Below are 112,769 nucleotides of genomic sequence, written 5' to 3'. Positions count from 1 at the left end.
GGACGGACCTGACCGAACCGGAGGCCCGCGCGTCGCGGATACGGCCCGAACACCTCGTCGCCGTGGGCGGGTCGCTCTGCGCGCTCGCCGTACTGGAACGGGTGCCCGCCGTCGTCTCGGGGCGGCGCTACCTCCTGTGCCACGCCTCCTCGACCCTGGACCATCTGACCCTCGTCGCCTTCGGTCTGGTCCTGGCGGCCGGGATCGCCGCGCTGGCCGGGGCCGTCATGATGCAGAGCGGGCGCCGGCCCGGCGCGGCGCTGCCCGTGGTGTGGCTGGTCGCGGTGGTCGCGCTCCTCGTCGCCGCGGACCGCGTCGACGCCCACGGGGAGGCGCTGGCCGCGCGCGGGGCGGCGACCGGGTTCTCGGCGACGGCGTGCGACTACCTCCCGCAGGACTACAGCGCGACCCCGGGCTGGTTCTCCTGGTGAGCCCGGGGCCGCGCGGCGAAGGCGTACGGCCGCGGCCGTAGGCGTCAGCCGACCGGCGACGGTGAGGTGGCCCCGGCGGCGAGGAGCTCGGGTGCGCCCGTGCCGTCGCCGGGCACCGACCAGATGCCGGCGGGGCGCCCCGAGTGGGCGGGCAGGGCGTACGCGACCCTGCCGTCGGGGAGCCAGGCCGCCTGGTCGTCCACGCTCTGCGGCTCGGCCAGCGGGTGCTCGCGCAGGGTGCTCAGCTCCAGGACGTACAGCCGCCAGGGCGCGTCGGGCCCGGAGGTGACGCGCTTCTTGAAGGCGACGCGGGTGCCGTCGGGCGACAGGGAGGGGCACTCGACGTTGCGCCGCAGCGCACGGGCCGACCACGTCTTCAGGTCGCCCGCCACCAGGAAGGTGTGCCCGCGGGTCGACACGGTCGCGTAGAACCGGTCGTCGTCGGCGAACGTCACGCCCCAGAAGTTGACGTCGGGCGCGTGGTAGCGCGAGCCGTCCACGGTCAGCGGGATGCCCTCGATCGACTTGATGAGATAGCCGGTGCGCAGATCGAGGACCGAGGTACGGGTGGAGAAGCCCGAGGTGGCGTACGAGTCGCCGACCGCGAACGCCGTCCAGGCGAGCAGCCGTCCCGAGGGCGAGACCCGGGCCCGGTTGGGGATGCCGGGCACGGTGACGCGGCGCACCTCCCGAAGGCGCCGGTCCAGTACGAGCGCCTGGGTGCGCACCGGCAGCCCGGCCAGCCGCCGCAGGCACAGGGCGGTGCCCCCGGCGGCGTAGAAGCGTTCACAGGACGGGCCTCCGGCGGCGCGGGGGCCCGGGGTGCCGAGCGGCCGGCGGGCGACGCGGCCGGTGGCGGTGTCGCGGAAGTACAGACCGGGCGCGGACAGGGTGAACGAGGCGTCCGCCACGGCCTGTTGGGCGCCGTCGCGGTCGCGGGCGTGCAGGACGTAGCCGAGCGAGCCGCCCGCGAGGACGAGGACGGCCACGACGACGACGGCGAGCCTGCGGCGCGCGGAGAGGGGTGCGGGGGGCTGGTTCACGGGTGCTGCCCTTTCGGTGAGCTTCCTTCCAGGGGCGCGCTGTCGCGCCGTTCCACCTCGGCCGGCAGCAGCGCGGTGGCGCCCGCCAGGGCCAGGAGCAGGGCGGCGGCGGCCACCCAGAGCGCCTGCCGTTCGCCCCACGCCGTCCAGGCCGCCCCGAACCCGGCCGCGCCCGCGAGCCGGGCCACGGCCTGGGCCGTCTGGAGCAGGGCCAGGCCCCCGGCCCGGCCGCGCACCGGCAGGGCCGGTCCGGCCAGCGCCATCAGGACGCCGTCGGTGGCCGCGTAGAAGACGCCCAGCAGCGCGAGCACCGGCACCAGGAGCAGGGGGCTGGTGGCGTGGGTCAGCAGCAGGACGTACACGGCGAGCAGGGCGGCGTGCCCCCACAGGAACGGCAGTCGCCGGCCCACCCGGTCCGCGATCCGGCCCGCCGGAACGGCCAGCACCAGATACCCGGCCGCCGCCCCGAGCGGCAGCAGCGGGAACCAGTCGAGCGGGATGTCGAGTCCGCGCTGGAGCAGCAGGTAGACGAACGAGTCGCCGATGGTGGCGGCCCCCAGGAGCGCGGCGGCGTACAGGACGCGCCGGAACGCGCGGTCGCCGAGGGCCGCGCGGGCCGGGGGAGCGGGCGCCCGGGGCGCGACCGGCTCCGCCCCGCCGGGTACGTACAGCACCAGCAGCAGGACGCCCAGCAGCCCGACGCAGAAGCTCACCACGAACACCGCGTCGTAGGCGTCCGCGGTCGCCCAGAGGACCGCGAACGCGGCGAGCGGGCCGAGCAGGGCGCCGGTGGTGTCCATGGCCCGGTGCACGCCGAAGGCGCGGCCGAGGGTCTCGGGCGGGCCGCTGAGCGAGATCAGCGCGTCGCGCGGCGCCGTTCTGATCCCCTTGCCCAGCCGGTCGGTGGCGAGCGCGGCGGCGATGCCCGACGCCGCGCCGCCCGCCAGCAGCAGCCCCAGCCGGGAGGCGGCGGAGAGCAGATAGCCGAGTCCGGCGATGCGCTTGTGCCGTCCGCCCCGGTCGGCGGCCCGTCCGCCGAGGAGCCGGACGAGTGCGGTGACGCCGTTGAACAGCCCGTCCAGGAAGCCGAACTGGAGGGGCGAGAGCCCCAGGCCGAGGACGAGGTAGAGCGGCAGCACGGCCGTGACCATCTCGGAGGAGATGTCCGTGACGAGGCTGACCGCGCCCAGTGCGAGGACCACGCCGGGGACGCGCCGTCCCCCTCCGCCGGTGGCGGACGGGGACGGCGCGTCGCGGCGGCCGGTGGTGGCCAGGTACATCAGTGGCAGCTGTACTTGGGGCTGGTGTCCTTGACCTGCCCGTCGGTGCCGACGTAGGTCCACCCGTAGCCGGAGTCGGTGAAGTCCAGCTTCAGCACGCCGTACTGGCCGCTGATCCGCTTCTGGCTGTTGGGCTGCACCTGCTCGATGGGGTACGGCTCGGCGCCGCCCATGCCGCCCACGATCTCCACGATTCCGTCGGCGGTCGCCTTGCCGTCGGGGTTCTGCGGGGCGAACCGCTCGTAGTGGTGGTCGTGTCCGTTGAGCACGAGGTCGGCCTTGGCCGCGTACAGGATCTTCCAGACGGGCTTGCTGACCGGGTCGTTGCCGTGGCCGCCCGAGGAGTAGAGCGGGTGGTGCCAGTAGGCGGCGACGCAGCCCTTGGTGTTCTTGGCCAGGTCGGCCTTGAGCCAGTCGATCTGGGCGCTCTGGTCGAAGGAGGTGGAGTCTAGGGCGACGAAGTGCCAGTTGCCCTGGTCGAAGCTGTAGTAGCTCTTGCCCTGCGGATAGGCGATCGCGCCGAAGTACGCCTTGTACCCGGCGAGGGAGCCCGCCGGGTCATAGGTGTCGTGGTTGCCGGGGACGGGCCGGGTCCGGGACTTGAAGGCGCCCCAGGTCTTGTCGTAGTAGGCGCGGTAGTCCGCGATCCGGGCGTCGTCGTACTGGCTGTCGCCCATGGTCAGATAGAACGCGGGCGCGATCTTCTGGGCGAGCGCCGCGGTCTTGGGGTGGGCGCAGGAGCTGTCGGACGCGGTGCACTGGGCGGCGATGTCCCCGGCCGCGACGACCGTGAACGCCCCGCCGGGCGGCTGGGTGCCGCCTCCGGCGGTGCCGTAGACCTCCACCTCGTGCAGCGAGTAGCCGTACGAAGTGCCGCGGGCGGTTCCGTACACGCGCAGGTGGCGGCCCTTGCCGCTGAGGCCGGTCAGGTCGTCGGTGACGCCGTCGCCCGCGCTCTCCTCGGCGAGCCGGGTCCAGGTGACGCCGTCGTCGGACATCTCGACGCGGTACGCCTTGGCGTACGCGGCCTCCCAGCTCAGCCGGACCCGGCTGACGGTGGCGCCCTCGCCGAGGTCGACCCGGATCCACTGCGGGTCCTTGCCCTCGGCGCTGGCCCAGCGGGTGGCGGGGTCGCCGTCGAAGGCGTTCGCGGCGCCGAACGAGGAGCTCTCGGTGGAGGACGCGGTGGCGGGCCGGCCGCGCGAGATGAGCGGGTCGGCGGCGGCCCCGGCGCGGTCGGGCCACATCACCAGGAGCCCGGCGAGCAGGGCGAGTACGGCGCCGAGGACGAGCGCGAGGGCGGGGCGCCGGCGCAGCGGCGCGAAGGAAGGTGGTGCGGAGGCGTTCAGGCGCATACCTGACTCCTGCCTGTGGGGGCGGCGAGAGCTGGACACCGGTGCGCGACGCCCGGCCCGTCCGTCCGGACGGGGGCAGGGCGTTCCGCGGCGGCCGGGTCAGAGCTCTCGCTGAGCGCGTCATGCCCACGGCCGCTCCCCGAGGGAGCGACCGCGTCCCGGGCACCGCGCCGAGCCACCGCGGGAATGCTAGCGGACAGGAAACTTTCCTACCAGTGGCGGGAGTTGAGCAGTGCGACGGCTTTTCTCAGGGGATTCCGGGGGCCTTCGAGGGGGGCGGGGGCTTCCCGGCGCCCCCCGGGGCCTGGTTGGGGGCCGGGTCAGCCCAGCCCGGCGGGCGCGCCGCCGGCCGCCCGCGCGAACTGGGTGCGGTGGAGCTCCTGGTAGCGGCCCTCCAGTGCGAGCAGTTCCTCGTGGGTGCCGCGCTCCACGATCCGTCCGTCCTCCACGACCAGGATCAGATCGGCGGAGCGGATGGTGGAGAGCCGGTGCGCGATGACGACCGCCGTACGGCCCTCCAGCGCCTCGCCGAGCGCCTCCTGGACGGCCGCCTCCGAGGTGTTGTCGAGATGGGCGGTCGCCTCGTCGAGGATCACCACCCGCTGGCGGGCCAGCAGCAGCCGGGCGATGGTCAGCCGCTGGCGCTCGCCGCCGGAGAGCCGGTAGCCGCGCTCGCCCACCACGGTGTCGAGCCCGTCGGGCAGTGAGGTGACCAGCGCGTCCAGGCGGGCCCGGCGCAGGGCGTCCCACAGCTCCTCCTCGTCGGCGCCGGGCCGGGCGAGCAGCAGGTTGGCGCGGACCGACTCGTGGAAGAGGTGGCCGTCCTGGGTGACCATGCCGATGGTGTCGCGGATCGAGTCGGCGGTCAGATCGCGCACGTCGACCCCGCCGAGCCGGACCGCGCCCGCGTCGGCGTCGTACAGGCGCGGCAGCAGCTGCGCGACCGTGGACTTGCCCGCGCCGGACGAGCCGACCAGGGCCACCATCTGGCCGGGCTCGGCGCGGAACGAGATGCCGTGCAGCACCTCGGCGCCGCCCCGGGTGTCCAGGCTCGCGACCTCTTCGAGGGAGGCGAGGGAGACCTTGTCGGCGGCCGGGTAGCCGAACCGCACCTCGTCGAACTCCACCGCCACCGGCCCCTCCGGCACGGCCCTGGCCTGCGGCTTCTCGGCGATCAAGGGCTTGAGGTCGAGCACCTCGAAGACCCGCTCGAAGCTGACGAGCGCGCTCATCACCTCCACGCGCGCCCCGGCGAGGGCGGTGAGCGGGGCGTACAGGCGGGTCAGCAGCAGGGCGAGCGAGACGACCGCGCCCGCCTCCAGCTCGTCGTGCAGCGCGTAGTAGCCGCCGAGGCCGTAGACGAGGGCGAGCGCCAGGGCCGACACCAGGGTGAGGGCGGTGATGAACGCGGACTGCGCCATCGCGGTGCGTACGCCGATGTCGCGCACCCGGGACGCGCGCGCCGCGAACTCGGCGGACTCGTCGCCCGGCCGTCCGAACAGCTTCACCAGGGTCGCGCCGGGCGCCGAGAACCGCTCGGTCATCCGGGTGCCCATCGCGGCGTTGTGCTCGGCGGCCTCCCGCTGGAGCCGGGCCATCCGGGCCCCCATCCGCCGCGCGGGCAGCACGAAGACGGGCAGCAGTACCAGCGCGAGGAGGGTGATCTGCCAGGAGATGGTGAGCATCACGGCGAGGGTGAGCAGCAGGGTGACCACATTGCTGACGACACCGGAGAGGGTGTTGCTGAAGGCGCGCTGGGCGCCGATCACATCGTTGTTGAGGCGGCTGACCAGCGCGCCGGTGCGGGTGCGGGTGAAGAACGCCACCGGCATCTTCTGGACGTGGTCGAACACGGCGGTGCGCAGATCGAGGATCAGCCCCTCGCCGAGCGTCGCCGACAGCCACCGGCCCACCAGGCCGAGCGCCGCTTCGAGGACCGCGATCGCGGCGATGAGCAGGGCCAGCCGGGTGACGGTCCCGGTCGCGCCGTCATGGGTGATCGCGTCGACGACCCGCCCGGCCAGGAGCGGGGTGGCCACGGCGGAGAGCGCGGTGATGACGCTCAGTACCAGGAAGAGGGCGATGCGGCGGCGGTGCGGCCGGGCGAACGCGGCGATGCGCCGCAGGGTCGCCCGGCTGAAGGGGCGGCGTTCCTGCTGCGCGGTCATGACGTTGTGGAGCTGCGTCCACGCGGTGGCTTCCATACTCATGCCACGAACGTACGACCTCTACCTAGCTTGAGGTCAACGATTCGCCTGAACGCGCCCCGGTGGACCCGGTCCCCGCGGTCACCAGGGGATGCCGGAGGTCCGGGTCCGACCCCGGGCCTGCCGGGGGAGCGGGGCGGGGTTCGGATCGGGCGCGGGCGGCGGCAGGGTCGTGGCGGGCCACCAGAAGTCGTCGCACTGACCGTCTTCCAAGTAGGCGTCGGACTCGGGCAGTTCGCGTGAGGCGTGAGTGTTCATGGGCTCAAGTGTGGCCCGCGAACTGCCGGGAACGTAGTCGGTTTCTAGAATATATTTCTAGTCAATGCTGCGCTAGGGTGGCCCGCATGTCGCCTAGGCAACAGCGCGGTGAGGCCACGGTCGACCGCCTCCTCACCGCCGCTTTGCGGGTGTTCTCCGACTCCGGCCAGCAAGGATTCACGGTCAGCGCCGTCACCTCCGCCAGCGGGGTGAGCCTCGGCAGCCTCTACCACCACTTCGGCAGCTTCGACGGTCTCGCCGTCGCCCTCTACACCCGCTGCATGGAGCAGCTGTTCGAGGAGATGACCGCCGCGCTCACCCGCACCCGGACCGCCCGCACCGGCATCTGCGCCCTGGTCCGCTGCTATCTGCGCTTCACCGAGGAGCACCCGGACGTGGCGCTCTTCCTGCACGCCTCCGCCTACTCCGGCTATCTGGCCGACCACGCCGACGAGATCCGCCGGGTCAAGGCGGAACGGCTGCGGGGGATCGCCGAGTGGCTGCGGCCCCGCGTCGAGGCGGGGGAGATCGTCGCGATCCCCTCGCCCCTGATCGACGTCCTCATCCTCGGCCCCGCGGCCGAAACCGCGCGCCGCTGGCTCTCCAGCGCCTACGACGTCGACCTCGCCGAGGCCGCCCGGATCCTGCCCGACCGGGTGTGGCGCTCGCTCCAGCCGGACTGACCGGGCCGCAGCGACCGCTCAGGACCGGTCGGGACCGGCGCGGTCACGGCCCGTCCCGGACCGCGCCGCCCCGCGGGCACTCGGCCCGCGCGCCGAACGCCCGGTGGGCCGCGCGGCGCCAGCGGTTGGCGGGCAGGGCCGGGCTCAGCACCGCCAGCGCCCCGCAGTACTTGGTGAAGACGGCGGGGCGCACCCCGTGCGCGTGCAGCAGCCGGTCCGCCTCGGTGAGGTGCTCCGACGACTTCGTCTCCACGAGGACGAGTCCGCTGTCGCAGCGCACGGTGTGCCGGTGGACGCGCAGGTCCACGCAGACGAGGCCGGCGTCGCAGGTGATGCGCTCGCCGTCGGCCACGAAGGTCGTGCGCAGATAGTCGGTGCTGAGCGAGGGCCGCAGCAGCGCGGGCGCCTCGATCGCGTACGCCCGGCGCAGGGTGTCGGCGAGGAACGCCCGGGGCTCCTCGTCCAGCGGGGTCGCCGCGCCCGTCAGGGGGCAGCGCTGTTTCACGGTGTCGCCCCGGCCGCCCTTCAGCTTGACCTCGAACTGCCGCTCCCCGCTGTCCTCGTAGCACCGCTCGCGGATCTTGAAGCGCAGCCGCCGGCCCTGGCGGTGGTCGTGGAAGGACCGCAGCTCCGGGGTGTCGTAGTAGACGGAGTGGTAGCGGAAGGAGCGGCGGCCGTCGATGGCCAGGGCCCGGAACGGCTCGCCGTGGCGCCGGGGCCGGGTGAGCCGCCCGATCACCCGCAGGAAGGTGTCGGCGGGCACCAGATAGCTGCGGTCGAAGCGGGTGAGCAGGGCGGACCGCTCGTTGAGCTCGTCCAGCGACAGGGAGTCGGCCGCGTGGGCCGCCTCGGCTATGGCGTGGACGGCCGGTTGGCCCGCCTCCGGTGCGGACGCGGCGTCCGGGGCCGCCGTGCCCGCCCTCATGCCGCGTCCAGCACGGTGTCGCGGCGCGCGGCCCCGGCGCGGCCGGTGCGCCGGGCGGCCGGGGCGGCCTCGGGCTCGCGGTAGCGGACGTCGAGGACCATCAGGTCGCGGACGAAGTCGATCTCCGTCACGGTCCATTGGAGCGGCTCGCCCAGCCGCCGGGCGAGATCGGCCCGCAGGGCGGCGGGGTCGGTGTGCACGGCGTCCAGGGTGATCACCGTGCGCCGCACGCCGGAGAGCAGCCGCGGGTGGTCGGCCGTGTAGACCACCAGCAGCAGGACGGCGCTGAGCGCGGCGGCCACACCGATGCCCAGGTGCGGCAGCCCGCACAGCAGCCCGAGGACGAGGGTGGTGAAGTAGTAGGCCACTTCCTCGTGCTGGACCGCGTCCGAGCGCAACCGGATGATCGACAGGACGCCGAACAGCCCGAAGCCGAGCGCCGTCCCCCCGCTGCCGCCCACTTCGGCGAGCGCCGCCACGATGGTGAACAGGGCGACGTTCAGGGCCAGATACGCCGGTACGAGGTCCCGCCTGCGATGCCTCGGATAGTAGATCGCGAAGGTCAGCAGGCATATGGCCGTGAGGTCCAGGGCCAGGTGGGCGGTGAGGTGACGTACGGATTCCATGGCCGCGCTCCTTGAGGAAACGGGTGAAGACCCAGACTCTAGGAGTACGCAGCGTGAACGCAGCGGGACTTATGGATGAACAACACGGATTGTTGATGTTGTGTCGGAGGAATTGTCCGATACCGCACGGGCGGTGTCGTGTTCGGTGCTCTTGCCGTCCTCCGCCGACAGCTCCGGCGGTCGCGGTGTCGCCCGCACGGCGGCGGCCCGGCTCGCCTCGGCCCGCCGCGCGGCCGGCCCCATCGCGTACGAGGCCACGAGGATCGCGCCGCCGAGCACCGCCCAGCCCGGGGTGCCCCAGTCCACCAGGAGCGCGGTGAGCAGCAGCGGGCCCAGGGTGCGGGCCACGGTGACGCCGGTGCCGAACAGGCCCTGGTACTCGCCGATCCGGTCGGCCGGGGCGAGGTCGAAGCCCAGCTGCCAGGAGCCGGCCGAGTGCAGCATCTCGGCGACCACCAGGAGCACCGAGCCGCCGATCAGCGCGCCGGCCGCCCAGGCCGCCCCGCCGGTCGCGGACAGGGCGAAGACCGCGCACGCCGCCAGCATCACCGCGCCGGAGCGCCGCAGGGCCCGTACGGCGGTGGTGAGTCCGTCGACCTGGCGGGCCGTACGCATCTGGAAGGCCATCACCGCCACGGTGTTGAGGACGAACAGCGCCGACACCAGCCAGTCCGGTGCCTCGGTGCGCTCGGTGATCCACAGCGGGATGCCGAGGCTGAGCAGCGGCATCCGCAGCAGCAGTACGGTGTTGAGGAGCGCCACGACGAGGTACGGCCGGTCCTGGAGCACCGCCAGGCGCCCGCCCGCGCCGGGCGCGGGAGCCACCGGCTCGACCCGGGGCAGCCGCCACAGCAGGAGCGCGCAGACCAGGAAGCTCGCCGCGTCCACGGCGAAGACCGTCAGATACGCCGAGTCGGTGCCGGCGTGCAGCGCCCAGCCGCCCAGCGCCGCACCCACCGCGAGCCCGGCGTTCAACGTGGCCTGGAGCCTGGCCAGTACGCCGGTGCGCTCCTCGGCCGGCACCAGCCCCGCGAGCAGCGACTGCCGCGCGGCGGAGAGGCCGGACTGGGCCGTCGCGTAGAGGCAGGCGGCGATCACGAACGGCACGAAGGCGCGGACGACCAGGAACGACGCCACGGCCGCGCTGGTGGCCAGCGCGAGCAGCACCGCCGTGCCGCGCGGCCCGCGCCGGTCCGCCAGCCGCCCGAGCGGCACACCGGCGACCGAGCCGACCGCCCAGGCGAGGGTGAGCCCGAGACCGATACGGGCGGGGGCGAGCCCGACGACATGGGTGAAGTACAGCGCCGAGGTGACGTAGTACGCGCCGTCGCCGACGGAGTTGCTCAACTGGGCCAGGGCGAGCAGGGAGCGGGGGCCCGGGCGCAGGGCCGGTCTGAAGGTCATGGACAGGACACTACGGCCCAGGTGGCTCCACCGACCAGGCCATTCCCGATGGTTCTGAGTGGGCCACTTCATGGCCGTACGCGGACACTCCAGCCCGGGTGCGAGCCGTCAGCCGGTGAGCACCCCGGGGAGCGCGAGCGCGCCGAGCAGGGCCGTTTCCGCGAGGAGCCAGGCTACCCAGTCGCCGATGCGCCCGGAGTGCGGCCCGCGCAGCGGCTCGCCCCGGCCGTGCGCTCGCGGTGTGCGGGCCCGTACACGGCCACCGCCGCCACGTCGCACGGCGGGGGCGGTGAGCGGGACGCGCCCGGGTCCCTCAGCCGGATGGCGGGCCCGCGACCGGCATACGAGGCCGCCGCGGGGATACCTGGCTAGGGTCGGATCAGGAAGTGGCCGCGCGCGGGCCGCGGCGGCCCGAAGGCGAGAGCCCGGGCCCCTACGAGCAGGTGACGGCCGCTCCCGCCGGCCCCGACGAGAGGGACAGGCCGATGCAGTCGTCGCCCGCCGCACCCGTACCGGGCGGGCCGGGATGCCCCGATGGCCGCCGGACCGGCTGACGGCGGCGACGGCCGCGACCGGGTGCCCGGGGCCGGGCCCTCGGATCACCGGTCCGGCCTCCGGGGGATCGGCGGCCGGTCGTGGGTCGCCCTCGGCTTCTCGCTCGGGCTCGGCGCGACGCTGGCGTGGCTCACCGTCAAGACGGTGCTGGAGGTCGGCGGCCTGCTGACGCTGTTCCTGCTGGCGGCGTTCATCGCGATCGCCCTGGAACCGGTCGTCGTCTGGCTCACCCGGCACGGGCTGCGGCGCGGCTGGGCGGTGGCGGTCGTCCTCGTCGCGCTGGTGGGGCTCTTCGCCGGATTCCTGGCGCTGGTGGTGCCCCCGGTGGCCGACGAGATCAACGCCCTGGTCAAGGCGGTGCCCGGCTGGCTGCGCGAACTGCACGACCGCAACTCCGCCCTCGGCCGCTTCGAGGACCGCTACCACGTGGTGGAGAAGGCCAAGCAGCAGTTCTCCTCCGGCGGGGCGGGCGGGCTCGCGGGCGGACTGCTCGGCGCCGGGCGGATGGTGATCGGGGCGGTCACATCGGCGGCGGTCGTGATCGTCGTGACGGTGTACACGATGGCGTTCCTGCCCAGCCTGAAACGTTTCTGTCTGCGCTTCGTCGCCGCCCGCAAACGCCCGCACGCGCGCGCCGTCACCGAGGAGGTCCTGGCCCGGGTCGGCCGCTACATGCTCGGCAACGTGCTGACCTCCGTGATCGCCGGGCTCGCCACCTTCATCTGGTGCATCGCCCTGGGCATCCCCTACCCGGCCGCCCTGGGCGTCTTCATCGCGCTGATGGACCTGATCCCCATCGTCGGCACGACCATCGGCGGCGTCGTGGTGAGCCTGGTGGCGCTCTCGGTGTCGCTGCCCGTCGCCCTGGCGACCGCCGGCTTCTACGTGGGCTTCCGCCTCGCCGAGGACTATCTGATCGTGCCGCGCGTGATGCGGTTCGCCGTGGACGTCCATCCGCTGGTGACGGTGGTGGGCGTGCTGATCGGCGGCGCGCTGCTCGGGGTGGTCGGCGCGCTGGTCGCCATCCCGGCCGCCGTGGCGATCGGGCTGGTCCTGGACGAGCACGTGTTCGCCAGGACGGACCGGTCCTGACCCGTCCGGGCGGGGGAGTGCCCCCGCCCGGACGGTCGTGCGCGACGCGTCAGATCCCGAAGGGCGCCGCGTACCGCACGAGGCCGCTCGGCAGCGGGCGGGCCGGGTCGAGGGACAGGGCCATCATGGCCTCGTCCGGCACCTCGACGGACAGCCTGATGCCGTGCGCGGACGCCCGGCCGAAGCCGAAGCGCGGGTAGTACGCCGGATGCCCCAGCACCGTGACGTACCGCTCCCCGCGCAGGGTGGCCGTGCGCAGCGCGGCGCGGATCACGGCCGAGCCCGCCCCGGTGCTCTGCTGCTCGGGCCGTACGGCGACGGGTGCCAGGCACAGGGCGGGGGTGTCGCCGATGTGACAGCGGGTCAGCAGCGCGTGGCCGACCGGGTTTCCGGTGAGGTCGACGGCGACCAGGGAGAGGCCGTCGAGCCAGGCCGGGTCGGTGCGCAGCGCGTCCACGAGGTCGGCCTCGGCGGCCGTCTCGAACGCGGCGAGGTTGATCGCGCGCACGGCGGCGACGTCGGCGCCGGTCTCGGCGCGGGTGTTCCAGGTGTGGTGGAGAGACATGACGGGATGGTGATCCGTTTCATGAAGGGTTCGGGTGAGGACGCCTCGCGGGCCAGGGGCTCCGGGCGAGGCGGGGTACGACGGGTCAGGCCGTCGCCCGGGACGCGGGAGCGACACGGGCGCTGCTGATCGCAGGAGCCGCCGACGCGGTCATCCGCCCCACCTCCCTCTCGTCCCTCGAATCCGGATCACACGAACACCCCCACCGTATCAGCTCGGCCGCCGGGGGGCCGGTCCGAGGAGGCCGGTGCCCCGGGGCGCCGGGCCCGTCGGGCCGCAGGCGCGGGGCCGGCCCAGATAGCGCTCGGCCGCGTGCACCGCCTCGCGCGCGGTGCGCTCGCCCATGAGGACGCACAGGGTGTACGCGCAGTCCTCGAAGCGGCTGCGGAGCGCGGCCTCGTGGGGCCGCGCCAGCACCGCACGCTCATGCGCCCGGTAATGGGCGAGCAGCCGAGCGAGGATGTGCTTGTCGGGCAGCAGCATCATGTCCTCCTGAACATGGGCGGGCCCCAGCCCACCCATCCTGACCGCGGCGCCGCGGGCGCGCGAGCCGAAGGGCTGCGCTGCGTGACCGGACCCGCGCAGGGTCGCGGGTTCAGGGCCGCGCCGCTTCTCGGCCGTCCGCCGCGGGCGCGTCCGTGACGTCGAGGAACACCTGGTCCGCCGCGGGCCAGAGATGAGCCACCGAGCTCTTGATCCGCTCGCAGACCCGCTCGATCTCCTCGCTCTCCAGCCCCGGCGCCAGATCGACCCTGGCCGCGACCAGGGCGGAGTCCGTGCCGAGCCGCATCGTCAGGAGCGCCTCGACGCCGTCGATCTCCGGCTGCGCCGCCAGCAGCGCCCGGATGCGCCGCCGCGCCTCGGGGTCGACCGCCTCCCCGATCAGCTGGTCGCGGGCGTCGGTGCCGAGCCGGTAGGCGACGTACCCGAGCAGCAGGCCGATCGCCAGCGAGGCCGCGCCCTCCCACACCGCCCGCCCGGTCGTCAGGTGCAGCACCATCCCGGCCGCCGCCAGGAGCACGCCGACCACGGCCGTACCGTCCTCGGCGACGACCGTGCGCAGGGCGGGATCCCGGCCGAGGCCGCCCCGCTGCCCGCGCACCTGGTGCAGGGCCCGCAGCAGGGAGGCGCCCTCGGCGAGCAGCGCCACCGCGAGGACGACGAGCCCGGCCACGTACCCCTGGTGCGTCTCGTGGGACTCCGAACGCAGCGCCCGCGCGCCCTGGTAGACGGAGAAGCAGCCGCCCATGACGAAGATGCCGACGGCGGCGAGCAGGGACCAGAAGAAGCGTTCCTTGCCGTAGCCGAAGGGGTGGCGCCGGTCCGGCGGGCGGCGGCTGCGGCGCAGGGCGGCGAGCAGGAAGACCTCGTTGAGGCTGTCCGCGACGGAGTGGGCCGCCTCGGAGAGCAGCGCCGGGGAGCCCGCCAGCGCGCCGCCGGCCGCCTTCGCCGCCGCGATGAGCAGATTGGCGCCGAGCGCCACCAGCACGGTGAGCCGGGTGCCGGAGTCCTTGCTCGCGCTCATGCCGCCCCGGCCTCCCCGCCATCGGATCCGGGCCGTACGGGCGGCAGCAGCGGGCCCAGCGGGCCGAGGTCGATGTTGAGGTCCTCGGGGCGCAGCCCGAACCTCCGCGTCAGCTCGGCCATCCGGTCCTCCAGGAGCATCAGCGTGAGACCGATCCGGTCCTCCTGTTCCTCGGTGAGCTCCCCGGTCTCGACCCGGCGCAGCGCCTGACGCTCCATCAGCTGGCGCAGCAGCTCCACCACCGTCAGCACCAGCCGGGCCAGATCGCGCTCCAGCGCGTCCGGGTCCACCTCCAGCCTTTGGCGTCGCACGCTCATGTCCCCTCCCGGTGCTCGTCCGTGCCGTACGCGTCCTCGAACGGTGAGGGGAGCGCCGCGCTCACCGAGCCGACCAGCGCGTGCAGGTCGATCCGTACGAGATCGACGTCGGCGATGCGCAGCGTCAGATCGCCCGCCAGGACCACCCCGCCCGCCAGTACTCGGTCGAGGAGGTCGACGAGGGCGAGTTCGCGTCCGGCGTGCACCTCGTCAGCGGCGGTCGTCGTGCTCACCGGCCCCTCCGCGCTCCCCGGCCGCGTCGCCCGCGAACGAGTAGGGCGCCCAGGGGCCGGTCAGCTCCACGCGGACGCCCCCGTCGCGCGGCGCCAGGTGCTCGACGGCCGCGACGAACTCCGCGCTGCGCTCGCGCGGCACCAGATAGACGGCGTTGAGGACGTTCTCGCCGGGCTGCCCCGAGAGCCGGGCGCTCTGCGGGCGGTGCAGCCGCTCCGCCTCGGCGCGCCCCGACAGCTCCCGGTGCAGACTGCGGGAGACGACCCCGGCCCGGCGCCAGACGTCCTCACGCGCCTGGCGCTGCGCCAGGCGCCGGCGCAGAAACCCCCGGCCGTTGCCGGGTGCCGCGTCCGGCGGCGCCGCGGGTTCGCCGAAGACGCCCTCGGCGTACACCTTGACGCCCCATTCGACCCGTCCGTCCAGCCGCTCCAGGGCCGATCCGAAGCTCTCGCGCCCCGTCTCCAGCAGCCGGTGCACCCCCACGGTGTCCCGGCACACGGTGGCGAGCCGCAGCGGCAGCGCGCAGGTGACCGCGGAGAGCGCGGCGACGACCGTCCGGTGCGTACGGGCGGTGGCCGCCAGCCAGTCCAGGTCCTCCAGGCGGTCCCGCAGCGGGCCCGTGCCGAACTCCGCGGGCGGCACCCGGCTCGCCGCCGCGCACAGGTCGCGGTGGGTGATCAGCCGGGGCGGCAGTCCGTCGAGTCCGCGCGCCTCCTCGGGCAGCGGCGCGTCGAACGGCCGCGTGACCGCGTACACGTACCAGAGCGTCTCAGCCATCGCGTTCCACCTCCGTGCCGGCGTCGCGCCCGTCGCGTCCTTCGAGTTCGCCCGCGCGGCCACGTCACCTCACGTCCGAGACGTACCGGGTAGCCCCGTCCGGGGGCGGCAAACCCGGGCAGCGTCCCGGTGAGGGAGACGGTGATCCGGCGCGGCTCCAGGATCCCGGCGGCGACCTGGGGGAGCAGCGGCAGGTAGAGGAAGTGGTCGGTGGGGTTGAGGAGGGTGATCCGGGCCCGGCCGCGCATCCGTCGGTGCAGGGTGCGGGCGGCCTGGTATCCGGCGAATCCGGCCCCGACGATCAGGACGCGGGGTCGGTCCGGCGCGTACGTGGTCACGTTCGGCTCCCGTGGGCTGGGGGCGGGCGGACGAGCTTCCCGCGTGCCCTCGGCGGCCGGGGTCAAACACGTGCCCGACACCTCCCCCGGCGGCGCCCCCGTACGGAACCCCGAGGCCGTCCGCGCCGTCTGGCGGGGTGCGGGACGGACCCGCGGTGCGGGGGGTGTGCGATGGCGGTCGTCAGCGGGGTCGGTCGGCGTACGGTGCTGGCCGCACTGATCGGGGCCGTGCCGCTCGCGCTGGCGGGGTGCGGCGGCGACGTGGACGGCGGCGCCCGGCCGGGCACCTCCACCGCCCCGCCCCCGACGGGCGCGGCGGGTGCCGACACCACCGTCATGATCATCAGGCACGGCGAGAAGCCCGGCGGGGGCGAGCCGGGCCGGGACGAGGACGGCACCCGGGACAAGAAGTCGCTGACCGCGCGCGGCTGGCGGCGGGCGCGGGCGCTGCCCGGGCTGTTCGTCGCCGCGCCGGGTCGCCCGGCCGCGCCGCTGCCCCGGCCCGCCACGCTCTTCGCGGCGGCGGACACCGGGCCGCACGCCGGGGCCCACCGGATGCGCCAGACCGTCGCGCCCCTGGCCGCGGCCGTGCACGAGCGCGTCGACGTCTCGATCGCCGAGGGCCAGGAGTCCCGGCTGGCCGCCGCCGCCCTGTCGGCGCCGGGGCCGGTGCTGATCTGCTGGGAGCACTCCAGGATCCCGGCCATCGTGCGCGCCCTCGGCGCCGCGGACGCCCCCGGGGTCCCCGCCGACTGGCCGGACCGCTTCGACCTGGTCTGGGTGTTCACCCGGCACGCCGGGTCATGGACCTTCCGCGAGGTGCGTCAGCACCTGCTGGAGGGCGACGCGGCGTGAGGGCGGTGCCGCGCCAGTCGGCCCCCGGACCACGGCTGCCGGGCGCGGTCCGGCCGGCGCCTGTCCGGCGGAACTCGTCCCGGCCGCCGGAGGGCAGGCCCCCGGACAGGCCCTAGAACGCCGAGTTGGCGAACCAGAGGTCGAGCAGCGCTTCGTCCCCCGAGGCCGACACCGCTTCCGCCGTACGGTCGACGCGCCCGTACAGGAGCAGCAGCAGGTCCGCCGCGTCCGCCCGCACCGTCGCGTCGGCGTCCGCCCGCGCGTCGTCCGTCACCAGCCCGAAGCCGTCCGGCCGCAGGGCCACCACCCACTCGCCCCCGCCGTCCGCGCAGACGAAGCGGATCCGCTGGCCGCTGCCGCGCAGGGCGGCGAGCCCGGGTGCGAAGAACGCGGCGAACGGCAGATTGACCAGGAACTCGTCCACGCCGTCCCGCGCCGCCGCCCGGTCGATCGCGAAGGGCCGCCCCAGCGTCCGCTCCGCGTCGACCCGGTGCACCAGCGTCTCGAAGAGCATCCGCCGCACCCAGAAGCGGGCGTGCCCGTCCGCGCCCCAGACCCACATCGGCGCGTCGAGGTCGGTCGCCGCGAACACCTCCGCCGCCTCGGCGGCGCCCCGGGCCAGCCAGTCGGCATAGCCGTCCTCGTGCTCCGGCAGCCGCATGTCCACTTCACGGGTGGCGGGGCGCTCCTGGACGCGGTGGCGCAGCAGCCCGGTGAACATGCGCTGGGCGCCGCCCGTGTGCCGGACCAGATCGGCGAGCGTCCAGCCCGGACAGGACGGCACGGGAAGCGTGAGGTCGGCGCCCTCGACCAGGGCGGCGAACCGGGCGGTCTCCGCCGCGACGGCCGCGCCGTGGTCGAGCGGATCGGCTGTGTTCATGGCGGGGTGCCTCCTGGCGTACGGCTCGGCTCTCCCCGCAGCCTGCCACAGCCGCCGCGGCCGACGACGGGCGGCCGGGCACCGGCGCCGGGCCGGCCGCGAAACACGGTCGCGACGGCCCCCGCACCTCCGTAACCTGCGGCCATGCGCATTCCGATCCGAGAACTCACCGCGGCCGACCGTGAACTCGTCGCCTACGCCCGGGCCATCGTCGACGCGAACACCGACGGGGAGGACGGCGTCCACACGATGGGCGCCGCCGTGCGCGCGGCCGACGGCACCCTGCACGGCGGCATCAACGTCTACCACTTCACCGGCGGCCCCTGCGCGGAACTGGTCGCCCTCGGCAACGCCCGGGCGAGCGGGGCCCGCGAGCTCACCACGATCGTGGCCGTCGGCAACCTCGGCCGGGGCGTCATCGGCCCCTGCGGCCGGGACCGGCAGGTGCTGTACGACTACCACCCCGGGATCCGCGTCCTGCTCCCGACGGGCGCCGAGGGCGATGCCGGAGTCGGCAGCGTACGGATCGGCGACCTCATGCCGTTCGTGACCGCGTGGAGCCCCGACGGGGGCTCGACGGCGTACCGGGCCGCGGGCCCGGAGCACTCCTAGGCCGTTCCCGCCCCGGCCGTCGTTTCGCTCGCGGCCGACCGGGGGAGTTACCCCGCCATGACCACAGTAGGCGCGGTCTTCCGCCCGCAGAACGCCCCCGAACGCCTCCGCCCCGTCGCCCGCGGCGCCGAGGCCGCCGGACTGGACGAACTCTGGCTCTGGGAGGACTGCTTCCTGGAGAGCGGCATCGCCAGTGCCGCCGCCGCCCTCGCCTGGACCGAGCGGCTGCGCGTCGGGGTGGGGCTCCTGCCCGTACCGCTGCGCAACGCCGCCCTGACCGCGATGGAGGCGGCCACCTTGCACCGCCTCTTCCCGGGGCGGGTGACCCTGGCGGTCGGGCACGGGGTGCAGGAGTGGATGGGGCAGGTGGGCGCCCGCGCCGAGTCGCCGCTCACGCTGCTGCGGGAGCATCTCGCGGCGCTGCGCGCCCTGTTGGGCGGCGAGAGCGTCAGCACCGACGGCCGCTATGTGCGGCTGGACGCGGTCGCCCTGGACTATCCGCCGCACGGCGCCGCCCCCGTGCTGTCCGGCGCGACCGGCCCGCGCACCCTGCGGCTGTCGGGCGAGGCGGCCGACGGCAGCGTCCTGGTCGCGGGCACCGGCCCGCACGGGGTGCGCCGGGCCCGGGAACTCATCGACGAGGGCCGGACGGCGGCCGGGCGCGCCGACGCCCACCGGGTGGTCGTCTACCTGCTCGCGGCCACCGGCCCCGACGCCGCCGAACGGCTGCGGGGCGAACTCGCCGCGAAGAAGGACGGAGAAGCCTTCGGCGTCGCCGGGGACGCGGCGGCCGTCGCCGACGCGGTCGAGCGGCTCGCCGAGGCGGGCGCCGACAGCGTGATCCTGGAACCCACCGCGGACGAGCCGGACACCGAGGCGTTCGTCCGCTTCACGGCCGAGCGGGTGCGCCCGCTCGTCGCCCGCTGACCGCCCGGCGGGGGCGGGGTTCGCGTACGGCCGGGCGCCGGGGGAGCATACTCGCGTGCAGATACACGGACGAACGCCCCAGCGGCCCGAGCCGGTTGCCGACCCGCTGCTCGAACACGCCCTCAAGGACCTGGACTGGTACGCGCGCGCCCGCGACCGGGCCCGGCGCCAGCACTGGGCCACCGAGCTGAGCGCGCTCCTCACCGGCGGCGCCACCGTGGTCGCCGCGGGCATCCAGGCGCCCCCGGCCGTCACCGCCACCCTGGCCGGACTCACCGTCTTCATCGGCGGGTTCCGCCAGGTCTTCAACCACTCGGAGCGGCACGTGCTCGCCGCCGAGGCCTGGCTGCGGCTGCGCATGGCGATCCGGCGCTACCGGCTCGTCCCCGAGGGCGAGCGGGACGAGGCCGTGCGCGAACGGCTGCTCGAAGAGGTCGAGGCCGTCGCCACGACCGAGCTCCAGAACTGGGCCGCCGGGCGCCGCGGCCTCCACCCGGGCCCGCCGCCCGGCGGCCCGGTCCCGGGGACGCCCCCGCCCGGGGGCCCGGCCGCCGGATAGGGTTCGGGCGCCCCCGGGCGGGTGTGCGGCCCCGGCGCGGACATCTGCTTCCATGGGGGCTGATCACTGGCGTTGTCTGCGAGGAGTTGGCCCTGAACACCTGGGGTGCTGAGGTCGTGTCGGCGGGGCTGCTCATCGCGGTGCTGGTCTGCGCCGTGGTACGGCCGTGGGGCTGGCCGGAGGCGGTGGTGGCGGTGCCCGCCGCCGGAGCCGTGGTCGCCTGCGGGGCGATCTCCCTGGACCACGCGCGGGCCGAGGCCGAACGGCTGGGCCCGGTCATCGGATTCCTGGCGGCCGTGCTCGTCCTCGCCCAGCTCTGCGACGACGACGGACTCTTCCACGCCTGCGGCGCCTGGATGGCCCGGACCGCCGCGGGCAGACCGCGCCGGCTCCTCGCCCAGGTCTTCGCGGTCGCCTCGCTCATCACGGCCGTCCTCAGCCTGGACGCCACGGTGGTGCTGCTCACGCCGGTGGTCTTCGCCACCGCGGCCCGGCTGGACGTGCGGCCCAGGCCGCATGTGTACGCCTGCACCCATCTGTCCAACACGGCGTCGCTGCTGCTGCCCGTCTCCAACCTCACCAATCTGCTGGCGTTCGCGGCCAGCGGGCTGACCTTCACCCGGTTCGCCGCGCTGATGGCGCTGCCCTGGGTGGTCGCGATCGGGGTGGAGTACGTCGTGCTGCGGCGCTTCTTCGCGAGCGACCTCGACGCGGGCGCCCCGGCGCCGCCCGGCGGCGAACCGCCCGAACTGCCCCTGTTCGCGCTGCTGACGGTCGCCGGGACGCTCGGCGGGTTCGTGCTCAGCTCCGCGGTGGGGATCGACCCCGCGTGGGCCGCCGCCGCGGGGGCGCTCGTCCTCGCGGTCCGCGCCCTGGTGCGCCGCCGGACCACCCCGGCCGCGCTGGTGCGGGCGACGGCGCTGCCGTTCCTGGCCTTCGTGCTCGCCCTGGGCATCGTGGTGCGCGCGGTCGTCGACAACGGCCTGGCCTCCGGCCTCGCCCATCTGGTGCCCGCCGGGACCGGCCTGCCCGCGCTGCTGGGCGTGGCCGCGCTGGCCGCGGTCCTGGCCAACGTCATCAACAACCTGCCCGCCGTGCTCGTCCTGCTGCCGCTGACCGCGCCGACCGGACCCGGCGCGGTGCTCGCGGTGCTGCTCGGCGTCAACATCGGCCCCAATCTGACGTACGCCGGGTCGCTGGCGACGCTGCTGTGGCGGCGGATCGTGCGCGAGCACGACAGCGACGTGGACCTCGGCGAGTTCACCCGGCTCGGGCTGCTCGTCGTGCCGCTCGCCCTGACGCTCGCGGTGCTGGCACTGTGGGGGTCGCTGCACGTGCTCGGAGGCTGATGCGTCATGACCGTCGTCGTCTGGATCACCGACGGCTCCTGGCCGGCCTGTGTGGACGCGGCCCGCGCCCACACGGCGGACGGCGCCGACGTGGTGCTGCTCCACGTCACCGGCCACGACGTCCCGGGCGTCGCCCACGGCGCCTACGCCGGTCTGCTCGGCCGGGGCCACCCCGAACGCGACCCCGGCACCCGGCTGGAGAGCCTCGCGGACGCCTCGGCGCGCGAGCTGCTGCGTGCCGCGGCCGAGCGGCTGGGCCGTCCGTGCCGGAGCGTGGAGCGCACCGGGCGGACCGGGCACGAGGTGGTGGCCGCGGCCGAGGGCGCCGCACTGCTGGTGCTCGCGCGCGACGGCGACCGCGGCCGCCCGGGCCCCAAGAGCCTCGGCCCCGCCGCCCGCTTCGTCGTCGACCACGCCCCCTGCCCGGTCCTGTTGGTCTGGCCGGAACCGGTGCCGGGGGCGTCGCCGCCGCACTGATCAGGCGAGCTGCCACTCCTGGGCGGCGGAGCCGTCGGCCGTCCGCTGGGTGACCGGGGCGCCGTCCGCGCCCGAGGCGGTGGTCAGCAGCAGCCCGCTGCTCTGGTTGGCCACCGAGAACCGTGCCCCGCCCAGCCCCGTGAACCGCCAGTGCTGGCTGTCGCGGCCGTCGCAGGCGGCCTGGACCACGGCGGCCCCCGACCCGGAGCCGGAGACGTCCGCGCACAGCTTGGAGGCGCCGTTGACCAGGGTGTGGCTGCCGTCGCCGTTGGGGGTGAGCTGCCACTGCTGGTTGGGGCCGCCGTGCGGGGTCCAGGTGATCAGCTGGGTGCCGGGGGCGGTGGAGCTCGCCGGGTCGTCCAGCGCCTTGCCGCCCGAGGTCAGGGTGCGGGTGCCGCCGAGCGTGCCGGCGTACGCCTCGAACTCGTACAGCGAGTAGCCGTAGGACGTGCCGCGCTGTGTGGCGTACAGCCGCAGATAGCGGCCGTGGCCGGAGAGGCCGGTGAGGTCCTGGACGCCGCCCGTGCCGGTGGTGGTGGAGTAGAGCGTGCGCCAGGTGGTGGCGTCGTCGGAGAGCTGGAGCTGGAAGGACTTCCCGTACGCGGCCTCCCAGCGCAGCACCACCCTGCCGATGTCCTGGCCGGAGCCCAGGTCGACCTGGAGCCACTGCGGGTCGCTGTAGGCGCTGGACCAGCGGGTCGCGGGGTCGCCGTCGGTGGCGGACGCGGCCGGGAAGTTCGCGGTCTCGGTACTGGACGCCGTGGTGGGCCGGTTGCGGGTGAGGTTGCCGGGCTGGGCGAGTCCGGGCCAGGCCGGGTTGTGGCCGACCGCCGCCACGATCGGGGTGAACGCGGCGTAGGTGCTCACGGGTTTGGGCGAGCCCCAGGTCTGCTGGGCCAGCCCGCGCAGCGGGTACATGATCCCGGCGGCGATCTGGTCCTCCGTCTCGGCGCCCGGGTTGTCGCACCAGACGTGCAGCAGCGAACCGGGGTTGCGGGCCGGGTCGGTGAGCGTGCTGCCGCCCTGGAAGAGGTCCGGCGTCCACGTCTCGTACATCCACTTGGTGTCGGGCTTGGCGCCTCCGAGGACGTAGTAGGTGGGCGTCCATGACTCGTTGGCCACGGTGTGCCCGGCCGCCGCCAACTGCTGGGGCGTGAGGCCGTAGTCGTACCAGTACTCGACCAGGATGTCCGCGTTCGGGGTGACCGTGCCGTCGCCCGACTTGATGCCGTCGTTCCACATCCGGGTGGTCTTGCCCGCGGCGCGGACCAGCTCGTCGGCCCAGTTCACGAAGCCGTAGTAGGTGTCCTTGGCGGTGGCCCCGGCGCCGTAGTGGGCGCGGGCGTAGCTGAGCAGCTGGGGGTAGCTGCCGTAGTCCGTGACGTACTCGTCGGCGCCGATGTGCCAGTACGGGGCGGGGAACAGCGGCAGGTACTCGTTGACCAGGTCCTTGATCAGGGCGTACGAGCCGGGCAGCGAGAGGTCGATGAACTCCGCGCTGGCGGTGCCGGAGCTGTTCTTGAGCTTCAGCTCGGGGTGGGCGGCCAGGACGGCGTTCATGTGCCCCGGGGTGTCGATCTCGGGAACGATCGTGACGTGGTACTTGCGGCCCAGCGCCACCAGATCGGCGATGTCCTGCTTGGAGTAGTGGTCGGCGGAGACGATCTCCGGGTGGGTGGAGCTCTCCAGCCGGAAGCCGAAGGTGTCGGAGAGGTGGAAGTGGAAGTAGTTGAGCTTGAGGTAGGCCAGCTCCTTGATGTGCTGCCGCACCCAGGCGACCGTGAAGAACTTCCGGCCCTGGTCGATCATGAGTCCGCGCTCGGCCTTGACGGGCCAGTCCACGGCGGTCCCGGCGGGCAACGAGGAGGACTGGCGCAGGAGTTGGAGCACCGTGCGGGTGCCGTAGAACGCGCCGGCCGCGGTGCCCGCCCGGACGGTGATCGCCGGGCCGACGTTCATCCGGTAGCCCTCGGCGGGCAGGGCGGCGTCCCCGAGGGTCAGCGCGATGTCGCCGGTGGCCGGGGCCCCGGTGACGACGGCCACCGTGCGCCCGGTCTGGGCGGTCAGGTCGTCGGCGAACGTGGCGGCCTCGTCGGCGAGTTGGGCGGAATGGGCCGGGTCGACGGCGATCCTGCTGGTGCCGGTGAAGGTGTACGTGCCGGTTCCGGCCGTCCACTGGCGCAGCGCCGGGACCGTCTGCGGCAGCGCCGCGGCGGCCGGGGGCGCGGCGCTCGCGGGGAAGGTGGGCAGGGCGAGTGCGGCTGCCGCGCAGACCGCGGCGATCAGAAATCTGAGCAGTCGCATGGAGTGTCCCTGGTGATGGGAAGGGCGGGGCGGCGCCGGGCGTCTCCTCCGGTCCGCCGTCGCCGAGGGGAGTGGCGCACAAAGTGCAGCGCAGCCCGCCATTCATGTCAATGGATGCTCGAAAAGCCGCTGGAACGCGCGTAATCGAGCATGGCGGCGGTCCGTCGGGCCGCTCCCGACCCGCCGGCCCGCACACCCCCACCGCGTCCGGCGAAGCCCCGGTCGGCCCGGCGGCCGAAGGACCGCGGTGGACGTCCGACGACCTTCGCATTCCGTGACGTGTGCGGCCAGGAAAGCGGGGAACTCGGCGAGGGGAGGTAAATTACATGATTCCGTTGCTGCTCGTTCTGCTGCTGGCGCTGCTGCTCTTCGGTGCCGGATTCGCCGTCAAGATCCTGTGGTGGGTCGCGATCTTCGTGCTGGTCATGTGGCTGATCGGCTTTGTCGCGCGCCCCCGGGGCGGCACCGGCCGCTGGTATCGGTGGTAAATCGAAATTCCGATGTGTCGGCCCGGAGAACCCGGGAACCCGCACCGCACCGCACTTCAGTGAAATACGAAGGAGTCGTTTCTCATGACCGAGAACATCTGGGGCTACCCGGCCACCAGCGGCCATCTGGCGGGCGCCGATCTGCGCGGCTGGAGCGTGGAGGCGACCGACGGTTCCATCGGCAAGGTCGACAAGCACTCCGACGAGGTCGGCTCCGCCTACCTGGTGGTCGACACCGGCGTGTGGATCTTCGGCAAGCACGTGCTGCTGCCCGCCGGGACCGTGACACGGCTCGACGCGGCGGAGAAGAAGGTCTACGTCGACCGCACCAAGGCCGAGATCAAGGACGCGCCCGAGTTCGACCGCGACAAGCACATCGGCGACCCCGGGTACCACGAGTCGATCGGCGGCTACTACCGGGGCCGCCCGCCGGTCGTGTGACCGGCTGAACGGAGCACGGCACCACCGCACGGACGCGCTTCGGCGGGGCCTACCGGGACACCCTCCCGGCCCCCCCCCCCGCCCGCCGTACCGGACCGGCCGCCGAGATGCCGGGGCGGTCCGGGTGTACGAGGGTGGACGAGGCGGTGCCGGCGCCTCCCCCTCAGAGCGGCGCGGCCCGCTTCGGAACGAGGAGTACCGCACGATGCCAGCAACCGACGGCCCAGGTGAACCCGGCTCCCGCAGCGGCGTCCCGGAATTGGGCACCGGGACGGGCGGCATGCTCCCGCCCACGCACTCGCGCGTGACCCTGCGCGTCAACGGTGTCACCCGTACGGCCGAACTCGACCATCGCACCACGCTCCTGGAGCTGCTGCGCGAGCACTTCGCCCTCACCGGCTCGAAGAAGGGCTGCGACCAGGGCCGCTGCGGCACCTGCACGGTGCTGCTCGACGACCGCCGGGTCAACAGCTGTCTGCTGCTCGCCGTCGCCCAGGACGGCCGCGAGGTCGTCACGGTGGAGGGACTCGCCGGGGCGCCGGGCGAGGACGGTCAACTCCACCCCCTGCTGCGGGCGTTCAACGACCGCGACGAACTGCGCTGCGACGACTGCGCCCCCGGCCAGCTCTGCTCGGCCGTCGGCATGCTCGACGAGGCCCGGTCCGGCCAGCCGTCCGTCGTCACCGACACCACCGTGCCGGTGGACGCGCCGGTGCGGCTGACCACCGCCGAGATACGCGAACGCCTCAACGGCAATCTGTGCCGCTGCGGGGCACAGGCGCGGATCGTGGAGGCCGTGCGGGAGGTGATCGTGTGAAACCCCTGGAGTACGTGTGCCCCCGGACGGTCGCGGAGGCGGCGGCGGCCCACGCAGCCCACCCCGAGGCCCGCTACCTGGGCGGCGGCACCAACCTGGTCGACCTGATGCGGCTCGGTGTGGAGCGCCCCGAACTGCTCGTCGACATCACCCGGCTGCCGCTGGACCGGATCGAGGAGCTGCCCGACGGGGGGCTGCGCATCGGCGCGACCGTGCGCAACAGCGACCTCGCCGCCCACCCCCTCGTCCGCGCCCGCCGCGCCGTGCTCTCCCAGGCGGTGCTCAGCGGCGCCTCCGGACAGCTGCGCAATGTGGCCACCACCGCGGGCAACCTCCTCCAGCGCACCCGCTGCGGCTACTTCCACGACCTGGGCAGGGCCTGCAACAAACGCGTGCCGGGCAGCGGCTGCGCCGCCCTGGAGGGAGTCAACCGGGACCACGCGGTCCTCGGCCACTCGGCCCACTGCGTCGCCACCCACCCCTCCGACCTCGCCGTGGCCCTCGCGGCACTCGACGCGGTGGTGGAGCTGGCGGGACCCGGCGGCGGGCGCGGCGTCCCCGCCACCGAGTTCCACCGGCTGCCCGGGGACCGGCCCGAGCGGGACACCGTCATCGAGCCCGGCGAGCTGATCACCGGCGTACTGCTGCCGCCGCTGCCGGACGGGACCGTCACCCGCTACCGCAAGGCGCGCGAGCGGGCCTCCCACGCCTTCGCGCTGGCCTCCGTCGCCGCCGTGGTCCAGCTGGAGGACGGCGTGGTCCGCCACGTGGCCGTCGCCTTCGGCGGACTGGCCCACCGGCCCTGGCGCGCCCGGCGCACGGAAGCCGCGCTGCTGGGCACCGCCCCCACGGCGGAGTCGGTCGCGCGGGCGGTGGAGGCCGAACTCGCCGAGGCCGTACCCCTGCGCGACAACGCCTACAAGGTGACGCTCGCCCGTGACCTCGCCCGGGACGTCCTCGGCGCGCTCACGGCACCCTGAAACCGGTCTTCGCACCCGTCCGCGCAGGCCCGGTCGCACGCTCGGGCCCGCGGGGGCAGCATGGGAGGGGCAATGGTGGCGATCGGCCCGGACCCGGCCGGCCGGCGCGACGCGCGCGGGAACGTACGGGCGAGGAGGCCGGCGATGGCTGGAGCACGGTCCACCCCGGCCGGTCCGGGCGCCGGCGACCCGTCGATGGTGGCGGGCGGGCTGCTCGACGTGCTCGGCGTGGCCGCGGTCGTACTCGACTCCGAGGGCCGGATCCGGCTGTGGAGCCCGCAGGCCCAGAAGGTCTACGGCTACGCCGCCGGCGAGGTGCTGGGCCGCCACGCCGCGAAGGTGCTGGTGGACGAGGAGCACCGGGGCGTGGTCCTCGAACTGTTCACCCGGGTGATGTCCGGTGAGGGCACCTGGGCCGGGGTCTTCCCCGTCCGGCACAAGAACGGCACCACGCTCCTGATGGAGTTCCGCAACGTACGGCTGGAAGCGGACAACGGCCGGATGTTCGCGCTCGGCCTCGCCTCCGAACAGGCCACCCTGCTGCGGGTGGAGCGCGATCTGGCGCTGTCGCTGCGGCTGGTCGACCAGTCGCCCATCGGCCTCGCCGTCCTGGACACCGAACTGCGGTACGTGCTGGTCAACCCGGCCCTGGAGCGCATCAACGGGATCCCGGCCGACGAGCACCTGGGCCGCCGGATCACCGAGGTGCTGCCGTTCCTGGACGGGAAGGCCGTCGAGGCGCGGATGCGTGAGGTCATGGCGACCGGCCGGCCCCTCCTGGACGACTTCACCACCGGACGCACCCCCGCCGACCCCGGACGCGACCACGCCTGGCTGGTGTCGGTGTACCGCCTCGACGACCAGGCCCGCCACGTCATCGGCGTCGCGCTGTCCGTGGTCGACGTCACCCAGCAGCACGAGGCGGACGTGTCGGCCGCGCAGGCCCGGCGCAGGCTGTCGCTGATCGCGGACGCCTCGGTGCGCATCGGCACCACCCTCGACCTGGAGGTCACCGCCCGCGAGCTGGCCGACGTCGCGGTGCCCGAGGTCGCGGACATCGCGGCCGTGGACGTCCTCGACACCGTGCTGGCCGGGCCCCGGCCGGGGGAGCGCGAGGGCAGCGGTCCGGTGCGGTTCCGGGCGCTCGCCCTGAACGCCGCCTATCCCACCCCGGCCGCCGAGGCCGCGGACCCGGTCGGCGACGTCGCGCTGTACGGCCCCGCGCGGTTGGTCACCCAGTGCGCCCGCACCGGCCGCCCGGTCCTCGTCCCGCACGTCAGACCGCAGGACCTGCCGCGCATCGCCCGCGACGCGGACGCGGTCCACCTCCTGGACGCGGCCGGGGTCCACTCCTATCTGGCCGTGCCGCTCATCGCGCGCGGCCAGGTGCTGGGCGCGCTCGACCTCAAGCGCGCCCGCAACCCCGCCCCCTTCAGCCAGGACGACGTGCTGCTCGCCACCGAACTGGCCGCCCGCGCCGCCGTGTCCATCGACAACGCCCGCTGGTACCAGCGCCAGCGCGAGACGGCGCTCACCCTCCAGCGGCACCTGCTGCCCCAGGCCCCCGCCGCGCCCCGGGGCCTGGACATCGCGTACCGCTACCAGCCCGCCGCCGCCGACGACGAGACCGGCGGCGACTGGTTCGACGTCATCGCGCTCACCGGCGACCGCACCGTCCTGGTCGTCGGCGACGTGATGGGCAGCGGGATCAACGCGGCTGCCACCATGGGCCAGTTGCGCACCACCGCCCGCGCCCTGGCCCGCCTCGACCTCGACCCGGCGACCGTGCTCACCCATCTGGACACGGCCACCGCCGACCTCGGCGACGCCACCGCCACCTGCATCTACGCCCTGTACGACCCGCACACCCAGCGCTGCCACATCGCCACCGCCGGACACCCGCCGCCGGTGCACCTGCGCCCCGGCCGCCCGCCGCGCCTGCTGGACCTGCCCACCGGCGCGCCGCTGGGAGTGGGCGGCGTGCCCTTCGCGTCCCGGATCGTCCCCTTCCACGAGGGCGAGGACCTCGTCCTGTACACCGACGGCCTGATCGAGACCCGCGACCAGGACATCGACACCCGCCTCGCCACCCTCACCGATCTGCTGACCGGTCCGAGCCGCCCGCTGGAGGAGACCTGCGACTACCTCCTGGCGGCGCTGCGCCGCCCGGACACCCACGACGACGTGGCGCTGCTCATCGCGCGGGCCCGCCCGCTCGGCCCGCCGCGCTGACCCGCGCTCAGCGCGCCCCGAAGTCCTGGGTCCACCAGGGGCCGCCCGAGCCGTAGTGGACCCCGACGCCGAGCTCCTTGAAGGAGCAGTTCAGGATGTTCGCGCGGTGGCCGGGGCTGTTCATCCAGGAGTTCATGACGTCCGCCGGGCCCTGCTGGCCGCGCGCGATGTTCTCGCCGTACGTCGACCACCGGTACCCGGCCGCCGTGATGCGCTCGCCCGGCCCGTCGCCGCTCGGGTCGGTGTGGTCGAAGAAGTTCTGCGCCGCCATGTTGTCGGAGTGGCGCTGGGCGGCGGTGGCGAGCTGGGCGTTGCCGGTCACCGGGCCGCAGCCGTTCTTGGCGCGCTCGCCGTTGACCAGGTCGATCACCTGCTGGACGCCCGACGACGGCTGCTGGGCGAGGCCGCCCGGGGCGCTGCGGGTGCGGGTGGGGGCCGGGCGGGAGGCGGCGGCGCGCGGCGAGGGGGAGTGCGCGGGCGACTTCGACGCGGTGGCCGAGCGGGACGGCGAGGGCGATGAACTCGGCTTGCGGGAGGGCGAGTCGGAGGAGGCGTTCGGCGCCGGAGCGGGGGTCGTGGCGCCGCCGGAGCCGAGCGCGGTGACGGCGGCGCCGGCCGGTGCGTCCAGCGCGGAGCGCTCCGGGGCGGCGGAGTCCGTGGAGATCTGGATGACCACGGCCAGGCCGCCTATCGCGGTCGCGCCCGCCAGGACGGCCGCCGCCCGACGTCGCCGCCGGATGCGGTCCCGGTCCCGGCGCCGTTCGCCCCGGGTGACGGCCTCGTCCTGCCCGGCCCGCGCCGCGTGGCCGCCCCGGGCGCGCGGGGCCTGGCGGTGCCGCCCGGCCGCGGCGGGCCGCGGGGCGCCGGACGGGTCGGGCGTGCCGTGGGCCATGGGCATGCTCGCCGCGCCCCGGTGGGCGGCGAGCGCCGCGAACAGGGCGGCCGTCGAGGCGACCGGCACCAGCGCGAGCCCGGCGAGCAGTCCCTCGGCCGGCACGAGCCCGCCGCCGTATCCGGAGCAGGTGAGACACGCACGGGTGTGCCGGCTGACGCGCTTGCGCCACAGCGCGGACGGCACGCCGTCCCACAGCGAGAGCAGTCCGGTCAGCTCGTGGCAGCGCGGGGCGACCGCGAGGGTGCGCACCACCGCGCGCGACGCGTCGAGCCGCTCCTTCATGCGCTGCACCCGTACGGCCGTGTGCTGCGGGGTCAGCTCCAGGGCGTCGGCGACCTCGGCGCGGGTGAGGAACCCGGCCGTCTCCAGCCACCACAGCGACAGCAGTTCGCGGTCCTCGGGCTCCAGCCAGCGGGTCGCCTCCGCGGCCTCCCGGCGCTGGCCGGAGAGCCCGAGCCGCAGGATCGTCAGATCCACGAAGTCGGCGCCCGGGTCGGTGAGCTCGCCCGTCTCGTGGATGGCGGTACCGTCCGGCCGGGTGCGGGCCCGCTGCCAGTACTGGCGCAGCTGGTTCATGGTGATGGCGACCAGCCAGGACCGGAAGCTCGCGGGATCGCGCAGGCCGGGCAGCCCGTCGAGCATCCGCAGGACGCTCTCCTGGACCACGTCGTCGACGTCGGCGTGCCCGTTCAGCGCCCGCCCGACGATGTTGTAGACCAGCGGCAGGCAGGCCGCGACGAGCTCGTCCTGGGCCTGCTGGTCTCCGGCCCGCGCCGCCGCGACCCGTGCCGTCCCGTACTCACTGTCCACGCCTCGTCCACTCTCCCGGGGTCACCGCGGTCGGCCCCGCCGGGGCCGGCCGCTCCTGTCACCTTGGGAGAGGGCGCGGCGCCGGCCGGATAACGGAAACCCGCGAAGATTTTCTCCGCCACCGTGCGGCGCGCTGCGCCGGACGGGCGGGTTCCGGGCGGGTGAGTGGGATCACAGCACACATCCGGGAACGAGTGGGGTCCGGTATGCATCTGTTTGCCCGGGCGGGCAAACCCGGCCGTCCCGGAGCACGACGTCGTCTCCTGCAGCGCACGTCCCGACGATTGCGGAGTCCCTCTTATGAAGCGCGCGTCCACGGCACTGGTTGCGGTGCTCGCCCTCGGTTCCACCCTGCTGGTGTCGGGGTGCTCCAAGGACAACGACCCGGTGAGCTTCGGCGGCCAAGACGCCAAGCCGGGGCAGCGGGCCCAGCCCGCGCGCAGCAACGTGCAGCTGCCGACCAACCCGCGCGACTGGAGCGAGCAGCGCGAACTCGCCGACGGCACCAAGGTCGTACGGACCACCCTCAAGGGCAAGAAGTCCGGCTTCGAGGGCAAGGTGTGGGCCTGGGCCCCCAAGGAGTACTTCGAGGAAAAGTACAAGAACAGCGCCTTCCCGGTGCTCATCGCCCTTCCCGGCAGCAACGGCTACCCCAGCAACTACTGGTACGGCGGCGACCTCAAGCTCCAGGAGACCATCGCCGAACAGGCGAAGAAGGGCCGGAGCCTGCCGTTCGTCGTGATCATGCCGGTCCTCAACGCCGACAGCAAGCACTACTGGGACGGCAGCGACATCCCCGGCCAGCCCAAGATGGGCACCTGGATGTCGGACGACGTCCCCGACCTCGTACGGGAGAACTTCCGCACCTTCAAGGACCCCAAGGGGTGGGGCTTCTTCGGTTCCTCCTCCGGCGGCTACGTCGGCATGAAGATGATGTTCCAGTACCCGCACCGGTTCGGCGCGGCGATCGCGGGCGGGCCCGACACGCGCCCCGACTCGCCGTTCTGGGCCGGACACGAGAAGGAGAAGCAGGCCAACAACCCCGAGGTGCTGGCCCAGAAGCTGATCGCGAAGGGCGGCCCCCAGGTGAACCTGTCGATCATGCTGGGGACGCGGGAGTCCGGCCAGAAGAACGTGAAGGACTTCCTCGCCAAGTACGGCAAGGGCCCGATCAAGACCGATCTGTACATGATCCAGAACGGCAAGCACAGCGGTCGCCAGTACGCCAAGTCCCTCGGTGACGGGCCGCTGGACTGGATCAGCAAGCGGATGCTCGCCCCCACCCCCTCGTCCTGACCCGCCCCGCACCCCCGCGACCCCGGTGTGACGCGGGTCACGGGTGTGCGCCCCGAGTGCCGGGGCATCCGAAGGGCAGGCCCCGTCGCGTCCCCCGTCGCGACGGGGCCGTCCGTGTGGGCGGCGGCCACCGGGGCAGGAGCGAGGGGATTGGTCCCGGGGATCCCGGGCAGGCGCCTGACGGAACAATACGGACGGTTCCGCACGCGGACGGGGGCAGGCAAGTGAGCGGTGGGACGGCACTACCACCCGGGAGGACCGGCACGGTGCCCGCCGACGCGGCGGAGGCACGCGGCCGTGTACGGGTCCTGCTCGACCAGGTGCGCGGTGCGGCCCCGGCGGCGGCACGCGACCCGGTGGTGGCGGACGCGCTCCTGGTCACCTCGGAGCTGGTCACCAACGCCCTGCGGCACGCGGGCGGTCTGACCGGCTTCGAAGCGGCGTACGAGCGGACACCGGACGGCATGGGGCTGCGGCTGGTCGTCGAGGACGCCAGCGCGGACCTGCCGACGGCCCGGGTGAAGGAGGACGACTTCGCTCCGGGCGGCTACGGCTGGCCGATGGTCTGCCGGCTCGCCAGCAGCGTCAGCGTCAGCGCGCTGCCCTCCGGCGGCAAACGCATCCAGGTGCTGCTCGCCCTCGGCTGAGCGGCGGACCCCTCCCTTGAGGCATTCCCGGGCGCGGTCCGCCGGGTCCGCTCAGTCCGCTGAGGCATTCCCGGGCGCGGTCCGCGCGCGTGGGCCGTGGGGACGGCCGGACCCCGGGCCGGTCCTGGCGCCCGGGGTCGTACGGCGGATCGGGGGCCGTCTCAGTCGACGACCACGCCCATGCCCTCGCGCAGCTTGGTGAGGATGCGGCGCAGGATCCGCGAGACCTGCATCTGCGAGACGCCGAGCTCCGTCCCGATCTCCGCCTGGGTGCGCTCCTCCACGAACCGCAGGTGCACCACGAGCCGTTCGCGTTCGGTCAGCGAGCCCATCGCGGGAGCCAGCGACTGGAAGTCCTCCACCAGCTCCATCGCGGGGTCCTCGGAGCCGATGACGTCGGCGAGCGCCGTCTCGCCGTCCTCCTGGTCGCCGGAGAGGGCGGCGTCCAGGGACGAGGAGTGGTAGCCGTTGGCGGCCACCTGGGCCTCCACGACCTCCTCCTCGCTGATGTCCATCAGCGCGGCCAGCTCCTTGACCGTGGGCGACCGGTCGAGGCGCCCCTCCAGTTCGGCGCGGGCCTTGCCCAGCTCCGTGCGCCGCTCCTGGAGGCGGCGCGGCACGTGCACGGCCCAAGTGGTGTCGCGGAAGAAGCGCTTCATCTCGCCGACGATGTAGGGCACGGCGAACGTGGCGAACTGGGTCTCCCGGGACAGCTCGAACCGGTCGATGGCCTTGATCAGCCCGATCATGCCGACCTGGACGACGTCCTCGATCTCATCGGCGTACTGCCGGAAGCGCCGGGCGGCGAACCGCACCAGCGACATGTTCATCTCGATCAGCGTGTTGCGGGCGTACTGGTATTCATGGGTGCCTTCCTCCAGTACCGCCAGCTGCTGGAAGAAGAGCTGTGACAACTCCCGGGCGTCACGGGGCGCGAGCCTGTCGGGGTGCTCGACCAACGGCAGCTCGGTCTCCGGCGGCGCGGATGCCGTGCGGATCCGCGAAACCTCCATCGTGCCGACCTTCGTTGTCATCATGATCCCTCCCTGGATCGACCGGTACAGGACTCCGTCGCGAGACGCGTGTACCCGCGAACCCGCTTCGTACACGGCCCAATCGGTGCCTTCTCGGATTCATGTTCCCCCAGCGGTGGAATGGGGTGAGTGCTCCCGCTTTGTACGGGCTCTTTGTGTGGTCTCTTTGTACGGGGCCGCCTTGACGCGCTGTGTACCGGGCCGCCTCGGCACAACGGGCCGCCGCTCGTTCACCCCTGACGGTCCGTGTCGAGCACGGCCGGTGACTCCGCGTCCCGGACCAGCAGTCGGGGCCGTCCCGTTCCGTCCGCCGCCGTCCGCCAGACGTCGGCGTGGCCCCGCCCGCGCGGCAACGCGTAGGCGACCGTGCGGGAGTCGAGCCACACGGCCTGGTCGTCGACGCTGTGCTCCTCGGCGAGCGGGGTCACCCGGCCACTGGCGAGGTCGAGCACCGCGAGCCCCCAGCCGTGCCGGGGGTCCCCGCCGCGCGCGGCCTTGAACGCGATCCGGGTGCCGTCGGGGGAGAGCGAGGGGCACTCCACCCCGTCCCGGACGGTCCTCAGCCGCCGTTCGGCGAGGTCGCCCTCGACGAGATAGCGGTGGCCCGCCGTGGACATCGTGGCGTAGAAGCGGCGGTCGTCCCGGGCGAAGGTCACGCCCCAGAAGTTGAGGTCCTTGGCGTGGTAGGGCCGCCCGGCCACCGTGACCGGCCAGTCCTCCAGGGTCGGGACCAGGTTGTCCGTGCGGGTGTCGAGGATGCCGGCCCGGGTGGAGAAGCGTCCCCCGTTGTACGAGTCACCGGTGACGAACACGGTCCAGGCGACCAGCCGTCCGCTGGGCGACACCCTGGCCCGGTTGGGGACGCCGACCAGCGGGATCGCGTCCTTGATGTGCAGGGCGGAGTCCACCACCGTCATCTGATAGGTCGTGAGGTTCCCGTCCAGGCGCAGGCAGAGCCCGGTGCCCGCCGCCGCGTCGAACCGGGCGCAGCTCAGCCCCGAGACGGCCCGGGGAGCGCCGGGCGCCTCGGGCGAGACCGCCACCAGCCGTCCCTGGCTGCCGGACGCGGTGCTCAGGGCGACCAGCCGGGGCCCGGTCTGCAGGGGAGCGGCGGCCGGCCGCAGCGACACCGCGCCCCGCTCCGCGACGGCCTTCGACGGATCGGGCCGGGCCCCGACGACGGCGAGCGCGGCCAGTACGGCCAGCGCGGTGAACCCGAGCGAGGCGGCGACGACCCGGCGGCGCGCGGACGGCGGGGCGGCCGGGGCCGCGGGGGAGCGGTCGGTGAGCTGCTGGGTCATGCGGAAGTCTCCTCCACTGTTCGGTCCTTGAGCGCCGGGACCGTCACGGCCAGGGCCCCGGCGACCGCCACGACGGCGGCCCCGGAGGCGGTCGCCGGGCCCCACGCGGCCCAGGCGAGACCGAACCCCACCGAGGAGGCGAAGTAGGCCAGTGCCTGGGCGGTCTGGACGCACGCCAGCCCCGTGGTGCGCAGCGCCGGGGGGAACGCGGGCGCCGCGAGCGCCATGAGCACCCCGTCCGTGCAGGCGTAGAACGCCCCGTACAGACAGAGGCAGGCGAGGGTCACCGGGGTGCCCGGGAAGGGGCTGGCGAGCAGCAGGTACACCCCGGCGAGCGCGAGGTACCCCCAGCGCAGCAGCACCGCGCGCCCGTAGCGGTCCGCGAGGGCGCCGAAGGGGGTGGCGAGCAGGAGGTAGACCAGGCTGGTGCCGACCGCGAGCCAGGGGAACCAGCCGGTGGAGAAGCCCTGGCGGCGCAGCAGTACGAGATAGACGAAGCCGTCGCCCACCGTGCTCAGGCCCAGCGCGGTGGCCGCGCACAGCAGTCGGCGGGTGCCGCTCCCGCGCAGCAGCCCGAGGGCGGCGCGCGGCGCGGGCGCGGGCGCGGCGGGCCGCTCGTCGCGGTGGTCGCGGGCGAACACGGCGAGGGTGAGCAGGGCCGCGCAGGCTATGCAGAAACTGGTGAAGAACAGCGCGTCGAAGGCCGCCGCCGTGGTCCCGGCGACGGCGAGGACGCCGAGGGCGACCAGCGGGCCGGCGAAGGCCCCGGCGCTGTCCATCGCGCGGTGCGTCCCGAACGCCCGGCCCAGCAGCGGCTCGGGCACCGAGAGGGCGATCAGGGCGTCTCGGGGCGCGGTGCGCAGGCCCTTGCCCGCGCGGTCGGCGACGATGACCGCGCCGATGGCGGTGGGCGCCCCGGCCGCCAGCAGGCCGAGTTTGGCGAGCGCGGACATGCCGTACCCCACGGCCGCGACGGCCTTGCGGGTGCGGAAGCGGTCCGCGGTGTAGCCGCCGACGAGCCGCAGCAGGGCGGTGGCGCCGGTGTAGAGGCCGTCCAGCACCCCGTATGCGGCCGGGCCCAGGTGCAGGGTGAGCACGAGGTAGAGCGGCAGGACGGCCGTGACCATCTCCGAGGAGACGTCGGTGAGCAGACTCACGGCTCCCAGGACGAGCACATTGGCGCCGACGGCCGTGAGCGCGCCGCGGCGGCCGGGGCGCGGGGCGCCGCGCGGCCGGTCGATGGTGGAGAGATACACGTGGGGGCCGCCTTCTCGCGGGGTGGACGGGGCGGGTGGGGTGCCGGTGTCCCGGGGGCCGTGGGGGAGGCGCCCCGGGACACCGGCGTACGGAGGGAGCTCAGCTCCGGCCGGGCCCGGTCAGGAAGTGCTCCAGGCGTCGGTGACGGGGGACTTGGCCGCGGCGCCGCCCAGGGCGGGCAGGCCGTACATGTCCTCCAGGGTGCGCAGCACGCTGTAATGGTTGATCTGCGTGGTGGACTGGTACTTGGTCTTCACGTGGGCGCCCACGAACGCGGTGTAGATCTGGTTGACGGAGGTGGAGTGGTCCTCGTCGAAGGTGACGACGAGGAGGCTGTTGTGGGTCTTGGCCCACTGGGCGTAGCCGTCGAGCTTGCTCTTGAGCCAGGCGTCGCCCTTGTCGACCGAGCAGTCGTGCATGTCGTCGCACATGTCCGGGGTGACGAAGGAGACCGTGGGGAGTTTGGTGTAGTCGCTGGGGAAGGTGGAGAACGGCACGTTGTACGCGGCGCCGCTCACGGTGGGGAAGTCGGCCCAGGGGGCGTGCTTGCGGCGGTAGTCGCCGCTGCCGCACCCGGTGTATCCGGCGCTGGGCAGGGCCTCGGAGTACCCCTTGAAGCTCTTGCCCGCGTCGAGGAGCTGCTGGCCGAGGTTGCCGGTGCTGAAGTTCTTCGGGCAGTCGTCGTTGGTCACGCCCTGCTGGGAGCCCGAGAACAGCCCGATGTAGTTGGGCTGGCTGGGGTGGGTGAGGGCGAACCCCTTGGTGAAGAGGGTGCCCTGGGAGGCCAGGCTGTTGAAGTACGCGGCGTGCGAACTTCCCTTGATCGAGCTGTAGTTCTTGTTCTCGAACAGCACGACGACGACATGGTCGAAGGCGGGCACGCCGGCCGCCGCGCGGGCGACGGGCTGCGGCGCGGCGGCCGGGGGAGGTGAGTCGTCGGAGGCGTACACGCTCAGCGCGAGCAGCGTGAGGGCGGGCAGGGCGACCAGGCCCGCGGTGCTTCGGGAGGGGCGGGGGAGGCGCATGGGATCAACTCCTGTCGGTGGGAAGGGTGTTGGGGAGCGGGGTCGGGTGGAGCGTCGGACCGGGTGCGGCGGGGGCGTCCCGGGGCCCGGCCGGTCAGGGCCGGACGGTGGCGGCGCCGATGTAGAGGAGCCTGTTGGGGGTGCCGCTTCCGGCGCCGGATATCTTGTTCGGCGTGGCCGTGTCGGTGAGGTGCTTCGCCACGTCCGCGGGTGGGGCGTCGGGGTGGGCGGACAGCCACAGGGCGGCGGCGCCGGTGACGTGGGGCGCGGCCATCGAGGTGCCGGTGAGCTGCTTGGTGGCGGTGTCGCTGCCGTTCCAGGCCGAGTCGATGGCGGTCCCGGGGGCGAACAGGTCGGTGCAGGAGCCGTAGTCGGAGTCGGAGCGCCGCCTGTCGCCGGAGTCCGCGTTGTTGACCACGACGGCCGCCGCGATGTCGCCGGGGGAGTTGTGGCAGGCGTCGGTGTTCTTGTTGCCCGACGAGACGACCCAGGTGATCCCGGCCGCGATGGACTTCTTGATCGCGGTGTCCTCACTGCTGATCACCGAGGTGCTGTTGATGCTCATGTTGACGACGGCCGGTTTGACGGCGTGTGCGGTGATCCAGTCGGCCGCCGCGATGATCGCCGAGGTGCTGGCGCTGTCGTGGCAGTCGGTGACGCGGACCGCCACCAGCTTGACGCCCTTGGCCACGCCGTAGTCCTTGCCGCCGACCGTTCCCGCCACATGGGTGCCGTGCCCCAGGCAGTCCTGGCCGCCCCGCCCGTCGCCCACCTCGTCCACGCCGATGGACGCCCGGCCCTGGAACTGCGCGTGGGTGGTGCGCAGTCCGCTGTCCACCAGGTACGCGGTCACGTTGCTCGCGGTGCCGGGGTACGTATAGCTCTTGTCCAGCGGCAGGGAGCGCTGGTCGATGCGGTCCAGGCCCCAGGAGGGCGGGTTGCCCTGGGTCGCCGACACCCGCTGGCGGGCGTCCTGCTCCACGTAGGCGACGGCCGGATCGGCGGCGGTGGCGCGGGCCTGACGGTCCGTCATACGGGCCGCGTAGCCGTGCAGCACGGTGCCGTAGGTGTGGCTGACGGTGCCGCCGTGGGTGCGGGCGAGCCGGGCGACGGCGGCGGGCGTGCCGCCGGGCGCCGCCGTGTCCTTGAGGACCACGATGTACTGGTCCGCGATCGCGTCGGCGATCCGGCGCACTTGGGCCGGTGGCGCGGACGGCGCAGAAGGCCGGTTCGTCGCGTGCGCGAGCTGGGCCGGCAGGGCCGGGGCGACGGCCACGAGGGCGGCCGTGGCGCAGAGTCGGGCGCGAGTGTGCACGTCAGCTCCTGGGGGTGGCGGCGGGATGTGCGGATGTTCCGCGTCCGCTTGGTGTACTGCGGATGCCGGGCGCGCGGTGTCCCGTCGTCGCCAGTGGCGAGAACGGGCGCGACGCGGATCCCGCCAAAACGTCTCGAAAGGAACCTTCCGCATCCCGGCCGACCGGCCCGCGCGGGCGTGGCACGATGTCCGCCATCGAAGACATGGACCTGCCAACGCAACTACGGCGACTGGGCCTCGGGCCCTGTGAGGCCGAGGTCTACATCACCCTGCTCGCGGCCGGGAGCCTGACCGTGGCCGCGCTCGACGGGCGGCTCGGCCGGGGCGCGGGCGAGGCGGCGCGCGCGACGAGCCGGCTGCTCCGGCTCGGCCTGGTCGCCCACCTCGACAGCGCGGGCGACGCGGTCTCGCCGGTCGAGCCGACCATCGCCCTCGACCAGCTCGCGCACGCCCGCGCCGCCGAGGTCCAGAGCGCGCACGTGGCGGCGCTCAACGCCTTCCGCGACTTCCGCCGCTCGGTGCACTCACAGCCCACCGAGGACCTGCTGGAGGTCGTCTCGGGCCCGCAGGTCGCCGAGCGGATCTGGCAGGTGGAAGGCGCGGCCGAGTCGGAGGTGCTGCGCTTCGACTCCCCGCCGTACCACACGGCGGGCGGCCCGAACCCCATCGAAGTGCGCAACCTGGAACGCGGGGTCGCCTACCGGGTGGTGTACTCGGCGTCCGCCGTGCGCAGCACCTCGTACTACGCCGGGAACATCCAGCCGTGCATCGCGGCCGGGGAGCGGGCGCGCGTCCTGCCGACCGTGCCGGTCAAACTCACCGTCTTCGACCGGCGGTTGGCGATCGTGTCCATGTCCTCGGTCGAGGCGGAGTCCAATGACTCACTGCTGCTGGTGCGCCCCTCCAGCCTGCTCTCCGCCCTGAGCGGCCTGTTCGAGACGGCCTGGCGCTCGGCGTATCCGATGCATCTGAGCGGCCAGGTCCCCCGCGCGCTGCGGCCGGTGCAGCGGCGCATCCTGGAACTGCTCGGCACCGGAGTCAGCGACGAGACCATCGCCGAACTGCTCGGCGTCAGCCGCCGCACCCTCTCGCGCAATCTGGAGCAGCTCCACCAGCTGGCCGGGTCGACCTCCCGCTTCCAGCTCGCCGTGCACGCCGCGCGCAGCGGGTGGATATGACGCGGGGGCCCCGGTCGGGGCCCCCGGGTTCCGGCTGCGTGGTCAGGCCGCGCGCGGGTTGGGCTCAAGGACGGCGAAGGGCGCGCCGTGCGGGTCGGCGAGCCAGGCGATGCGGCCGACGTCCGGCACGTCCGCGGCGGGCATGAGGACCGCGCCGCCCGTTTCCTGCGCCCGGGCGACGGTGGCGTCCGCGTCGGAGACCGCGAAGTACGGGACCCAGCGCGGCTCCATGCCCTCCTGGGCGGGGGCGAGGCCGCCGAACGAGGCGTCCTGCTGGTCGCCCTCGGCGCTGGACAGCACCGTGTAGGTCATCCCCGGCGCCGGCATCTCCCGCGACCGCCAGCCGAACAGGGTGCCGTAGAAGGAGAGCGCGCCCGGCACGTCCGCCACGTGGAGCTCGGCCCAGCACAGCGTGTTGTCCGAGGAGGTGTCCTCCAGCCCCTTGACCGCCGCGGGCTGCCAGACCGAGAAGTCGGCGCCGCCCGGGTCGGTGAGACACGCCATGCGCCCCGCCTCCATGACGTCGAACGGTTCGACGCGCACGGCTCCGCCGGCCTGCGCGGCGGCCTTGGCGGTGGCGTCCGCGTCCGGGGTCTGGAAGTACACCGTCCAGGCCGGGCTCGCGCCCTCCTCGGTGAGCGGGCCGAGCGCGGCGACGGTCCTGCCGTCCTTCTGGAAGAAGCCGTACCCGCCCGACTCCGGCCCCGCGGACCGGAAGTCCCAGCCGAAGACGGCCGCGTAGAAGGCGGCGGAGGCGTCGGTGTCGGGGCTGCCGAGGTCGAGCCAGTTGGGTGCGCCGGTGACGAAGTCCGTGGAGAGCATCGCGCTGTGCCTGCCTTCCGGAGGGGGTCGGGATTCCCTACGGATCGTAGGGTCGCCGACACCCAGGGGCATCCCGAACGCCGGTTACCGAGCGTGCGCGGCCGACGTGCGCGCCCCGGCGCACCGTGTGACGCTGATCGGGCCCCCCAAACCCCTCTTCCCCTTCGGGAGTGAACACGCATGGGCATCAAGGACGAAATGCAGGACAAGGCGCGGCAGGCCAAGGAGCGGATGCAGGGCGCCAGGGACGAGGCGTCCGAGCGCGGAGCGCAGGCGCGGGACCGGATGCGGGACCGGCAGGAGCCGGACCGGACCCAGCAGTCCTTCGACGACATCCAGGACGAGCTGGACGACCGCATGTGACGGTCCTGCGGCCAGGCGGCGGGCCCCCTTCCACAGGGAGGGGGGCCCGCCTCATGCCGTGCTCCCCGGCCCGCACCAGGCGGGCGTCCAGATCCCGCCCGCGGGTGCGGGGCGCGCGGCGCCGAGGTGCGCGCGCAGCGCGGCGAGGGCGGGGTGCGGATTGTCGGCGCGCCACAGCAGCGAGTGCGGATAGACCGGGGTCGGACCGTGCACGGGAATCCGGCGCAGCCCCGGGTCCGCGGGCCACACCACCTGGGTCCGCTCGCCGACGAACGAGGCCAGCGTCGCGGAGGCGGCGATCGTGTCGAGCAGCGGCTCGGTGCCGAAGTCCGGACCGGTCACCTCGATGGTCAGCCCGAACGCGGCGGCCAGGTCGTCGTAGTAGGCGGCCCACTCGGTGCCCGCCACGATGCCCGGCATCCAGATGCGGTGCCCGGCGAGCTGCCGCGGCCGGACCGTCCCCGCCGCCGCCAGCGGATGGGCGGGACCGGTCAGCAGATGGACGGGCTCGTCGTAGATCCGCACGTTTCCCACCCCGTCGAGGCGGCGCCGGGCGTCCTCGGTCACCGCGCGGAAGGAGGCGTCGACGTCGCCCGAGCGGATCGCGGCGATCGCCGCGTCGGCGTCGAACAGCGTCACCACGTCCAGCTCGATCTCCGGGTGCGCGCGGTGGAAGTCGCGCAGCAGACCGGCCGGCGCCAGCCGCCGGCCGATCACGTCGACCCGCAGCGCCCGGCGCCCCGGCCGCACGGACGCCGCCGCCCGCTCCTCGGCCCGCAGCAGCTCGCGCGCGTGCGGCAGGAACGCCTGCCCGTCGATGGTGGGCCGGGACCCGCGCGAGGTCCGGGTGAGGAGGCGGACGCCCAGCTCCTTCTCCAGCGCCGCGACCCGCTTGGAGACCGCCTGCTGGGTGATCGACAGGGCGGCGGCGGCCTCCTGGAACTGCCCGGAGTCCGCGACGGCGACGAAGGTGCGCACGGCGTTGAGGTCCACGGCCGCCACCCTAGCGTCCGGCTTCCACAACCATGGGTTGTGTCGGACGGCCGGTGTGGTTGTTTGCGCCGCACGTCCGGTCTTCGGTTGGATGGCAGCGGTCAACGCGCGGTTGTGCCGGACGGGAGAACGGAACATGGGGGCCGGGCGGTCGCTGGGGCGGGGATTCGGATGGCTGTGGGCCGCGTACTCGATCAGCGCGTTCGGCACCTGGCTGGCCTTCGACGCGATCCCCATGGTCGCCATCCTGGCGCTGCACGCCGGTACGGCCGAGGTGTCGGCGCTGGCCGCCGTCGGCCTCGCGGTCGGGGCGGCGGTCGCGGTGCCGCTGGGGCCGTGGGTGGAGTTCCGGCGCAAGCGGCCGGTGATGACCGCCATGGACCTGCTCCGGTGCGCGGCGCTGCTGAGCCTGCCCGCCGCGTTCGCGCTCGGCGCGCTCACCTTCACCCAGCTCCTGGTGGTCTCGGTGGTCGTGGCCGCCTGTGACATCGCGTTCAACGCGGCGGCGGGCGCCCACCTCAAGGGCCTGGTGGCGCCCGAGGACCTGCTGGTCGCCAACGCCCGCTTCGAATCCACCACCTGGACCGCGACCATGGTCGGACCGCCGCTCGGCGGGGCCGCGATCGGGATGTTCGGGCCGCTGGTGACGGTGGCCGCCGACGCGGTCAGCTATCTGCTCTCCGCACTCGGCATCCGCGCGATCGGCCCGGCGGAACCGGCCCCGGCCCGCCGCCCCGAACCGGTGCGCCCGGCACGCGCCGGCGACCTGCTCGACGGCTGGCGGCACGTCCTGGCCCACCCGGTGCTGCGCCCGTTCTTCTTCAACACGGTCCTGGTCAACTCGCTGATCATGGCGACCGTGCCGCTGCTCGCCGTCCTGATGCTGGGCCGTCTCGGCTTCGCCCCCTGGCAGTACGGCCTCGCCTTCGCGGTGCCGTGCGCAGGCGGCCTGATCGGCTCCCGCCTCGCCCGGCGGCTCGTCGTACGGCACGGGCGGCACCGGGTGCTGATCGCCTCCGGCGTGCTGCGCGCCTGCTGGGTGCCGGGGCTGGCGCTGGTGCGCCCCGGCGCGCCCGGCCTGCTCCTGGTCATGGCCGTCGAACTCGGCCTGATCACCAGCTGCGCCGTCTTCAACCCGGTGTTCGCCACCTACCGCCTGGAGCAGGCGCCGGCGGACCGGGTGGTGCGGGTGCTGTCCGCGTGGTCGATCACCGCCAAGGCCACCACCGCGCTGATAACCGCCCTGTGGGGCCTGCTGGCCGTGTTCACCGGCCCGCGAACCGCGATCGCACTCGCCGGAGCGCTGATGCTCGCGACGCCGTTCCTGCTGCCGGCCGCGGCTCTCCGAGATGGTGGAAGCCGTGCCCGAAGCGACGGCCCAGCAGCAGATAGCCCAGCAGCGCGCCCGACGTGTTGAGGATGACGTCGTCCACGTCGAACGCGCGCCCCTCCACCAGCGCCCCCTGCACCAGCTCGATGAACACCATCACCACGACCGTGTACAGCAGCACCCTCAGCGCCCGCGGCCGGCGTCGTACGAGCACCGGCAGGATCAGCCCGAACGGCACGCCCAGCAGCAGATTGCCGCCGATCTGCACACAGGCGGCGCGGAAGGTGTACGCGTCCACGTACTCCCGGAGCGAGTGCCCCGGGCGCAGATTGGACCCGGCGATGTTCCGGGAGGCGGGCGAGGGGGTCAGGGTGAGCTCGGCCAGGACGACGGAGAACGCGACGAGCGCGGCGATCGCCACCACCACGATCAGCACCCGCAGCGCCGTCACCCGGGGCCCGGCCCGCCCCCGGTCCTCCTCCGCCCGCTCGACTGGAGTGGTCATGCCCTGCGTCTGCCCCCGGACGCGGCCCGCACGCGCCCGCCCGGCGGCGTACGGGCTCACGCCAGGAGCGTGAGCGCCCCCGGCAGCACGCGGGCGGTGACCGGGAGTTCGGCCTCCACCTCGCCGTCCGCGCCGTACGGCAGCGGCCGGTCCGCCTCGATGCGTATCTCCCGGCCGCGCAGGACCTCCACCTGCGGCCTGCGGACGTGGCTGCCGTCCTTGAGCTCGTTCATCACGGTGAAGAAGAGGCGGCGCGGGCTGTCGTGGATGATGACGACGTCCAGCAGCCCGTCGTCCACCGACGCGCCGGGCGCGATGTTGCGGCCGAAGCCGTAGAAGCCGGAGTTGGCGGCGATCACGGTGTAGCCGTCGCGCTCGTGCACGGCGCCGTCGACCGTGACCCGGTAGTGCGCGGTGCGCCAGCCCACCACCGCGCGCAGCCCGCCCAGGTAGTACGAGGCGGAGCCGCGCAGCAGCCGGGATGCGTTGGCGTGCCGGTTGGCCACCGCGTCGACGCCCGCGTACACGCTGCCGAGCACGGCGACCCGCCCGTGCACGGCCGAGGTGACCTCGATCGCGTCGACCTTCCTGGGCTCGCCGCGCAGCAGCAGTTCGGCCAGTGCGGCGGGGTCGGCGGGCAGCCCGAGGGCGCGGGCGAAGTCGTTGCCGCGCCCGGCCGGGACGATGCCCACGACGGCGTCGGTGCCGGCGAGCGCGCCGGCCACGCACCCCGCCATCCCGTCGCCGCCGACCCCGAGCACCACCCGGCCCCGCTCGGCGGCCTCCCGGGCCAGGGCGCGCGCGTGGTCGAGGCCCCGGCTGTACTCGACGTCGAGCTCCGCGCCCGCCTCGCGCAGTGCGCGGGCGAGCGGGATCAGGGCGGCGGCGCCCTGTGATCCGCCCGCGGTGGGGTTGACGACGGCGGTGAACTGTCGCATGGCTACGCTCCGATGGCAAGGACGGATGCTGGGAGTGCGCGGGGACCGCGTGGGATCAGCTGGAGGGCAGCGGCGGCAGGAGGATGCCGGGGTTGAGGATACCGGCGGGGTCCAGCCGGTCCTTGACCGCGTGCAGGACCTCCACGCCGAGCGGCCCCACCTCCTGGGCGTACCAGTCCCGGTGGTCGGTGCCCACGCCGTGGTGGTGGCTGATGGTGCCCCCGGCCGCCAGGATCGCGTCGTTCACGGCCCGCTTGGCCGGTGCCCAGTGCGCCACCGCGTCCTCGCCCTGGGCGCCGACCACGGTGAAGTACAGCGAGGCGCCCGCCGCGTACACGTGCGAGACGTGGCACATCACCAGCGGCGGGGTGCCCGCGTCGGTGAGGGTCCGGGTGAGCGCCGTGCGGACGGCCTCGTACAGCGCGGGGACGTCCGACCAGAACGCGGCCGTCTCCAGGGTCTCCGCGAAGGCCCCGGCGTCCAGGAGCGAGTCGCGCAGATAGGGGGCGTTGTAGCGGCCGTGCGCCCAGCCGGTGCCGGGCTCCTCGCCGAGCGGCTCGCCGCCGTGCGCGGCGAGCACCGCGCCCACCCGCGCGCGCCGGTCGGCGATCTCCTCGGCGGTGCCCTCGTGGCCGACGACGGCCAGGCAGCCCGCGTCGGAGGCGAGGCCGCCGCCGATGGCGTCCGGCTTGGCCAGGCCGATCATGGTCTCGGTCTCGTCGGAGAGCCGCAGCACCGTCGGCATCGGGCCGTCCTGGGCGAGCGCGCGCAGCGCGTCCCGGCCCCGGTCGAAGGACGGGAACCGCCAGCCCTCGTACGCCTTTGCCGAGGGGAGGGGGCGGACGCGGACGGTCACCGAGGTGATCACGCCGAACGCGCCCTCCGAGCCGAGCACCAGCTGGCGCAGGTCCGGTCCGGCGGCCGAGCGCGGGGCGCGGCCCACCTCCAGCGTGCCGCGCGGGGTGGCCACCCGCAGGGCCGTCACCATGTCGTCGAAGCGGCCGTAGCCCGCCGACGCCTGGCCGCTGGAGCGCGCGGCGGCGAAGCCGCCGACCGAGGCCCACTCGAAGGACTGCGGGAAGTGGCCGAGCGTGTAGCCGCGCTCGTTGAGCAGCGCCTCCGCCTCGGGGCCGCGCAGGCCGGGCTGGAGGGTGGCGGTGCGGGAGGTCTCGTCCAGCGCCACCAGCCGGTCCAGGCGGCGCAGGTCGAGCGCGACGAACGCGTGGTGGGCCGGGCCGGTCTCGGGCGCGAGGCCGCCGACGACGGAGGTGCCGCCGCCGAACGGGACGACCGCGACGCGGTGTTCGGTGCAGGCCCGCAGTACGGCCAGGACCTCGTCGTGGTCGGCGGGCAGCAGCACCGCGTCCGGCGCGTCGTCGACCTCGCCGGCCCGGACGCGCAGCAGGTCGGGGGTGGACTTGCCCCGGGTGTGCCGGACGCGGGTCTCGTCGTCGGTGCGCACGAACTCCTCGCCGACGGCCGCGGCGAGCGCGGCCGAGGCCGCTCCGGTCAGCCTGCCGGGGCGCGGCGCGACGGCGGCGAGGTCCTTCGCGGGGGCGTCCGCCGGGCGCACCCCCAGCAGCTCCCGCAGCAGACCCACGACCTGCTCGGGCAGCGGCGCCGCCTTGGCCGGGTCGCCCCAGCCGCTCCACAGCATGTCCACCGAACCCACCTGATCACCCGCTCCTACGCGCAGTTGTTCCGGTCCCACGGCGTGGGGGGCGGCTTGCCGTCGCCCGTTCCGTCGTTACACTGTGACAGATGAAGCCCATTCGTCACAACCGTACGGACGACGAGGCGGTCCTCGACGCCGCACGGGACTGCGTCCTCGCGGTCGGCGTCCGCCGGACGACCCTCACCGACGTCGCCCGCCGGGCCGGGGTGTCCCGGATGACCCTCTACCGGCGCTGGCCCGACGTGCGCACCCTGGTCGGCGACGTGATGACCCGGGAGTGGGTGGCCGTCACCCTCGGCGCCACGCCCCGGACCGACCCCAGCCGCCCCGTCCGGGACCAACTGGTCGACGGACTGGTGACGGGGCTGCGCGCGCTGCGCGAACACCCGCTGCTCCGCAAGATCCTGGACGTGGACCCGGAACTGCTGCTGCCCTACCTCTTCGACCGGCGCGGCGCCAGCCAGGACGCCCTGCTCGCCTTCGTCCAGGAGGCGCTGGAGCAGGGCCACGCGGACGGCTCCGTCCGCGCCGACCACCCGCTGCGCCAGGCGAGGGCGCTGTTCCTGGTGATCCAGTCGTACGCGCTCTCGCTCCGGACGATGACCGACACCACGGACCCCGAACTCACCGACGAAGCGTTCTACGACGAGCTCCGGCACATCCTTGAGAGGACCCTCGCCCCATGAGCCGTACCGAACCCCCCGCGCAAGCCTTCTCCCTCAACGCCGCCCGCCGCACCCGCGACCTGGCCCGGCTCGCCGCCGGGGACACCGTCGACGTCCTGGTGGTCGGCCTCGGCGCCACCGGCGCGGGCGCGGCCCTGGACGCCGCCTCGCGCGGCCTCTCGGTGGCCGCGATCGACGCGCACGACCTGGCGTTCGGCACCTCCCGCTGGAGCTCCAAGCTCATCCACGGCGGGCTGCGCTACCTCGCCTCCGCCCAGGTCTCCGTCGCCCACGAGAGCGCCGTGGAGCGCGGGGTGCTGATGGAGCGCACCGCCCCCCACCTGGTGCGCGCCCAGCCGTTCGTCCTCCCGCTGACCCCGCTCACCTCGCGGCGCAACGCGGCCCTCGCCCAGGCCGGACTGCGCGCGGGCGACCTGCTGCGCATCTCGGCGGGCACCGCCCGCGCCACCCTGCCCGGCCCCCGCCGCCTGTCGGCGGTGGAGACCTTGCGGACCGCACCTGGCCTCCGTCCGCACGGCCTCTACGGCGGCCTGCTCTCCTGGGACGGCCAACTCGCCGACGACGCCCGCCTGGTGACCGCCATCGCCCGCACCGCCGCCGGACACGGCGCCCGGATCCTCACCCGGACCCGCGCCCTGTCCGTCACCGGCTCCGGCGCCCTCGTCCGCGACGAACTGACCGGGCAGGAGACGACGATCCGGGCCCGGACCGTCATCAACGCCACCGGGGTGTGGGCGGACCAGCTCGTCGACGGCGTCCGGCTGCGCCCCTCGCGCGGCACCCATCTGATCCTGCGCGCCAGCACCCTGCCCGGCCTCAACGCCGGACTCCACATCCCCGTACCCGGAGAGACCAACCGCTTCGTGCTGGTCCTGCCGCAGGGCGACGGCCGGGTCTACGTCGGGCTCACCGACGAGCCCGTCGACGGGCCGGTCCAGGACGAGCCCACCCCGCCCGAGTCCGACATCGGCTTCCTGCTCGACATCCTCAACACCGCCCTGGACGCGCCCGTCCGGCGCACCGACGTGGTGGGCGCGTTCGCCGGGCTGCGCCCGCTCCTCGACGACGCCCACGACGACGGCTCGGGCAGCCGCACCTCCGACATCTCGCGCAGGCACGCGGTACTGACCTCCGGCGAAGGCGTGGTGACCATCGTCGGCGGCAAACTCACCACCTACCGGCGGATGGCCGAGGACGCCGTCGACGCGGCGCTCGCCGCACGCGGCATCGCGGCGGCGCCCTGCCGCACCGCCCGGCTGCCGCTGGTCGGCGCCGCCCGGCCCGCCGAGCTCGCCGCCCTCGCCGTGCCGCGCCGGCTCCTCGCCCGGTACGGCACCGAGGCCGCCGCCGTGCACGCGCTCGGCGAGGCCGACCCCCGGCTGCGCGAACCGGTGGCCGACGGCGTGGAGGTGACCCGGGCCGAACTGCGCTGGGCGGTCCGCCACGAGGGCGCCCTCGACGAGTCCGACCTCCTGGACCGCCGCACCCGCGTCGGCCTGGTCCCCGCCGACCGGGCCCCGGCGCTGGCCGCCGCCCGCGAGGCACTGGCCGCCGAGGCGCACACCACGGCGGGGCCGTGAGCCGTGGCCGGTACCCGTCCGGCGGATCCGGTCGCCGTCGCACCGGCGCCGTACGGCGCCGGTGAGCGCGGGGGCGTGCCGCGTCCCGGAGACGACCCGCCGGACAGGCCCTAACCGCCGTCGGAGACCGTCACCCGGTCACCGAGCCGGACCGTGCCCGGCTCCAGCACGTCCAGATACACCCCGACACACGCGAGCCGCCCCAGGGTGAGCACCGGGATCCGGTGCTCACGGGCCACCGTGCGCATGACGGCCGGGTCGGGCGGCAGTTCGTCGTGCCCCAGCGTCGGCACCACACAGCGCGGTGTGGGCACGACCACCCGGAACAGCGCCCGCCCGATCCGCAGCGTCCGGCCCGGCCAGGCGTCCTCGGGGAACCCCGGTCCGCCCAGTCCCTCGACCACCAGGTTGGGCCGGAAGCGCCGTACGTCGAAGTCCCCGGCCGGGTACACCGCCCGCAGCCGGGCCAGGCTCGCCGTGGTGACCAGATGCACCTTCCCGAAGTCGAAGAAGGTGCCCGCCGCGACCCGGCCGGAGGTGAGCGTCTCCCCGGTCGCGTCGACGAACGCCCCGGCCCGGACGGAGTCGGGCACACCGCCCTCGTACCCGGGCACGGCGCGCTCCAGCACACCCACCTGCGGCGGTACGTCCGACAACGCCACATCGCGGCCCAGGAGTTCGGACAGCCGCTTGTCCAGTTCGGCGTCACCGGCCACCAGCGAGGCGCCGTCCGGCAGCTCCACCCGGACGCCGCCGGACCCGGCGAGGACACTGCGGCAGCGCAGCAACCGCCCCCATTTGCGCGGATGTTTGACACTCCCGACCGCGCCCGTGCCGTCGAGGACCGCGAACACCCGGTCACCGCTCAGCCCGCGCTCGGTGACCCGCACGGTGCTCAACTCCTCGCCGAGCATCGACTTGACCGGATACCGACGCAGCGCCGCCACTGTTCCCATCCCTGGATTATGGCCACGGGTCGGCCGAGTTGCCGCTTTGATGGGGGCGACGCCTGGCGACGGGACAGGGGAGGTGCTGTGCGGGGCGTGATTCTGGACTGGGGCTGGTACGTCCTGCTCCTTCTCCTGGCCGCGCTCGGAGTGTCCGTCTGGATACTCCGCAAGCAGTCCAGGACCTTCCGTTCGCTCGTCGACCGCAGGCTCGCCTCGATGGAGAGCCTCGGATTCGCCGCCCTCGGCGAACGCACCCTGAGCATGGACGAGGGATACGTCGACCTCCTTCTGGAACCCCTGGCCCCGGACCGGCACGACGCGGGCGCGGCGGGTCCGGGCAGCGACCCGATGTGGGGCAACGACCTGGTGCGCCGCCTCAGCCGTTCGCCCGGCCGGGTGTTCGTCGTGCTGGGCGGACCGGGCTCGGGCAAGACGACGCTCATGCGCTACGCCGCGAGCGCCCTGAACAGACGGGTCTCCCTGCCCCTGGGACTACCGGGAACGCGCTACCCCGTACTGCTGTACCTGCGCGACCACACCGCGCGGATCGTCGAGGGCGACGGCCCGGACATCACCGCCGTCGTCGCCGGGTCGCCCCGGGCGAACGCCCTGCCCACCAGCTGGCTGACCCGCTGGCTGCAGCGCGGCCGGTGCGTCGTCCTGCTCGACGGCATCGACGAGGTGGGCGGTCTGGAGGAACGGGCGCGGGCCATGGCCTGGGTGCGCCGCCAGATCGACACCTACCCGCGCAACACCTGGGTGATCACGTCCCGCCCGTACGGCTACCGGGCGGACGCGCTCGCGGAGGCGACCGTGCTGGGCATCCAGGAACTCGGCCAGGGGCAGATCCGCCGGTTCCTGCTCCAGTGGTGCCGGGCGATGGAGGTCCGCCCGTTCGGATTCGACGCGCGAAGACGCGGCCCCCGGCCCGACGACCCGCGAGGACACGGCCCCCGGCTCGCCGAGGGCAGCGCGCGCGACCTCCTCGACCGCGTGTCGCGATCCCCTTCCGTGGCGGAGCTGGCCGCCAACCCGCTGCTCCTCACCATGATCGCCGCCATGTACCCGTACCGGGGCTCGCTGCCCGGCACGGCCGCCGACTTCTACCGGGAGACGACCCAACTCCTGCTCTACCGGAGGCAGCTGGCCAAAGGGATCGACGGGCCCGACGACCTCTCGCCGAGCCAGAAGAGCCGAGTCGTGCGCGCCCTGGCCTTCGGCATGATGGAGGCGGGACGCAGGAGCGCGTCCGTGCGGCTCGCCGAGCGGAGCATCGGGCCCCTGCTCGACCGGCTGCGGTGGCCCAGCTCCACCGCGCGCTTCCTGGACTCGCTGCGCGAGAGCGGCATGCTCGTGGTCAGCGGCGAGGAGGACTTCGCGTTCGTCAGCCACGGGCTGCAGGAGTACCTCGCCGCCGAACACGTCCTCGCGCACGGCTCGGCGCGCACCCTGATCCCGCACCTCGACGACCCTTCCTGGCGCGAGACCATCGTCTTCTGGGCCTCGGAGACCGATGCCGCCCCGATCGTCGAAGCATGTCTGGACGCGGCCACCCCCTGGGCCCTCGACCTGGCCCGGGCCTGCGAGTCCGTCAGCCGGGAGATCGCCCCCGAGCTGCGCGCGGCCCTCGCCCGGCAGGAGCGCCGGGACGGCGCGCACCCGGCCCCGGGCGCGCTCGCCGTGTACGCGGAGGAGCACTGGGCGGGCGCGGCCCACGAGGTGATGCGCCGCGCGGCGCTCGAAGGCAGGCGGATCGGCCCCGACGACCTCTCGGCCCTGCCCAGGCTGCGGCGCCCGGGTACCGGCGGTCGCCCCGCCGGGGAGCGGGCCGCCGCGCTGCTGTCGAGGGCGGTGCTCAACGCCGAACTGGGCCGCGCCCGCGAGGCGGCCCAGTACCGGTTCCAGGGACTCGTCGCGCTGGCGGCGGCCATGCGCCACGAGAGCCGGGAAGCCTCGCGCGACCTGAGTCTGGCCGCGCTGCGGTGCCTGCCCGGCCCGGACCGCACGACCGCCGCCGTCGGCGCCGCCGTCCTCGGCTATCTCGGGGCGGACCCCGGACAGCCCGTGGAGGAGGCGGTGGCCCGCGCGGTGGCGGAGCTGTACGAGTCGGCCGGGCGCTCGGCGTGCGACGCGCTCGTCCCGCTGCTCGCCGAGGACAAGGAGGCCGCCCGGCTGGTGCTGGGGGCGCTGGCCGCCGACGACCGCCTCACCTCGCGGGCGTCGGAGCATCTGGGCGCCCGGGGAGACGGCGCCCCGGACTGGACCCCGGCCGTGGACGCCTGGCGGCGCGAGCGGCGCCGGCTGGCGTACTGCCTGGGCACGCTGCTGAAGCTCGGCCTCAGCGAGGAATCGCTGGTGGAGGCCGAGGCGCAGATCGCCGCGTGCCGCCGGTCGGCGCCCGCGGCCATGGAGTTGGGTGCCGTCGCCGACGCGCTCGCCGAACTGCGCGTCTGCGCCGGGGCGTGGCGGTTCGACGAGAAGGACGGCGCGCTCAGGGCCGCCGGACGGATCGCGGGCGCGGTACGGGCCGCGATCCGCGGCGCGCCCACCGAACTCGCCGTGGAACTCGTCGAACCCGTCGCCCGCCGCATCGAGGAGCTGGTCGCCGACGCCCGCCACCAGCTGGCCGTGGACCGGCCGCCCCGGCCCCGGCTCGGCCCGGCGGTGCCGAGGGCCCGGCTGCGCGACGGGACCGTCACCGTGGCCCTGAAGGTGAGCAACGCGGACGGCAGCGCGCCGGTGGAGTCCGCCTGGCTCGCCGTGACCTCGGTCCCGCCCGGCCGGGCACCCGGGCCCGGCCGCGTCGACCTGCCCTCGGCCGTGCGCGGCGGCGGCTCCCGGACGGTGCTGGTCCGCGTCGAACGGGGCGACGGGCCGACGGACGCCGAGGGCGAAGAGGCCGAGCAGGACGTGGAGTTGGAGGTGGCGCTGCACCACCGGACCCGCACCGGCACCGGGGACGCCGTGGTCGTCCAGCGGCTGACGGTGCCCGTGGACCGGGAGTTCCGGCCGATCGAGCCGAATCCGTTCGCCCAGGGCGCGCTCGGACGCCCGGTGGCCGAACCCGGCATGTTCAAGGGGCGCGACGAACTGGTCGACGGGTTGCGGGCCGGGCTGCGGGCCGCCTCCTCGCCGGGCGCGGGCATCGCCATCTTCGGCCAGAAGCGCACCGGGAAGTCGTCCATCAGCCTGCATCTGCTACAGCGGCTCAGCGAGCGCGACGGCCTGCCGGTGGTGGACGCCGGAAGTCTGGGACAGCTGACCCCGCAGCGCACCGAGGGCACCGAAGGGCGGCTGCTGGGCGCCCTGCTGTGGCGGATCCTGGACGGGGCGAACCGCGGCACCACCGGCGGCGGACCGCCCCTGCTACCGCCCGGCTTCGACCGCTGGAAGCTGATCACCAGCCCCGACCCGGTGCACGACTGCAGCAAACTGTTCATCGACTACCGCGCGGCCCACCCCGACAGGCCCCCGTGGGTCGTGTTCATCGACGAGTTCCAGTACATGGACCAGTGGATCGGCGCCGGTCTCGTACCACCCTCGTTCATGCAGGCGTTCAAGGCCATCATCGAGAAGCAGCTCTTCCACCTCGTGCTCGTCGGGCAGAACCACCTGGAGAGCCTGATCGCCGCCGACCCCAACGCCTTCGGTGTCTTCGGCAAGGTCCGGGTCAGCCACCTCGACGACGAGGGCGCGCGCTCGCTCATCCAGGATCCGGTACGGCTGGGCGCGGCGGCGGGGGAGACCAGCCGGTACGAGGGGGCGGCCGTCGCCGAGATCATCCGGCTGACCGGCAAGAACCCCTTCTACATCCAGCTGTTCTGCTTCCATCTGGTGCGGTACCTGAACGACGAGCGGGCCGCGCTGGTGACGGAGGCGGACGTGGCCGAGGTCGCGGAGCACCTGCTGAGCGAGATGAAGGCCGCCGACTTCGACAACCTGGAGTCCCCGGAGCCGGCCGGCAGCGGCCTCACGGCGACCGATGTGCGGGCCGTCCTCGCGGCGGTGGCGCGGGCCTCGTCCGACGGCCCGGCGACCCTGGCCGACATCGAACGCTGCTACCCGGGCGAACTGCCCCGCGCGCTCCTCACCGCGCTGGTCGAACGCGAGATCGTCCGGTACGGGTCGGGCGGTCACCGCATCGTCGTCGGCCTCTACGAGGCATGGCTGCGACGGTATTACGGAGCCCCGGAGGGAACAGCATGAGCGCACCCAGCCCGTACCGCTTCGTCGGCCGGGTGGCCACCGGCGACACCCATGTGGACCGGCCCGAACTGGCCCGCAGGATCGCCGAGGTGCTGGCCGGCCCCGGCCGCCCGGGCAATCTGAGCGTGCTGGGCCACCGGCGGGTCGGCAAGACCAGTCTGGTGGCGCGGGTCGTCGAGCGGGCCGACCGCGACGACCTCGCGGTGGTCCGGATCGACGTCGACCGGCACAACTCCGCGATCGACCTGTTCCAGGCGATCGTGGCGGGAGTGACCGCGCGGCTGCCCGGCATCCCCGAACTGGAGCCGCTGTGCCGGGTCGTCCTGGCCGCGCGGGAGTGGTACGACCTGGACAGCGCGGTGGTCGCGTTCTTCCAGGAGCTCGGGCGGCAGGGCCACTACGCCCTGCTGGTCCTGGACGAGTTCGAACGCGCCCCCCGGGTGATGACCGACCTGAACGGCTTCCAGCTGCTGCGGGCACTGGCGAGCGAGGCCGGGTTCCCGGTCGGGCTGATCACCGTGTCGCGCCGCCCGATCATCGAGATCGAGACGGACGCGGCGGGCGGATCCATCCTCAACGGCGTGCTGGTGGCGCGCTGCCACGTCGGGGTGTTCAGCCCCGTGGAGGCGGCCCGGATGATGGACCGGGCCAAGGAGGCGGGGGTCGACCTGAGCGCGGTGGCGCCCGAGCTCCTGGAGCGCTCCGGATCCCACCCCTACCTCCTGGAAGTGCTCTGCCACCGGGTGGTGCGCACGTACGAGGAGACGGGCGCGATCGACGTGGCGGCGGCGCACGCGGCGGAGGCGGAGGAGTTCCGGGCGCACTTCGCGCGGCTGGTGCAGGCCGTCGACGCGGACACGGCGGGCCAGGGCGTCGACTTGCTGAAGGCAGTGGCGGGCGGCGTCGAGGTCCCGTGCTCACCGGCGCTCCAACTCCTCCTGGACCTCGGTGTGGTCATCCGCAATGGAGGTGAACTCCGCTTGTTCTCCAAGGAGTTCGCCTCCTTCGTGCGTGCCGTCGGTGAGGAGCCCGCCGTCGCGCCGCGCACCCCCGGCCACCGGTGCACCGCGCTGGTGGTGGCCACCGAGTGGAACTCGGCGCACGGCGGTCTGAGCACCTTCAACCGGCAGCTGTGCCTCGCGCTCGCCGCACAGCGCGTGCGGGTGCTGTGCATGGTGCTCGACGCGACCGACCAGGAGGTGGCCGAGGCGGACAAGGCCGGTGTCACCCTGCTGCGCCGGCGGCCCACGCCGGGCGCGCCCGAGCTGAGCAGGCTCATCCGGCCGCCGGAGCTGGCCGACGGGGTGGTGCCCGACCTGGTGATCGGCCACGGCCGGATCACCGGCCCGGCGGCGCTGATGCAGGCCGAGGACCACTTTCCCGGCGCCAGGAAGCTCCACTTCGTCCACATGGCCCCCGACGAGATCGAATGGCACAAGCTCGACCGCGCCGACGACGCGGGGGAGAGCGCGGAGTCCCGTACGAAGATCGAGGTGGCGCTGGGCCGGGCCGCCGACCACCTGGTGGCCGTCGGGCCGCGCCTGCACGGGCGCTTCCTCGGCTACTTCGCGCCGCACGACGACGCCCCCGACCCCCTGCGCTTCGACCCCGGGTTCGACCTGCTCGTACCCGGAAAGGACGGGGCCGGGACCCGGCAGCGCAAGGTGCCAGGCGGAACGCCGCTGACGGTGCTGCTGATGGGCCGGGTCGAGGACGCCTCCCTCAAGGGCGTGGACCTGGCGGCGGGGGCCTGCGGCCTGGTCGCGCAGTGGCGGCACGAGGCGGGGCTGCGCTCCGTCGAACTCGTGGTCCGGGGGATCCCGGCGGGCGGCTCGGCGCGGCAGCTCGCGCGGCTCGCCGAGTGGGCGGCCTGCGACCGGCTGAGCATCGTGCCCCGCCCCTACACCACCGACACCGACGACCTCGCCGACGACCTGCGCCGCTCCAGCCTGGTGGTGATGCCCTCGCGCGCGGAGGGCTTCGGCCTGGTGGGGGTGGAGGCGATCGTGGCGGGCACACCGGTCCTGGTCAGCGAGAAGAGCGGGCTCGGTGAACTGCTCAGGAGGGAACTGGGCACCGAACGGGCCGGTCACTGGGTGGTTCCGATGTCCGGCGACACCGCCCGGGACACCCAGACCTGGGCGCGCGGGATCGACCGCATGCTCCGGGCCAGCGACAAGGAGTTCGCCCTGGCGGAGACCCTGCGCAAGGAGCTGGCACGGGACCGTCCCTGGTCCCGGTCGGCGGACGCGCTGCTCACCGAACTGGGTCTGTGAGCGGGCGGCCGGGCACCGGGCCCGGCCGTGCGCGAAGGGTGAGGGCGACGGCGGGCGGACGGCCGCTCCCGGCGGCGGAGCCGTCCGGGTCCGCGCCCCTGCCTCACAGGTGCGCCGCGGTCACCGCCATCGCCAGGACGATGGTCACCAGGGCAAGACCCACCATGGCCGCCCTGGCGGCCCCCGTACGCGTGTTCGTCCCGGTCGCCCGCGCGGGGTCCGGCTCCGCCGCGCGGCGGTCCGCGTCGCGCAGACGGGCGCACCACTCGCAGTCGGGCCCCTGGCGCGTCGGCGCGGACAGCCAGTAGGCCCCGGTCAGTTCGGCCCGGTGCACGGCTTCCGGGTCCTTCGCAGCGTCCGTGTCCATGCCCCGTTCAACGCCCGGGCGCCGCCACCGGGCATGCGTACGCGCATTTCGCGATCAAACCGTTGCCACCGGCCGCGCCCCCCGGGGCGTACGGCGGGGAGCGGGCAGGGGCCCGGGTGCGGGGCGACGCGGTGGCGGGCCGCCGGACGTCGTTCCGGCGGCCCGCCCTTCGCGCGTCCCCGCTCAGCTGTCGGCGAAGGCCACCCGCATGGCGCGCTTGAGGGCCTTGCCGGTGACGCCGAGGTGGGCGTCGGCGTCCTTCACCACGACCCGCTCCACCAGTGGCCAGTCCCGCTCGGCGAGGAGCTGGTTGACGCGCTCGCGCAGCGCGTCCAACTCGGCCTCGGACGCCGGTGTCTCGATGCTGAGGACGGGTGTCTGCACGCCCTCGTCGCCGGTGTCGACACCCACGACCGAGCATTCGACGAGGTCGGGGAAGTGACGCAGTATCAGCTCCTCGGTCTGTGCGCTGTAGAGGGTTCCCCACGCGGTGACGATGCGGTCCGTCGTGCGGTCCACGTGGTAGTAGAGGCCGTCCTCACCGAGGTAGGCGAGGTCGCCGGTGAGCCAGTGGCCCCGGATCCGGTTCTTCTCGCTCAGCAGGCTGTTGTTCCAGTAACCGCCGGTGATCGTGGGCGACTTGAGGGCGAGGCGGCCGACCGTACCGGGGGAGACCGGCTCGTCGTCGGCGTCGAAGATCTCCACCTCCACCCAGGCGAACGGCCGCCCGATGCACCGCTGGTAGCGGTCGCTCGTGGGGGTGTGGACGGTACGGAACATGGCGAAGCCGAACTCGGAGGAGCCGAAGTTGTCGATGAACAGGGAGCCGGGCCGCGACACCCCTTCCCGGTCGACATGGTTGCCGCGCGCCACCAGCTTGCGTATGTGCCGCTCGTGGTTGGCGTCACCGGTGGACATCCAGCGCGAGACCGACGACAGGTCGTAGGCGTCCAGGTCGACCCGGCACAGATCGACGAACGTCTTGGGGAAGCCGGTGACCAGGTGCGGACGGAACTCCTCGACGGCCCGCGCGATGTGCTCGGGCTCGCGGCGGGTGGCCAGCAGGGCGGTGGCGCCCCGGGCGAACGCCGACATGAGCACGGAGATCGCCGAGGCGTGGCTCTGCGGCAGCGCGGAGAGTATCCGGGTGCCGAGGTCGGCCGCTATCTGCTGTTTGACGCCGAAGAAGAACCCCATGTGGTTGAACTGCACGGCCTTGGGGATCCCGGTCGTCCCGGAGGTGTGCGCGATGAGGACGGGGTCGTTGTCCTCGTGGGTGAACAGCTTGAAGTCGCCCTCGCCGTAGGGCTCGTCCTCGTAGTACGTGAGGGACAGCCGGTCTGCGGCGAGCCGGCCAGGGTCGGAGACGACGGCGACGGCGCCGACGTGCTCGATGAAGGCCGCCGCGATCCGCGGGTCCAGCGAGCTGTTCAGGAAGACGGGGATGGCCCCCACCTTGGTGAGCGCCACATAGTGGACGAGATAGCGCACGCTCTCCGCGACGAACACCGCGACCGGGTCCTTGGGGCGGATGCCGTCGGCGTGGTACCCGGCGGCCACCCGGTCGGTGAGCTCGTCGAGTTCGGCCGCCGACAGCCTCTCGTAGGTCACCCCCGAGGGGGCGCGATAGGGCTGGTCGAGCAGGATCTCGGCCCGTGCGGTCGCCGAGGAGGCGGCGGCGAGCCGGAAGAAGTTCCCGGCGCCCAGGCCCTCCGTGGCCATCAGCCCCGGCGCGTCGGTCGCGGCGGACAGGTCGGTCGTCATGTGTATCGCTCCATGGCAGTGCGGATGTCCTGGGGAATGGGGATGGTGCCGTGGCCGTCGAGCGAGGTCGTCACCAGCACCGCGCGGATGCGGACCCGCACGTCGTCGGGCTCGGTCCCGGCGCACTCGTACCGCAGCTCGAACGACGACTTGCCGATCCGCGCGACGGTGAGAGTGATGTCCAGGTCGTCGCCCAGCCTGCTCGGGGCGATGAAGTCGCATTCGAGCCGTACGGTGGGGATGCCGACCCGGCGCTCGGCGAACAGCCCGGCGTAGCCGACCTCGAGACCCGTCTCGAACCAGTCCTGCAGCACCTCGTTGACGAGCAGCAGGTACTGCGGATAGAAGACGATCCCCGCCGGGTCGCAGTGGTGGAACCAGACGCGCTTGCGCCGGACGAAGCCACCACCCGAGCCGGGCTCAGCCGGAGACGGTGTCACCGCTCACCCCTTCCGGGCGGCGCTCCGCGGTGCCGCCGTCGTCGGCGCGCAGCCGGAAGCGCTGCACCTTTCCGGTGCCCGCGCGGGGAAGCTCCGCGCAGAAGGTGATGACCCGCGGATACTTGTAGGGGGCCATCGCGGTCTTGGCGAACTGCTGGAGCTCGCGCACGAGTTCCGGCGACGGGGTGTATCCGTCGGCCGGGACGACATGGGCCTGCACCACGGCCCCGCGCTCGTCGTCGGGTGCGGCGACGGCGGCGCACTCCCGTACCGCCGGGTGGGTCAGCAAGGTGGCTTCCACCTCCACCGGCGAGATGTTGTACCCGGCGGACACGATCATGTCGTCGAGCCGGGCGTGGTAGTAGATGTAGCCCTCCTTGTCGGCCCAGCAGGCGTCGCCCGTGATGTTCCAGCCGCCCCGCACGTACTCGCTCTGGCGCTCGTCGTCGAGGTAGTGGCAGCCGGTGGGACCCTTGACGGCCAGCGCGCCCACCTCGCCGTACGGCAGGGGGCGGCCGTTCCCGTCGACTATGGAGGTGACGTAGCCGGGCACCGGGCGGCCGATCGAACCGGGCCGCGTCCGCGCCTCCTTGCCGCGCAGGGCGACGAAGATGTGCAGCATCTCGGTGGAGCCGAGCCCGTCGATCAGCCCCCGCCCGGTCAGCTCCTTCCACATCTTGCGGGTGACCTGGGGGAGCGGTTCACCGGCCGAGACGCACTCGCGCAGCGAGGACAGGTCGTACGCGGCCGGGTCCAGGCACATCGCGCGGTAGGCGGTGGGTCCGCTGAAGCAGACGGTGGCGCCGAACTCCTCGACGGCGCGCGCCAGATGGCTGGGTGAGGCGCGGTCGAGCAGGACGACGGAGGCGCCGAGGTACAGGGGGAAGAGCAGCAGCCCGCCGAGGCCGTAGGTGAACGCCAGCGAGGGGCTGCCGATGAAGCGGTCCTCGCAGGTGGCGCGCAGGACGTGCCGGGGGAAGGAGCGGCACACCGCCATCACGTCGCGGTGGGTGTGCACGGTCGCCTTCGGGTTGCCGGTCGTGCCGGAGGTGAAGGCGATCAGGCAGGGGTCGGTGCCCGCGGTGTCGACCGGCATGAACCAGTCCGTCTTCGCGGCCATCGCGGTTTCGAGGTCGTCGGCCCGGGCGCCGTCCGCCGGTGCGTCGTCGAGGTAGTACATCGTGCGCACTCCGGCCGCGGCGGCGTCGAGCTCCGGGCGCAGGGCGGACTCGCAGAAGGCGTGGGTGATCTCCGCCTTGCCGATGACGTACGCGAGCTCCTTGGCCCGCAGCAGCGGCATCGTCGCCACCACCACTCCGCCGGCCCGCACCACCGCGAGCCAGATGGCCACCAGCATCGGGGTGTTGGCGCCGCGCAGCAGCACCCGGTTGCCCGGCACCAGACCCATGTCCTCGGTGAGGACGTGGGCGATGCGGGAGACGGTGGCGGTGAGTTCGGCGTAGGTCCAGCGGACCCCGGACGGGGAGAGCAGGGCGAGCCGTCCCGCCCGGTCCTGCGGGCCCGCGGCCCCGTCGAGGAGGTCGCTGGCGCAGTTGAGCCGGGCCGGGAAGCGCAGGGTGGGCAGGTCGAGCAGGACGTCGGGCCGCAGCGGCTCGGGCGGCAGCCCGTCGCGCGCGAAGGTGTCGAGGTGCGCGGTGTAGCGCTCGGCCTCGGGTCTGGAATGCGGCGGGGACGGACGCGAGGGCGGGGATGCGGAGTTCAACTGCGTACCCTTCCGGTCTGCCTGGGTCGGCTGGTGACGCTTCAGGCGACTCATTCAACGGGTGCGTACTGGGGGCTGCCTTGACGATGCGTGCATGACGGTTGCCTGTTCGTGCATCGGCGATCCCCGTGATCCGTCGACGGCAATGGGCCCCCGCGCGCACCGCGACGGTGGATGGTTGGCGGTGCAACTACCGCCGTTCGCAGGCTAGATCGATGCGCGCACTCCGCGTAATCCCGAAGTTGGGGGATTGTAAAGCCAAGGCCAAGAGGTGACGATCGGCTCGTGGTGCGTCCGGGACCCACCAGCGGCGGAAGTCTCCTTCGGCTGGCGGGTCCGAGCCCGGCGGGGGCCGGAACATCCGGCGGACGGCCGCCGTTGGGTGTGGGGGAACGGCCGGTGGGAGGGGCAGCCGTCGGCGCGGCGGTGTGCTGTGACGGAGGGGGATCTCGGTGTCCGAGGACGCGCTGACGGTGGAGGGCGGCCGGACGGCCGCCGTGCGGCGGGCCGCCGTGGTGGCCGCCCCGGGGCACGAGCCCTGGCGGCACGCCGCCGTGGAGTTCCTGCTGATGGTGGTCCAGATGTTCGTCGTGGTCAGCGCGGTGCGCTGGCTGCTCGATCCGGAATCCCCCCTGTTCATCGCGGATCTGCACCTGGCGCTGGCCGCCGTCGGGGCGCTGGTCGCCGTCCTGCTGGCGGCGCTGATCCTGAGCCCGCCCGGCCGCCGCTCCGGCGCGCACCTCAACCCGGCCGTCACACTGGTGCTCTGGTTACTGAGGGTGTTCCCGGGGCGTTCCGTCCTGCCTTATGTACTGGCCCAGTTGGCCGGCACAGTGGCCGGAACCGCTCTTGCCCGTCTGGTGTGGGGGCCGGTGCTCGGGTCGAGGGCGCTCAGTGACGGGCTGGCCCAGCCGTCCCCGGGGCGGGCCGTGGCGGCGGTCTTCGTCCTGGAGGCGGCGGCCTTCGCGGCGGTGACCCTGCTGATCGGTCTCTATCTCGTGCGACCGGACCTGGCCCGCTCACTGCCGTACGCGATCGGGGTGGCCGTGGGCCTGATCATCGCGCTGCTCGGCCCGGTGAGCGGCGGCGCGGCCAATCCGGCGCGCCAGCTCGGCCCGGCCCTCGTCTCCGGCAACACCGTCGCGCTGTGGGCCTATCTCACCGGTCCGCTGGCGGGCGGTCTGGTGGGAGCGCTCGCGCTCCGGTACGCACTGGCCCGCCGGGCCGCCCGCTCCTGAGCCTTGCTCCTGTACGGGTACGGGCACGGGCCGGAACCCAGGGCCGGGATGCCGGCCGGGGCCCCGGAACCCGCCCGCCGGGCGGCGTACGCCCTTGGCGGGCCCCACACCACGGCTCTCACCTGCGGCTATGGAGTGGGGCCCGGTATAAACCGGGTGGGCCCCGAGTCCTTCTTCACTTAGGGTCTGCCGCATGACTCTTGCTTATGACACGGCCGGTGACGGCCCCGCGCTCCTGCTCCTGCACTCCGGTGTGTGCGACCGCCGTATGTGGGACCCGCAGAGGTCCGCTCTGGTCGACGCCGGATATCGGGTGGTGCGGTGCGATTTCCGGGGTTTCGGCGACACCCCTCTGACGGGTGAGCGCCACAATGACGCGGAGGACGCGCTGGCCGTCCTCGACGCCCTGGGCATCGACAAGGCGGCGCTGGTCGCCTCCTCGTACGGGGGGAAGGTCGCCCTGGAGATCGCCGCCCGTTGGCCGCAGCGGGTGTCCGCGCTGGCCCTGCTCTGCGCCGCGGCCCCCGACCAGGAGCCCACCGACGAGCTGAAGGCGTTCGGCGAGCGCGAGGACGAGCTGATCGAGGCGGGCGACATCGCCGCCGCCGTGGAGCTGAACGTCGACACCTGGCTGGGCCCGGAGGCCGACGAGCCGGTGCGGGGCCAGGTGCGCGCGATGCAGCAGCGCGCCTTCGACCTCCAGCTGGCGGCCCCCGAAGGAGCCGGGCGCCGCCATGTCGCGTTCGAGCCGTCGACCGTCGGGGCCCCCTGCCTCGCGGTCTCGGGCGGCCAGGACCTGCCGGACTTCCGCCACACGGCGGCGCGGCTGCCGGGCGTCCTCGCCGACGCGCGGCACGTCGAACTTCCCTGGGCCGGTCACTTCCCCGGCCTGGAGCGCCCCGCCGAGACGACCGCCCTGCTGACCGCGTTCCTCGACGAGACGGTCACGTCGGCCGAGACGGTCAGGACGGTTTGAGGTCCGGGCCGTCCGGTCCCCGAGAGGAGCGGACGGCCGCCCCGGACGCGCAAGGCCCGTGCTACGGCCGCCGACCCCGCCGCCCCGCGTGCAGCAACTCCGCCACCACCACGGCGAGTTCGAGGGACTGGCTGCGGTTGAGGCGCGGGTCGCAGGCCGTGGTGTAGCGGTGGGGGAGGTCGGGGACGGTGATGCGCGGGGTGCCGCCCAGGCACTCCGTCACGTCGTCCCCGGTGAGCTCCACGTGCAGGCCGCCGGGATGGGTGCCCAGCGCCCGGTGCACCTCGAAGAAACCCTCGGTCTCGGCCACGATCCGGTCGAAGTGCCGGGTCTTGAAGCCACTGGTGGACTGCACCGTGTTGCCGTGCATCGGATCGCACTGCCACACGACGGTGTGCCCGGACGCGGTGACCTTCTCCACGATCGGCGCGAGCACGTCGCGCACCTGGGCGCTGCCCATCCGGGCGATCAGGGTGAGCCGGCCCGGCTCGCCGTACGGATCGAGGCGCTCGACGTACTCGACGGCCTGCTCCGGTGTGGTCGACGGGCCCAGTTTGAGGCCGACGGGGTTGCTCAGGAGCTCGGCGAAGGCGAGGTGCGCGCCGTCCAGCTGGCGGGTCCGCTCGCCGATCCAGAGGAAGTGGCCCGAGGAGCCGTAGAGCTTCGGCCGGTCGGGGACGCGGGCGTCCACCCGTACCATCGCCCGCTCGTAGTCGAGCAGCAGCGCTTCATGGCTGGTGAACACCTCGCCGTCCGGGGCCGGTGCGCCGGGTGCGCCCGCCGCCCCGGTCGCGATCAGGGCGCGCACCGCCGTCACCGCCGCCTTGGAGTTGACGTACGCGCGCAGCATCCGGGCCGGATCGGGTACCCGGGCCTCGGCGGTCGGCTCGGCGCCGTTGACGATGTCGCCCCGGTAGGTCGGCAGGCCCCGCGCGTCCACCGCGGCCGAGCGGGGTTTGGCGTACTGGCCGGCGATCCGGCCCACCTTCACCACCGGCAGCCGCCCCGCGCCGCTGAGCGTCGACGCCATCCGGTGCAGGGTGGCGACCGTGCCCGCCAGGGACCGCTCGGTGGTCCCGCTGAACGTCTCGGCGCAGTCGCCGCCCTGGAGCAGGAACGCCGACCCGCGCGCCACTGCGGCCAGTTGGGCCCGCAGCCGGTCCACCTCCTCGGCGCCCACCACCGGTGCCACCCCTTCCAGGACGGCCCGTGCCCGCCGCACCGCCCCGGGGTCGGGCCACCGCGGCTGCTGGGCCGCCGGTCGCGCGAGCGCATGGTCCACCGCGGCGCTCAGTCGGTGCGGCAACTCCCTCGCGGGGGGCCGTTGATGTGCCGCGGGTGCGTGTCCGTTCAACGGTCCCCCTCGTGCGGCTGGCCGGGCGGTACATGGAGGCATGCCCGCGTACGGAGCCGGTGACGTCGTATGGGCGCGGACGAGACAGGTGCGGAATCCACCAGGGCAGAAGCACGGCGGTGCGCCATGGCTGCGAGCCGATCCTATCGCCAACCGGGCCCACGCCAAACGGTGTACGTGGACGTCCAGTCGGCCCCTGTCGGTAAGGGTGAATCGGGGCGGTCGCTTCGATACTTTGGTCGGATCCGAGCGTTGGTGTGCGTCGCGGGAAGGGACATGTGCGTTGAGTGGACTGATGCGGGGCAAGGTCGTCCTGGTGACCGGAGCGGCCCGGGGGCAGGGGCGCGAGCACGTGGTGCGGATGACGGGCGAGGGGGCCGACGTGATCGCCGTCGACCTGTGCGCGGCGCTGCCCGGTGTGGCGTACCGCTCCGCCGACACCACCGACCTCGACAAGACGGTCGCCCTCGGTGAGGAGTCCGGGCGGCGGGTGGTTCCGCTGGTCGCGGACGTGCGTGACCTCGACGGTCTGCGGGCGGGCGTCGACCGGGCCGTGGAGGTGCTCGGCCGGCTGGACGCGGTCGTGGCCAACGCGGGCATCTGCATCCCCGCCGCCTGGGACCAGGTCACCGAGGAGGTGTTCCGCGACACCATGGACGTCAATGTGCGCGGCACCTGGAACACGGTGATGGCCACCGCGCCGCATCTCGTCACGGCGGGCGGCGGCTCCATCGTGCTGATGAGCTCCTCGGCCGGGCTGAAGGTCCAGCCGTTCATGATTCCCTACACCACCAGCAAGTTCGCGGTGCGCGGGATGGCGAAGGCGTTCGCCGCCGAGCTCGCGCGGCACGGCATCCGGGTCAACAGCGTGCACCCCACCGGCGTCGACACCGACATGGGCAGCCGGGCCATGCTCGCCCAGGTGGCCAAGGCGAGCATGGCCGATCCCCGGCTGCGCGGCATGCTGGTCAACATGCAGCCGGTGAACGGCATTTCGGTGGAGGACGTGGCCAACACGGTCCTGTTCCTGTGCTCCGACGCCGCCCGCCACATCACCGCGCACGCGATGGCCGTGGACGCGGGCGTCAGCGAGTTCTGAGCGGGTGGGGGCGGCCGGGTGCCGCCCCCACCGCGTTCAGCCGCGCGCCGACGGGACCAGGCTCTCCACCGTCCCCCGCAGCCGGGTGCGCAGCACCTCGGGGCTGCTCACATACAGCGTGCGCATGCCCAGTTCGTGGGCGGACGCGACCACCGAGGGCCGGTCGTCGATCATCAGGGCCTCGTGCGGCTCGATCCCGCAGCGGTCGAGCGCGGCGGCGAAGTACTCGGCGGAGGGTTTGACCTGTCCCACCCGCCACGACGAACACAGCTGGTCGAAGAGGCCGTAGTGGCCGTAACGGGCGTTCTTGAGCCGGTCCCAGTGCTCGGCCTCGTTGTTGGCCAGGACGAGGGTGAGTTCGGGAAAGGCGCGGGCCACCTCGGTGAGCGCGGTGACGTTGGCGGTGTAGCAGTGGACGCTGTCGAGGTACGCACGGTCCACCCACTCCCCGTCGAACGCGTCCACCAGCGGGCTGCCCGCCTCTTCGAGCAGGACGCGCAGAACCTCGTGCACATGGCCCGCGCCGCTCTCGTAGACGGCGCACGCGGACTGGACACCGCGCATCAGCCGGTGCTCGTCCACGGCATAGCGGTGGGCGACGTCGCGTACGAAAGAAGTCTCCTCGGTGATGTTGTTGAACAGGACGCCGCCCGCGTCGGTCAGCAGTGCTCGAATCATTTCCTCAGTCCCGTCTCGTTGCCGCGCATCTTGTCGAAATACCTATTCCTTGCTCTGTTCTTCACGGTGGAAAGTGAGAATCCATGGCGCTCCATCACGACCTCGTCGGCCGGAAATGGGATTCCGGGACCCGGCGCTGGACTTTCTTCGACACCGCCCTCTACGCCCTGGGAGTCGGCGCGGGCGCCGACGACCCCGGCCGGGAACTGGCGTTCACCACCCGGGATTCCCAGGGCGTCGCCCCGGCCGTGCTGCCGACGTTCGCGGCCACCCTCGTCTCCCCGCGGGCCCAGCCCGCCCTCGGGGACTTCGACGTGTCCCAGCTGCTGCACACCGAGCAGTCCCTGACGCTGCACGGACCGCTCCCCCCGGAGGGTGCGGCCACCACGACCTCCCGGCTGGCCGCGCTGCGCGACCTGGGCCGCAACGCGCTCGCCGTGATCGAGTCGACGAGCGTGGACGCCCGCACCGGCCGCCGGCTCGCCGACGTCCGTACCGGGCTGACCATCCGCCACGAGGGCGGATTCGGCGGTGAGTCACGGGCGCAGGACGCGGGGGACCGCGAGGAGGAGGCGGCGCGGGTGCGGCCGGAGGGGGAGCCCGACCACACCGTCGTCTACCGCACCGCCGCCAACCAGGCCCTCCTCTACCGCCTCAGCGGCGACCCCAACCCGCTCCACTCCGACCCCGCCCTCGCCGAACGCCTGGGCTTTCGCCGCCCGCTGCTGCACGGGCTCTGCACGTACGGCTTCGCCGGGCGGGCGCTGCTGCACGCGGTGTGCGGGGGCGACCCCGCCCGGTTCGGCACCATGACCGCCCGCTTCACCTCGCCCGTCCTGCCCGGCCAGGAGCTGACCGTACGGATCTGGGAGCGGGGCGAGTCGGCGGCGTTCGAGGTGCGCCGGGACGGGCGGCTCGTCCTGGACCGGGGCGGCTTCACGCGCCGCGCCCCGCGGCCCGGGGAAGATCCGGCGGACACGCCCTAGGCGCGGTGGCGCGCGTACCAGTCCACGGTGTCCCGCACGCCCTCGGCCAGGTCGATCCGGGGCTTCCACCCGGTCGCGCGCAGACGCGAGACGTCCAGGAGCTTGCGCGGGGTGCCGTCGGGTCTGCTCGCGTCCCAGGTGATCCTGCCGGTGAAGCCGGTCGCCCGCGCCACCAGGGCCACCAGGTCCGCGATGGTGAGGTCCTCGCCGACGCCGATGTTGACCGGGGACGGCTCGTCGTAGTGGTCCAGCAGGTGCAGACAGGCCGCCGCCAGGTCGTCGACGTGGACGAACTCCCGCCGGGGGGTCCCGCTGCCCCACACGGTCACCTCACCGGCACCGGTGGCGACCGCCTCGTGGAAGCGGCGGATCAGCGCGGGCAGGACGTGGGAGCGGGTCGGGTGGAAGTTGTCGCCGGGGCCGTAGACATTGGTCGGCATCGCGGAGATCCAGCGACGGCCGTACTGCCTGCGGTACGAGCGCACCGCCGTCACACCGGCGATCTTCGCGATGGCGTACGCGTCGTTGGTCTCCTCCAGCGGGCCGGTGAGCAGCGCCGACTCGGGGATGGGCTGGGGGCTGTGCTTCGGGTAGATGCACGAGGACCCCAGGAACAGCAGCCGGTCCACGTCGGCGGCGTGCGCGGCGGTGAACAGATTGGTCTGGATGGTCAGGTTGTCGTTGAGGAACTCCACCGGCTCCGCGTCGTTGGCGGCGATCCCGCCGACGCGCGCGGCGGCGTCGATCACCGCGGCCGGGCGCAGCGCGGTGAGGTAGTCGAGCGTGGCGCGGCGGTCGGTGAGGTCCAGGTCGGCGGAGTGGATGCCCACGGCGCGGGTGAAGCCCCGGGCGTGGAGGTGGCGCAGGACGGCCGAGCCCACGAGGCCGGTCGAGCCGGCCACCAGGACGGTGGCGGCCCGGTCCAGCGGAGTCGCGGGTCGCGCGGGTGCGTGCATGAGTGTGCTCCTCGGGGGGTCATGCCCGGACGCCGGGCGGCGCCGGGAGGTCCAGGCCCCGGCAGTGCAGGGCGCCCAGCAGGCGCGGCAGCGAGACGGGTTCGGGGGTCGTCCGGCTGCCCGAGGCGACCACCAGCGGATCCTCGACGCCCTCGGCGCGCAGGGTCTGGCGCAGCGGCGGAAGCAGGACGGGATGCGGGCCGATCTCCGCGTACGCCCTGATCCCCCGGCGGGCGAGCGCGGAGACCGCCTCGGTGAAACGGACGGGCCGGCGCAGATTGCGCGTCCAGTAGTCGGCGGTGGCGTCCACGGTCTCCACCGGTGCCCCGTCGGCGTCGGCGTCCACGGTCGAGATCCAGGGGATGCTCGGCTCCCCCGGGGTGAGGTCGGCCAGTTCGGCGCGCATCCGCGGCAGTACGCCGTCCACGAACGGGCTGTGCGAGGCCGCGTTGATGCGGATGTGGCGGCAGCGCACCCCCTCCGCCTCCAGCTCGGCCACCAGCGCCCGCGTCGCCGATCCCTCCCCGGTCACCACCGTCTCGTTCGGCGCGGAGTGGGCGGCCACGACGACCGTGCCCGGGATCAGGGCGCAGCGCCGCTCGACGGTGTGCCGGTCGAGGTTGACCGTCGCCATCGCGCCGCCGCCCGCCGCGCTGCCGAGCAGCCGGGAGCGCACCGCCACCACCCGTGCCGCGTCGGCGAGGGTCAGCGCGCCCGCGACATGGGCGGCGGCGACCTCGCCGAGGCTGTGGCCCACCACCGCGGCGGGGCGCAGCCCCAGCGAGAGCAGCCAGTGGGCCGTGGCGACCTGCACGGCGAAGATGAGCGGCTGGGTCGTCGCGGGGCTGCCGTCGCCGTCGGCCGTGCCCAGCAGCGGTTCCACGACCCCGTTCGGCAGCAGCGCGTCCAGCTCGGTCAGCACCTTGGCCGCCGCCGGGACTTCACTCAGCAGGGCGCGCCCCATGCCCGGCCACTGGCTGCCGTGGCCGCCGAAGCACCAGGCGGTACGGGCGGCCGCGCCGTCGGGGCGGCCGGCCGCCCAGCGCGGGCTCGCCAGGCCGTCGGCGAAGAAGGAGAGCCCTTCGATCAGGCCGGCCGTGTCCGGCGCCGTGACGGCAAGGCGCTCCACGTCGTGCTCGGGCGGCACGGGCCGGGCGGGCGGCACCGAGTCGGGGGCGGCGCCATCGGCCAGCGACCGGGCCGCCGTTCGCGCCGCGTCGGTCAAAGCCGCCCGGTCGGCGGCGGAGAAAACCAGCAACCACGGCGGAGGGGATCCCGTCACACTGTCGATTGACATATGGCCTCCTGTGCAAGGGAATTGGATCGGACAGGTCGTCGATACTTGCTACCATCGCGCTGGCAATATCGGACCGTTGCTCGATAAATGCGATGAAGGAGTAGAGGAAGCATGCCGGAAACCTCGTTCCAGGGCCAGATCGTCGATACCGAACCCGCCTCCGACGTATTTCTCGTCATCGGTATTCCCGGGTGCGGCAAGAGTTCGGTGTCGGCGGAGCTGGCCCGCCGGTTCCCCCTCGGCGCGCACATCGAGGGCGACCACCTCCAGGACCTGATCGTGGCGGGCGGGCATCTGCCCTCGCCCGAGGAGGACTTGGAGGCGGACCGGCAGCTGCTGCTGCGGGCGCGCAACGCCGCGGTGCTGGCGCGCAGCTTCCACGCGGCCGGGGTCGTCCCGGTCATCGACGACGTGGTGGTGCGGCGTGCGCATCTGGACTTCTACCGCGAGCAGTTGAAGGGGCTGCCGCTGCGCCTGATCGTGCTGGCGCCGTCGGCGGAGGTGGTCTCCCGGCGGGTGGCCGAGCGGGACAAGGTGCTGGCGGACGACTGGTCCTTCCTGGACGAGGCCCTGCGCAAGGAACTCACCGGGGAGGGCACCTGGTTCGACAGCTCCGAGCTGAGCCTGGCCGACACCGTGGACGCGGTGCTGGCGGACGGCCGCGTCTAGCGGGCCGGACCGGACGGCAGTCCGGCGCGGGCACTCCACCGGGAGCGCCCGCGCCGGACTTTCTTGGTGTCAGGAGCCGTCGATGCGGCGCACCGCCGTCAGCCAGGTGCGCATCAGATGGGCGCTGCGGTGCAGGAACGCCCGCGCCTCCGGCGACCAGGCCCGGCCGCGCGCCTGCTCGGCGAAGTCCTGGAGGCCGTGGCTGAGCGACTCGTACGCCTCGCGGTAGTCGCCGCCCTCCAGCCGGAACTCCTTGAGCCAGGCGAGGAGTTCGTCCATGAAGCGGATGGCGGGCAGCTCGATGGCGAGGTCGTCGAGCAGGTCGTGCTCATTGCGTTCGTGGTTGACCAGCGGCCCGCCGAACCGGACCGAGTGCCCCAGGTGCTTGGCGCACGCCGCCACGAAGTAGCCGCTGAAGATGTCGCCGAAGCGCTCCACCGCGGCCCCGCCGATGGGCTGGCCCATGCGCAGGAAGTAGTAGGCGGGCAGGGCGTCGTGGTGGAGCGCGGTGTTCTGGGAGTTGACCGGGCACCAGGTGTCCCGGGCCAGTACCGCCGGGGTGCCCTGGTAGGCGGTGACCCGGGGGCGCACGGCGAGCCGGGTCACCGCGTCCACGTCCGGGTCGTCCAGCCACAGCCCGGCGTTGACGCGTACGTCGGCCACCTCCTCGACGGTGGTGAGCTCGGCCTTCTCCGCCCGGGGGCCGTAGGGGAAGCCGCGCGGGAAGACCCGGCAGGGCTCGACGTCCAGCAGGTCGCAGGCGTTGAACCAGCCGTTGCCGGCGGACACCACCCGGTGCCGCACCGGACCCTGGAGCACGATCCGGTGCTCGTCGAGGAAGGGGCGGTCGATGGGGAGGTTGTCGTCGTCCATGGAGACGGTCAGGGCGCTGCCGTTGAGGTACGACAGCAGATAGCCGATGTTGCGGCGGTTGTCGGAGTCGTAGGGGATCAGCTCGGGCACCCCGAGCCGGGCGAGGAGGCGGTCCTGCTCGGCCACGTCGGGGGAGACGATGTCGGCGCCCCGGGCGCGGGCCTTGTCGCAGGCGTCGTAGAACGCCGCGGGCGTCTTGCGGTCGGGTATGACGACCAGCCGGGCGCCGTCCTCGGCGAGCGTCTCGGCGTAGTGCTCCAGGAACGACCCGGAACCGATGGTGGTGATGACGATGTCGAGCGTCTCAGTCATGTGGTCACTCCAGAGTGGATACGTCCCGGGCCGGCACGGGCCGGGTGGGGATGTCCCGCCAGAAACGCAGGTGCGAGGACGCGGTGATGAGGGGAGCGGTGAGCCACAGCAGCATCACCGCGGTCAGTCCCAGGCGCGGGCCGAACAGGCTGCCCAGGCCGCCGCCGACCAGTCCGCCGAAGAAGAGCATGCCCCGGCTGATGAAGCGGACGCAGGCCACGGTCCGCTGCAACAGCTGTGGTGGCGTGAGCAGTTGGACCAGGGTCGCCTGGCCGACGGTGAAGATGGAGAAGCCGGCGTGGAACAGCAGCGCCCCGCACAGGAACAGCAGCAGCCCCGAGCCCGCCCGGGTCAGCGGCAGCAGCAGTCCGGTCGGGGCCAGTACGGCGGCGGGCAGCCACACCGCGCGCGCCGTGCCCAGGCGGCGGCTGACCCGGCCCGCGCTGAACGCGCCGATCAGCCCGCCGATGCCGACCGACCCGAGCAGCATGCCCAGGGTGCCGGGGGCGATGCCGACGTCATGGGCGAGGAAGATCACGACGAGTGCCTCGTAGGCGGCGAAGCAGCAGTTGCCGACGGCCGAGCCCGCGATCGAGGCCAGCATCACCGGCTGTCCGCGGATGAACCGGGCTGCCTCCCCGAGCTCGGCCCACAGCCCCGAGGGCCGGTCCGAGCCCCGGGCGGACTCGATGTGGGAGCGCATCAGCAGATTGCAGGACGCCGAGGCCACGAACCCCGCCGAGTTGAGCAGCGGCGCGCTCTCGGGCCCGACCAGCTGCACGGTGAACCCCGCCAGGGTGGGGCCGAACGCCAGTGACACCGCGCGCGCGATCTGCAGCCTTATGTTGCCGTAGACCAGCTTGTCCTGCGGCAGCATCCGGGGCGGCATGGACAGGTACACGATCTCGTAGAACACGGTCGCGCAGCTGACCAGCACATTGGACAGATACAGATGCCACAGCGCCAGATGGCCGGTGGCCGACAGGATCGGCACGATGGTCACGATGAGCGCGCGGCCGAGGTCGGCGAGGAGCAGCATGGTGCGCGGGGGCAGCCGCGCGCTGTACACCCCCGCCGGCAGGGTCAGGATCAGCCAGGGGAGGTAGCCCGCCGCGGTGATGAGGCCGACCTGGCCGACCGACGCGCCCAGGGTCTGGGCGGCGAGCAGCGGGAAGGCGACGACGGTCGCCATGCCGCACAGCTGGCTGATGCCGCTGCCGATCCACAGCAGGCGGAAGTCCCGTTCGCGGACGGACTCGGTCTCCAAGGTGGCGGGACCGGACGACATGACAGGTGTCCTCTTCCTTCTCGGTCCGCGTACGGGATCCGGTGGTTCACGGTGCGGCGGGCCCGTCGGGAGCGGCGGCGATGAACGCCTCCACGGCGTCGAAGGCTTCGGAGTCGCGGTACTGCTCGGGGGGCGACTTCATGAAGTACGACGAGGGGGCGAGCAGCGGTCCGCCGATGCCCCGGTCGAGCGCGGTCTTCGCGGCGCGTACGGCGTCGATGATGACGCCCGCCGAGTTGGGCGAGTCCCACACCTCCAGCTTGTACTCCAGGGCCAGCGGTACGTCGCCGAACGCGCGGCCCTCCAGGCGTACGTACGCCCACTTGCGGTCGGCCAGCCACGGCACGTGGTCGGACGGCCCGATGTGCACGTCGTCCTTGCCCAGGCCCCGCTCGATCTGCGACGTCACCGACTGGGTCTTCGACGTCTTCTTCGAGGCGAGGCGCTCGCGCTCCAGCATGTTGCGGAAGTCCATGTTCCCACCGACGTTGAGCTGCATCGTGCGTTCGAGGTGCACCCCGCGATCCTCGAACAGGCGGGCCAGGACGCGATGGGTGATCGTCGCTCCCACCTGCGACTTGATGTCGTCGCCGATGATCGGCACGCCGGCCTCGGTGAACTTGGCCGCCCACACCGGGTCGGAGGCGATGAACACGGGAAGCGCGTTGACGAAGGCCACGCCCGCGTCGATGGCGCACTGGGCGTAGAACTTGTCGGCCTCCTCGCTGCCCACCGGCAGATAGGACACCAGGACGTCGGCCCGGCTCTCCCGGAGCACCGCGACGACGTCGGCCGGGTCGTCGGCGGACTCCGTGATGGTCTCGCGGTAGTAGTGGCCGAGCCCGTCCATGGTGGGTCCGCGCAGCACGGTGACACCGGTGGGCGGGACGTCGCAGATCTTGACGGTGTTGTTCTCCGACCGGGAGATGGCCGACGCCAGGTCCTGGCCGACCTTCTTGGCGTCCACGTCGAACGCGGCGACGAACTCCAGGTCGCCCACGTGGTAGCCGCCGAACCGGACGTGCATCAGACCCGGCACCCGGGCCGCCGGGTCCGCGTCGGCGTAGTAGTGCACTCCCTGGACGAGCGAGGCGGCGCAGTTGCCGACCCCCGCTATGGCCACACGGATCTTGCCCATGGTCTTCCCTTCGCGAAGTCGCCGTACGGAGAGGGTGGAGCGGTGGGGAAAGGGGTGCGGGCGCGGCCCGGGGGCGGTCACAGCGTCACGGGGACCGATCCCGACCGGGCCGAGCGCTCGGCGGCCAGGGCGCAGCGCAGCGCCTCGTGGGAGTCGCGCCAGCCGCCCGCGGCCGGGTCCGCGGGTCCGCCCGTGGCCCGGACCAGGAACGCCCGCACCTGCTCGCGGTAGGCGGTGGCGAACCGGTCCCAGTACCCGCGGAAGCGCGGCACCGCCGGGCCGCCCGCGCCCGGGGTCTCGGCGTGCGTCAAGGTGGCCTCCAGATTGCCCCGCTCGGCCAGCACCTCGGCGCGCACGTCGTATCCGACGGGCTGCCAGCGCCCGGCGGAGAGCGCGGCCAGGGAGCCGTCGTCGAGCCGGACCGTGGCGGTGACCGTGTCGAAGTCACCGATGTCCGCCAGGCCCGGTCCCGACAGCGCCGAGCCGTCGGCGACCACCTGCACGACGCGGCGCCCGGTGAGCCAGCGCACCATGTCGAAGTCGTGCAGCATCAGATCGGTGAAGATGGAGCCGCTCTCGCGCAGCCGGGCCAGCGGCGGCAGCGACACGTCGTGCGAGACCAGCCGCAGCAACTGCACCCGGCCCAGCTTCCCCTCGGCGGTACGCGCGCGCAGATCGGCGAAACCGGGGTCGAAGTGGCGCTGGAACCCCACCCACAGGGGCACGCCCCGCTCCTCCGCCCGCAGCCCCAGCTCCTCGGTGCGCGCCAGGTCGATGGTCAGCGGCTTCTCGCACAGGACCGGGATCCCGGCCTCGATCAGCGCGCCCACGAGTTCGGGGTGGCTGGTGGTCGCCGCCGTCACCAGCGCCGCGTCGCAGCCGTGCGCGACCAGCTCGCGCACGGACGCGGCGACCGTTCCCGAGTCCACCGAGGCGGCCAGTTTCTCGGCCCGGACCGGGTCCGCGTCCACGCACACCAGCCGGTGCCGTCCCATGGCGTCGAGGTGGTCGGCGTACGTCGCGCCGATCTGGCCGCAGCCCACGATCGCGACCTTCAGATCCGTACTCATCGGCGCACCTCCGTGCGGTCGGTCGCGGAGTGGGCCAGGGCCACCAGGTCGGTGCCCGTCCGGCGGGCGCGCAGCCGCTCGCCCCAGCCGGCCGCGCGCTCGGTGAAGGCGCTGTCGGCCAGGACCTCGGTGATGCCCCGGCGGATGTCCGCGACGCGCACGCACGGCTGGTCGGACGGGCCGGAGTAGCGGTCGCTGAAGGCCAGCCGGCCGTGCTCGGTGGTGCTGCTGGTCCGCAGCAGCACGCCGGCGCCGGTGGCCTCGACGAGCTGGCGGCCGTTCATCTCCTGCTCGGACATGAACGGCATGACCACCGAGGGTTTGCCGTGCAGCAGGGTGGCGAGGACGGTGGCCGAGCCGCCGTGGCTGACCACCACGTCCGCCCACGCGAGCGGGGTGTCCAGCCCGGTGAAGCCCGCCACCACCACGTTGTCCGGCACCACCAGATCGCCCTCGAAGGCGAATCCGCACGAGACGTAGACGGTCCACGGCCGGTCCGCGCAGGCGTCCAGCACGTTCTGCAGCGCCTGCCGGCCCACCGTGCCGCCGCTGCCGATCGTGACGTACACCTTGGGCCGGTCGGTACGCGGGGGAGCGGCGCCGGCCGCGCCCGGCGGGTTCCAGTACATCGGCCCGACGAAGTGCAACTCCCCGCGGTGCGGCGGCCCTTCGACGGGTTCGAGCTCGGCGAGGCTGGAGACCAGCGTGGTCTCGCCCCACAGCAGGTGCTCCGCCCGGGTCACCTCGCCCAGGCCCAGCTCCCGCGAGACCGTGTCCCACACCGGCAGGCTCGACGGATGCGGCAGCAGGGTGCGCGGCGCCACGGTGGACCAGGGCATCCAGCCGTTCACCCGGGGGGTGATGAAGTCCGCGTCGGCCAGCGACACCACGGGAACGCCCGCGGCCCGCGCGGCCAGCGCCGCGGTCGGGCACATGTCGATGACGACCAGGGTCGGCCGGTACTCCTCGATCAGCCGCGCGTCCGCCGCGACCCGCCGCCGCACCCGCTCGACGCGGTGGTAGGTCGCGGCCACCGCGAACACCCGCTCCACGTCCGCGAACGGCAGGAACGGCGGCATCGGGTGCCGGTCGGGCGGCCGGGGCGCCTCGGGCTCCGACTCCAGCACCGTGAACCCGGCCTCGCGGACCATGGCGTTGATGCCGCAGTCCGCGAAGGCCACCTCGTCGCCCGCCGCGGCCAGCGCCGAGGCCAGGGCCAGACAGCGGCCGGTGTAGGCCGCGCCGCCTCCCCAGCCCCAGGGGAAGAACAACACTCGCTCGCTCACACGTCCTCCTGCTCGTCCCGGTCGTGCTGTTCGCCGTGGCGCCCGGTGGCGCTCATGCCGTCATCCCGCCGTCCACCGCGATCACCTGTCCGGACACGTAGGAGGCCGCCGGGGAGCACAGGAACGACACCACCGACGCGATCTCCTCCGCCCGGCCCGCCCGGCCCAGCGGGGTACGGCCCACCACCGCCTCCCGCGCCCGGTCGGAGAGGCGGTCGTGGGCGGGCGTGTCGGCGATCAGGCCGGGGGCCACGCAGTTGCAGGTGATGCCGTACCGCCCGTACTCCCTGGCGGTCGTCCAGGCCAGGCCGTGCAGGCCCGACTTGGTGGCCGCGTAGGCCGCCTGGCCGGGCTGGCCGCGCAGCCCCGCCACCGACGAGACGAGGACGATCCGCCCGCCCGAGTGCCGGGTCATGGCGCGCACCCCGGCCCGGACGCAGCGGAACGTCCCCGTCAGGTTGACGGCGACCTGCTCGTCCCACTCCTCCTCGGGCACGTTCAGGAGGAGGCGGTCGTGGTGGACGCCGGCGTTGGCCACCAGCACGTCGAGCCGTCCGAACTCCTCGACCACCCGGTCCACCACCGCGCGTCCGCCGCCGGGCGCGCTCAGGTCGCCCGTCACCGCGACCGCCGCCGCTCCCGCCTCCCGCAGCTCGCGCACCGCCGCCTCGGCCGCCCGCCCGTTGCGGTGGGCGTGCACCCCGACGGCGTGTCCGGACAGGGCCAGCGCGTGCGCGACCGCCCGGCCCAGCGGGCCGGAGCCGCCGGTCACCAGAGCCACCGACCCGCTCATGCGGTCGCGTCCTCGGGCACCGGGAAGCAGATGCCCTCGATGTGCGCGAACCGGGCCCGCAGCCGGTCCACGGCGCCCGGGTCGGCGGGCCCCTCCCGGCCGCCCGCCGCCACCAGCGCCTCCCGCAGCCGGTGCAGGGAGGCGCGCAGCGGCCGGCTCAGCGGCAGCACGCGCGGATACACCGCGAGCGGATCCGGCTTCTCGTGCGCCGCGATCAGCGCGATGCCGAGCCGTTTGGCGTGCACCCGGGCCTCCAGCGCGGCCGTGCGCACCGCCGCCAGCTCGGGCGGCAGGTCCAGGGGTGCGCCGTCGGCGCGCGGCACGGCGAGCGCGTTGGCGTAGATGAACAGCTGGGGCTGGATGTCACCGAGGACCAGGACGTGCAGGGCCCGGGCCGTCACCGCGCTCAGGCCCGTCCCGGTGAGCTCGTCGAAGAGTCCGTCGAGGGCGCGCGCGCCCACCGAGAACAGCGCGGTGTCCCGGTCCAGCCGGTCGGCGAAGTACTCCTGCGGGGTCCGCCGGTCGGGCTCGCCGGTGGTGGTGACCGTACCCACCCAGGTGAACAGGGCGTGCAGCGCGGGAGTCAGCGTCCAGCGCCGCCGGAAGCCGTCGGCGGGGTCCGCGTCGGTGTCCAGGACCGAGAGCACGCCGTCCGAGGGCGACCAGTCCATCGCGAGCACCGCGTGGTCGTGGAAGTGGAAGCGGCCCTCGTACACGTCGCCGGGGAGGTGGAACCGGTCCGGCAGCACCATCACCGGCTCGCCCTCGCCGAGGCGCTCCAGGACGAACGGCACATTGCGCGAGCCGTCGTCGAACTCGGTGCGGTACTCCACCCGGCAGCCGTCGAAGTCCTTGGCCAGATCGCGCCCGACCGGGTCCAGCGGGCCGTTGAGCGCCCGGGCGACCTCCTGCGGGCCCAGGCCCCGGGAGGCGAGGACGGACTCGACGCAGCGCAGTACGCAGTTGAGCCCGTCCAGCGCCCGGTCCTGCCACCCCAGCGCCCCGAGCTGGTCGAACCGGGGGACCGCGGTGGCCGTCACCGCACCTCCCGCGCGGCGGTGCGGGCCCGGGCCACCAGGGTGTCGGCCAGGTGGCCCAGATTGTCGAACGACGCCCAGTCGGCCTCCTCGCCGCTGTAGGGCACGCCCCACTTCTCCTCGAAGCGGGAGAGCACCACGATCAGGTCCAGCGAGTCGATGCCGATCTCGTCGAGGGTGGTCGTCTCGCTGAGCTGGTCGGGCAGATGGGGGCGCTCCGCCAGTACGGTCGTGATGAGCCGCATCACGTGCTCGCGGTCGGCGGGCTCGGAAACGGTGCCGTCGGTCATGGTCTTTCTCCTTCTCCTCTGGCGATGTCTGTGCTGTGCCGGTCGGGGGATGGGGGGTGGGGGTCAGTCGCCGTCCTCGATGAGCAGGCCGCGGCGGATCTTGCCGCTGCCCGTGCGGGGCAGTGCGTCCACCCGGCGGAAGACGGTGGGCACCTTCACCGTCATCAGCTGCTCGCGGGCCCGGCGGCGCAGCGCGGCGGCGTCGAACTCGTCGGCGCCCGCCTCCACGAAGGCCCACACCTGGTTGTCGCCCGACGGTCCCGGCCGCCCCACCACCGCGCAGTCCCGCACCCCGGGCAGGGTCCGCAGCACGGCTTCCACCTCGACGGGGGAGACCTTGTTGCCGCCGATGTTGATGAGCAGGTCGCTGCGGCCGGTGAGCCACAGCCCGTCGTCGTCCAGGACCCCCAGGTCGCCGGTGGTGACCCAGCCGTCCGCGTCGGCGAGCGGCACCGCGTGCCCGCCCTCCATCCGGACGGGGGACAGGCCCGGAAAGGCCGCCTCCACCGGACCCGGCTCACCGTTGCCCGCCTTGATCCGCACACCGGGCAGCGGATGGCCGACGCCTCCGTTGCCGCCCGCCGCATTCAGGGTGAGCTGGCCGAGTTCGGAGTTGCCGTAGTGGTCGTAGACCGTCAGGCCCGCCTCGCGCCACGGCTCGGCGGCCCGCTCCGGCAGGCCCTCGCCCGCGCTCACGCACCGCTTCCAGGTGCCCGCGCGGGGCACGTCGCCGCGCCCCCACCAGTCCAGGATCAGCGGCACGCTCTGCAGCACGGTGGGCCGGTGGCGCTCGACCAGGAGCGCGGCCCGGGCCGGAGTGAGCGGTCCGGCCGGGATCAGCTGGCAGGCGCCCGCGGTCAGCACGGCCAGGGTGCCCGCCTCGATCGCGTAACTGTGGCCGAGCGGGCTGGTGGTGAGCACCGTGTCGTCGGCGTCCAGGCCCAGGGTCCGGGCGAAGGCCGCCGAGTTGTGCAGGGTGCCCGCCCACTCGCGGGAGATCACCTTGGGCCGTCCGCTGGTGCCGGAGCTCGCCATCGCGAAGGCCGGGTCCCGGCCGCCCGCCGCGGTGGTGGGCCGCAGCCGGGTGAGGACCTCGCCGTCGAGGACCAGTTCGGCACCGAAGTCGGCCAGCGCGGCGGAGCGTTCGGCCGCGCCGGCCGCCTCCTGGAGCACCAGCACCGCGGCGTGCAGGGAGGTGGCGGCGGCGAAGTCGACCACCGAGTCGAGGAGGGTCGTCAGGACGGCCCCGACCCGGACCCCGGGCCCGATCCCGGCCGCGCGCAACTCCCCTGCCCGCGCGCCCACTTCGCCCTCCAGCTCGGCGTAGGTCACCGAGCGGCGCCGGTCGATCAGGGCGGGCCGGTCGCCGCGCCCGGCGCGGCGGTGCCCGGCCAGGACGTCCAGCAGGGTGTCGGCCACGGTCACGCCTCCCTTCGCGCGGTGACGCGGTAGCCGTGCCGCCCGGCGTGCGCGGTCACGGTGGCCGTGGCCGCCGCGCCGGGGTCGTCGAGCCAGGCGATCAGTTCGGCCGACGGGGCGGTGGCGCGCGGATCGTCCCCGGTGACCGGGGCCGTGGCGGCGAACCGCTCCACGGGCCCGAGCGTGGCGAGCGCCCGGGCGCCCCGCTCGCGCGCCCGCCCGGCCCTCTCCAGGACCAGGAACGCCGCCCAGCCCGGCACCGGGCCGCTGCCGCGCGCCTCGGCGGCGGCCGGGCTGAGCAGCTCGTACGCCCCGCAGAGCACCGGCCCGTCACCCGTGAGCCGCAGCCTGCGCTGTGCGACCGCCAGGGCCTGGAGCCCCGCGCCCGCGCCGAGGACGGTGGCGCAGTGGCCGCGCAGCCCGTGGCGCAGACAGATCAGGGACGTCACGCCGTGGGCGTTGAAGTACAGGAAGGACTCGGGCGCCAGCGACGAACGCGCGCCCGCGTCCAGCCGGGCGCGGATGGTCTCCGCCACATGGCCCGAGCCGTACGCCGAGCCGATGACGCAGTCCGTACGGGCCGGATCCACCCCGCCCGCGCCGCCCAGCGCCTTGCCCGCCAACTCCGCGACGCGCTCCGGGATTTCGCGGGTCCACTTGTTCACGTCCGGCCAGCCCTCGGGGCCCGCCGCGTGGGCCTGCCACAGCTGCGCCGTGTCGACCTCGCCCGAGGCCATGGCGGTGATCACGAACGTGTCGTCCATCAGGGCCTCCGGAAGACGAGTGCGGTGTTCATCCCGCCCAGCCCGCACGACACGGTCAGCGCCGTCCCGAGCCCGGGGAGCGGGCGGGGCCCGTCATCGAGGACCAGGTCGAGATCGGCGCAGACCGGATCGACCGGCCGGGCGCCCCAGGTCGGGGTGACCGCGCGGTGCGCCAGGGACAGCACGCACGCCATGGCCTCGACGGCGCCCGCCCCGCCCTGGAGGTGCCAGAGCACGCCCTTGACGCTGTTGACCGGGATCGCCGTGAGCCGGGCGCCGAACACCGCGCGCAGCGCCGCGATCTCGGCGGTGTCGCCGCGCCGGGTGCCCGGGCCGTGCGTGTTGACGAAGTCGATGTCATCGGGTTCCAGACCCGCGTCCGCGAGCGCCAGCCGTACGGCCAGTTCGATGCCGTCGGCGCCCGGCGCGGCCAGGTGGCCGGTGGCGTTGGTGAGCCCGCAGCCGGCCAGCACGGCCAGCGGCGGTGCGCCGTCGGACGCGCCGAGCGGTTCGAGCCGCAGGACGGCGGCGCCCTCGGAGAGCCCGATGCCGCGCCGCTCGGTGCTGAACGGCCGGCAGCCCTGCGGGCCCAGGGTGCGCAGCGAGTTGAGGCCGAGGAAGGCCATGTCGGTCACCGCGTCGGCGCCGCCCACCAGCGCCAGCGGCGCGTCCCCGGCGGCCACCAGGTCACGGGCCACCGCGATGGCGGCGGCGCCCGACGCGGAGGCGTTGGCGACGGTGAGGGCCTCCCCGCCGAGCCCGGTCCGCTCGGCGCAGGCCGCGGCGAGGTCGCCGGTGAAGTGGCCGGGCCGCGGCGGCACCACTCCCGGGTCGGTGGTGCCGAGCACCAGCGCGGCCCGCTCCCGCCCGGCGTCGTCCACCCCGTCCAGCGCCTCCCGTACGGCGGTCTCGGCGAGGTCGAGGGCGCGCCAGACGCCGTCCGGGCCGGTCCCCGGCACCCGGCCCGCCGCCTCCAGGGTGGCGCCACCGGCGTCGAACCCGGTGATCGGCGGATGGTGCGCCTTCCCGGTGGCCAGCGCCTCCCACAGGGCGTCCACCCCGACGCCCGCCGGGCTGCACACCCCGAGCCCGGTGACGGCGACCCCGCCTCCCGTGCCGCTCATCGCCGATCACCCCGGCTCAGTGCCGTGGCCAGCGAGCTGATGCTCGCCGAGCCGAGGACCGCGTCGTCGGGCAGGGTCACGCCGAGCTCCCTCTCCAGTTCGCCGACCACCGTGATGACCAGCACCGAGTCCACGCCGGCGGGCGCCAGCGGCTCGGTGTCGCTCAGCCACGGCAGGCCGGGCTCCTCGTGCAGCTGGTGCGCGAGCTCGGCCCGCACCCGTGCCAGCAGCGTCTGATGGGCGTTCACTCACGCCACCTTCGCGGCGACCCTGAACGCCTCGTCGCAGGCGGCCAGGGTGTGGTCGAGGTCCTCGTCGGTGGTGGCCCCGCAGATGAACCAGTGGTGGGTGGGGTGCAGCAGCACGCCCCGGCGGGTGGTGTGGGTGAAGAACGCGTCCTGCATCAGCCGCGCGCGGGCCGGGTCGGGGTGGGAGAACGTCAGGAACGGCATCTGCGGCACCCCGCGCACCTGGGCGGGCACCCCGTGCCGCCCGATCTGCTCGCTCAGCCCGCTCTGCAGCCGCACGCCCAGCTCGCGCACCCGCCCCAGGACGGTGCCGTCCGCCAGCCGGTCCATGGTCGCCACCGCCGCCGCCATGGCGACCGTGTTGGAGTAGAACGTCGACGAGATGTGGGTCTGGCCGACCATCGCCATCACCTCGGCCCGGCCGGTCAGCGCCGAGACCGCCCAGCCGTTCGCCATCGCCTTGCTGAAGGTGGCCAGGTCGGCCCGGACCCCGAACAGCTCCTGCGCCCCGCCGAGCGCCACCCGGAACCCGGAGCGCATCTCGTCGAAGACCACCAGCGCCCCGTGCTCGTGCGCCAGGTCGACCGCGCCCTGGAGGAACCCGGGCTCGGGGCTGTCGAGTTCGAAGGGCATCAGCAGCAGACAGGCCACCTGGCCGGGGTGCCGCCGGAACACCTCGCGCAGACTGTCCAGGTCGTTGTACCGGAAGGTGTCGACCTGGGTCCGCACGGTGTCGGGGATGCCGCCGGGGCGCTGCGCGGCCCAGTCGTGCCACCCGTTGTAGCCCCAGCGCACCACCCGGTCGCGCCCGGTGTAGGCGCGCGCCAGGCGGACCGCCGCGCTGGTGGCGTCCGAGCCGGTCTTGAGCAGGAACACCCGCTCCGCGCCGGGGACGATCTGCACCAGGCGCTCGGCGAGCTCGATCTGGGTGCGCTTGCGCAGGGTGATCGAGAAGCCCTCCTCGATCTCGCGCAGCGCCGCCTCGGTCACGGCCGGGTCGGCGTGGCCGAGGATGATCGTTCCGTACGCCAGGATGTAGTCCAGGTACTCGTTGCCGTCGGCGTCCCAGATGCGGGCGCCGCGGGCGCGCTCTCCGTAGACGGGATAGGCGCCGTCCACCAGCCGGTCGCGCTCGATGACGTAGTCCTTCTCGGACAGCGTCGCGTCGACCAGGCGCCCGCGGGCGAGCAGCTTCATCGAATTGTCGAGCCGGAGCGCTTCGGAAACGTCGGTCACTGCGTGGTCCCCTCGATAGCTTGACGTCAGCGGTTTCACAGGACGACCGGGCCCGGCCGGGTGCCGCGCACGAGCCTGCCGGGCAGCGCGCCGGTGGCCTGCCCGTGGCGGAAGGTGATCTCTCCGGCGACCACGGTCGCCGCGTAGCCGTCCGCCTTCTGGATCAGCCGGCCGCCGCCCGCCGGCAGGTCGTGGACGAACTCGGGGGAGCGCAGCGTCAGCCGGTCGAGGTCGATGACGTTGATGTCGGCCCGGTAGCCGGGGCGCAGCAGCCCCCGGTCGCGCAGCCCGTACAGCCCCGCGGGCTCCGAGGTCTGCTTCTTGATGACGAACTCCAGCGGCAGCCGCCTGCCCCGGGCGCGGTCGCGCGCCCAGTGCGTGAGCATCGAGGTGGGTGTGCTGGCGTCGCAGATCAGCCGGCAGTGCGCACCGGCGTCGCTCAGCCCGAGCACCGCCTGCGGGTGCAGCAGCATCTCGCGGATCGGGTCGAGGGTGTACTCGGAGTACCCGAGCAGCGGCCGGAAGATCATGCCGCTGGTGGACTCGGAGGTGAGGAAGTCGTAGATGAGCGCTTCGGGGTTCTGGCCGGTGCGCCGGGCGAGCGCGTCGAACGACTGGTCGGCGGCGGGCTCGTAGTCCGGCGCGGTCGCGTCCATCGGGAAGTGCCGCTCGTAGCCCTGCGGGAACAGCGCCGAGCGCGGGTCGGCGTTCTCCGGCTGCTCGGCCAGGATCCGCTCGCGCAGCAGCGGGTCGCGCATCGCGGCGCGCCGCTCGGGCGCGGGCAGATGGGCGATCTTCTTGTACGAGGGCCTTTTGTGGAACGGGTGGGTGGAGTCCAGGCTGATGATGACGCTGAACGGCCGCCCCGCCACCTGCGGATGCAGATCGGCGCCCTCGGCCACCGCGTCCTCGGCGATCTGGAGGAGCTCGCGCCAGCCGTCCGGGTCGGCGTCGTTCTGGAACAGCCCGAACGTGATCGGGCGCCGCACCGCCGCCGACAGCCTGCGCATCCACTTGATCTCGCCGAGCGGGTCGTCGACCTTCTCGCCGCCCGCGCCCAGCGGCACCAGCTGGAACACCCCGGTCCCGGCGTCGCCGAGCACCCCGCCCAGCGCGAACAGCTCGTCCTCGGCGGCGAAGGTGCCGGGCACGGGGGCGCCGGTGATGGCGAGGTGGGTCAGGGTGCGCGAGGTGGAGAACCCGATGGCGCCCGCGTCCAGACCCTCGCGGACCAGCGCGCACATCCGCTTGAGGTCGTCCTCGGTGGGCGGCTCGTTGTCGGCGCCCCGCTCGCCCATCACATAGGCGCGCAGCGCGCCGTGCGGGACCTGGGCCGCCACGTCCATGACCCGGGGCACGCGCTCCACGGCGTTCAGGTACTCCGGGAAGGTCTCCCACTGCCAGGTGATGCCCTCGGAGAGCGAGGCACCGGGAATGTCCTCCACACCCTCCATCAGACCGATCAGCCAGTCGTGGCGGTCGGGCTGGGCGGGGGCGAAGCCGACCCCGCAGTTGCCCATCACGACCGAGGTGACGCCGTGCCAGCAGCTGGGCGTCAGCTGGGGGTCCCAGCTGACCTGGCCGTCGAAGTGGGTGTGGATGTCGACGAACCCGGGCGTGACGATGTGCCCCTCGGCGTCGATCTCGGTGCGGCCCCGCTCGGTGACCCGGCCCACCTTGGTGATCACGCCGTGGTCCACCGCGACGTCGCCGGCACGGGCGGGGATACCGGACCCGTCGTAGAGATCGCCGTTGCGGATGATCAGGTCATGCATCGTGCTGCGGCCTCCTGGAGTCGGGCGCGTGCCACTGGCCCGCCGGTGCGAAGAGCAGGTTCTGGTACGCGTAGTGCCGCTGCGGCCGGTGCGGCACCGGCGTGCCGCGGTGCAGCTCGAAGGGCTCGTATCCGGCGGCCACCAGCGTGTCGACGAGGTCGCGGCTGGCCGGTGCGCCCGCCACGTCGAGGTCGCCCACCTCCAGCGACACGACCGGCCGTTGTCCGGCGAGCAGCTCGCGCATGCCGCTGAGGACGTGTGCCTCGGCGCTCTCGGCGTCGATCTTCACGAAGTCGACGGCGAGGCCCCGTTCGCGTACGTGGTCGTCGAGGCTGACCGCGTCGACGGTGAACGGCTCGGAGGGGATGCGGGTGCGGACCGCGTCGGGCAGCCGGGCCTCGAACGTGGAGTTGTAGGCGCTGTAGCCGGGCCCGTGGTCGAAGAAGACCAGCTGGTCCTTCTTCGACCAGACGGCCGAGGGCACCACCGAGGCGTTGGGCAGCCGGGCCGCGTTCATCCGCAGCACCGACAGGGTCGACGGCGTCGGCTCGAAGGCGGTCACCGAGCCGCCCGGGCCGACCAGTTCGCTGGCCCACATCGTGTAGTAGCCGATGTGCGCGCCGACGTCGAGCACGGTGTCGCCGGGCCGCAGGTGCCCGAGCAGGAACGCGGTGAGGTCGTAGTCCACGAACCCGTAGCGGTGGATGCCGATGGACACCTCCTCGGGCAGGGCGATCGACATCTGACGGCCCCAGAACGTCGTCGCGGTCGAGGGGCGGCCCTCGCCGCGGTGGCGACGGGCCCGCAGGGCGCGGGTGCTGGGGTACGAGGTGCGGACCGGATGGCGCAGGCGCTGGGCGAGGCCGCGCATCCCCGCGGTGTGGGAGCGCCGCTCCAGCGCGGTTCGCCAGGCGGTTCGGTCGGGTGAGGTCACGGACGGCTCCGGGTGCCGGGGCGGACGGGGGAGACGGATGGCTGGCCGGTCAGCGGGGGGAGACCCCCCGCACCTGCTCGTGGTGGGCCCGGGAGTCCGCGAACGGGACCGTGCCCAGGGGCTCGCGCCCCGGGCTGCCCAGGCGGGCGAGCTCGGCGTCCACCATGATCTGGGCCAGCCGGTCCACGGAGGTGCGCGCGGTCCAGCCCAGTGAGGTGCGGGCCTTGCCGGGGTCGCCGATCAGCGCGTCCACCTCGGCCGGGCGCACATACGCCTCGTCGTAGCGGACGTGGGTGCGCCAGTCGAGGCCGACGTGGGAGAAGCAGTGCTCGGCGAACTCCCGCACGGTGGTGCCGACACCGGTGGCCAGGACGTAGTCGTCCGGCTCGTCGCGCTGGAGCATCCGCCACATGCCCTCGACGTACTCGGGGGCGTACCCCCAGTCGCGCACGGCGTCGATGTTGCCGAGGTAGAGGTGCTTCTCCAGGCCGTTCTTGATGCGGGCCGCCGCACGGGCGATCTTCCGGGTCACGAAGGTCTCGCCGCGGCGCGGGGACTCGTGGTTGAAGAGGATGCCGTTGACCGCGAACATCCCGTACGCCTCGCGGTAGTTGCGGGTCATCCAGTAGCTGTAGACCTTCGCGGCGCCGTACGGGCTGCGCGGATGGAAGGCGGTCCGCTCGCTCTGCGGGGGCGGGGTGGCGCCGAACATCTCCGACGAGGAAGCCTGGTAGTACCGGATGTCCCGGGCGGACATCAAGATGGCCTCCAGCAGGCGCGTGGTGCCGATCCCGGTGATGTTGCCGGTGTTCTCCGGCTCGTCGAAGCTCACCCGCACATGCGACTGGGCCGCCAGGTGGTAGACCTCGTCCGGCCGGATGCGGGCGAGCAGGGTCACCAGCCTGCTGGCGTCGCTGACGTCGCCGTAGTGCAGGATCAGGCGCCGGCCCGCGTCGTGCGGATCGCGGTAGATGTGGTCGAGCCGCCTGGTGTTGAACGAGGAGCTCCGCCGCACGATGCCATGGACTTCGTAACCCTTCTCCAGCAACAGGTCGGCGAGGTAGGAGCCGTCCTGACCGGTGATTCCGGTTATCAGTGCCCGCTTCACTCCGAGTCACTCCGGAGCGGCACGCTGCTGTGGTGTGTCATCTCGCTCACCCGTCCTTCTTGAGGGGCACGAACCGGGGGTTGAACTTCTCGTGGATGTACACCCGACCGGCTTCGCCGCAGTAGATGATGTATTCCTTGCTGACGCATTCGGGATCGGCGCTGTCCAGCGGCCAGGTGTCCCGGGACACGGCGAGCGGTTCGCGCTTGATCGGCAGGCCGGCCCTCTTGAGATAGGGGCCCAGCAACTCCTCGGGGGGCGGGATGAGTTTGTCCCGGTCCGGACCGGCGATCACGACCCGGTTGACGCTGATGACTTCCAGGTTCGTGGTGAGGATCCGGGACTGGCGGTCGACGACCATGTCGTCGGACGCGGCTCCCAGAATGTGGCACCCGATGCGCTGGAGGCGCGCGGCGGGAATCTGCTGCTGATGGTCGACCCGTATGCTCAGGGGCTCTCCGACGAGGGCGTCGAGCAGCAGGGTCGTCGACCCGTCCGCGCACAGGAGCATCCTTGTCTGCGGAGGCGCCGAAGCGAATTGATTCAGCCGTTCTGACATATCACGACCGTTCCACACGGATTCACTACGGGCAGTGGACGAACGGTGTGCGCGAAATCTGCGGTCCGCGCGGTCACTTGTCGGGAGGAATTCCGGTGTGCGGCCGATTGCCGCGATCCGGATGATCAAGCCTGAAGAAGGCTAGGAGTTCCGGAAGCGGCGGGTCAAGCGGTGTTCGGGGGAGGGTGTTCGACCGCACGAAGTTGTGCAGTCGAACACCCGGAGCCGGTCGTGTGGGGGGACCACGGCCTCAGCGTCGCTCCAGATTCCTGGCGAACTCCTCCAGGTCCGCCAGACACACCCGCATCGCCTGTGCGGCGATTCCGGCGCAGTGCTCGGGAACGCTGTTCACAATCACCCGGTGGTTCTTGCTGACGGCCGCCGTCAGACGCAGCCACTGCACCAGCATGCGCCCCGCGTCGGTGTGCCGGACGGACGGGTCGCGGGCCAGCAGTTCCAGATGCCGTAGCTGTTCGGGATCGCGTATGCGGCTGCCCTGGCGGGGGAGGGCGGGCAGTTGCGCCGTCGGGAGATCCGGTGGAGCCTGCTCGCGGGTGGCCCGCCGGCGTACGTCCTGCGCGGTCGAGGGCGAGATGTTGGCGGCCCGAGCGATTTCCCTGAGCGAGGCGTGGGGATTCTGCTTGAGATACTCTTCGGCGACCCTCCGGTTCTCTTTGGGATTGATGGGTCTGGCGCGTCCGTCCACGCCGATGCGCGCTTCATGGGCACGCCCCGCGGGGAGTTGGTGCCTGATCTTGGCGACGGTCTGCTGAGCGAGCCCGGTGAACCGTGAAAGGGCTCGGTCCGACATGCTGGGAAAGGATTCGATGATCCTTGCCGCGGCGGCCCTGCGGTCCTCGCGGGTGAGGGGGAGGCCGTGCTTCGTATTCGACTGGACGGCGAACAGGAAGGCTTCGCTCTCCGTGCCCGAGAAATAGCGTGCGCTGATGGTGGTGTCACCGCGGGCGGCTCCGGCCCGTACGCGGTGCATTCCGTCGATCACGCGCATGGACTGCTTGTGCACGACGATCGGCTGGAGCTCGTCGTCGAGTTCCGCCATCAGCCGGACGTACTCCATGTTCTCGCCGTTGAGACGGGGGGAGTCCGCGGGGAGGAGCGACCCGATGGGGAGGGATACGCAGTACTCGCTGATGTACCGCTGGAGTGGAAGGAAGTTGTCAGTACGGTCCTCGCATGGTAAGTCAGGAACTATCGACATGATTCCCCAAGTGAGTGGTGGTGCCATTGGTTCTGCCCCACTCACTCCTCGGCGGCGGAGTGGGGGGATTCGGTGCGCCGCTTTCCTCGCTCGTGTCCGTGGCCCGCCCTGGGTTCCGGGGAGCGGGCACCCTGCGGCACCGGGCCCGCGCGGGCGGCCCGCAAAGGTGGCGGAAACACCTGGTTCCCCTTCCGGATCGGCGAGGTATCGCATTCAACCTTCGCCAGCTCACGGGCCAGTTGCAAGGTCGGATTCCGGACAGTCGCGATCATCGCGTACGGGTGGTGCACCACGGGGACCAGTCACGTTGCCCGATTCCGCCGAGGTATAAACGTGCGGGAATTCCGGTTGCGTTGTCGGAAAAGCCGCGATAAACCGGCTGACCTGTCGGAAGCGGCGGTCGGCGTGAAGGCTTTGTGGATCTCTGCGTGAGGCCGGGCCTGCAGCGGGCGGACAGCTGGCAATTCGGGGGCGGGCAGGCGCTATTGTGCTGTTGCGAAGGATTTGCAAGAAGCCCTCTACCGTCAGCCGTGCCGCACCCCCCACCCTGGTCCCATGGGACACCCACGACCGAGCGGAAAGGGACCACACATGCCCGCAGCTCCCACCCGGACGACCGTCGGCATAGTCGGCGCGGGCCCGGCCGGACTGATGCTCTCGCACCTGCTGGCCCGCGCGGACATCGACTCGGTGGTGGTCGACAACCGCACCCGGGCCGAGATCGAGGCCACCAGCCGTGCGGGCATCCTGGAGGCCGACAACGTCCGGCTGCTCACCGGCACCGGGGTCTCGGACCGGGTGCTGCGCGACGGCGTGCCGCACGCGGGCATCTCGCTGCGCTTCGGCGGGCGCAGCCACCGCATCGACTTCGAGGCGCTGGTGGGGGAGGGCGTGTGGCTCTACCCGCAGACCGAGGTGTTCGTCGACCTCGCCGACGCCCGCGCCCGCGACGGCGCGGACGTGCGCTACGGCGTCTCGGACACCCAAGTGGTGGACCTCACCGGTGAGTTGCCCGGAATCCTGTTCACCGACGCCGACGGCAGGGCCCGCGAAGTGCGCTGCGACATCCTGGTCGGCGCCGACGGCTCGCGCGGAGTGTGCCGCTCGGCGGTGCCCGAGGCGGCCCGCACCCACTACTTCCGCGCATACCCCTACGCCTGGTTCGGCGTCCTGGTCGAAGCCCCGCCCAGCGCCGACGAACTCGTCTACACCCACTCCGAGCGCGGGTTCGCGCTCATCAGCCGGCGCACCGACACCGTCCAGCGCATGTACTTCCAGTGCGACCCCGGCGAGGACCCGGCCGACTGGCCGGACGAGCGGATCTGGGCCGAGCTCCAGGCACGGGTGAGCGGCACGGACGGCTTCGCGCTCAAGGAGGGACCGGTCGTCGACCGCTCGGTGCTGCCCTTCCGCAGCTTCGTCTGCGAGCCGATGCGGTACGGCGCGATGCTGCTCGCGGGTGACGCCGCCCACACCGTCCCGCCCACCGGCGCCAAGGGCCTCAACCTCGCCCTGGCCGACGTGCGGGTCCTCGCCGAGGTGGTGGAGCGCGCCGTCACCAAACGCGACCTCGGCCTGCTGGACGAGTACGGCCCCCGGGCCCTGTCCCGGGTGTGGCGCACCCAGCACTTCTCGTACTGGATGACCACGATGCTGCACCGCGCACCCGGCGACACCCCCTTCGACGTACGGCGCCGGATCGGTGAGCTGGAGGGCGTGGTGGCGCCCGGCGCGGGCAGCGTACGGCTGGCCGAGGGGTACACGGGCACGACCGCCGGATAGCGCCGTCCCGGCGCCACCGGTCGCGATCGGCCCGCGCCGATTCCCGGCCGCCGACCCTCCGGGCAGGCCCGCCGAGCGGGCCCGGGCACCCGTCATCGGGTGGCCGGGCCACCGGTATCCTGGGACTTTTCCCCACAGGAGGGTGCGTCAGTGGATTTCCGGCTGCTCGGAGCGGTGTCCGTCGCCACCGAGACCGGCGATCTCGCGCTGGGTCCGGCCAAGCGCCGCAGCCTGCTCGCGGCGCTGCTGCTGAAGCCCAACCGGCCCGTTCCGGTGGACCAGTTGATGGACGCCCTGTGGGACCACGAGCCGCCGCCGCGCGCCCGGGGAGTGATCCAGGGCCATGTGTCCCAGCTGCGGACGCTGCTCGGCTCGGCCGACGCACCCGCCCACGGGGTGTCGCTGGAGACCGAGGGCGCCTCGTACGTCCTGCGGCTGCCCGAGCACCTCGTCGACGCCCACCGCTTCGAGGCGCTGATGGCCCGGGCCCGCGAGCGGACGGCCGCCGCCGACGCCGTGGCGGGCTACCGGGAGGCGCTCGCGCTGTGGCGCGGACCCGCGCTCACCGGCGTCCACCCCGGCCCGCCCCTCCAGGCCGCCGCCCACACCCTGGAGGAGCTCAGGCTGACGGCCGTGGAGCAACTCGCCTACGGATACGGGCAGTTGGGCGAGCACGCGCGGGCGGTGGCCCTGCTCCGCGCCGAGGCGGTCGCCCACCCGCTGCGCGAGTCCCTCTCGGCGGCGCTGGTGACCGCCCTGCACCGGGCGGGCAGCCGCTCCCAGGCCCTGGAGTGGTTCCAGCGCACCCGGCGCCTGCTCGCCGACGAGCTGGGCCTGGACCCCGGGCGCGAACTGGCCGAGGCGCACGCGCTGGCCCTGCGCGGGAACGACGGGGAGGCCGGGGCCGCGGACGGCGGGCAGGCGGACACCGGCCCGGCCGGTGCGCCGGTCCACCTCGCCCCGGCGGCCACCAGCGCCATGGACCCGCTCGCGCACACCCCGGCGCCCGACCTCCTGCCCCGCGCGCCCCGCGGCTTCCACGGACGGGCGGCCGAGTGCGCGGCGCTCTCCCGCGCCGCCGTCGGGGACGCCCCGATCTGCCTGGTCACCGGGCCCGCCGGAGTCGGCAAGACGGCGCTCGTGGTGCAGTGGGCGCACCGCAACCGGGCCGCGTTCCCCGACGGGCGCCTCTACGCCGACCTGCGGGGCTTCGGGGACACGGGCGAACCCGCGCTCACCGACGTGCTGCGCGAATTCCTGCTCGCGCTCGGCGTGCCGGCCCGCCGCATCCCCGAGTCCGCGAACGGCGCGGCGGCCCTCTTCCGCACCCTGGCGGCCGAGCGCCGTCTGCTCGTCGTCCTCGACAACGTGCGCGCGTCCGAGCAGGTCCGGCCACTGCTGCCGGACGGCCCCCACTGCGTCACCGTCGTGACCAGCAGATACCGGCTGCGGGGGCTGATCGCCACCGACGCGGCCCGGCCCGTGCCCGTGGACGTCCTCGAACCCGACGACAGCGCCGCCCTGCTCGCCGCAGTGCTCGGCCCCGAACGGGTGCGGGCCGAACCGGCCGCCGCCCGGCACCTCGCCGAACTGTGCGGCGGGCTGCCGCTGGCGCTGCGGGTGATCGCGGCCAGGCTCGCGGACCGGCCGCGCTGGACGCTCACCGCCATGGTGGACGAACTCGGCGACGAGGCGCGCCGGTTGAGCCTGCTCGACGTCGAGGACACCGGCGTACGGGCGGCCCTGCGGCTCACCCTGCGCCGCCTCCCCGAGGACGTCGGACGCCACTTCGCCCAGCTGGGCCGCCACCCCGGCACCCATGTCGACCGGTACGCGGCAGCCGCGCTCACCGACACCGAACCGGCCGTCGCCGAGTCCGCCCTGGAGCGGCTGACCGCCGCCCACCTGGTCATCGAGACCGCGCCGGGCCGCTGGGCCCTGCACGACCTCGTCCGTCTCTACGCCCGCGGCCTGGACGCCCCGCCCGCCGCCTTCCTGCGCGTACTCGACCACTACATCGCCACCGCGCTCGCGGCGACCCACGCGGCCGAGCCCGGCGACGAACCGTGCTACGACCTGCCCGCCGGCTTCCAGCACCCGCGCGCGGTACGGCAGTTCAGGGACCGCGCCGACGCCATGGCCTGGTACGAGGCCGAGCGCGAGGACCTCACGCTCGCCGCGGCGGCGGCCCGCTCGGCCGGGCTGCACGCCCGCACCTGGCGGATCGTCCTGGCCCTGTGGCCGCTGGTGGTGTGGCGCGTACGGGACGGCTGGGTGGCCCCGCTGGAGTGGGCGCTGCACGCGGCGTGCGCCGAGGGGGACCCCCGGGCCGAGGCACGCGTGCGGGCGCTGCTCGGCTGGGTGCTGACCGAGGAGGGCCGCACGGCCGAGGCGCTGACCTGCCTGGAGGCGGCGCCCGCGCTCGCCGCCCGGGCCGGCGACCGCAGTGCGGAGGCGACCGCGCTGATCAACCTCTCGCTGGCCCAGGCGGCGGTCGGCGCCACGCACGACGCGGTGCGGACGTGCGAACGGGCCGCCGGACTCGCCCGTACGGCCGCCGACCGGCACACCGAGTGCCTGGCCCTGCACCATCTGGGGCGGCACCGGCTGGACGCCGAGGAGTGGCGGGCCGCCCACGACGCGGCGCACGCGGCCCTCGCCCTGGTCGCCCCCTCGGACTCCCCGCACGCCACCCGGGTGCTCCTGGTCACCACGGCCGGAGAGGCGCTGCTCGGGCTGGGGGACACGGCCGAGGGCGTCCGGCGGCTCGACGAGGCGGCGCGGGAGGCGGAGGCTACGGGCTTCGACGAGGGCGCGGTGCGCGCGCTCGGCGCGCTGCGGTCGGTCTCGGCGGACGACGGGTTCCGCGTCCGGCACGAGGCGGCGGCGGCCCGGCTCGCGGCGACGGCGCGCGCGGGCGACTGAGACCGCTCACGCGCAGGTGCGCGCGGACGTGAGCGGGACGTGAGCGTGGCGTCAGCGGTGCGGCAGCGGGACCGGCCAGGATGGGTGCCACGAGCGGGAACGCCCCGCGAATGCCGCGTCACCGCACCACCGCAGGGAGAACCCGTCATGCGCACGACCCGAATCCGCACCACGGCACTGGCCGTGGCGGCCACCGCGCTGGCGTTCTCCGTGACGGCCTGCGGCAGCTCGGACAAGGGCGACGCGAAGGCCGACGGCAAGGCGTCCGGCACGGGCGGGGCGGCGGCCCCGGCCGGGGCGGGCACTTCCGGCACCCCGGGCGACACGGGCTCCGCCACGGGCGGTTCGGACTCCACCGCGTCCGGCTCCACGGGCGGCTCGGCCGGTGGCGCCAAGGCGACGCACGCCAGCGGCCGGGGATCCCAGAACCCCGCCTCCAGCGCCGCGCGCCAGTGCAAGGGGGAGGAGATCTCCTTCGCCGTGCTGCACCGCTTCCCGAAGCAGAACGGCGAGCACCTGCTCATCACCGCCCGCAACGCGGACTCCAGGCCGTGCTGGGTGACCTCGTACCCCTCGGTGATGCTCGGCGACACCTCCACCGTCCTGCGCCACTCGACGAAGGACGCGGTGGGCGGCGGCGCGCGCATCACGCTGCAGCCCGGCGGCCGTGCCTACTCGGCCGTGAACCTCTTCTCGGGCGGAGGCCGGACGCACACCACGACCGGCTTCAGCATCGCCCTGCGCGACCGCACCGGTGACACCGGCCCGGCCACCGAGCTGGACGCGTTCGACGCCAAGGGCGCGGTGTCGCCGTTCACCTGGTCCGAGGCCGACGTCACCAACTGGAACACGGTCAAGCCCTACGACTTCTGATCGACCACCTTCCCCCTCAAGGACGATCAGCAGCAGGGGTGTCCCCCTTCGCGGCCACGCGAAGGGGGACACCTTGGTTTTGTGCCCGCTGTTCTTCCTCGCGGTCCCGCTCCCTCAGACCCGGTCGGCGGCGATCAGCAGGTACTGGAAGCTGCCGTCCTTGTAGGCGTCGAGGAAGGCCCGTTCGATGCCGGTCGCCAGCGGGGACCGGGCGCGCAGCTCCCAGTACGGGACGGTGGCCCGGGTGAGGTCGAGGACGCTCACCGGCACCAGACGGTTGGCCGCCATCTCCTTGAAGTAGCTGCTGCGCGGGTGGATGTTGCAGATGTAGTGGGCGTTGATCTCGCTCACCGCGCGGGAGGGCAGCCCGTAGGCGTCGTTGTAGCAGCCGGTGATGGTGACGTACCGGCCGCCGTGCTTGAGCATCCGGGCGTACTCGGGGAAGAGCACCGACAGGTCCACGTACATGGTGCTCTCGTTGTTCCAGATGGCCTGGAACGAGCCGGTCTCGAAGCCGGTGTCCAGCATGTTCTTGAGGTGGAAGCGGACCTTGTCGTCGACCCCGCGCTCCCTGGCCCGGTCGTTGGCGAAGGCGACCTGGGTCTCGGAGATGGAGATGCCGTCGACCCGGCAGCCGAAGCGCTGGTTGGCCACGATGCTGCTGCCGCCGCGCCCCGAACCGGAGTCCAGCACCCGGTGCTCGGGGCCGAGGTCGCCGAGGTGGGTCATCAGCAGGTCCGCCTGCGCGCACTCCAGCCGGTGCAGTTCGGCGGTGAGGCGCTCCTCGCGGGTCTCCTCGGGGCCTTCCAGGACGGACCAGTCGGCCACGCCGATGCCGTAGTGGTGGTGGTAGATCCCGTCCACCTCGCCCAGGCGCAGGTTCACGGGGTTCTTCTCGCGGTTCCAGTACTCGGCGACCGACTTCTGGTAGGCGCTGCGGAGGAACGCGGCGGGGACTTCCTGCTCTTGGACCGTCATAAGTGTTCTCCTTGACGTGGAGTGCCGGGGAGGTCGGCGGGGATGGCGTGCGGGGACGGGCGGTGGTCCGGCCCGGTGCGGTGGGTGCTCATCCCCGTGCTCAGCGCCAGCGGCTGACTTCGACGTTTTCGAGGACGCCCAGGGCGTCGGGGACCAGGATCGCCGCGGAGTAGTACGCCGTCACCAGATACGAGATGATCGCCTGCTCGTCGATCCCCATGAACCGCACCGACAGACTCGGCTCGATCTCGTCCGGGATCCCGCTCTGCCGCAGCCCGATCACACCCTGCTCGTCCTCACCCGTACGCATACAGATGATCGACGTCGTCCGCTCCGCACTCAACGGGATCTTCCCGCACGGAAAAATCGGCACCCCCCGCCACGCCGGCAGCCGATGCCCCTCGAAATCCACCGACTCCGGCACCAGACCCCGCTTGTTGCACTCCCGCCCGAACGCCGCGATCGCCTTCGGATGCGCCAGGAACAACTTGCTCCCCGCCGCCGCGACAACAGCTCATCCATGTCATCAGGACTCGGCACCCCGTCATGCGGCTGCAGCCGCTGACTGTAATCACAGTTCGCCAGCAACCCGAACTCCCGGTTGTTGACCAGCTCGTCCTCCTGCCGCTCCCGCAACGCCTCCACCGTCAGACGCAACTGCTGCTCCGTCTGATTCATCGGCTGGTTGTACAGATCCGCCACCCGGCTGTGAACCTTCAGCACCGTCTGCGCCACCGACAGCTCATACTCACGCGGCGCACCCTCATAATCCACATACGTATGCGGGATCACCGCCTCACCCACATGACCCGCCGCCAGATCAATGGCCGCCTCACCGTACTTGTTCGTCCGCTGGTCCGGCACCAGCGCGAACCCCGCCAGATGCTCCCCCAGCCCCGTCGCCCGCTCCGCCAGGTTCAGCACATCCGCCCGCGACAGCACCAGCACCGTCACCGCCGTCGCCGCCCGCGCCGTCGACTCCCACCGCGCCGCCTCCGACACCAGCGCCTGCTCCCCCAGATGCGCCCCGTCCGCCAGCACCCCCAGCACCGCCTCACCCCCATAGGGGCCCGCACCGATCAGCTCCACCCGACCGTGCGCCAGCAGATACACCGCATCCACCGCACCACCCGCCGACGCCAGCACCTCACCCGCCGCGAACTCCCGCTGCACACACCGCGCCGCCAGCTCCCCCAGCACCGCCTCGTCCTCAAACCCCCGCAACGCAAACAGCTCCCCCAGCTCCGCCGGGATCACCGCCACCCGCTCACCCGTCTGCACAAACGTGATCTTCCCGTCCCCCACCGCATAACTCAGACGCCGGTTCACCCGGTACGTACCACCCTGCACCTGCACCCACGGCAGCATCTTCAACAGCCACCGCGACGTGATCTCCTGCATCTGCGGAACCGACTTGGTCGTCGTCGCCAGATTCCGCGCCGCCGCCGTACCAAGACTCTGCTGCGCACGTCCACGCTCGACGGGGGCCTGGGGAGTGCTTTCAACCGACATGCGGTGCCTTCCTTTCGGGGCTCGGACAGCCACGCACAGACTCGCAACCGCAAAAGGAAATGCGCTACTACACGAAAGGGTTAATTGTCGGTTTTTCGCTCCCGTTTTTTCTCCGGATAAACACCGTCAATTGATTCATGGGGAAGTCTTGACCGAGGATTCACCGCGCTCCGGTACAACTCGGGCAAGTCGAACGGGAGTTGGAGCTGGCTGGGCGTACTCGCGTCGCGCTGGCGCGTTCCATTCGAACCGTGGCGCGCACCTGTTCGACGATGGTGGTGGGCGGCTTTGGAATATGCGTCTGGACATGTCCCTATTGTTCCGCGGCGGGGAGCGCATTCAGGAGTCGGAATTAATTTCCCGGACCACCTGAAGCCGTCTTTTCCGGGCCCGCAGGACAGGTCCCGGCGGGAAAGGGACGCGATCTGGACAAGGCCCGAGCGAAGCCGCCGCGCGGCGGCGGCGCCCTCCCCGCCAGGCGGCCGGCGGCCCCGACGGTCACCGGAGGCAGGCGGCCCCGGCGGCCAACTGCCCCAGCCGCGCAGTACGGTTGGCCGCGCGGCCCCGACTGCCGGACGCGGGGCGCACGGGGGCGGGGAGCCGTCGCCCTCCCGTTGGCGAAGGCGGACGGAGGACACGATGGGCAACGCGGACACGGGTGCGGACGACGCGCTGGACCTGGCCGACGCCATCACCCTGCTGCGCGACCAGGTCGCCGAGGCGCAGCGGCGCATCGGCGCGGACGCGGCGGGGGACTTCGGGGTGCGTTTCGCCCTGGGGGAGATCACCCTGGAGCTCGGCCTGGAACTGACGCGCACCCGGGGCCGGGACGGCGCCCTGCGGTTCGGCGCGGTGAGCCTCGGGGGCAAGCGCGAGAACGCCCGCAAGGCCACCCACACACTCACCGTACGGCTCACCCCGCACCTGCCCGACGGCGGCGACGTCGACGTCAGCGACGAGGACGACGCGTAGCCGCCGGGCCGGGGCACGCCATGGAGTTCGACCGGGTCGTCCAGGTCAGAGCGGTGGGAGCGGCGGCGCCCACGCGGGCGGCCTTCGCCACCGGCTACCTCGTCGCGCCGCGCCTGGTGCTGACCGCCGCCCACGTACTCGCCACGGACGGGCCGCCCGAAGGGGCGGTGACCGTGTGCCGCCCCACCTCGGACGGGACCCGCCACCTCGCCCGGGTGCTCTGGCGGCGCCACGACGGCACGGTCGACGCCGCCCTCCTCCAGGTCGAGCCGTGCGACGACTGGCGGGTCCCCGACTCGCTGCGGGACCTGGGCACCCGGCCGCCGCAGCGCTGGGGCCGGCTCATCGGCACCCGCCCGCACCCGGTGACCGTCTGCGGCTACCCCCGGCTGCAACGGGGACCCGGCGGCCGGGTCGACGAACAGCTCACCGGGGACGTCCACCCCGGCACCGGCCGCCTCGCCCGCCGCTACGAGGTCCTCAGCGCCAACCCCCTGCCCGCCCACGACCCGCGGCCCGGGCCGACCGGCACCCCGTGGTCGGGCATCTCGGGCGCGGCGCTGCTCTGCGGAGACCTGCTCACCGGTCTGGTCACCCGGGACCGCCGCGCCCCGGTCGGCACCCGGCTCACCGCCACGCGCACCCGCGATCTGCTCGCCGACCCGGACTTCCGCGCCCTGATCGCCCAACACACCGGCTGGCAGCCCGTGTTGGAACCCGTGGAGCCCGACCCCCTGCTGGCGCCCGCCGCGCGTACCCGCGATCTGCGTTCCCCCGCGATGCTGCTGCGCGCCGACGCGGAGGCGGTGACCTTCCACGGCCGCGACGAGGAGCTCCGGCACCTCCTCGACTGGTGCCGCGGCGGCCGGGAGGCGCTCTCGGTCCAGGTGCTGACCGGGCCGGGCGGCCAGGGCAAGACCAGACTGGCCCGGCAGCTGGCCGCCACCCTGCGCGAGGACGAGTGGATCGCCGCACAGCTGCGCCCGGACCTGGCGGACAGCGCTCAGGGGCCCGACCACGACTGGAGCCTCCTCGACACCACGTCCCCGCTGCTGCTCGTCGTGGACTACGCGGAGACCCTGCCCCACCGGATCCGCCACCTCGTCGAGCGGCTGCGCCACACCCGCCGGCGCACCCGGCTGCTCCTGGTGGCGCGGTCCGTGGGGGAGTGGAAGAGCGAGACCCTCGGCGCGGGCGCCGACACCCGGGAGATCCTCAGCGGCGCGCCCGTCACCGAACTCGCGCCGCTGCTCGCCAGGACCGCCGGGGCCGACACCCGCGCCGCCGCCTTCACCGACGCCGTACGGGACTTCGCCCGGCTGCTGGGCCGGGTGCCCGGCCTCGCCGACGCGGACTGGCCGCACCTGGCCTCGGGCGTCCGGCCGCCCGGCTCCCTCGACGCGGCGCACTACGACAGCGCGCTGAGCCTGCAGATGTCCGCCCTGGGCGCGCTCCTGCAGCGCGGCCCCGAGCCCGTGGGCACCGCACCGGGCGAGCCCGTCGAGGCGCTGGTGCTGGGCCACGAGGCGCGCTACTGGGAGGGCACCGCCGCGTCGCCCGTGTTCCGGCTGGGGGACCTGCGGCCGGTGACCCTGCGGCGGGCGGTCGCGGCGGCGGCGCTGTGCGGCGCCGAGAGCCCGGCCCAGGCGCTCGCCGTGACCCGCGGTGTGCCCGGTCTGCCGGACGGGCGCGCACTGGACGTGGCCGAGTGGCTGCACGCCCTGTATCCGCCCTCGCCCGGCCGCTACTGGGGTTCGCTGCAGCCCGACCGCCTCGCCGAGTACCACGTCGCCGCCCATGTCACCGGCGCCGACGACCAGACGCTGCCGCCCCTGTGGGCGAGCGCGAGCGACCCCCAGCGGGTGCGGGCCATCACCTTCCTCGCCCGCGCCGCCGACGCGCACGACCGCGCCGGACGCGGAGGGGCGGCGTCCGACGTCCTGCGGTCCCTGGCCCGCACCGTCAGCGGCGCACCCCCCACCGCCGACGTGCTGCGCGCGGCCATCTCGGCCGTCCCGTATCCGACGCGGTCCCGCCCGCTCGCCCTCGTCGACCAGTACCTCCACGAGCGGGTGCTCCTCGCCTGCCGCGAGCGGGCGGCGGCGGAGCCCGGCGCCCACGAAGTCGACCTCACCGTCGCGCTGAACGACCTGTCGCTCCGCTACCAGCAGCGCGGGAGGAGCGAGCACGCCATGAAGGCGCTGGAGGGGGCGATAGGCATCGGGCGCCGGTCCGCGCGCCGACGGCCGGAGCGGGCCGACAAGGCCCTGACCATGCCGCTGTACAACCTCTCGCGCATCCTGGGGGACCTGGACCGGCAGGCCGAGTCGCTGGCCGCGCTGGAGGAGTCGATCGCCAACGAACGACGGCTCGTGGCCGCGGCAGCGGTGCGGGACGCGTCCTACCTCGCCCTGGTGCTGTACTGGTTCTCCTACCGGCTGCGCCGACCCCGGCCGGTGGAGGCGGCTGCCGCCGCCCAGGAGTCCGTGGACCTCTACCGCGAGCTGGCCCGCGCCAACCCGGCCTACGACGCCAGCCTCGCCCGCGCCCTGAGCAACCTGCACATCCAGCTCGACGACCTGGGGCGGACCGAGGAGAGCATGGCCGCGCTCACCGAGCGGGAGGACGTCCGCGGCCGGGCCGGGCTCTACTGGATGCCCGATCATCTGCCCCGTGCGGGCCTTCGCCGGCCGGGCGCCCCGCCGCGCCCCGAGTGACGTATGCGCAGGCCGGAGCCGGTGCGCCGAGCGGACCGGGGTGCTCCGCGCCCCCGCCCACCAGGTACTGTCGCCCGGTGAAGATCTCCGCCGATGCCCTGCTGTTCGACAGCGACGAGACCCTGGTGTCCACCCTGCGCTCCGTGGTGCGCACCTGGACGCGGTGGGCCGCCGACTACGGTCTGACGCTGGAGGACCTCAAGCGGGTGGAGGTGCACGGCCGCCCGGCCGCCGCGATCGTCGCGGACCTCCTGCCGCCGGAGCTGGTGGCGGACGCGGTGGCCCGGCTGGAGGACGCCGAGGTCGCCGACGCGATGTCCGGCGGGGTGCTCCCGGTGCCGGGCGCCGCCGAGCTGCTCGCCGCCCTGCCGCCGGACCGCTGGGCCGTGGTGACCTCGGGGACGCGGCGGGTGGCCGAGGCCCGTCTCGCGCAAGTCGGCATCGCGCCGCGGTGCCTGATCACGGTGGGGGACATCACCCGTCACAAACCCCACCCCGAACCGTTCCTGCTGGCCGCCGAGCGGCTGGGCGTGGACCCGTCGCGGTGCGTGGTCTTCGAGGACGCCCCCGCGGGGCTGACCGCGGGCCGTGCCGCCGGTATGACGACGGTGGCCCTGACCACCACCCACCCGGCGGCCGACCTGGACGCGGACGTGGTCGTCGCCGACCTCACCGCCGTGTCCGTACGCACCACGGAGGGCGGCCTGGAGGTCGTGGCCGGGGCCTGACGGCGCCGCCGGAACGGGCCGGATCCCGGGCGGCCACGGCCGTCGGCGAGGTCGTGGGTGCCCGGGCCCCGGGATCGTGGGACGCGGTCAGGCGTGCGGCATCGGGAAGTAGTTGAGGTCCTCCTCCGCGAGCGGCTCCGCCCGCCAGCCCAGGGCGACCGGCACGTCCTGGATCCGCCGGTTGCCGAGGAACGGGAAGGCCGCGGGGAAGTTCGGGACGAGCCCGGGGATGAGGACGCGGACCACCCGGAAACCGGTCTTGGCGACGTCCTGCGTGGTGACGTCGACGTAGATGATCTCGTAGCCGCGCTTCTCGACGATCTGCTGGTAGGTGCCGAGCCCGCGGTCGGGCAGCCGCGGCAGATCGTCCATGGTGCGGGTGACGGGCGTGTCCAGCCAGGGGCGCACGACCTCGGCGGCGCGCGGGTCGAGGAACAGCTGCTCCTGGCAGAGCAGGTCGTTGACGTCGTGGAAGTCCTTGGCGTAGTCGTCCAGATAGGCCCGGTCCCGGCGCCACGGTTTGACGCGGACGTTGGTCCAGCCGAGGGCGACCGCCTCCCGGAACATGCCGTCGGGGTCGTCGAAGTCGCGGGTGCTGTCCTGGAGGGTGAGCGCCTCGCCCCATGCCTTGCGGGCGGCCTCCACCGGGTCGGGGCGGGCACCGAAGCCCATGGTGAAGAGCTTCTCGAAGCGGTTCTCGACCACCCCGGCCAGGATCGGCACGTCGAACTCGTTGTCCACGTGGACCAGCCAGCCGCGCTGGCCGAGCTCGGTGGGCCGGCCCGCCCACAGCGCGGCGAGTTCGGCGGTGGGCTCGACGGCGGGCAGCGGATGGCGGTTCATCCACCAGATCATGCTCGCGTCGCGCTCGATGACCTCCTCGATCCCGGAGACCAGCGCGTGCTCGACGGTGTGTCCGGCGGCGAGGCCCGGATAGTAGAGGAAGTTGGTGGGCGGGACGTCGGCGTACTGGTCGGTGTACCAGTTGACGTACACCAGGCTCGCGGGCACCCACATGGGTTTGTCGGCGGTCAGCGAGTGGCCGCGCACCCAGTGGGTGGTGCGGTCGTGGGTGAACCGTACGAACGGGAAGCCCGGGCTGTCGTACAGCCGGTCCGAGTAGAGCACCAGCCGCTCGGGGTCGAGGGCGCGCTCACCGGCCCGGGTCAGCTCGCGGTAGGACGCCTCGCGCACCTCCAGCGACTCCGTGACGCAGTTGCCGCAGTACCGCTCCACCGCCTCGCCCATCGCGGCCCCGCGCGCCGCCCGGAAGTTGCGGAACGCGGTGCCGCCGCACACCACGTTGCTGGACCAGCTGAACAGACGGCGCATGTCGGAGACGTTGGTCTGTACGGTGACCAGCTGCTCGGGGATCGACTCGTGGTGCTCGAACACCTGGTGCGAGGCGATCAGTCCGGTGCGGTTGTCCAGCAGGAACCGCTCGTCGAAGGGCGGTGTGTCGTCGTCGATGGGGTGGTCGGGGAGCGGCAGCACGGGGTGGCGGGCCGTGGTCAGCTCCACCGGGTCCAGCTCGACCTCGCCCCACAGGGTCCACGCCGTGGCGCCCGCGATCCACCGCTCGACGTCGATGAGCAGGTAGGACAGCATCCACAGCAGCTCGGAGCCGGTGGGTGTCACCCCCTGGCCGAAGACGATGTCACCGGTCAACGCGTGGTGCACCTCGGCCCGTTCGGCCACCGCGAGGCGCCGTCCGAGCAGATCGCGGTAGTCGGGGGTGCGGCCCGGGGCGACCGTGGGACCGGCCCAGCCCCGGCCCTCGCTGAGGTGGAAGGAGGACCAGTGGACCCCGCGTTCGGCGCAGAACGCGTTGAGCCCTTCGAGGTAGCCGAGGTCGAAGCGGTCGCGCAGGGCGAGGACGAGGGGCTGCCGGCCGGTGTGGCGATCCAGCGCCTCGGCCAGTCCTTCGCGCGAAGTCACCTCCACCGAGGCGAAGTTGGCGGCGGCCGGGCAGGTCAGGAGCAGATCGGTGAGCTCGCGGTCGCCGGTGAGGACGAGCGGGGTGGCGGCCACCCGCCCGGGCTCCGGCCGCGCACCGCCGTCGAACCGCTGCCACTTCTCCTCGCCCGCCACCGGGGCGTCGAAGGTGAGGCCGCCGAGCTCGGTGAGCTTCTCCAGGACCTCGCGGAATCCGGCGGGGTCGGAGGTGTCCTCGACGATGTCCTCGACCGGGGTCGAGCCGTCGCAGCGGTCGAGCACCGCGGCGATGTCCTCGGGTGCCGCCTTGATCTCGAAGAGTCCGCCCCGTGGGGCGATGGCCAGGGTGTGGCGCTCGGCACCGGGGCCGGGAACCGGTCCTGGGCCGGGTCGCACCAGCGTCCGCAGTTCGACGTTGACCAGCCGGGGACCGGTGGAATCCGGGGAATGACGATGTGTCAAGACTTCCTCCAACCAGGGGAGTTCCGGGGGCCGCCGGGGCGCGGCGGCCCCCGGAACCGGGTCACCTACGTGGTCAGCCCTTCCAGGTGAACTGGGGGGCGATGCTCGCGTGGTGGTGGGCCGGCGGGTACATCCGGCGGGCGCGCTTGGTGTCGACCTGAGCGATCATGACGATCTCCTCTGTGGTGTGCGGCTCGCGTGAGCTCGCGCCGCGGGCTGGGAAAACGGCCCGGACCTGGATGCGGCCCGGACCACCGCCGGGCGGGGGTGCGGTTGCTCGCCGCGTGTGCATACCCCCGACCGGCCGTCTCCGGCAGGCTATGACGTGGGGTGAAGACGCCTGTATCCCAAGATTTGGGGATGTCCGCGCCGGGTGGAGGAGCCTTATACGTAAGGGAGTTCCGCGAGCGACGGCCGTCGGCTACGGCTGCGCGCCGGTGAGCCGGTCCCCGAGGTCGCTGCGCCGGTACAGGACCTGGCGGCCGTGCCGGGCGCGGGTGACCAGACCGGCGGCGTGCAGCACGCCCAGGTGCTGGGAGACGGCGCTCGGGGTGACCCGCAGCCGGCGGGCCAGCTCCACCGTGGGGAGCGGTTCTTCGAGGAGCCCGAGCAGCCGCGTGCGCGACGCGCCCAGCAGGGCCACCAGAGCGGGCGCGTCGGCGGTGGGCGGCGGCGTCCACAGCGTCGCCACACCGCGGCTGGGGTAGCCGAGTACGGGCGGTTCCACGGCGCTGACGGGCGGCGCGGGCTTGTGGGCGAAGACGGACGGCACGAGCAGCAGTCCCCGCCCGGACGCCGAGACGTGGTACTCGCTGATCATCCGGTCGATGTACAGCACGCCCTCGTGCCAGCGCAGATTGGGGTGCATGTCGGCGAAGAGCCGGCGGGCGCCGCCCATCGCCAACTGCCGTGCCCGGTAGGTCATGTCGGCTTCGAGCAGCAGCCGCATCTGCGGCCACACCGGCCGCACGGCGATCTCCCAGTAGCGCCGCAGGAGGTCGCAGATCGCGTCGCGCAGCGCGGCGGCGTCGCTGTCGTCGCCGGTGGTGGCGGGCGACAGGGGCGTGGGGAGCGGACCGGGGGAGTGTGCGGCCAGCAGGTCGTGGCGGACGGTTGCCGGGGGTGTGCGGCGCACCGCGGCCAGCTCGTCCTCGAACTCCGGGGCGAAGACGGTGGGGCGCGGGGTGAGGAAGTCGGGCAGGGTGCGCCGCGCCGACACCAGCGCCAGCAGCAGACCGGTGTCGAGCCCGCCGACCCGGCCGAGCACCGACCTGCGCCAGGGCAGGTGCAGCGCGGAAAGACCCGGCTCGCGCAGCACCCGCAGGCTGAGCACCGTCTCGTGCACGGGCGACAGGGCGAAGCGGGTGTCGGCGAGGTCCTCGACCCCGAGCTCGTAGCTGATCATTAAGCCATACGCTACATCGATTGGCCGCGCGGCGCGGGTGCCGTCAACTTCCCCCATGACACAGCCGACTCCCGCTTCCCGCCCGACACCGCCGACTCCCGCGCACCGCGCGGCGACGAGCACCCCACGTACGCACCGCCCCGGTGGCGCAGACCCCGGCGCGGCTCGCCCGGCCATGGTGGGGCGGGTGGCGGGACGATGACCCGTCGCATGGTGCTGATCCTGGCGCTGACCTGCGCCGTCGGCGTGGGCAACATCTACTTCCCGCAGGCGGTCAGCCCACTGATAGCGGCCGGGCTGCACGAGTCGCCCGACTCTGCCGCGTGGGTGGTGACCGGCACGCAGATCGGCTACACCGCCGGGATCTTCCTGCTCGTTCCCCTCGGCGACCGCCTTCCGCACCGCCCCTTCCTCGTCACCCTGCTGTGCCTGGCGGGCGCCGGACTGCTCGCCGCGGGCTGCGCGCCGAACCTGCCCTTCCTGGTGGGCGCGAGCGTCCTCATCGGGGTGACCACGGTCGCCGCCCAGGTCGTCGCGCCGCTGGCGGCCGGTCTGGTGGCCCCGGACCGGCGCGGTGCGACGATGGGCACGCTGATGAGCGGCTCCATCGGCGGGATGCTGCTGGCCCGCACCTTCAGCGGAACCCTCGGCGACCGGCTGGGCTGGCGCGCCCCCTATCTGGTGGCCTCGGTCCTGGTACTGGTGCTGGCCGGGGTACTGGCCCGCCTCCTGCCCGTCACCACCCCGTCCGTACGCACCCCCTACCCGGCGCTCCTGGCGGAGTCCGTACGCCTGCTGCGCACCGAGCCGGAGCTGCGCCGCTCCTGCCTCTACCAGGCGACCGCCTTCGCCGGGTTCTCGGCGGTGTGGACCTGTCTGGCGCTCCTGCTCACCGGCCCCGCCTACGGGATGGGCGCGCAGGCGGTGGGCCTGCTCGCGCTGGTGGGGGCGGCCACCATGTTCTGCACCCCGTTCACGGGCCGGCTGGTGGACCGCCACGGCTCGGACCCGGTGAACCTGGTCTGTCTGCTCGGCATCCTGGTCTCGGCGGCGGTACTGGTACCGGGTGGCCGGGGCGGGGCACTGGGGCTGACGGCGCTGACGCTCGGCACCCTGCTGCTGGACATCGCGATGCAGTCCGGCATGATCGCCAACCAGTCCCGGGTCTTCGGCCTGCGCCCCGACGCCCGCAGCAGGCTCAACACGGCCTATATGACCTGCGTGTACCTGGGCGGCAGCGCCGGATCGTGGCTCGGGGTCCAGGTCTACGGCAGGGCGGGGTGGACCGGGGTGTGCGTGCTGGTGGCGCTGCTGGCGGGCGTGGCTCTGGGGCGGCACGCGGCGGCGGTGTACGGCGGCACGGGCACCGGCCGGTCGCGCGGTGGCCCGAAATGGGCTGTCGGGCCGTGGTCGTCATGACGCGATGCGTACGGTGAACCGCTCGCTTTTTCAGGGAAATCCCTGCGATTGCCGCCCGGCCCGATGGGATTTGTGGCCCGATTTCCGGAACGCAGTACGGGAGGAAATGGCCAGGGTGAGGAAAACCGGTCGTTGGCAGGTTCACGCTGTGGCCGCCGCGGGGTGGACCCGCTTAGGATCACCGACGCGGGCCGGGTGCCGACGCACGGTTCGTGGACCACCCCGGGCCGCTGCCTCAACCACCCGGTGGGGCCGGGGAATTGCGGGGGAATTCATGGGGGAGTGGGAATGGTGACGCGAGAACACACCGGCGTCAACGTCTTTTCGTCTTCGCTCACCGGCGGCATACGATTTCTGCACACGCTGGGCCCGACCGGAACCAATCTGGAGGCCGCGGCCCACGAGTGGTTCCGGCGGCGCGGGGGCGAGGAGGAGGGGCAGGTCGTCCTGCACGCCTCGCTCGAGTACGCCATGGAGCGCGTACCCAGGACCGGCGAGCACGCGCTGGTCGCCTGCGCCGTCTACCCGGAGCTGCACAGCCTGGTCTTCGGCAACCTCGACGTCTGCCGCATGGTCGACTGCTTCCTGTGGCCCACCCATGAGATGGTCCTGGCCGTCGCGCCGGGCGTGGGCGGCGAGCCGGGGACCGTGGCCACCCACCCGGCCCCGGCCGGTCTCGTACCGCCGGCGAGCGAACGCCAGATCGTGACCAGCAACGCACAGGCGGCCATCGACTGCGCCGACGGCAAGGCCGACGGATGCGTCACCACGGTGGTCGCCGCCCGCGCCCACGGACTGCGGGTGGTGCGCAGCTTCGGCGAGGTGCCGATGGTGTACACCATCCACCACCTGCGGGACTCCGCTCGATGAGCGGCGCCGCCCGGACCCACCGCTTCGCCGATCCGATGCTCGCCGAGGCGGCCCGGCTCGGCCGTGAACTCCTGCCCCGGGTGGACGCCTTCCGCACCCGTCAGCACGCCGACGGCACGGTCCGCGAGCCCGGCGCCGAGGACCACCGGGCCCTGCGCGCCATCAGGGACGGGGCCGCGCGCTGGTTCACCGGGCACGGCCGGGGCGCCCAGGCCGAGGCGCTGACCGCCGACATCGACGACTGGCTGGCCGCGGGGCTGGACGCCCCGCCCCACTTCGCCCGCTCCCGGGACGCCCTCACCGCCCCGGCCGACGGCGACTGGGCGGCCTTCCTCGCGCCCGTGCGGACCACCAACAGCGTTCCACCGGTCGGCAAACGCCTGGAGTTCTTCCTGGTGCGCCGCAAGGAGCCGGAGGCGCTGCCCGAGGTTTCGCGGAGCCATCCGCACCCCAAGAACAACTGTCAGGCCACGGTGCTCCTCGCGGGCAGTGAAGGGCTGGCCAAAGGAAACTGCATAGTCTTCTTCCCGGAGAACGTCGCGGCCCACGACAAAGTGGCCGAACAGAGCTATGCGTTCTTCTTCTTCAGCAAATTCCGCCGGATTCACGAGCGGTACGCCGTGCCCGCCGCGCGGGCCGTACTCACCCCCGAATCCCTGCCGGGCGCCTCGACGGGAATGGACCCCGAGGCGTGTTACCAAGCGCGTGCCCTGTGGGGCTATCTCCACGACTACTTCCACCACCAGGGCGCCTGGCCGCTCGACCGGCACATCAAACTCAAGATGAACTGGTTCATCGGCCTGCTCGAAGAGCTCAAGGTCGACGCCAAGACCGTCCTCGCCTGCGCCGGGGGCGCCGTGCCGTACGCGGACGAGCAGATCGCCATGATCCTGCTGGAGCGCATGTTCCGCTATCCGCTCGACGCCGACGCCGTGCGCAACTTCGACGCGGGCACCGGGGTGTTCCTCTACTCCTGGCTGCGCGAGCGCGGCGCCATCGCCCCGGGCGCCGGCGACCGGTTCGCCCTGCGCCACGGCCGCGTCCTGGCCGCCCTGCGCGAACTGGTCGACGCGATCGAGGAGATGGAGGCGTCCGTGACCGCGCCCGCCGAGTACCGCGCGGCGGCCAAGGACCTCGTCCGCAGCCAGCTGCGCGAGGGCGCCGAGGGCGACCGGTACGCCTTCACCGAGGACCAACTCGCGCTCGTACGCGCACGTGAGAGCCTGTCGTCCCTGCCACCATTGCACTTCGCGCCCGCCGAGGCATGAGCCCGGGCGTGACCGAAAGACGGAGGAGACGAGGCGACATGGAATCCGACGCCACCGCAAACGAGCGCGGCCGGACCCTGGACCGGGCCGCGATGGAGGCCGCCGTCCGGCAGTACTTCGAGGCGTGCAACAAGATCGACCGCGACCTGTTCGCCCAGTGCCTGTCCGAACAGGTCGTGCACTACCTCGCCGCCGGGATGTCCGGGCCCGTCCGGGGCATCGACCCCATCGTGGAGCGCTGGGGCGCCGACGTGCGCGCCAACGCCTCCCACTGGGCCGTCGACGCCGTCTACGCCGACGAGCACGCCCGTACCGCCGTCTGCGAGTGGACCGCCTTCAAGCCGCGCCTGGGCAAGGTGCTGCGCGGCGCCGAGGTCTACCGCTTCGACGCGAGCGGACTGATCGACGAGATCCGGATCTACTACGCCTCGCGCCGTGACGACACCGTCCCCGTCAACGAGCTGGAGGGCTTCCCCTACGCCGAGCGAGGATTCGCCACATGAGCGGGCCCCGCCCCGCCGCCGTCCCGCTCGACGACCGGGACGGCACCATCTGGCTCGACGGGACCCTGGTGCCCTGGCGGCAGGCGCGGCTGCACGTCCTCAGCCACGGCCTGCACTACGGCACCAGCGTCTTCGAGGGTGAACGGGCCTATGGCGGGCGGGTGTTCAAGCTCCGCGAGCACAGCGAGCGGCTGATCGCCTCGGCCCGCGAAATGGGGTTCGAGCTGCCCTGGACGGCCGCCGAACTCGACGCCGCCACCCGTGACGTGGTCGCCGCCGAGGGCCTCGACGAGGGCTATGTGCGCCCGGTCGCCTGGCGCGGCAGCGACACCCTGCGCCTGGTCGCGCCGGACACCACCGTCCATGTGGCGATCGCGGCCTGGCCCTGGCCGCGGATCTTCACCGACGGGCCGCGCGGCATCCGGCTGCGCACCTCGCGCTGGCGGCGGCCCGCCCCCGACACCGCGCCGGTCCGCGCCAAGACCGCCGCCCTGTACGCCATCGGCTCGCTCGCGGGCCAGGAGGCCGAGCGCTCCGGCCACGACGACGCGCTGCTCCTGGACCACCGGGGCCGCCTCGCCGAGGCCACCGGCGCCAATCTGTTCCTGGTGATCGACGGCGAGGTGCACACCCCGCCGCCGGAGTGCGTCCTCGACGGCATCACCCGCCGCACGGTCCGCGCGCTCGCCCGCGACCTGGGCCTCACCGTCGTCGAACGGCACCTGGACCCCGCCGAACTGGACCGCGCCGACGAGGTGTTCCTCACCGGCACGGCCTACGAGGTCCAGCCGGTGGCGGCGGTCGACGACCGGCGGTATCCGCTCGGAGAGATCACCGAGGCGCTGGCGCGGGCGTACGCCGCGCTCGTACGGGGTGGACCCGAGGCGGCCGTCGCGGCAACCGGCGCCGCTCGCGCACCGGGCGGGAGCGGATGACCGGTACCGAATCGGAGCCGGCCCGGCCCGACTCCCGGGGCGGTGCCCGCGAGGCGTGGGCGGCGGGCGCACGGGCCGCCGTCCCGTTCACCGTCGCCATCTTCGCGTTCGGCATCTCCTTCGGCGTACTCGCCAAGGGCGCGGGCTTCACGGCCCTCGCCACCACGTCGATGTCCGGCCTGGTCTTCGTCGGCTCCTCGCAGTTCGCGGCCGTCTCGGTGATCGCCAACGGCGGTGGCTGGGCAGCCGCCGCCGTCGCCGGAACCCTGCTCAACCTGCGCTATCTGGTGATGGGCTTCGCCATCCTGCCCGCGCTGCGCGGCGGCCGGGCCCGGCGCGCCGTCGAGTCGCAGCTGGTGATCGAGGAGTCCTGGGCCATCGCCGGCGACGCCGACGGCCGCTTCGACCGGGTCCGGCTGCTCTCCTCCGGGGTGGTGCTCTGGCTCGGCTGGGCGCTGGGCACGCTGGTGGGCGCGATCGGCCCGTTCAAGGCGGTCGACGTCCTCGACTACGGCCTGGACGCGGTCTCCCCGGTCCTGTTCTTCCTGCTGCTCGCCCCCCATCTGGGCACCGCGCCGAAACGGACCTCGGCCCTCGCGGCGGGGGTCTGCGCGCTGGTCCTCACCGCCGTCGAACTGCCCGACCTCGCGATCGCCGTGGCCTGTGCGGTGGCCGTGGTGTGGACGTGGCGGTCACCCAGGGGCAACTCCGATGCGGGGAGGGCCCGTTGAGCCGGGATCCATGGATCGTCGTCGGCGCCCTCGCGGCGAGCACCTTCCTGATCAAGGGCGCCGGTTCGCTGGTGATGGGGGACCGCGAACTGCCGGGCTGGTTCCCGAGGTTCGTCGAGTATCTGACGCCCGCGCTGCTCGCCGTCCTGGTCGTCACCCAGCTCGTCGGCTCGGCGGGCGCCCACGGCCTGGCCTTCGACGCCCGGCTCGCGGGCTTCGCCGCGGCCCTCGCGGCCTGGCGGCTGAAGGCACCGGTGCCTGTGGTGGTGCTGGTGGCGGCGGTGGTGACGGCGCTGGTACGGGCCCTCAGCTGACGCCTTCGGCCGTGTCCGCCGCGCTCCCCGCGTCCGTCCCCGTGTCAGCGGGTGCGTCCGCCGCCTCCGCGTTCAGCGCCTCCGCCCCCGGTCCGGCCGCTCCCCGCTCTCCCGCGCCCGCCACCTCCGCCGCCACCTCCTCGGCGCGGGCGAGGCCCGGCCGGTGGCCGGTGGCGCGGTGCAGGCGCAGGGCCCGCTCGACGGCCTGCGCCGCCTTGACGCGCTGGCCGAGGGCCAGGTGCACCCGGGCCAGTTCGGTCTGTGCCTCGCCCTCGGCGAGCCGGAGCCCGAACTGCCGGGCGGTGCTCAGCGCCCGCCGGGTGTAGGCCAGGGCCTCGCGGTTCTCGCCCATGTGCCGGTGCACGGCGGCGAGCCCCACGCAGGCGGCCGTCTCGGCCCGGCGGCAGCCGGTGCCCCGCGCCGCCTCCAGGGCGCGGCGGTGGTGGTCCAGGGCGCCGGGCAGATCGTCCAGGCCCAGCAGTACGGTGCCGATGGTGTGCAGGGCGTCGGGCTCCACCAGCCGGCGGTGGGTGCGGTGCGTGACGCTCAGCGCGTCCAGGGCGTGCTTGAGCGCGAGCCGGGGGTCGCCGCTGTCCCGGGCCACGGCCGCCAGGGCGTTGAGGGCGCCCTCCGCCGCGTACGTCGAGAGCAGCCGGCCGTCCGCGGCGAGGGCGCGGGTGAGCAGCCGCTGGGCCTCGTCGAGTGCGCCGAGCGCGTGGTGGACGGTGCCCAGACCCCACAGCGCCAGCATCACGCTGTGCTCGTCCGCCGATGCCTCGGCGCGCTCCAGCGCCTCGGCGAAGCGGTCCCGCGCGGCGTCGAGGCGGCCCTGGTCGAAGTGGACGCGGGCGAGCAGGGCGAGCGCCCACGCCTCCCCGGCGGGCTCGCCGCCCTCGCGGTAGAGGGCCAGGGAATCCTCGGCGTCCCGGGCCGCCCGGGGCAGGACGCCCTGTTCGAGGTGGGAGGCCGCGAGCCCGAGCACCGCCCCGGCCCGCTCCACGGGCGCCCCGGCGCCTGCGTACAACTCGTCGGCGCGGGCGCTGTGGGCCAGCGCCTCGTCGTGCCGGGCCAGCTCCCACAGCACGTAGCACAGGCTCCAGTGCATCACCGCCTGCGCGTACTCGTCCTGCTCGGCCTCGGCCGCCGCGAGGCCGGTGCGGGCGGCGTCCAGCCAGTCGGTGCGCCTGCCGTGCTCCATCAGATGGCCGTGGACGGCCAGGGCGGAGCGCCAGGCGAAAGGGCGCGGCCCGTGCCGCAGGGCGTGCTCGGCGCAGGCCAGCAGCGCGGCGCGTTCGTCCTCCAGCCAGGTCACGGCCGTGGTCGGGCCGGTGAAGACGAGCGGTGAGGTGGGCGAGCCGTCCGGCTCCGGGGGCGGGGCGGCGTACCAGGAGTAGAAGGTTCCGTAGAGCAGGTGCCCGGCCTGTTCGGCGGTGCCCAGGTACCAGGTGAGGAGCCGGCCGACGGCGCTGGCGCGTACGGTGGCGCCGTCCTCGGCCACGGCCCGCTCGCGGGCGAACAGGCGTACCAGGGCGTGCAGATGGAAGCGGCCGGGCCGGTCCGTCTCCAGCAGGCTGCGCGAGACCAGCTGGTCCAGGAGCCTGCTGGTGGCGGGCAGCGCCGCCCCGGCCAGCGCGGCGGCGGCCGGGGCCGGGATCTCGGCGGCGGGCGCGAGCGCGAGCTGGCGCAGCAGCAGCTGTTCCGTGGCGGGCAGCGACCGGTAGGACAGGGCGAGGGCGCTGCGGACGCCGGTGTGCTCCTCCTGGCCGAGGGCGAGCTCGTCCAGCAGGTCGTCGCCGCGCAGGCCGCGCACGGCGTCGGCGATCGTCAGATGCCGGTCGCCGATGAGGTGCGCCGCCACGATCCGGACGGCCAGCGGCAGCCGGCCGCAGAGCCGGACGGCTTCGGCGGCGGCCTCGGGCTCGCCGCGCACCCGGTCCGCGCCGATGATCCGGGCGAGCAGGGCCAGCGCCTCCTCCTCGCCGAAGACCGCCAGGCTCACCCGGTGGGCGTCGTGGAAGGCGGTGAGGCCGCGCAGGTCGTTGCGGCTGGTGACGACGACGAAGCAGGTCGGCGAGCCGGGCAGCAGCGGGCGCACCTGTTCCAGCCCGGCCGCGTCGTCGAGGAGGATCAGCATCCGCTTGCCCGCCAGGAGCGAGCGGTACAGGGCGGCCTTCTCGTCGGTGCTCTCCGGCAGGTGGCCGAGCCCCACGCCGAGGGCGCGCAGGAGCTGGCCCAGCGCCTGGTCGGCCGTGGTCGGCGGGTCGGGGGAGTGGCCGCGCAGGTTCGCGTACAGCTGGCCGTCGGGGAAGCGGTCGGCCACCCGGTGCATCCAGTGCACGGCCAGGGCGGTCTTGCCGACGCCCGCCATCCCGGAGACCGAGGAGATCACCAGGGTCTGCCCCGGGCCGTCGTACTGGTTCAGCAGGGCGTCCAGTTCGCGCAGATACGCCGTACGCCCGGTGAAGCTGGCGACGTCCGGCGGGAGCTGGCGGGGCACCGGGAAGGCGGGGGGCCGGGGTGCGGGCTCGGGGGCGCGGTGCCCGGCCAGGTCCGGGTCGCCCACCAGGACGCGCTGGTGGAGCTCCTTGAGGCGGCGGCCCGGCTCGATGCCCACCTCCTCGTCGAGGAGCTGGTAGAAGTCGCGGTACACGGCGAGCGCGTCGGCCTGGCGGCCCGCGCGGTACAGCGCCGTCATCAGCTGCCGCCGCAGCCGCTCGCGCAGCGGGAACTCACCCACCAGCAGGGTGAGTTCGGGCACCGCCGACTCGTGGCGGCCGAGCGTGATGAGCGCGTCCAGGCGGT

General features: G+C 73.7%; 99 protein-coding genes and 3 pseudogenes (2 of these 102 cut by a window edge). 41 read left to right on the top strand and 61 right to left on the bottom strand.

Features of this window, described 5'->3' with window-relative positions; translation table 11 throughout:
* On the top strand, positions 1-431 hold the 3' portion of the coding sequence (locus tag AB5J87_RS03530) for a hypothetical protein (RefSeq protein ID WP_369373793.1). The gene continues 4 nt to the left of window position 1, outside the view; only the last 431 of its 435 coding nucleotides appear in the window; the start codon falls outside the window, past its left edge; its stop codon occupies positions 429-431.
* Between the two features lie 44 nt (positions 432-475).
* Here AB5J87_RS03530 and AB5J87_RS03525 read toward each other — a convergent pair whose 3' ends face one another.
* The 5 genes from AB5J87_RS03525 to AB5J87_RS03505 form a co-directional block, all read right to left on the bottom strand.
* Positions 476-1,474 carry a hypothetical protein gene (locus tag AB5J87_RS03525; protein ID WP_369373791.1) on the bottom strand — a complete coding sequence of 333 codons (999 nt, stop codon included), beginning with the start codon at positions 1,472-1,474 and terminating at the stop codon, positions 476-478.
* Positions 1,471-2,754, bottom strand: a complete 1,284-nt coding sequence (locus AB5J87_RS03520; protein WP_369373789.1) for an MFS transporter — start codon at positions 2,752-2,754, stop codon at positions 1,471-1,473. The genes AB5J87_RS03525 and AB5J87_RS03520 overlap by 4 nt, the downstream gene beginning before the upstream one ends.
* Positions 2,754-4,109, bottom strand: coding sequence for a discoidin domain-containing protein (locus AB5J87_RS03515; protein WP_369373787.1), 1,356 nt, complete (start codon positions 4,107-4,109; stop codon positions 2,754-2,756). The genes AB5J87_RS03520 and AB5J87_RS03515 overlap by 1 nt, the downstream gene beginning before the upstream one ends.
* Positions 4,110-4,429: 320 nt before the next feature.
* On the bottom strand, positions 4,430-6,319 hold the full coding sequence (locus tag AB5J87_RS03510) for an ABC transporter ATP-binding protein (RefSeq protein WP_369373785.1): 1,890 nt from the start codon (positions 6,317-6,319) through the stop codon (positions 4,430-4,432).
* 78 nt (positions 6,320-6,397) lie between these two features.
* Positions 6,398-6,574 carry a hypothetical protein gene (locus tag AB5J87_RS03505; RefSeq protein WP_369373782.1) on the bottom strand — a complete coding sequence of 59 codons (177 nt, stop codon included), beginning with the start codon at positions 6,572-6,574 and terminating at the stop codon, positions 6,398-6,400.
* An 86-nt stretch (positions 6,575-6,660) separates the two neighbouring features.
* Between AB5J87_RS03505 and AB5J87_RS03500 the strand changes: the two genes are divergently transcribed.
* A complete protein-coding gene (locus tag AB5J87_RS03500) occupies positions 6,661-7,257 on the top strand; it encodes a TetR/AcrR family transcriptional regulator (RefSeq protein ID WP_369373780.1) in 597 nt (198 codons plus the stop codon).
* Positions 7,258-7,300: 43 nt separating this feature from the next.
* On the opposite strand, the gene AB5J87_RS03495 is transcribed toward AB5J87_RS03500, so the two are convergent.
* The 4 genes from AB5J87_RS03495 to AB5J87_RS03480 form a co-directional block, all read right to left on the bottom strand.
* Positions 7,301-8,182 carry a polyphosphate polymerase domain-containing protein gene (locus AB5J87_RS03495; protein WP_369373778.1) on the bottom strand — a complete coding sequence of 294 codons (882 nt, stop codon included), beginning with the start codon at positions 8,180-8,182 and terminating at the stop codon, positions 7,301-7,303.
* Entirely contained in the window at positions 8,179-8,808 is a 630-nt protein-coding gene (locus AB5J87_RS03490) for a DUF4956 domain-containing protein (RefSeq protein WP_369373776.1), read from the bottom strand. The genes AB5J87_RS03495 and AB5J87_RS03490 overlap by 4 nt, the downstream gene beginning before the upstream one ends.
* Positions 8,809-8,877: 69 nt before the next feature.
* Complete coding sequence (locus AB5J87_RS03485) at positions 8,878-10,212, bottom strand: MFS transporter (protein WP_369373773.1); 1,335 nt, start codon at positions 10,210-10,212, stop codon at positions 8,878-8,880.
* Positions 10,213-10,320: 108 nt separating this feature from the next.
* The gene (locus AB5J87_RS03480; RefSeq protein ID WP_369373771.1) at positions 10,321-10,491 is read right to left on the bottom strand and encodes a hypothetical protein; all 171 of its coding nucleotides are present in this window, start codon (positions 10,489-10,491) and stop codon (positions 10,321-10,323) included.
* A gap of 255 nt (positions 10,492-10,746) precedes the next feature.
* On the opposite strand from AB5J87_RS03480, the gene AB5J87_RS03475 reads away from it, so the two are divergent.
* On the top strand, positions 10,747-11,859 hold the full coding sequence (locus AB5J87_RS03475) for an AI-2E family transporter (RefSeq protein ID WP_369373769.1): 1,113 nt from the start codon (positions 10,747-10,749) through the stop codon (positions 11,857-11,859).
* A gap of 49 nt (positions 11,860-11,908) precedes the next feature.
* Here AB5J87_RS03475 and AB5J87_RS03470 read toward each other — a convergent pair whose 3' ends face one another.
* The 7 genes and pseudogenes from AB5J87_RS03470 to AB5J87_RS03440 all read right to left on the bottom strand — a co-directional run.
* Positions 11,909-12,424 carry a GNAT family N-acetyltransferase gene (locus tag AB5J87_RS03470; protein WP_369373767.1) on the bottom strand — a complete coding sequence of 172 codons (516 nt, stop codon included), beginning with the start codon at positions 12,422-12,424 and terminating at the stop codon, positions 11,909-11,911.
* Between the two features lie 210 nt (positions 12,425-12,634).
* Entirely contained in the window at positions 12,635-12,907 is a 273-nt protein-coding gene (locus AB5J87_RS03465) for a DUF5133 domain-containing protein (protein WP_369373765.1), read from the bottom strand.
* Positions 12,908-13,019: 112 nt separating this feature from the next.
* Positions 13,020-13,949 carry a cation diffusion facilitator family transporter gene (locus tag AB5J87_RS03460; protein WP_369373763.1) on the bottom strand — a complete coding sequence of 310 codons (930 nt, stop codon included), beginning with the start codon at positions 13,947-13,949 and terminating at the stop codon, positions 13,020-13,022.
* The gene (locus AB5J87_RS03455; protein WP_369373761.1) at positions 13,946-14,266 is read right to left on the bottom strand and encodes a gas vesicle protein K; all 321 of its coding nucleotides are present in this window, start codon (positions 14,264-14,266) and stop codon (positions 13,946-13,948) included. Before AB5J87_RS03455 ends, AB5J87_RS03460 begins: the two co-directional genes overlap by 4 nt.
* Positions 14,263-14,499 (bottom strand): gas vesicle protein, encoded by a 237-nt coding sequence (locus AB5J87_RS03450; RefSeq protein WP_369373759.1) that lies wholly within the window; start codon positions 14,497-14,499, stop codon positions 14,263-14,265. The genes AB5J87_RS03455 and AB5J87_RS03450 overlap by 4 nt, the downstream gene beginning before the upstream one ends.
* Positions 14,477-15,277, bottom strand: a complete 801-nt coding sequence (locus AB5J87_RS03445; protein WP_369373757.1) for a GvpL/GvpF family gas vesicle protein — start codon at positions 15,275-15,277, stop codon at positions 14,477-14,479. Before AB5J87_RS03445 ends, AB5J87_RS03450 begins: the two co-directional genes overlap by 23 nt.
* A 119-nt stretch (positions 15,278-15,396) precedes the next feature.
* Positions 15,397-15,615, bottom strand: a pseudogene (locus tag AB5J87_RS03440) (FAD-dependent oxidoreductase); the annotation flags it as partial.
* A 171-nt stretch (positions 15,616-15,786) separates the two neighbouring features.
* Here AB5J87_RS03440 and AB5J87_RS03435 point away from each other — a divergent pair.
* Positions 15,787-16,470: a hypothetical protein gene (locus AB5J87_RS03435; protein WP_369373755.1), complete on the top strand. Its 684-nt coding sequence runs from the start codon at positions 15,787-15,789 to the stop codon at positions 16,468-16,470.
* A gap of 112 nt (positions 16,471-16,582) precedes the next feature.
* Here the strand turns inward: AB5J87_RS03435 and AB5J87_RS03430 are convergent, their stop codons facing one another.
* Positions 16,583-17,350, bottom strand: coding sequence for a maleylpyruvate isomerase family mycothiol-dependent enzyme (locus tag AB5J87_RS03430; RefSeq protein WP_369373753.1), 768 nt, complete (start codon positions 17,348-17,350; stop codon positions 16,583-16,585).
* A 144-nt stretch (positions 17,351-17,494) separates the two neighbouring features.
* On the opposite strand from AB5J87_RS03430, the gene AB5J87_RS03425 reads away from it, so the two are divergent.
* The 5 genes from AB5J87_RS03425 to AB5J87_RS03405 all read left to right on the top strand — a co-directional run bounded on the left by AB5J87_RS03425 (position 17,495) and on the right by AB5J87_RS03405 (position 21,274).
* Positions 17,495-17,962, top strand: coding sequence for a cytidine deaminase (locus AB5J87_RS03425; RefSeq protein ID WP_369373751.1), 468 nt, complete (start codon positions 17,495-17,497; stop codon positions 17,960-17,962).
* A gap of 57 nt (positions 17,963-18,019) precedes the next feature.
* Positions 18,020-18,889: an LLM class flavin-dependent oxidoreductase gene (locus AB5J87_RS03420; protein ID WP_369373749.1), complete on the top strand. Its 870-nt coding sequence runs from the start codon at positions 18,020-18,022 to the stop codon at positions 18,887-18,889.
* A 55-nt stretch (positions 18,890-18,944) separates the two neighbouring features.
* The gene (locus tag AB5J87_RS03415) at positions 18,945-19,448 is read left to right on the top strand and encodes an SLATT domain-containing protein (protein ID WP_369373747.1); all 504 of its coding nucleotides are present in this window, start codon (positions 18,945-18,947) and stop codon (positions 19,446-19,448) included.
* A 92-nt stretch (positions 19,449-19,540) separates the two neighbouring features.
* Positions 19,541-20,797, top strand: coding sequence for an SLC13 family permease (locus AB5J87_RS03410; protein ID WP_369383342.1), 1,257 nt, complete (start codon positions 19,541-19,543; stop codon positions 20,795-20,797).
* 6 nt (positions 20,798-20,803) lie between these two features.
* On the top strand, positions 20,804-21,274 hold the full coding sequence (locus AB5J87_RS03405; protein ID WP_369373745.1) for a universal stress protein: 471 nt from the start codon (positions 20,804-20,806) through the stop codon (positions 21,272-21,274).
* Here AB5J87_RS03405 and AB5J87_RS03400 read toward each other — a convergent pair whose 3' ends face one another.
* A complete protein-coding gene (locus AB5J87_RS03400; RefSeq protein ID WP_369373743.1) occupies positions 21,275-23,578 on the bottom strand; it encodes a family 20 glycosylhydrolase in 2,304 nt (767 codons plus the stop codon).
* Positions 23,579-23,904: 326 nt separating this feature from the next.
* Between AB5J87_RS03400 and AB5J87_RS03395 the strand changes: the two genes are divergently transcribed.
* The 5 genes from AB5J87_RS03395 (at position 23,905) to AB5J87_RS03375 (ending at position 28,536) form a co-directional block, all read left to right on the top strand.
* Complete coding sequence (locus AB5J87_RS03395; protein WP_369373741.1) at positions 23,905-24,066, top strand: hydrophobic protein; 162 nt, start codon at positions 23,905-23,907, stop codon at positions 24,064-24,066.
* 84 nt (positions 24,067-24,150) lie between these two features.
* On the top strand, positions 24,151-24,507 hold the full coding sequence (locus AB5J87_RS03390; RefSeq protein ID WP_369373739.1) for a PRC-barrel domain-containing protein: 357 nt from the start codon (positions 24,151-24,153) through the stop codon (positions 24,505-24,507).
* Between the two features lie 280 nt (positions 24,508-24,787).
* The gene (locus tag AB5J87_RS03385) at positions 24,788-25,324 is read left to right on the top strand and encodes a 2Fe-2S iron-sulfur cluster-binding protein (protein ID WP_369383341.1); all 537 of its coding nucleotides are present in this window, start codon (positions 24,788-24,790) and stop codon (positions 25,322-25,324) included.
* Positions 25,321-26,304 carry a xanthine dehydrogenase family protein subunit M gene (locus AB5J87_RS03380; protein ID WP_369373737.1) on the top strand — a complete coding sequence of 328 codons (984 nt, stop codon included), beginning with the start codon at positions 25,321-25,323 and terminating at the stop codon, positions 26,302-26,304. Before AB5J87_RS03385 ends, AB5J87_RS03380 begins: the two co-directional genes overlap by 4 nt.
* Before the next feature lie 144 nt (positions 26,305-26,448).
* A complete protein-coding gene (locus AB5J87_RS03375) occupies positions 26,449-28,536 on the top strand; it encodes a SpoIIE family protein phosphatase (RefSeq protein ID WP_369373735.1) in 2,088 nt (695 codons plus the stop codon).
* 7 nt (positions 28,537-28,543) lie between these two features.
* On the opposite strand, the gene AB5J87_RS03370 is transcribed toward AB5J87_RS03375, so the two are convergent.
* Positions 28,544-30,241 carry a sigma-70 family RNA polymerase sigma factor gene (locus tag AB5J87_RS03370; protein ID WP_369373733.1) on the bottom strand — a complete coding sequence of 566 codons (1,698 nt, stop codon included), beginning with the start codon at positions 30,239-30,241 and terminating at the stop codon, positions 28,544-28,546.
* 300 nt (positions 30,242-30,541) lie between these two features.
* Here AB5J87_RS03370 and AB5J87_RS03365 point away from each other — a divergent pair, with 300 nt between their 5' ends.
* Both AB5J87_RS03365 and AB5J87_RS03360 read left to right on the top strand, forming a co-directional pair.
* Entirely contained in the window at positions 30,542-31,537 is a 996-nt protein-coding gene (locus AB5J87_RS03365) for an alpha/beta hydrolase (protein WP_369373731.1), read from the top strand.
* A 266-nt stretch (positions 31,538-31,803) separates the two neighbouring features.
* Positions 31,804-32,184: an ATP-binding protein gene (locus tag AB5J87_RS03360; RefSeq protein WP_369373729.1), complete on the top strand. Its 381-nt coding sequence runs from the start codon at positions 31,804-31,806 to the stop codon at positions 32,182-32,184.
* Between the two features lie 161 nt (positions 32,185-32,345).
* Here the strand turns inward: AB5J87_RS03360 and AB5J87_RS03355 are convergent, their stop codons facing one another.
* The 5 genes from AB5J87_RS03355 to AB5J87_RS03335 all read right to left on the bottom strand — a co-directional run bounded on the left by AB5J87_RS03355 (position 32,346) and on the right by AB5J87_RS03335 (position 38,116).
* Positions 32,346-33,197: a SigB/SigF/SigG family RNA polymerase sigma factor gene (locus AB5J87_RS03355; protein WP_369383340.1), complete on the bottom strand. Its 852-nt coding sequence runs from the start codon at positions 33,195-33,197 to the stop codon at positions 32,346-32,348.
* A gap of 251 nt (positions 33,198-33,448) precedes the next feature.
* Positions 33,449-34,519, bottom strand: a complete 1,071-nt coding sequence (locus tag AB5J87_RS03350; RefSeq protein WP_369373727.1) for a TolB family protein — start codon at positions 34,517-34,519, stop codon at positions 33,449-33,451.
* The gene (locus AB5J87_RS03345; protein ID WP_369373725.1) at positions 34,516-35,775 is read right to left on the bottom strand and encodes an MFS transporter; all 1,260 of its coding nucleotides are present in this window, start codon (positions 35,773-35,775) and stop codon (positions 34,516-34,518) included. The genes AB5J87_RS03350 and AB5J87_RS03345 overlap by 4 nt, the downstream gene beginning before the upstream one ends.
* 120 nt (positions 35,776-35,895) lie before the next feature.
* Positions 35,896-36,801: an alkaline phosphatase family protein gene (locus AB5J87_RS03340; protein ID WP_369373723.1), complete on the bottom strand. Its 906-nt coding sequence runs from the start codon at positions 36,799-36,801 to the stop codon at positions 35,896-35,898.
* A gap of 94 nt (positions 36,802-36,895) precedes the next feature.
* Positions 36,896-38,116 (bottom strand): S8 family peptidase, encoded by a 1,221-nt coding sequence (locus AB5J87_RS03335; protein WP_369373721.1) that lies wholly within the window; start codon positions 38,114-38,116, stop codon positions 36,896-36,898.
* A 203-nt stretch (positions 38,117-38,319) separates the two neighbouring features.
* Here AB5J87_RS03335 and AB5J87_RS03330 point away from each other — a divergent pair, with 203 nt between their 5' ends.
* The gene (locus tag AB5J87_RS03330; protein ID WP_369373719.1) at positions 38,320-39,294 is read left to right on the top strand and encodes a helix-turn-helix domain-containing protein; all 975 of its coding nucleotides are present in this window, start codon (positions 38,320-38,322) and stop codon (positions 39,292-39,294) included.
* A 42-nt stretch (positions 39,295-39,336) separates the two neighbouring features.
* Here the strand turns inward: AB5J87_RS03330 and AB5J87_RS03325 are convergent, their stop codons facing one another.
* On the bottom strand, positions 39,337-40,116 hold the full coding sequence (locus AB5J87_RS03325; protein WP_369373717.1) for a VOC family protein: 780 nt from the start codon (positions 40,114-40,116) through the stop codon (positions 39,337-39,339).
* A gap of 180 nt (positions 40,117-40,296) precedes the next feature.
* On the opposite strand from AB5J87_RS03325, the gene AB5J87_RS03320 reads away from it, so the two are divergent.
* On the top strand, positions 40,297-40,479 hold the full coding sequence (locus AB5J87_RS03320; RefSeq protein ID WP_369373715.1) for a hypothetical protein: 183 nt from the start codon (positions 40,297-40,299) through the stop codon (positions 40,477-40,479).
* Between the two features lie 51 nt (positions 40,480-40,530).
* Here AB5J87_RS03320 and AB5J87_RS03315 read toward each other — a convergent pair whose 3' ends face one another.
* Positions 40,531-41,472, bottom strand: a complete 942-nt coding sequence (locus AB5J87_RS03315; RefSeq protein ID WP_369373713.1) for a LysR family transcriptional regulator — start codon at positions 41,470-41,472, stop codon at positions 40,531-40,533.
* Positions 41,473-41,608: 136 nt separating this feature from the next.
* Here AB5J87_RS03315 and AB5J87_RS03310 point away from each other — a divergent pair, with 136 nt between their 5' ends.
* A complete protein-coding gene (locus tag AB5J87_RS03310; protein ID WP_369373711.1) occupies positions 41,609-42,889 on the top strand; it encodes an MFS transporter in 1,281 nt (426 codons plus the stop codon).
* A gap of 22 nt (positions 42,890-42,911) precedes the next feature.
* On the opposite strand, the pseudogene AB5J87_RS03305 reads toward AB5J87_RS03310, so the two are convergent.
* The 3 genes and pseudogenes from AB5J87_RS03305 to AB5J87_RS03295 form a co-directional block, all read right to left on the bottom strand.
* Positions 42,912-43,307, bottom strand: a pseudogene (locus AB5J87_RS03305) (VanZ family protein); the annotation flags it as partial.
* A 56-nt stretch (positions 43,308-43,363) separates the two neighbouring features.
* Positions 43,364-44,245, bottom strand: a complete 882-nt coding sequence (locus tag AB5J87_RS03300; protein ID WP_369373709.1) for a diacylglycerol kinase family protein — start codon at positions 44,243-44,245, stop codon at positions 43,364-43,366.
* 55 nt (positions 44,246-44,300) lie between these two features.
* A complete protein-coding gene (locus AB5J87_RS03295; protein WP_369383339.1) occupies positions 44,301-45,908 on the bottom strand; it encodes an FAD-binding oxidoreductase in 1,608 nt (535 codons plus the stop codon).
* Positions 45,909-46,006: 98 nt separating this feature from the next.
* On the opposite strand from AB5J87_RS03295, the gene AB5J87_RS03290 reads away from it, so the two are divergent.
* Positions 46,007-46,606, top strand: a complete 600-nt coding sequence (locus AB5J87_RS03290; RefSeq protein ID WP_369373707.1) for a TetR/AcrR family transcriptional regulator — start codon at positions 46,007-46,009, stop codon at positions 46,604-46,606.
* Positions 46,603-48,186: a glycerol-3-phosphate dehydrogenase/oxidase gene (locus AB5J87_RS03285; protein WP_369373705.1), complete on the top strand. Its 1,584-nt coding sequence runs from the start codon at positions 46,603-46,605 to the stop codon at positions 48,184-48,186. The genes AB5J87_RS03290 and AB5J87_RS03285 overlap by 4 nt, the downstream gene beginning before the upstream one ends.
* 110 nt (positions 48,187-48,296) lie before the next feature.
* Here AB5J87_RS03285 and AB5J87_RS03280 read toward each other — a convergent pair whose 3' ends face one another.
* On the bottom strand, positions 48,297-49,142 hold the full coding sequence (locus AB5J87_RS03280) for an MOSC domain-containing protein (RefSeq protein WP_369373703.1): 846 nt from the start codon (positions 49,140-49,142) through the stop codon (positions 48,297-48,299).
* Between the two features lie 87 nt (positions 49,143-49,229).
* Between AB5J87_RS03280 and AB5J87_RS03275 the strand changes: the two genes are divergently transcribed.
* Positions 49,230-53,342, top strand: a complete 4,113-nt coding sequence (locus tag AB5J87_RS03275) for an NACHT domain-containing protein (RefSeq protein ID WP_369373701.1) — start codon at positions 49,230-49,232, stop codon at positions 53,340-53,342.
* Positions 53,339-55,618, top strand: a complete 2,280-nt coding sequence (locus tag AB5J87_RS03270) for a glycosyltransferase (protein ID WP_369373699.1) — start codon at positions 53,339-53,341, stop codon at positions 55,616-55,618. The genes AB5J87_RS03275 and AB5J87_RS03270 overlap by 4 nt, the downstream gene beginning before the upstream one ends.
* 103 nt (positions 55,619-55,721) lie before the next feature.
* Here the strand turns inward: AB5J87_RS03270 and AB5J87_RS03265 are convergent, their stop codons facing one another.
* The 4 genes from AB5J87_RS03265 to AB5J87_RS03250 all read right to left on the bottom strand — a co-directional run bounded on the left by AB5J87_RS03265 (position 55,722) and on the right by AB5J87_RS03250 (position 59,912).
* A complete protein-coding gene (locus AB5J87_RS03265) occupies positions 55,722-55,985 on the bottom strand; it encodes a hypothetical protein (RefSeq protein ID WP_369373697.1) in 264 nt (87 codons plus the stop codon).
* Positions 55,986-56,168: 183 nt separating this feature from the next.
* Complete coding sequence (locus tag AB5J87_RS03260; RefSeq protein ID WP_369373695.1) at positions 56,169-57,749, bottom strand: class I adenylate-forming enzyme family protein; 1,581 nt, start codon at positions 57,747-57,749, stop codon at positions 56,169-56,171.
* Positions 57,746-58,189, bottom strand: a complete 444-nt coding sequence (locus tag AB5J87_RS03255; RefSeq protein ID WP_369373693.1) for an acyl-CoA thioesterase — start codon at positions 58,187-58,189, stop codon at positions 57,746-57,748. Before AB5J87_RS03255 ends, AB5J87_RS03260 begins: the two co-directional genes overlap by 4 nt.
* Positions 58,170-59,912 carry an AMP-binding protein gene (locus AB5J87_RS03250; protein ID WP_369373691.1) on the bottom strand — a complete coding sequence of 581 codons (1,743 nt, stop codon included), beginning with the start codon at positions 59,910-59,912 and terminating at the stop codon, positions 58,170-58,172. Before AB5J87_RS03250 ends, AB5J87_RS03255 begins: the two co-directional genes overlap by 20 nt.
* A 452-nt stretch (positions 59,913-60,364) precedes the next feature.
* On the opposite strand from AB5J87_RS03250, the gene AB5J87_RS03245 reads away from it, so the two are divergent.
* Together AB5J87_RS03245 and AB5J87_RS03240 are read left to right on the top strand one after the other, a co-directional pair.
* Positions 60,365-61,150 carry an MIP/aquaporin family protein gene (locus AB5J87_RS03245; RefSeq protein ID WP_369373689.1) on the top strand — a complete coding sequence of 262 codons (786 nt, stop codon included), beginning with the start codon at positions 60,365-60,367 and terminating at the stop codon, positions 61,148-61,150.
* Between the two features lie 193 nt (positions 61,151-61,343).
* A complete protein-coding gene (locus tag AB5J87_RS03240) occupies positions 61,344-62,126 on the top strand; it encodes an alpha/beta fold hydrolase (protein ID WP_369373687.1) in 783 nt (260 codons plus the stop codon).
* A 61-nt stretch (positions 62,127-62,187) separates the two neighbouring features.
* Here AB5J87_RS03240 and AB5J87_RS03235 read toward each other — a convergent pair whose 3' ends face one another.
* Positions 62,188-63,408, bottom strand: a complete 1,221-nt coding sequence (locus AB5J87_RS03235) for a 3-deoxy-7-phosphoheptulonate synthase (protein WP_369373685.1) — start codon at positions 63,406-63,408, stop codon at positions 62,188-62,190.
* A 355-nt stretch (positions 63,409-63,763) separates the two neighbouring features.
* On the opposite strand from AB5J87_RS03235, the gene AB5J87_RS03230 reads away from it, so the two are divergent.
* Positions 63,764-64,579 (top strand): mycofactocin-coupled SDR family oxidoreductase, encoded by an 816-nt coding sequence (locus AB5J87_RS03230; RefSeq protein WP_369373683.1) that lies wholly within the window; start codon positions 63,764-63,766, stop codon positions 64,577-64,579.
* Positions 64,580-64,615: 36 nt separating this feature from the next.
* Here the strand turns inward: AB5J87_RS03230 and AB5J87_RS03225 are convergent, their stop codons facing one another.
* Positions 64,616-65,257, bottom strand: a complete 642-nt coding sequence (locus tag AB5J87_RS03225) for an HAD family hydrolase (RefSeq protein WP_369373681.1) — start codon at positions 65,255-65,257, stop codon at positions 64,616-64,618.
* Positions 65,258-65,340: 83 nt separating this feature from the next.
* On the opposite strand from AB5J87_RS03225, the gene AB5J87_RS03220 reads away from it, so the two are divergent.
* Positions 65,341-66,243 carry a MaoC/PaaZ C-terminal domain-containing protein gene (locus tag AB5J87_RS03220; protein ID WP_369373679.1) on the top strand — a complete coding sequence of 301 codons (903 nt, stop codon included), beginning with the start codon at positions 65,341-65,343 and terminating at the stop codon, positions 66,241-66,243.
* Here the strand turns inward: AB5J87_RS03220 and AB5J87_RS03215 are convergent.
* Entirely contained in the window at positions 66,240-67,199 is a 960-nt protein-coding gene (locus AB5J87_RS03215; protein WP_369373677.1) for a GDP-L-fucose synthase family protein, read from the bottom strand. The two genes, AB5J87_RS03220 and AB5J87_RS03215, sit on opposite strands and share 4 nt — an antisense overlap.
* Positions 67,200-67,218: 19 nt before the next feature.
* Positions 67,219-68,457 carry an acyltransferase domain-containing protein gene (locus AB5J87_RS03210; RefSeq protein WP_369373675.1) on the bottom strand — a complete coding sequence of 413 codons (1,239 nt, stop codon included), beginning with the start codon at positions 68,455-68,457 and terminating at the stop codon, positions 67,219-67,221.
* A gap of 150 nt (positions 68,458-68,607) precedes the next feature.
* Between AB5J87_RS03210 and AB5J87_RS03205 the strand changes: the two genes are divergently transcribed.
* A complete protein-coding gene (locus AB5J87_RS03205; RefSeq protein WP_369373673.1) occupies positions 68,608-69,165 on the top strand; it encodes an AAA family ATPase in 558 nt (185 codons plus the stop codon).
* A gap of 69 nt (positions 69,166-69,234) precedes the next feature.
* Here the strand turns inward: AB5J87_RS03205 and AB5J87_RS03200 are convergent, their stop codons facing one another.
* From AB5J87_RS03200 to AB5J87_RS03115, 18 genes are all read right to left on the bottom strand, one after another.
* Positions 69,235-70,350 carry a hypothetical protein gene (locus tag AB5J87_RS03200; protein WP_369373671.1) on the bottom strand — a complete coding sequence of 372 codons (1,116 nt, stop codon included), beginning with the start codon at positions 70,348-70,350 and terminating at the stop codon, positions 69,235-69,237.
* A 4-nt stretch (positions 70,351-70,354) separates the two neighbouring features.
* A complete protein-coding gene (locus AB5J87_RS03195; RefSeq protein ID WP_369373669.1) occupies positions 70,355-71,638 on the bottom strand; it encodes an MFS transporter in 1,284 nt (427 codons plus the stop codon).
* Between the two features lie 46 nt (positions 71,639-71,684).
* On the bottom strand, positions 71,685-72,776 hold the full coding sequence (locus AB5J87_RS03190) for an inositol-3-phosphate synthase (RefSeq protein WP_369373667.1): 1,092 nt from the start codon (positions 72,774-72,776) through the stop codon (positions 71,685-71,687).
* Positions 72,777-72,853: 77 nt separating this feature from the next.
* Positions 72,854-73,846, bottom strand: a complete 993-nt coding sequence (locus AB5J87_RS03185; RefSeq protein ID WP_369373665.1) for a Gfo/Idh/MocA family oxidoreductase — start codon at positions 73,844-73,846, stop codon at positions 72,854-72,856.
* On the bottom strand, positions 73,843-75,132 hold the full coding sequence (locus AB5J87_RS03180; protein ID WP_369373663.1) for a glycosyltransferase: 1,290 nt from the start codon (positions 75,130-75,132) through the stop codon (positions 73,843-73,845). Before AB5J87_RS03180 ends, AB5J87_RS03185 begins: the two co-directional genes overlap by 4 nt.
* 52 nt (positions 75,133-75,184) lie before the next feature.
* Positions 75,185-75,925: a 3-oxoacyl-ACP reductase FabG gene (fabG, locus tag AB5J87_RS03175; RefSeq protein WP_369373661.1), complete on the bottom strand. Its 741-nt coding sequence runs from the start codon at positions 75,923-75,925 to the stop codon at positions 75,185-75,187.
* Entirely contained in the window at positions 75,922-76,965 is a 1,044-nt protein-coding gene (locus tag AB5J87_RS03170; protein WP_369373659.1) for a hypothetical protein, read from the bottom strand. Before AB5J87_RS03170 ends, fabG begins: the two co-directional genes overlap by 4 nt.
* The gene (locus tag AB5J87_RS03165) at positions 76,962-77,252 is read right to left on the bottom strand and encodes an acyl carrier protein (RefSeq protein ID WP_369373657.1); all 291 of its coding nucleotides are present in this window, start codon (positions 77,250-77,252) and stop codon (positions 76,962-76,964) included. The genes AB5J87_RS03170 and AB5J87_RS03165 overlap by 4 nt, the downstream gene beginning before the upstream one ends.
* Before the next feature lie 63 nt (positions 77,253-77,315).
* Positions 77,316-78,671 carry a class I adenylate-forming enzyme family protein gene (locus AB5J87_RS03160; RefSeq protein ID WP_369373655.1) on the bottom strand — a complete coding sequence of 452 codons (1,356 nt, stop codon included), beginning with the start codon at positions 78,669-78,671 and terminating at the stop codon, positions 77,316-77,318.
* Positions 78,672-78,673: 2 nt separating this feature from the next.
* Entirely contained in the window at positions 78,674-79,435 is a 762-nt protein-coding gene (locus AB5J87_RS03155) for a 3-oxoacyl-ACP synthase (protein ID WP_369373653.1), read from the bottom strand.
* Positions 79,435-80,559 (bottom strand): beta-ketoacyl synthase N-terminal-like domain-containing protein, encoded by a 1,125-nt coding sequence (locus AB5J87_RS03150; protein ID WP_369373651.1) that lies wholly within the window; start codon positions 80,557-80,559, stop codon positions 79,435-79,437. The genes AB5J87_RS03155 and AB5J87_RS03150 overlap by 1 nt, the downstream gene beginning before the upstream one ends.
* Complete coding sequence (locus AB5J87_RS03145; RefSeq protein ID WP_369373649.1) at positions 80,556-80,807, bottom strand: acyl carrier protein; 252 nt, start codon at positions 80,805-80,807, stop codon at positions 80,556-80,558. Before AB5J87_RS03145 ends, AB5J87_RS03150 begins: the two co-directional genes overlap by 4 nt.
* On the bottom strand, positions 80,808-82,043 hold the full coding sequence (locus tag AB5J87_RS03140) for an aspartate aminotransferase family protein (RefSeq protein ID WP_369373647.1): 1,236 nt from the start codon (positions 82,041-82,043) through the stop codon (positions 80,808-80,810).
* A gap of 35 nt (positions 82,044-82,078) precedes the next feature.
* Complete coding sequence (locus AB5J87_RS03135; RefSeq protein WP_369373645.1) at positions 82,079-83,818, bottom strand: amidohydrolase family protein; 1,740 nt, start codon at positions 83,816-83,818, stop codon at positions 82,079-82,081.
* On the bottom strand, positions 83,811-84,752 hold the full coding sequence (locus AB5J87_RS03130) for an FkbM family methyltransferase (RefSeq protein WP_369373643.1): 942 nt from the start codon (positions 84,750-84,752) through the stop codon (positions 83,811-83,813). The genes AB5J87_RS03135 and AB5J87_RS03130 overlap by 8 nt, the downstream gene beginning before the upstream one ends.
* Positions 84,753-84,801: 49 nt before the next feature.
* Positions 84,802-85,860, bottom strand: a complete 1,059-nt coding sequence (gene gmd / locus AB5J87_RS03125; RefSeq protein ID WP_369373641.1) for a GDP-mannose 4,6-dehydratase — start codon at positions 85,858-85,860, stop codon at positions 84,802-84,804.
* Positions 85,861-85,906: 46 nt separating this feature from the next.
* Positions 85,907-86,419 carry a hypothetical protein gene (locus tag AB5J87_RS03120; RefSeq protein ID WP_369373639.1) on the bottom strand — a complete coding sequence of 171 codons (513 nt, stop codon included), beginning with the start codon at positions 86,417-86,419 and terminating at the stop codon, positions 85,907-85,909.
* 250 nt (positions 86,420-86,669) lie between these two features.
* Positions 86,670-87,638 (bottom strand): ParB/RepB/Spo0J family partition protein, encoded by a 969-nt coding sequence (locus AB5J87_RS03115; protein ID WP_369373637.1) that lies wholly within the window; start codon positions 87,636-87,638, stop codon positions 86,670-86,672.
* Positions 87,639-88,229: 591 nt separating this feature from the next.
* On the opposite strand from AB5J87_RS03115, the gene AB5J87_RS03110 reads away from it, so the two are divergent.
* The 3 genes from AB5J87_RS03110 to AB5J87_RS03100 all read left to right on the top strand — a co-directional run bounded on the left by AB5J87_RS03110 (position 88,230) and on the right by AB5J87_RS03100 (position 93,218).
* A complete protein-coding gene (locus AB5J87_RS03110) occupies positions 88,230-89,420 on the top strand; it encodes a 4-hydroxybenzoate 3-monooxygenase (RefSeq protein WP_369373635.1) in 1,191 nt (396 codons plus the stop codon).
* 150 nt (positions 89,421-89,570) lie between these two features.
* Entirely contained in the window at positions 89,571-92,345 is a 2,775-nt protein-coding gene (locus AB5J87_RS03105; protein ID WP_369373633.1) for a BTAD domain-containing putative transcriptional regulator, read from the top strand.
* Positions 92,346-92,492: 147 nt separating this feature from the next.
* Positions 92,493-93,218, top strand: coding sequence for a DUF4232 domain-containing protein (locus AB5J87_RS03100; protein WP_369373631.1), 726 nt, complete (start codon positions 92,493-92,495; stop codon positions 93,216-93,218).
* 114 nt (positions 93,219-93,332) lie between these two features.
* Here the strand turns inward: AB5J87_RS03100 and AB5J87_RS03095 are convergent, their stop codons facing one another.
* Positions 93,333-94,196 (bottom strand): geranyl diphosphate 2-C-methyltransferase, encoded by an 864-nt coding sequence (locus AB5J87_RS03095; protein WP_369373629.1) that lies wholly within the window; start codon positions 94,194-94,196, stop codon positions 93,333-93,335.
* A 100-nt stretch (positions 94,197-94,296) separates the two neighbouring features.
* A pseudogene (locus AB5J87_RS03090) lies at positions 94,297-95,708 on the bottom strand (family 2B encapsulin nanocompartment shell protein).
* 639 nt (positions 95,709-96,347) lie between these two features.
* On the opposite strand from AB5J87_RS03090, the gene AB5J87_RS03085 reads away from it, so the two are divergent.
* From AB5J87_RS03085 to AB5J87_RS03075, 3 genes are all read left to right on the top strand, one after another.
* Entirely contained in the window at positions 96,348-96,680 is a 333-nt protein-coding gene (locus tag AB5J87_RS03085) for a trypco2 family protein (RefSeq protein WP_369373627.1), read from the top strand.
* 20 nt (positions 96,681-96,700) lie between these two features.
* Positions 96,701-99,397 carry an AAA family ATPase gene (locus AB5J87_RS03080; RefSeq protein WP_369373625.1) on the top strand — a complete coding sequence of 899 codons (2,697 nt, stop codon included), beginning with the start codon at positions 96,701-96,703 and terminating at the stop codon, positions 99,395-99,397.
* Positions 99,398-99,474: 77 nt separating this feature from the next.
* Positions 99,475-100,125: an HAD-IA family hydrolase gene (locus AB5J87_RS03075; RefSeq protein WP_369373623.1), complete on the top strand. Its 651-nt coding sequence runs from the start codon at positions 99,475-99,477 to the stop codon at positions 100,123-100,125.
* An 87-nt stretch (positions 100,126-100,212) separates the two neighbouring features.
* Here the strand turns inward: AB5J87_RS03075 and AB5J87_RS03070 are convergent, their stop codons facing one another.
* Together AB5J87_RS03070 and AB5J87_RS03065 are read right to left on the bottom strand one after the other, a co-directional pair.
* Complete coding sequence (locus AB5J87_RS03070) at positions 100,213-102,522, bottom strand: YcaO-like family protein (protein WP_369373621.1); 2,310 nt, start codon at positions 102,520-102,522, stop codon at positions 100,213-100,215.
* A 421-nt stretch (positions 102,523-102,943) separates the two neighbouring features.
* Entirely contained in the window at positions 102,944-103,927 is a 984-nt protein-coding gene (locus AB5J87_RS03065; RefSeq protein ID WP_369373619.1) for a helix-turn-helix domain-containing protein, read from the bottom strand.
* Positions 103,928-104,125: 198 nt separating this feature from the next.
* On the opposite strand from AB5J87_RS03065, the gene AB5J87_RS03060 reads away from it, so the two are divergent.
* The 7 genes from AB5J87_RS03060 (at position 104,126) to AB5J87_RS03030 (ending at position 109,967) form a co-directional block, all read left to right on the top strand.
* Entirely contained in the window at positions 104,126-105,346 is a 1,221-nt protein-coding gene (locus AB5J87_RS03060) for an MFS transporter (RefSeq protein ID WP_369373617.1), read from the top strand.
* 288 nt (positions 105,347-105,634) lie between these two features.
* The gene (locus AB5J87_RS03055; RefSeq protein WP_369373615.1) at positions 105,635-106,216 is read left to right on the top strand and encodes a bacilysin biosynthesis protein BacA; all 582 of its coding nucleotides are present in this window, start codon (positions 105,635-105,637) and stop codon (positions 106,214-106,216) included.
* Positions 106,213-107,484, top strand: a complete 1,272-nt coding sequence (locus AB5J87_RS03050) for a DUF6421 family protein (RefSeq protein WP_369373613.1) — start codon at positions 106,213-106,215, stop codon at positions 107,482-107,484. The genes AB5J87_RS03055 and AB5J87_RS03050 overlap by 4 nt, the downstream gene beginning before the upstream one ends.
* Before the next feature lie 38 nt (positions 107,485-107,522).
* The gene (locus AB5J87_RS03045; protein WP_369373611.1) at positions 107,523-107,987 is read left to right on the top strand and encodes a nuclear transport factor 2 family protein; all 465 of its coding nucleotides are present in this window, start codon (positions 107,523-107,525) and stop codon (positions 107,985-107,987) included.
* Entirely contained in the window at positions 107,984-108,922 is a 939-nt protein-coding gene (locus tag AB5J87_RS03040; protein WP_369373609.1) for a branched-chain amino acid aminotransferase, read from the top strand. Before AB5J87_RS03045 ends, AB5J87_RS03040 begins: the two co-directional genes overlap by 4 nt.
* On the top strand, positions 108,919-109,653 hold the full coding sequence (locus AB5J87_RS03035) for an AzlC family ABC transporter permease (protein WP_369373607.1): 735 nt from the start codon (positions 108,919-108,921) through the stop codon (positions 109,651-109,653). Before AB5J87_RS03040 ends, AB5J87_RS03035 begins: the two co-directional genes overlap by 4 nt.
* On the top strand, positions 109,650-109,967 hold the full coding sequence (locus AB5J87_RS03030) for an AzlD domain-containing protein (RefSeq protein WP_369373605.1): 318 nt from the start codon (positions 109,650-109,652) through the stop codon (positions 109,965-109,967). The genes AB5J87_RS03035 and AB5J87_RS03030 overlap by 4 nt, the downstream gene beginning before the upstream one ends.
* Here AB5J87_RS03030 and AB5J87_RS03025 read toward each other — a convergent pair.
* A protein-coding gene (locus AB5J87_RS03025; protein WP_369373603.1) for a BTAD domain-containing putative transcriptional regulator crosses the window boundary here: on the bottom strand, positions 109,960-112,769 show its 3' portion. 559 nt of this gene lie beyond the right edge of the window; the window shows 2,810 of its 3,369 coding nt (coding positions 560-3,369); the start codon falls outside the window, past its right edge — the gene reads right to left on this strand; its stop codon occupies positions 109,960-109,962. The two genes, AB5J87_RS03030 and AB5J87_RS03025, sit on opposite strands and share 8 nt — an antisense overlap.

Source organism: Streptomyces sp. cg36, assembly GCF_041080675.1.
GTDB lineage: Bacteria > Actinomycetota > Actinomycetes > Streptomycetales > Streptomycetaceae > Streptomyces.
This window is presented reverse-complemented; position numbering and strand designations above follow the sequence as displayed.

Coding starts and splice junctions, on each gene's coding strand:
- AB5J87_RS03405 (WP_369373745.1), top strand. CDS start 20,804: ATGACCGTCGTCGTCTGGATCACCGACGGCTCCTGGCCGGCCTGTGTG.
- AB5J87_RS03215 (WP_369373677.1), bottom strand. CDS start 67,199: ATGCACGCACCCGCGCGACCCGCGACTCCGCTGGACCGGGCCGCCACC.
- AB5J87_RS03430 (WP_369373753.1), bottom strand. CDS start 17,350: ATGAACACAGCCGATCCGCTCGACCACGGCGCGGCCGTCGCGGCGGAG.
- AB5J87_RS03420 (WP_369373749.1), top strand. CDS start 18,020: ATGACCACAGTAGGCGCGGTCTTCCGCCCGCAGAACGCCCCCGAACGC.
- AB5J87_RS03285 (WP_369373705.1), top strand. CDS start 46,603: ATGAGCCGTACCGAACCCCCCGCGCAAGCCTTCTCCCTCAACGCCGCC.
- AB5J87_RS03465 (WP_369373765.1), bottom strand. CDS start 12,907: ATGCTGCTGCCCGACAAGCACATCCTCGCTCGGCTGCTCGCCCATTAC.
- AB5J87_RS03375 (WP_369373735.1), top strand. CDS start 26,449: ATGGCTGGAGCACGGTCCACCCCGGCCGGTCCGGGCGCCGGCGACCCG.
- AB5J87_RS03060 (WP_369373617.1), top strand. CDS start 104,126: ATGACCCGTCGCATGGTGCTGATCCTGGCGCTGACCTGCGCCGTCGGC.
- AB5J87_RS03085 (WP_369373627.1), top strand. CDS start 96,348: ATGGGCAACGCGGACACGGGTGCGGACGACGCGCTGGACCTGGCCGAC.
- AB5J87_RS03390 (WP_369373739.1), top strand. CDS start 24,151: ATGACCGAGAACATCTGGGGCTACCCGGCCACCAGCGGCCATCTGGCG.
- AB5J87_RS03510 (WP_369373785.1), bottom strand. CDS start 6,319: ATGAGTATGGAAGCCACCGCGTGGACGCAGCTCCACAACGTCATGACC.
- AB5J87_RS03200 (WP_369373671.1), bottom strand. CDS start 70,350: ATGACTGAGACGCTCGACATCGTCATCACCACCATCGGTTCCGGGTCG.
- AB5J87_RS03205 (WP_369373673.1), top strand. CDS start 68,608: ATGCCGGAAACCTCGTTCCAGGGCCAGATCGTCGATACCGAACCCGCC.
- AB5J87_RS03080 (WP_369373625.1), top strand. CDS start 96,701: ATGGAGTTCGACCGGGTCGTCCAGGTCAGAGCGGTGGGAGCGGCGGCG.
- AB5J87_RS03300 (WP_369373709.1), bottom strand. CDS start 44,245: ATGCGACAGTTCACCGCCGTCGTCAACCCCACCGCGGGCGGATCACAG.
- AB5J87_RS03110 (WP_369373635.1), top strand. CDS start 88,230: ATGCCCGCAGCTCCCACCCGGACGACCGTCGGCATAGTCGGCGCGGGC.
- AB5J87_RS03515 (WP_369373787.1), bottom strand. CDS start 4,109: ATGCGCCTGAACGCCTCCGCACCACCTTCCTTCGCGCCGCTGCGCCGG.
- AB5J87_RS03505 (WP_369373782.1), bottom strand. CDS start 6,574: ATGAACACTCACGCCTCACGCGAACTGCCCGAGTCCGACGCCTACTTG.
- AB5J87_RS03385 (WP_369383341.1), top strand. CDS start 24,788: ATGCTCCCGCCCACGCACTCGCGCGTGACCCTGCGCGTCAACGGTGTC.
- AB5J87_RS03065 (WP_369373619.1), bottom strand. CDS start 103,927: ATGATCAGCTACGAGCTCGGGGTCGAGGACCTCGCCGACACCCGCTTC.
- AB5J87_RS03265 (WP_369373697.1), bottom strand. CDS start 55,985: ATGGACACGGACGCTGCGAAGGACCCGGAAGCCGTGCACCGGGCCGAA.
- AB5J87_RS03425 (WP_369373751.1), top strand. CDS start 17,495: ATGCGCATTCCGATCCGAGAACTCACCGCGGCCGACCGTGAACTCGTC.
- AB5J87_RS03050 (WP_369373613.1), top strand. CDS start 106,213: ATGAGCGGCGCCGCCCGGACCCACCGCTTCGCCGATCCGATGCTCGCC.
- AB5J87_RS03365 (WP_369373731.1), top strand. CDS start 30,542: ATGAAGCGCGCGTCCACGGCACTGGTTGCGGTGCTCGCCCTCGGTTCC.
- AB5J87_RS03270 (WP_369373699.1), top strand. CDS start 53,339: ATGAGCGCACCCAGCCCGTACCGCTTCGTCGGCCGGGTGGCCACCGGC.
- AB5J87_RS03445 (WP_369373757.1), bottom strand. CDS start 15,277: ATGGCTGAGACGCTCTGGTACGTGTACGCGGTCACGCGGCCGTTCGAC.
- fabG (WP_369373661.1), bottom strand. CDS start 75,925: ATGAGCGGGTCGGTGGCTCTGGTGACCGGCGGCTCCGGCCCGCTGGGC.
- AB5J87_RS03135 (WP_369373645.1), bottom strand. CDS start 83,818: ATGCATGACCTGATCATCCGCAACGGCGATCTCTACGACGGGTCCGGT.
- AB5J87_RS03330 (WP_369373719.1), top strand. CDS start 38,320: ATGGACCTGCCAACGCAACTACGGCGACTGGGCCTCGGGCCCTGTGAG.
- AB5J87_RS03435 (WP_369373755.1), top strand. CDS start 15,787: ATGGCGGTCGTCAGCGGGGTCGGTCGGCGTACGGTGCTGGCCGCACTG.
- AB5J87_RS03350 (WP_369373727.1), bottom strand. CDS start 34,519: ATGACCCAGCAGCTCACCGACCGCTCCCCCGCGGCCCCGGCCGCCCCG.
- AB5J87_RS03520 (WP_369373789.1), bottom strand. CDS start 2,754: ATGTACCTGGCCACCACCGGCCGCCGCGACGCGCCGTCCCCGTCCGCC.
- AB5J87_RS03040 (WP_369373609.1), top strand. CDS start 107,984: ATGAGCGGGCCCCGCCCCGCCGCCGTCCCGCTCGACGACCGGGACGGC.
- AB5J87_RS03195 (WP_369373669.1), bottom strand. CDS start 71,638: ATGTCGTCCGGTCCCGCCACCTTGGAGACCGAGTCCGTCCGCGAACGG.
- AB5J87_RS03150 (WP_369373651.1), bottom strand. CDS start 80,559: ATGAGCGGCACGGGAGGCGGGGTCGCCGTCACCGGGCTCGGGGTGTGC.
- AB5J87_RS03240 (WP_369373687.1), top strand. CDS start 61,344: ATGACTCTTGCTTATGACACGGCCGGTGACGGCCCCGCGCTCCTGCTC.
- AB5J87_RS03355 (WP_369383340.1), bottom strand. CDS start 33,197: ATGGAGGTTTCGCGGATCCGCACGGCATCCGCGCCGCCGGAGACCGAG.
- AB5J87_RS03120 (WP_369373639.1), bottom strand. CDS start 86,419: ATGTCAGAACGGCTGAATCAATTCGCTTCGGCGCCTCCGCAGACAAGG.
- AB5J87_RS03115 (WP_369373637.1), bottom strand. CDS start 87,638: ATGTCGATAGTTCCTGACTTACCATGCGAGGACCGTACTGACAACTTC.
- AB5J87_RS03340 (WP_369373723.1), bottom strand. CDS start 36,801: ATGCGCCTCCCCCGCCCCTCCCGAAGCACCGCGGGCCTGGTCGCCCTG.
- AB5J87_RS03035 (WP_369373607.1), top strand. CDS start 108,919: ATGACCGGTACCGAATCGGAGCCGGCCCGGCCCGACTCCCGGGGCGGT.
- AB5J87_RS03400 (WP_369373743.1), bottom strand. CDS start 23,578: ATGCGACTGCTCAGATTTCTGATCGCCGCGGTCTGCGCGGCAGCCGCA.
- AB5J87_RS03280 (WP_369373703.1), bottom strand. CDS start 49,142: ATGGGAACAGTGGCGGCGCTGCGTCGGTATCCGGTCAAGTCGATGCTC.
- AB5J87_RS03220 (WP_369373679.1), top strand. CDS start 65,341: ATGGCGCTCCATCACGACCTCGTCGGCCGGAAATGGGATTCCGGGACC.
- AB5J87_RS03490 (WP_369373776.1), bottom strand. CDS start 8,808: ATGGAATCCGTACGTCACCTCACCGCCCACCTGGCCCTGGACCTCACG.
- AB5J87_RS03100 (WP_369373631.1), top strand. CDS start 92,493: ATGCGCACGACCCGAATCCGCACCACGGCACTGGCCGTGGCGGCCACC.
- AB5J87_RS03460 (WP_369373763.1), bottom strand. CDS start 13,949: ATGAGCGCGAGCAAGGACTCCGGCACCCGGCTCACCGTGCTGGTGGCG.
- AB5J87_RS03260 (WP_369373695.1), bottom strand. CDS start 57,749: ATGACGACCGACCTGTCCGCCGCGACCGACGCGCCGGGGCTGATGGCC.
- AB5J87_RS03190 (WP_369373667.1), bottom strand. CDS start 72,776: ATGGGCAAGATCCGTGTGGCCATAGCGGGGGTCGGCAACTGCGCCGCC.
- AB5J87_RS03495 (WP_369373778.1), bottom strand. CDS start 8,182: ATGAGGGCGGGCACGGCGGCCCCGGACGCCGCGTCCGCACCGGAGGCG.
- AB5J87_RS03055 (WP_369373615.1), top strand. CDS start 105,635: ATGGTGACGCGAGAACACACCGGCGTCAACGTCTTTTCGTCTTCGCTC.
- AB5J87_RS03095 (WP_369373629.1), bottom strand. CDS start 94,196: ATGACGGTCCAAGAGCAGGAAGTCCCCGCCGCGTTCCTCCGCAGCGCC.
- AB5J87_RS03045 (WP_369373611.1), top strand. CDS start 107,523: ATGGAATCCGACGCCACCGCAAACGAGCGCGGCCGGACCCTGGACCGG.
- AB5J87_RS03155 (WP_369373653.1), bottom strand. CDS start 79,435: ATGGACGACACGTTCGTGATCACCGCCATGGCCTCGGGCGAGGTCGAC.
- AB5J87_RS03325 (WP_369373717.1), bottom strand. CDS start 40,116: ATGCTCTCCACGGACTTCGTCACCGGCGCACCCAACTGGCTCGACCTC.
- AB5J87_RS03290 (WP_369373707.1), top strand. CDS start 46,007: ATGAAGCCCATTCGTCACAACCGTACGGACGACGAGGCGGTCCTCGAC.
- AB5J87_RS03310 (WP_369373711.1), top strand. CDS start 41,609: ATGGGGGCCGGGCGGTCGCTGGGGCGGGGATTCGGATGGCTGTGGGCC.
- AB5J87_RS03455 (WP_369373761.1), bottom strand. CDS start 14,266: ATGAGCGTGCGACGCCAAAGGCTGGAGGTGGACCCGGACGCGCTGGAG.
- AB5J87_RS03485 (WP_369373773.1), bottom strand. CDS start 10,212: ATGACCTTCAGACCGGCCCTGCGCCCGGGCCCCCGCTCCCTGCTCGCC.
- AB5J87_RS03475 (WP_369373769.1), top strand. CDS start 10,747: ATGGCCGCCGGACCGGCTGACGGCGGCGACGGCCGCGACCGGGTGCCC.
- AB5J87_RS03500 (WP_369373780.1), top strand. CDS start 6,661: ATGTCGCCTAGGCAACAGCGCGGTGAGGCCACGGTCGACCGCCTCCTC.
- AB5J87_RS03225 (WP_369373681.1), bottom strand. CDS start 65,257: ATGATTCGAGCACTGCTGACCGACGCGGGCGGCGTCCTGTTCAACAAC.
- AB5J87_RS03185 (WP_369373665.1), bottom strand. CDS start 73,846: ATGAGTACGGATCTGAAGGTCGCGATCGTGGGCTGCGGCCAGATCGGC.
- AB5J87_RS03320 (WP_369373715.1), top strand. CDS start 40,297: ATGGGCATCAAGGACGAAATGCAGGACAAGGCGCGGCAGGCCAAGGAG.
- AB5J87_RS03165 (WP_369373657.1), bottom strand. CDS start 77,252: ATGACCGACGGCACCGTTTCCGAGCCCGCCGACCGCGAGCACGTGATG.
- AB5J87_RS03470 (WP_369373767.1), bottom strand. CDS start 12,424: ATGTCTCTCCACCACACCTGGAACACCCGCGCCGAGACCGGCGCCGAC.
- AB5J87_RS03395 (WP_369373741.1), top strand. CDS start 23,905: ATGATTCCGTTGCTGCTCGTTCTGCTGCTGGCGCTGCTGCTCTTCGGT.